This is a genomic window from Xanthomonas sp. LMG 12462, assembly GCF_009192885.1.
Lineage (GTDB): Bacteria > Pseudomonadota > Gammaproteobacteria > Xanthomonadales > Xanthomonadaceae > Xanthomonas_A > Xanthomonas_A sontii.
The window spans coordinates 1-86,284 of the sequence record NZ_NMPP01000017.1 but is presented as its reverse complement, the minus strand read 5'-3'; the positions used below and the strand labels follow the sequence as shown (position 1 = coordinate 86,284).

65 protein-coding genes and 1 tRNA gene are annotated in these 86,284 nt (G+C 70.4%); 33 read left to right on the top strand and 33 right to left on the bottom strand.

The features are described 5' to 3' along the window. Window positions 1-140: 140 nt before the first annotated feature. The 7 genes from CEK69_RS06200 to CEK69_RS06170 form a co-directional block, all read right to left on the bottom strand. Window positions 141-1,133 (bottom strand): MoxR family ATPase, encoded by a 993-nt coding sequence (locus tag CEK69_RS06200; protein WP_152244463.1) that lies wholly within the window; start codon window positions 1,131-1,133, stop codon window positions 141-143. Beyond that, entirely contained in the window at window positions 1,130-2,317 is a 1,188-nt protein-coding gene (locus CEK69_RS06195) for a DUF4350 domain-containing protein (protein WP_148827485.1), read from the bottom strand. The genes CEK69_RS06200 and CEK69_RS06195 overlap by 4 nt, the downstream gene beginning before the upstream one ends. Beyond that, complete coding sequence (locus tag CEK69_RS06190; protein WP_152244461.1) at window positions 2,314-4,011, bottom strand: DUF4129 domain-containing protein; 1,698 nt, start codon at window positions 4,009-4,011, stop codon at window positions 2,314-2,316. The genes CEK69_RS06195 and CEK69_RS06190 overlap by 4 nt, the downstream gene beginning before the upstream one ends. Further along, window positions 4,001-5,035, bottom strand: coding sequence for a stage II sporulation protein M (locus CEK69_RS06185; protein ID WP_152244459.1), 1,035 nt, complete (start codon window positions 5,033-5,035; stop codon window positions 4,001-4,003). The genes CEK69_RS06190 and CEK69_RS06185 overlap by 11 nt, the downstream gene beginning before the upstream one ends. Beyond that, window positions 5,032-5,709 (bottom strand): RDD family protein, encoded by a 678-nt coding sequence (locus CEK69_RS06180; RefSeq protein ID WP_150410941.1) that lies wholly within the window; start codon window positions 5,707-5,709, stop codon window positions 5,032-5,034. Before CEK69_RS06180 ends, CEK69_RS06185 begins: the two co-directional genes overlap by 4 nt. A 172-nt stretch (window positions 5,710-5,881) precedes the next feature. Beyond that, the gene (locus CEK69_RS06175; protein ID WP_152244457.1) at window positions 5,882-6,805 is read right to left on the bottom strand and encodes a DUF2167 domain-containing protein; all 924 of its coding nucleotides are present in this window, start codon (window positions 6,803-6,805) and stop codon (window positions 5,882-5,884) included. Between the two features lie 97 nt (window positions 6,806-6,902). After that, window positions 6,903-7,442 (bottom strand): gamma carbonic anhydrase family protein, encoded by a 540-nt coding sequence (locus CEK69_RS06170; RefSeq protein WP_152244455.1) that lies wholly within the window; start codon window positions 7,440-7,442, stop codon window positions 6,903-6,905. A 276-nt stretch (window positions 7,443-7,718) separates the two neighbouring features. Between CEK69_RS06170 and CEK69_RS06165 the strand changes: the two genes are divergently transcribed. From CEK69_RS06165 to CEK69_RS06150, 4 genes are read left to right on the top strand one after another with little or no spacing between them, the layout of a single operon-like run. Then, a complete protein-coding gene (locus CEK69_RS06165) occupies window positions 7,719-9,239 on the top strand; it encodes a right-handed parallel beta-helix repeat-containing protein (RefSeq protein ID WP_152244453.1) in 1,521 nt (506 codons plus the stop codon). Next, the gene (locus CEK69_RS06160) at window positions 9,236-10,531 is read left to right on the top strand and encodes a carbohydrate porin (RefSeq protein ID WP_152244451.1); all 1,296 of its coding nucleotides are present in this window, start codon (window positions 9,236-9,238) and stop codon (window positions 10,529-10,531) included. The genes CEK69_RS06165 and CEK69_RS06160 overlap by 4 nt, the downstream gene beginning before the upstream one ends. Window positions 10,532-10,573: 42 nt before the next feature. Next, window positions 10,574-11,473 (top strand): type I 3-dehydroquinate dehydratase, encoded by a 900-nt coding sequence (aroD, locus tag CEK69_RS06155; RefSeq protein WP_226975060.1) that lies wholly within the window; start codon window positions 10,574-10,576, stop codon window positions 11,471-11,473. A 48-nt stretch (window positions 11,474-11,521) separates the two neighbouring features. Then, on the top strand, window positions 11,522-12,829 hold the full coding sequence (locus CEK69_RS06150) for an MFS transporter (protein ID WP_152244449.1): 1,308 nt from the start codon (window positions 11,522-11,524) through the stop codon (window positions 12,827-12,829). 213 nt (window positions 12,830-13,042) lie between these two features. Here the strand turns inward: CEK69_RS06150 and CEK69_RS06145 are convergent, their stop codons facing one another. After that, entirely contained in the window at window positions 13,043-15,469 is a 2,427-nt protein-coding gene (locus tag CEK69_RS06145; protein WP_152244447.1) for a glucose/quinate/shikimate family membrane-bound PQQ-dependent dehydrogenase, read from the bottom strand. A gap of 345 nt (window positions 15,470-15,814) precedes the next feature. Between CEK69_RS06145 and CEK69_RS06140 the strand changes: the two genes are divergently transcribed. From CEK69_RS06140 to CEK69_RS06120, 5 genes are all read left to right on the top strand, one after another. Beyond that, window positions 15,815-16,957: an efflux RND transporter periplasmic adaptor subunit gene (locus CEK69_RS06140; RefSeq protein WP_017916319.1), complete on the top strand. Its 1,143-nt coding sequence runs from the start codon at window positions 15,815-15,817 to the stop codon at window positions 16,955-16,957. 10 nt (window positions 16,958-16,967) lie between these two features. Next, complete coding sequence (locus CEK69_RS06135) at window positions 16,968-20,096, top strand: efflux RND transporter permease subunit (protein WP_017912444.1); 3,129 nt, start codon at window positions 16,968-16,970, stop codon at window positions 20,094-20,096. Further along, entirely contained in the window at window positions 20,093-21,541 is a 1,449-nt protein-coding gene (locus tag CEK69_RS06130; RefSeq protein ID WP_152244445.1) for an efflux transporter outer membrane subunit, read from the top strand. Before CEK69_RS06135 ends, CEK69_RS06130 begins: the two co-directional genes overlap by 4 nt. A gap of 408 nt (window positions 21,542-21,949) precedes the next feature. Beyond that, entirely contained in the window at window positions 21,950-22,807 is an 858-nt protein-coding gene (locus CEK69_RS06125) for a PA4780 family RIO1-like protein kinase (protein WP_017909291.1), read from the top strand. Between the two features lie 270 nt (window positions 22,808-23,077). Continuing rightward, window positions 23,078-24,037 (top strand): alpha/beta hydrolase, encoded by a 960-nt coding sequence (locus CEK69_RS06120; protein ID WP_152244443.1) that lies wholly within the window; start codon window positions 23,078-23,080, stop codon window positions 24,035-24,037. 347 nt (window positions 24,038-24,384) lie between these two features. On the opposite strand, the gene mnmG is transcribed toward CEK69_RS06120, so the two are convergent. Next, window positions 24,385-26,274: a tRNA uridine-5-carboxymethylaminomethyl(34) synthesis enzyme MnmG gene (gene mnmG, locus CEK69_RS06115; protein ID WP_152244441.1), complete on the bottom strand. Its 1,890-nt coding sequence runs from the start codon at window positions 26,272-26,274 to the stop codon at window positions 24,385-24,387. Between the two features lie 509 nt (window positions 26,275-26,783). After that, window positions 26,784-27,305, bottom strand: coding sequence for a hypothetical protein (locus tag CEK69_RS06110; RefSeq protein WP_043094298.1), 522 nt, complete (start codon window positions 27,303-27,305; stop codon window positions 26,784-26,786). A 164-nt stretch (window positions 27,306-27,469) separates the two neighbouring features. Here CEK69_RS06110 and CEK69_RS06105 point away from each other — a divergent pair, with 164 nt between their 5' ends. From CEK69_RS06105 to CEK69_RS06090, 4 genes are all read left to right on the top strand, one after another. After that, window positions 27,470-28,429, top strand: coding sequence for a pyridoxal-phosphate dependent enzyme (locus CEK69_RS06105; RefSeq protein WP_152244439.1), 960 nt, complete (start codon window positions 27,470-27,472; stop codon window positions 28,427-28,429). Further along, window positions 28,426-29,049: a YdcF family protein gene (locus CEK69_RS06100; protein ID WP_017914486.1), complete on the top strand. Its 624-nt coding sequence runs from the start codon at window positions 28,426-28,428 to the stop codon at window positions 29,047-29,049. Before CEK69_RS06105 ends, CEK69_RS06100 begins: the two co-directional genes overlap by 4 nt. A gap of 31 nt (window positions 29,050-29,080) precedes the next feature. After that, window positions 29,081-29,509 carry a ketosteroid isomerase-related protein gene (locus tag CEK69_RS06095; protein ID WP_017908628.1) on the top strand — a complete coding sequence of 143 codons (429 nt, stop codon included), beginning with the start codon at window positions 29,081-29,083 and terminating at the stop codon, window positions 29,507-29,509. Window positions 29,510-29,625: 116 nt separating this feature from the next. Beyond that, window positions 29,626-31,140, top strand: a complete 1,515-nt coding sequence (locus CEK69_RS06090; protein WP_152244437.1) for a glycosyltransferase family 39 protein — start codon at window positions 29,626-29,628, stop codon at window positions 31,138-31,140. Here CEK69_RS06090 and bioC read toward each other — a convergent pair. From bioC to bioB, 6 genes are all read right to left on the bottom strand, one after another. After that, window positions 31,108-31,998, bottom strand: coding sequence for a malonyl-ACP O-methyltransferase BioC (bioC, locus tag CEK69_RS06085; RefSeq protein ID WP_152244435.1), 891 nt, complete (start codon window positions 31,996-31,998; stop codon window positions 31,108-31,110). The two genes, CEK69_RS06090 and bioC, sit on opposite strands and share 33 nt — an antisense overlap. Window positions 31,999-32,243: 245 nt before the next feature. Next, window positions 32,244-33,026 carry an SDR family oxidoreductase gene (locus tag CEK69_RS06080; protein ID WP_152244433.1) on the bottom strand — a complete coding sequence of 261 codons (783 nt, stop codon included), beginning with the start codon at window positions 33,024-33,026 and terminating at the stop codon, window positions 32,244-32,246. A gap of 712 nt (window positions 33,027-33,738) precedes the next feature. Next, the gene (gene bioH, locus CEK69_RS06075; protein WP_017916789.1) at window positions 33,739-34,500 is read right to left on the bottom strand and encodes a pimeloyl-ACP methyl ester esterase BioH; all 762 of its coding nucleotides are present in this window, start codon (window positions 34,498-34,500) and stop codon (window positions 33,739-33,741) included. Between the two features lie 48 nt (window positions 34,501-34,548). Continuing rightward, window positions 34,549-34,902 (bottom strand): hypothetical protein, encoded by a 354-nt coding sequence (locus CEK69_RS06070; RefSeq protein ID WP_152181201.1) that lies wholly within the window; start codon window positions 34,900-34,902, stop codon window positions 34,549-34,551. Then, complete coding sequence (bioF, locus tag CEK69_RS06065; RefSeq protein ID WP_152244431.1) at window positions 34,899-36,104, bottom strand: 8-amino-7-oxononanoate synthase; 1,206 nt, start codon at window positions 36,102-36,104, stop codon at window positions 34,899-34,901. Before bioF ends, CEK69_RS06070 begins: the two co-directional genes overlap by 4 nt. A 101-nt stretch (window positions 36,105-36,205) precedes the next feature. Beyond that, complete coding sequence (gene bioB / locus CEK69_RS06060; protein ID WP_017917023.1) at window positions 36,206-37,249, bottom strand: biotin synthase BioB; 1,044 nt, start codon at window positions 37,247-37,249, stop codon at window positions 36,206-36,208. A 73-nt stretch (window positions 37,250-37,322) separates the two neighbouring features. On the opposite strand from bioB, the gene CEK69_RS06055 reads away from it, so the two are divergent. Then, entirely contained in the window at window positions 37,323-38,030 is a 708-nt protein-coding gene (locus CEK69_RS06055; protein WP_087963688.1) for a ComF family protein, read from the top strand. Between the two features lie 108 nt (window positions 38,031-38,138). Here the strand turns inward: CEK69_RS06055 and ubiA are convergent, their stop codons facing one another. Beyond that, on the bottom strand, window positions 38,139-39,041 hold the full coding sequence (ubiA, locus tag CEK69_RS06050) for a 4-hydroxybenzoate octaprenyltransferase (protein WP_017909533.1): 903 nt from the start codon (window positions 39,039-39,041) through the stop codon (window positions 38,139-38,141). A gap of 273 nt (window positions 39,042-39,314) precedes the next feature. Between ubiA and CEK69_RS06045 the strand changes: the two genes are divergently transcribed. The 6 genes from CEK69_RS06045 (at window position 39,315) to CEK69_RS06020 (ending at window position 52,437) form a co-directional block, all read left to right on the top strand. Then, window positions 39,315-39,391, top strand: a tRNA-Arg gene (locus CEK69_RS06045). A gap of 553 nt (window positions 39,392-39,944) precedes the next feature. After that, complete coding sequence (locus CEK69_RS06040) at window positions 39,945-41,963, top strand: sensor histidine kinase (protein ID WP_226975059.1); 2,019 nt, start codon at window positions 39,945-39,947, stop codon at window positions 41,961-41,963. 75 nt (window positions 41,964-42,038) lie between these two features. Beyond that, window positions 42,039-42,704 carry a response regulator transcription factor gene (locus tag CEK69_RS06035; RefSeq protein ID WP_226975058.1) on the top strand — a complete coding sequence of 222 codons (666 nt, stop codon included), beginning with the start codon at window positions 42,039-42,041 and terminating at the stop codon, window positions 42,702-42,704. A gap of 305 nt (window positions 42,705-43,009) precedes the next feature. Continuing rightward, window positions 43,010-44,737, top strand: a complete 1,728-nt coding sequence (locus CEK69_RS06030) for a ShlB/FhaC/HecB family hemolysin secretion/activation protein (protein WP_226975057.1) — start codon at window positions 43,010-43,012, stop codon at window positions 44,735-44,737. 34 nt (window positions 44,738-44,771) lie between these two features. Next, complete coding sequence (locus CEK69_RS06025; protein ID WP_152244427.1) at window positions 44,772-51,044, top strand: YDG domain-containing protein; 6,273 nt, start codon at window positions 44,772-44,774, stop codon at window positions 51,042-51,044. A gap of 553 nt (window positions 51,045-51,597) precedes the next feature. Next, window positions 51,598-52,437 (top strand): alpha/beta fold hydrolase, encoded by an 840-nt coding sequence (locus CEK69_RS06020; protein ID WP_152244425.1) that lies wholly within the window; start codon window positions 51,598-51,600, stop codon window positions 52,435-52,437. Between the two features lie 80 nt (window positions 52,438-52,517). On the opposite strand, the gene CEK69_RS06015 is transcribed toward CEK69_RS06020, so the two are convergent. Further along, complete coding sequence (locus CEK69_RS06015) at window positions 52,518-54,071, bottom strand: YifB family Mg chelatase-like AAA ATPase (protein WP_152244423.1); 1,554 nt, start codon at window positions 54,069-54,071, stop codon at window positions 52,518-52,520. A 13-nt stretch (window positions 54,072-54,084) separates the two neighbouring features. Then, window positions 54,085-54,354: an accessory factor UbiK family protein gene (locus CEK69_RS06010; protein ID WP_010341857.1), complete on the bottom strand. Its 270-nt coding sequence runs from the start codon at window positions 54,352-54,354 to the stop codon at window positions 54,085-54,087. Between the two features lie 176 nt (window positions 54,355-54,530). On the opposite strand from CEK69_RS06010, the gene CEK69_RS06005 reads away from it, so the two are divergent. Continuing rightward, window positions 54,531-54,869 (top strand): P-II family nitrogen regulator, encoded by a 339-nt coding sequence (locus CEK69_RS06005; RefSeq protein WP_010341856.1) that lies wholly within the window; start codon window positions 54,531-54,533, stop codon window positions 54,867-54,869. Window positions 54,870-55,028: 159 nt separating this feature from the next. On the opposite strand, the gene CEK69_RS06000 is transcribed toward CEK69_RS06005, so the two are convergent. Both CEK69_RS06000 and speE read right to left on the bottom strand, forming a co-directional pair. After that, complete coding sequence (locus tag CEK69_RS06000) at window positions 55,029-55,760, bottom strand: hypothetical protein (protein ID WP_152244421.1); 732 nt, start codon at window positions 55,758-55,760, stop codon at window positions 55,029-55,031. 248 nt (window positions 55,761-56,008) lie between these two features. Next, window positions 56,009-56,860, bottom strand: a complete 852-nt coding sequence (gene speE, locus CEK69_RS05995) for a polyamine aminopropyltransferase (RefSeq protein ID WP_152244419.1) — start codon at window positions 56,858-56,860, stop codon at window positions 56,009-56,011. A gap of 364 nt (window positions 56,861-57,224) precedes the next feature. Between speE and speA the strand changes: the two genes are divergently transcribed. Both speA and CEK69_RS05985 read left to right on the top strand, forming a co-directional pair. After that, a complete protein-coding gene (speA, locus tag CEK69_RS05990) occupies window positions 57,225-59,114 on the top strand; it encodes an arginine decarboxylase (RefSeq protein ID WP_152244417.1) in 1,890 nt (629 codons plus the stop codon). A 199-nt stretch (window positions 59,115-59,313) separates the two neighbouring features. Continuing rightward, the gene (locus tag CEK69_RS05985; RefSeq protein WP_152244415.1) at window positions 59,314-60,429 is read left to right on the top strand and encodes an acyltransferase; all 1,116 of its coding nucleotides are present in this window, start codon (window positions 59,314-59,316) and stop codon (window positions 60,427-60,429) included. A 150-nt stretch (window positions 60,430-60,579) separates the two neighbouring features. Here CEK69_RS05985 and CEK69_RS05980 read toward each other — a convergent pair whose 3' ends face one another. Next, complete coding sequence (locus CEK69_RS05980) at window positions 60,580-61,488, bottom strand: LysR substrate-binding domain-containing protein (RefSeq protein ID WP_152244413.1); 909 nt, start codon at window positions 61,486-61,488, stop codon at window positions 60,580-60,582. 101 nt (window positions 61,489-61,589) lie between these two features. Between CEK69_RS05980 and CEK69_RS05975 the strand changes: the two genes are divergently transcribed. From CEK69_RS05975 to CEK69_RS05965, 3 genes are read left to right on the top strand one after another with little or no spacing between them, the layout of a single operon-like run. After that, window positions 61,590-61,940 (top strand): carboxymuconolactone decarboxylase family protein, encoded by a 351-nt coding sequence (locus CEK69_RS05975; RefSeq protein WP_152244411.1) that lies wholly within the window; start codon window positions 61,590-61,592, stop codon window positions 61,938-61,940. Beyond that, entirely contained in the window at window positions 61,940-62,338 is a 399-nt protein-coding gene (locus CEK69_RS05970; RefSeq protein ID WP_152237297.1) for a tautomerase family protein, read from the top strand. Before CEK69_RS05975 ends, CEK69_RS05970 begins: the two co-directional genes overlap by 1 nt. Then, window positions 62,335-62,889 (top strand): DUF4865 family protein, encoded by a 555-nt coding sequence (locus CEK69_RS05965; RefSeq protein WP_152244409.1) that lies wholly within the window; start codon window positions 62,335-62,337, stop codon window positions 62,887-62,889. Before CEK69_RS05970 ends, CEK69_RS05965 begins: the two co-directional genes overlap by 4 nt. A gap of 18 nt (window positions 62,890-62,907) precedes the next feature. On the opposite strand, the gene CEK69_RS05960 is transcribed toward CEK69_RS05965, so the two are convergent. The 7 genes from CEK69_RS05960 to radC all read right to left on the bottom strand — a co-directional run bounded on the left by CEK69_RS05960 (window position 62,908) and on the right by radC (window position 73,401). Next, entirely contained in the window at window positions 62,908-63,915 is a 1,008-nt protein-coding gene (locus CEK69_RS05960; RefSeq protein ID WP_152244407.1) for a pyridoxamine 5'-phosphate oxidase family protein, read from the bottom strand. A 326-nt stretch (window positions 63,916-64,241) separates the two neighbouring features. Continuing rightward, window positions 64,242-66,296: a TonB-dependent receptor gene (locus CEK69_RS05955; protein ID WP_152244405.1), complete on the bottom strand. Its 2,055-nt coding sequence runs from the start codon at window positions 66,294-66,296 to the stop codon at window positions 64,242-64,244. Window positions 66,297-66,536: 240 nt separating this feature from the next. Continuing rightward, complete coding sequence (locus CEK69_RS05950) at window positions 66,537-68,588, bottom strand: TonB-dependent receptor (RefSeq protein ID WP_152244403.1); 2,052 nt, start codon at window positions 68,586-68,588, stop codon at window positions 66,537-66,539. Between the two features lie 251 nt (window positions 68,589-68,839). Then, window positions 68,840-69,595: an SDR family NAD(P)-dependent oxidoreductase gene (locus CEK69_RS05945; protein WP_017917008.1), complete on the bottom strand. Its 756-nt coding sequence runs from the start codon at window positions 69,593-69,595 to the stop codon at window positions 68,840-68,842. A 379-nt stretch (window positions 69,596-69,974) separates the two neighbouring features. Beyond that, window positions 69,975-70,808 (bottom strand): SPOR domain-containing protein, encoded by an 834-nt coding sequence (locus tag CEK69_RS05940; protein ID WP_152181185.1) that lies wholly within the window; start codon window positions 70,806-70,808, stop codon window positions 69,975-69,977. Window positions 70,809-70,823: 15 nt separating this feature from the next. Continuing rightward, on the bottom strand, window positions 70,824-72,512 hold the full coding sequence (gene argS / locus CEK69_RS05935; RefSeq protein WP_017907880.1) for an arginine--tRNA ligase: 1,689 nt from the start codon (window positions 72,510-72,512) through the stop codon (window positions 70,824-70,826). Between the two features lie 214 nt (window positions 72,513-72,726). After that, entirely contained in the window at window positions 72,727-73,401 is a 675-nt protein-coding gene (gene radC / locus CEK69_RS05930; RefSeq protein WP_017907879.1) for a DNA repair protein RadC, read from the bottom strand. A gap of 96 nt (window positions 73,402-73,497) precedes the next feature. On the opposite strand from radC, the gene coaBC reads away from it, so the two are divergent. The 3 genes from coaBC to CEK69_RS05915 are packed head-to-tail and all read left to right on the top strand — an operon-like array spanning window position 73,498 to window position 77,594. Then, a complete protein-coding gene (coaBC, locus tag CEK69_RS05925) occupies window positions 73,498-74,775 on the top strand; it encodes a bifunctional phosphopantothenoylcysteine decarboxylase/phosphopantothenate--cysteine ligase CoaBC (RefSeq protein WP_193313915.1) in 1,278 nt (425 codons plus the stop codon). Next, window positions 74,772-75,242, top strand: a complete 471-nt coding sequence (dut, locus tag CEK69_RS05920; protein WP_017907877.1) for a dUTP diphosphatase — start codon at window positions 74,772-74,774, stop codon at window positions 75,240-75,242. Before coaBC ends, dut begins: the two co-directional genes overlap by 4 nt. 15 nt (window positions 75,243-75,257) lie before the next feature. Further along, the gene (locus CEK69_RS05915; RefSeq protein ID WP_152244401.1) at window positions 75,258-77,594 is read left to right on the top strand and encodes a phosphomannomutase/phosphoglucomutase; all 2,337 of its coding nucleotides are present in this window, start codon (window positions 75,258-75,260) and stop codon (window positions 77,592-77,594) included. A 49-nt stretch (window positions 77,595-77,643) separates the two neighbouring features. Here the strand turns inward: CEK69_RS05915 and CEK69_RS05910 are convergent, their stop codons facing one another. Together CEK69_RS05910 and pyrE are read right to left on the bottom strand one after the other, a co-directional pair. Next, window positions 77,644-78,315 (bottom strand): hypothetical protein, encoded by a 672-nt coding sequence (locus tag CEK69_RS05910; RefSeq protein ID WP_193313914.1) that lies wholly within the window; start codon window positions 78,313-78,315, stop codon window positions 77,644-77,646. A gap of 18 nt (window positions 78,316-78,333) precedes the next feature. After that, window positions 78,334-78,993 carry an orotate phosphoribosyltransferase gene (gene pyrE / locus CEK69_RS05905; RefSeq protein ID WP_017907592.1) on the bottom strand — a complete coding sequence of 220 codons (660 nt, stop codon included), beginning with the start codon at window positions 78,991-78,993 and terminating at the stop codon, window positions 78,334-78,336. A 129-nt stretch (window positions 78,994-79,122) separates the two neighbouring features. Here pyrE and CEK69_RS05900 point away from each other — a divergent pair, with 129 nt between their 5' ends. The 3 genes from CEK69_RS05900 (at window position 79,123) to CEK69_RS05890 (ending at window position 81,665) form a co-directional block, all read left to right on the top strand. Beyond that, the gene (locus CEK69_RS05900; protein WP_017912369.1) at window positions 79,123-79,923 is read left to right on the top strand and encodes an exodeoxyribonuclease III; all 801 of its coding nucleotides are present in this window, start codon (window positions 79,123-79,125) and stop codon (window positions 79,921-79,923) included. Further along, window positions 79,920-81,287, top strand: a complete 1,368-nt coding sequence (locus CEK69_RS05895) for an MFS transporter (protein ID WP_152244399.1) — start codon at window positions 79,920-79,922, stop codon at window positions 81,285-81,287. Before CEK69_RS05900 ends, CEK69_RS05895 begins: the two co-directional genes overlap by 4 nt. Before the next feature lie 150 nt (window positions 81,288-81,437). Continuing rightward, window positions 81,438-81,665 (top strand): hypothetical protein, encoded by a 228-nt coding sequence (locus CEK69_RS05890; RefSeq protein WP_026143529.1) that lies wholly within the window; start codon window positions 81,438-81,440, stop codon window positions 81,663-81,665. Window positions 81,666-81,686: 21 nt separating this feature from the next. Here CEK69_RS05890 and CEK69_RS05885 read toward each other — a convergent pair whose 3' ends face one another. Next, window positions 81,687-82,817, bottom strand: coding sequence for an anhydro-N-acetylmuramic acid kinase (locus CEK69_RS05885; RefSeq protein WP_152244397.1), 1,131 nt, complete (start codon window positions 82,815-82,817; stop codon window positions 81,687-81,689). 89 nt (window positions 82,818-82,906) lie between these two features. Continuing rightward, a complete protein-coding gene (locus tag CEK69_RS05880) occupies window positions 82,907-84,361 on the bottom strand; it encodes a peptidoglycan DD-metalloendopeptidase family protein (RefSeq protein WP_152244395.1) in 1,455 nt (484 codons plus the stop codon). A 168-nt stretch (window positions 84,362-84,529) separates the two neighbouring features. Here CEK69_RS05880 and tyrS point away from each other — a divergent pair, with 168 nt between their 5' ends. After that, entirely contained in the window at window positions 84,530-85,741 is a 1,212-nt protein-coding gene (tyrS, locus tag CEK69_RS05875) for a tyrosine--tRNA ligase (protein WP_152244393.1), read from the top strand. Window positions 85,742-86,284 lie beyond the last annotated feature (543 nt).

Here is an 86,284-nt window from a genome sequence, read left to right as displayed (position 1 = left end):
GGGAATGGGGAATGGGAAAAGCGGCAGGGCTGCAGCGCGACGGGTCGCTGCGTTCGTCAGATCACTGCAATCGGGAATTACGGGCAACGCCGGGAACCCCGGCTTTTCCCATTCCCCATTCCCCATTCCCGACTCCCCGCTCATTTCCGCGGCGCCTCCACCTTGGCCAGCAACCCACCGAGGGCGTCGTCGGCGCTCTGGCCTTCGATCTGCAGTTCCGGGGCCAGGGCGATGCGGTGGCGCAGGGCCGGCTTGGCCACGTCGCGGATGTCGTCGGGGATGACGAAGTCGCGGCCGGACAGCACGGCTTGCGCGCGCGCCGCGCGGACCAGGGCGATGCTGCCGCGCGGGCCGGCGCCGAGCGCAATGCCGGGCCAGCGGCGGGTGGCGGCGACGATGCGCACGGCGTAGTCGATGACTTGCGGGTCGACGGCGATGGCCGCGGTGCCGGCCTGCATCGCCACCACGTCCTCGGCGCCGAGCACGCGCGGCACCTGCGACAGGTCGAAGTCGCCAGCGCTGCGGCCGCTGGTGACCGCGGCGACCATGCGCGCCTCGTCTTCCAGTTGCGGGTAGTCGATCAGGATCTTCAGCAGGAAGCGGTCCAGCTGCGCTTCCGGCAACGGGTAGGTGCCTTCCTGCTCGACCGGGTTCTGCGTGGCCAGGGCCAGGAACGGCGGCGCCAGCGGGAAGGCCGTGCCTTCGATGGTGACCTGGCCTTCCTGCATCACTTCCAGCAGCGCCGACTGGGTCTTGGCCGGGGCGCGGTTGATCTCGTCGGCCAGCAGCAGGTGGGTGAACACCGGGCCGCGGCGGATCTTGAAGCTCTCGGTCTTGGGGTCGTACACGGCGTGGCCGCTGACGTCGCTGGGCATCAGGTCCGGGGTGAACTGCACGCGTGCGTAGTTCAGTTCCAGGGCCTGCGCCAGCGCGCGCACCAGCAGGGTCTTGCCGAGGCCGGGCACGCCCTCGATCAGCACATGCCCGCCGGCTAGCAGCGCGATCAGGATCTGGTCCAGCACCTCCGGCTGGCCGATGAAGGCGTGGCCGACCGCGGCGCGGATCGCCTCGGCGCGTTCGATCAGGGCAGGGCCGGCGAGCGGCGCGACGGCGTCGGAGGAGGCGGTGGTCATAGCTGGTTTCTCATCTGGACGAGGAGGCGGATGCGCTCGCGCAAGGCGGCGGGTTGGTTGGGCGGCGGTGGTTGCAGCGCCTGTTCGACCTGCGCCACCGGCAGCTGCAGGCGTTCGGCGATGGCGGCGGCCTGGGCCGGGCCCTCCAGCGCGGCGGCGATCGGCGCGCGCCGGCGCAGCCGCGCCAGGAACGCCTCGCGTACCGCCGCGTGCAGCAGGTCGGCGCGGCCGTAGCGCAGCAGGTGTTCGCCGCTGGCGCGCACGTGTTCCAGCAGCGAACGGCGATCCTCGGCCGGCGCCGCGAGCAGCGGCCCGAAACGCTGCATGCGCGACCACAGCCAGGCCAGCAGGACCAGCAACGCGGGCAGCCAGGCCGGCCAGCCGCGGGTGAACAGGGTGCGCCACAGCGACGGCAGTTCGGCCGAATAGATCAGGTGGATGGTGCCCTGGCCGTAGTTCGGCCCCAGCACCTGGCGTGCCAGCAGGCGGTTGCCGGCCTCGCGCAGCCCGCCGCTGCGCAGCACCGGATCGTCTTCCATCGGCGAGCCCTCGAACATCCTGCCGAGCCGGTCGTCCTGGTTCTCGAGGAAATCCAGTTCCGACAGCACGTCCACGCTGCCGTCGCCGTAGGGCACGCGCGCGAACACGAAGTCGTCGTCCTCGCCGCTCCACCAGTTGCTGGGCGTATCCGGGTCGATGTTGAAGCGGCGGCCGCCGCAGAACACCTTGTGTGGCGCCGCGCCCGGCACCGCCATGACCAGGCAGTCGTCCGGGCTGCGCGCCTCGACGGTGATGTCCAGCGCTTCCAGGATCGGCACGTCGCCGCGCTTGACCTCCGCGGTGGGCGTGCGCAGCACCAGATGTCCGCCATGCTCCACCCAGTCCAGCAAGGCGTCGCCGTCGGCCTTGCCGAGCATGCGTGGGTCGCCATACAGCACCACGCTGTCGTGCGGGCGCAGGCGCATCGCCTCCAGGTCCAGGCGTTGCCGCGACTCGGCACGCACGCCGTCGGCGCGCAGGGTCTGGCGCAGCGCGTACAGCGGGTTGTAGGCGGCCTCGCCGCGCGGCGGCAGCACGATCTCCCGCTCGGCGCGTTCGTAGCGGCCGAAGAACCAGGCCGCGCCGACGCTGACCAGCAGCAGGCCGACCAGGAAGATCAGCGCATTGCGCGTGCCGCTGTTCATGCCTGCCACCGGAACTGGCGCTGCAGGTCGTCGACCAGCGCGTCGAAGGCGCCGTCCTCGGGCAGCCGGCCTGCATAGGCGGCGTGCTGCCAGACCCGCACCATGCGTGCGAACAGGCTGCGGTCGGCGTCATCGGGCAGGCGTTGCGCGGCGCGCAGGCACTGCGCCTCGGTGGCGCTGGGCGGCAGCACCAGATCGGCGCGCTCGCACAGCGTCGCCACGCTCGCCCGGTACAGCAGCGCGAGCGCGTCGCGGTGGCGGCCTTCGCGCCAGGCGCGTCGTGCCACCGTCGCCACGTCGTCCGGCAGCGGTTGCGGCGCCAGCACCGGCGTGTGCTCCGGTGCCGTCGCCACCGTTGCACGCCGGCGCCCGGTGCCGCGCATCCACGGCAGCCAGTGCCTGGCGGTCAGCAGCAGCATCAGCAGCAGGATGCCGGCCAGCACCCACATGCCCCACTTGCCGACGAACGCGATGGCCTGGGCGGTGGCCTTCATCCATTTGCCGAACGCGGTGAGGTCTTGCTGCTTGTCGTCCGGCTTGGGCGGTTCGTCGGGATTGCGCTTCTTCCAGTAGCCGATGGTGCGCTTGGCGGTCAGCAGCGGGTCGGCGTAGGCGCGGTCGGCGGCGCGGGCGAAGCGCGCATCGGCGGCGGGCTCGGTGTCGAACACCTCGTCCAGCGGGACCGGATGCGCGGCGTTGTGGTGGTGGGTATCGGCGGCGGACTTGCTGTCGGTGTCGGCATCCGCATCCGCATCACTGTCCGTGTCCGTGTGGGCATCGGTATCGGCATCGGTCCCGTCATCGCGCCCGGCGTCGGCGGGAGCATCCTGCTCCGCCGCCGTCTGCACCGCCGTGTCGTCGGCCGCCGGCTGCGCACGCAGCGCCGCGGCCGGCGCGGCGAGCAGGGCCACGCACAGCACCGCCAGCGGCGCGGCGCCGCGCAGGCGCGCGGCCATGCGACGCAGCGCCATTTCCACGTCCCAGGCTTCGAGCTGGGTACGCCGGTTGAGGTACAGGCCGAAGCCGGCGCCGACGAAGAACGGTTCGATCAGGGTGATCGCCAGCCAGGCGATGGCATTGAAGCCGATGTCCGCCCACACCGGGGTCTGCTGGCCGATCAGCGACCAGGCCGCGCGCGCGGTTTCCGGCAGCAGGTCGATGGGCACGAACAGGAAGATCGTGGCGATGCAGGCCAGGCTGAGCATGCCTTCGAACGTGGCGAAGACGCTGGCCATCAGCAGCGCATGGCCGTAGATCGCCCCGCCCAGGGTGCGGCGGCGCTCGCGCTGCTGGCTGGCGCTCGCGCCTTCCAGCAATTCCAGCGGCATGAACACGCTGCGCGCCGGACTCAACCGGCGCCAGGTCAGGTAGCCGATCAGGGTGCGCCAGCCCCAGGCGCCCTGCGCGCGCACGGTGTCGCGCACACGCGGCACGTCGCCGAACACCGCACGCGAGATCACGAACAGCGGGATCCGGTCCAGCACCGGCTTCAGCCACCACAGCAGCAGCGGTGCCAGCCACAGCGCATCGATCGCCCAGGCGCCGAGGTTGAGCACGGCGAACAGCGGCAGGGTGACCAGCAGCCAGGGCTTCCAGATCGCCCCGGCGTGGCGGCGGACCAGGGCGCTGCCCAGTTCCATCGCTTCCCAGGCCGAGCGTGCGCGCAGCACCACGTCCAGGCGCTCAATCCGCATCGATCGCCTCCGCGCGGCCGCGCCCGCCGCGCCACAGCCACGCCAGCACCAGCGTCCAGAGCGCCGCCGACACGCTGTACTTGATCCACGCAGGCACGGTCGCGATGGACGACCAGAACGCCTCGATGAAGGCGGCCACCAGCAGCATCGCAGCCACGCCCAGGCACAGCCGCGCGCCGATCTTGCCGCCTTCGACCAGCGCATCGATGCGCTGCCGCCGTCCCGGCGCCAGCACCTTCAGGCCGAGCTGCAGGCCGGCGCCGCCGGCGATCACGATCGCGGTCAGCTCGAACGGCGCATGCCCGGCAACGAAGCGCCAGAAGGTGACGCCGTAGCCGATCTGGTGCAGGTGCCCGGCCACCGCGCCGATGGTGATGCCGTTGAACAGCAGCACCAGCACCGTGCCCAGTCCAGCCAGCAGGCCACTGGCGAACGTGCGCAGGCCGATGCTGATGTTGTTCATGATGTAGTGGCCGAACATCTGCCAATCGGTGCCGCTGTCGCGGCCGAGCTTCTGTGCGCTGGCGGCCGGGTCGTACATGCGTTCGACCTGGGTGACCTGCATCGGGTCCATCAACCCGTGGATCAGTTCCGGACGGAACTGCAGCAGCACGAAGATGGTCACCAGCGGCACCACGAACAGCGCGGTGGCCGCCGCCATGTAGCCGGCCTGGCTGCGCACCAGCTGCGGGAACTCGGCGAACAGGAATTCCGCCGCGCGCCGCCAGCGCGGACGCGGCGCCCGGTACAGGACGGTGTGGCCCTGCTGCATCAGGTGCTGCAGGCGCGCGGTGACCTGCGGGCTGTAGCCGCGCCTGCGTGCCAGTGCCAGCTGGTGGCACACGCGCCGGTAGCGCGCCGGCATGTCCTCGTCGGCGAGCGGCGTCGGCTGCGCGGCGGTCTTGCTGGCGTCGTCGGCGGCGCCGGCCTTGTTCGGCGCCGACGTGCGCGCGCTGCGCTGCAGCCAGGCCTCGAACACCTGCCATTCCTGCTGATGACGGAGGACGAACTGTTCCTGTTTCATCGGCGGCCCAGCAGCCAGTTGGCCATCGCGTACAGGCGCAGCACCCCGGCCTGGCCCGGCGTGTCGGTCAGCGGCTGCGCCAGCGCGGCCAGTTCCAGTTGCCGCTCCGGGGTGAGCCGCGGCGCGCGCTCGGCGAAGGCGATCAGCGCCGCCTGTTCGGCCGGCAGCAGCGGTCGCGGCGGCGCGAGCGCGCTGGCGATCGGCGGCAGCGCCTCGTCCTCGCGCGGCGGCTGGTGCACCACCAGCGTGCCCGCGACCAGGTCGCCCAGGCGCCGCGAATGGGTGTCGAACAGGCAGGCGATCAGGCCGACGGCGTAGCCGAACGGCAGCATGTCCACGGTGCGCAGCAGGTTGCGGGTGATCGCGGCCATCCAGCCCACCGGCGCGCCGTTGCGCGCCACCACGCGCAGGCCCAGCGCCTGCTTGCCCAGGGTCTGGCCGCGCCAGCCCTCCAGCACGATCGGGTACGCCCAGAACACCAGGAACATCGCCACCAGGTACAGGCCCTGGCCGAGGCCGCCGAGCAGGCCGAGGAACATGCCCATGGCGGTGAGCAGGGCGAAGCGCAGCGCCAGGTCGATCAGCCAGGCCAGCGCGCGCGGCACCGCACCGGCGGCCGGCAGATGCAGCGGCACGCCCTCGGGGGTGATGACTTCGCGGTAGGTATCGAGCATGCCGCTTACCGCCGCCAGGTGGTGCGGCGGACACGGGCACCTGCGATGTGGGGAGGCCGTCCTTCCGTTCGGCCGGCTGCCTGTGGCGGCATGCTGCTCTCGACTGCGTCCTGCTCCGAAGCGGCACTTTAGCCGGCGTGGCGTGAATTGCCCAGCACGCCGGCGGCGCCGATCAGCGTACCGTGCCGCCGTCGCGCTGGCGCCCGGAGAACAGCTTGCGCACGCCGGCGACCAGCGCCATCAGGCCGACCAGCAGCAGCTTCCAGGCCTTGGCCAACAACAGGCCCAGCTTGGCGAACAGGCCGGCCTTGGCCGCCAGGCCGCCGCCGATCAGGGTAGCCAGGCCGTAGCTGGCGATCTTGTCGGTGGACGGGTTGTGGTCGGCATAGCGGGCGCCGCTGTCGAACTCGGCCATCGGCAGCAACTGCTGCATGCCCTCGCGCACCTGCGCCAGTTCGCCCATGCCGGAGACCGCATTGAGGCTCAGATAGCCATGCCGGCCGAGCACGCGGATGTCGTAGTTGAGGGTGTGCTCGTGCTCGCCGGCGAACGCCAGTTCGCGCGCCCAGTACAGCTTCTTGCTGCCGGTGTCGTAGCGCGGCGGCACCGCCCAGCCGATCAGGTCGACCTGCTCGTAGCCGGCCTTCTTGCGCTGCGCGTTGGAGTCGCGCGTCTCCTCCTGCATGTCCTTGAGCATGGCCTGGTAGTCGATCTTGCTGGCGTCCTCGTCGGACACGTAACCGTCGTCGGAATAGGTGACGACCACCGCCCAGCTGCCCTTCTCGTCGAGCGCGGGCTGGCGCGGCACGATCAGGCCCAGCACGTCGTCGTCGGGCGGGTTGCCCCAGTAGCTTTCCAGCACCCTGCGCGCGTCGGCCTTGTCCAGAAAGCGGAACGCCGGGCCGAGGTCGAAATGCACCTTGGCCTGCGGCAGTTCGATATGCCCGTCGCGGAAATGCAGCGAGCCGACGAACTGCTCGGCGGTCATGTCCGGGCCGTTGTCCTGGGCCAGGGCCGGGCCGGCGGTGGCGCACAGCGCGCAGAAAAAAACGGCCAGCAGGCCGCGCAGCGAGATCTTGATCATCGGCGATTCCATTCGTTCGGTGGCGTCCCCACGCCAGAGGCGCCTAGTGTCGCGCAAGCGCGCGGCGCACGCCAGCCGCGGCGCAGGTGCCGCAACCACCGCAGTGGCCTCAGCCGTTGCCGGTGAGGTAACGGTCCTTCAGCCGCACGTAGTGCTGCGCCGAGTAGTGCAGGCTCTCGATCTCCTTGTCGCTGAGCATGCGCGCCTTGCGCGCGGGATTGCCCAGCCACAGCTCTCCCTCGCCGACGGTCTTGCCCGGGCCGACCACCGCACCGGCACCGACGAAGCCGTATTTCTTCACCGTGGCGCCGTCGAGGATGCAGGCGCCCATGCCGATCAGGCACAGGTCCTCGATGGTGCAGGCATGGATGATGGTGCCGTGGCCCACGGTCACGTCCGCGCCGATCAGGGTCGGGTAGCCGGCCGCGTTGAACGGGCTGTGGTGGCTGACGTGGATGATGCTGCCGTCCTGGATGTTGCTGCGCGCGCCGATGCGCACGTAGTTGACGTCGCCGCGGATCACCGTGCCCGGCCATACCGACACGTCGTCCTCCAGCACCACGTCGCCGATCACGGTGCAGGCCGGGTCGACATAGACGCGCGCGCCCAGCTGCGGAGTCGTGTCGAGGTAGGGGCGGATCGGGGACATGCTGCTCTCCGGCGGTGGGCGGCCGGCGGCCACGCGGGCGCCGATGATAGCGCGGCGCCTGGCGCCGGCTGCCGCCCGTGGAGCGCCCGAGCGGCTGGGCGAAGCACGCGGTTGTGCGATAAACGCACCGCTAATCGATATTCGCACTTGAATGGTGCAGTGCGATAAAACTAGCGTTGCCGCTGTCCCGGCGTCTGGCAGCGCGCGACGCGTGCCCGCTGGCGGCCGCGGCGCCGCCCGCCGCCGGTGCGGTCCCGATTCTGTTGGAGATGGTGCATGTCCTGTGCGTTTTCCCGCGGCCTGGCCCTGCTCGCGGCCCTGCTTCCCGGTGCCGTGTGCGCCTACCAGGCCGAGCCGCCGCCGCCGGAGCGCAGCGTGCTCACCGTGGACCGCTACGCCGACGACGATGCCCCGGGCTCCCTGCGCTGGGCGATCGCCACCGCCAACCAGGCCCCCGGCCGTTACCGCATCGAGATCGCCGCGGTGGGCGCGCCGCCGTACGTGATCCGCCCGCGCGCGCCGCTGCCGGCGCTGCAGGGGCCGCTGCAGGTGGCGGGCCTGGCGCGGGCGCACGACGGCCAGTACATCGCCATCGACGGTGCCGGCTACATCCACGGCAAGGGCACCGCCGCCTGCCCGGGCGCGGAGAAGGGCCAGTTCGGCACCAACGTGCGCAGCACCACGCTGCCGGGCCTGGTGCTGCGCGACACCCAGGGCGTGGAACTGAGCGGCCTGGAGATCCGCAACTTCTGCATCGGCGTGCTGCTCAACCGCGCCAGCGACAATGTGCTGCGCGACAACCGCATCGTCGCCAACCACGGCGGCGCCGGGGTGATGCTGACCGGCGACGACGGCAACGGCCAGTCCACCGCCACCACCACGGTGCGCAACCGCATCGAGCGCAACACCTTCCTCGACAACGGCGACGGCCTGGAACTGACCCGCGGCGCGGCCTGGAACCTGGTGGCCGACAACGTGTTCCGCTCCACCGACGCCAACCCCGAGCCCTCGCAGGGCATCGAGATCCTGTGGGGCAACGACAACACCGTGCTGCGCAACCGCTTCGAGCGCTATTCCGACGGGCTGCAGATCAACTGGGGCAACCGCAACACCATCGCCGACAACGACTTCGCCGGCAATTCGATCGGGGTCAGCGTCACTGGCCGCGACAATCTGATCGAGGGCAACCGCCTGACCGGCAACGGCATCGGCATCGCGGTACGCCCGCAGCCGCGTAGCGAGCCCAACCGGTTCAGCGCCAACCTGCTGTCCGGCAATGGCCTGAAGATCGAACGCTGCTTCGCCGGCGGTGCCTGCGCCCCGGGCCAGCCGCGCGGCGCCATCGTGTTCGGCGTGCCGGGCCTGGAGCATGCGCCCTTCGTCGGCTCGCGCGGCATCGGCGTCGATCCGGACCCGCGCAAGCGCGCGGCGATCTGCGGCGCTGCTGCGCCCGACGGTTGCCAACCGCCGCCGAACTTCGGCCAGGCCGCTCCGCAGTTGCGCGCGATCGAGCGTGGCGCCGGCGTGCCGCAGGTGCAGGGCAGCTTCGTCGGCCGGCCCGGCCATCTCTACACGGTGGAGCTGTTCGGCAATCGCCGGCCCGGCGACGACGAGGCCGAACGCTATCTGGGCCGCGTCGAGGCGCAAGTGGATGCACAGGGACAGGGCCGCTTTGCGCTGCCGCTGGACGGCGACGGCGACGGCGACGGCGCGGCGTTGGCCACGCTCACCGCCACCGTCACCAGCGACGATGGCGCGACCTCGCCGCTGAGCGCGCCACTGGCGGTGGCGCCGTGAGCCGCCTACCGTCGCTGCCGGCCTGGTCGCTGCTGGCCGGGGCCATCGCCTTCGCCCCGGCGGTCGCCGCCGCGCAGGACGCCGCCGACCTGGCGCACAGCACCTTGACCGGCGACTGGGACGGCACGCGCAGCGACTGGCTGCAGCGCGGCGTCAACGTGCGCGGCGACTACGTCGGCGAAGCCATGGGCCTGGTCGACGGCGGCCGCGGCGAGCGCGGTGCGCGCTATGCGCAGCAGGTGCGGCTGGGCGTGGACCTGGACCTGGCGAAACTGGCCGGCTGGGGCGGCGGCACGCTGCACGTGACCGTCAACGACCGCCGCGGCCGCAGCACCTCGGCCGACCTGCTCGGCAACCGCTTCCCGATCCAGGAAGCCTACGGCGGCCAGTTCACCCGGCTCACCGAACTGAGCTACGACCGCCGTTTCAACGACGGGCGCAGCTACATCAAGGCCGGCTTCTACGCGATGGGCAACCAGTTCGGCGCGCACACGCTGCTGACCAACTTCGTCAACGCCGCGTTCTGCGCGCATCCGCTGGCGATGTCCGGCAACAGCGGCTGGTACAACTATCCGAACGCACGCTGGGGCGCGGAAGTGGCGCAGCAACTGACGCCGGCGGCGAACCTGCGGGTCGGCTGGTTCCAGGTCAACCCCAGCACCAACAACAACGTGCACACCGCCTTCGACCTGGACGCGCGCGGCACCACCGGCTCGCTGTTCCCCGTCGAACTCACCTGGACGCCGGGCGCCGGCGGCAACTACCCGGGCACCTACAAGTTCGGCGGCTACTACGACTCCTCGCGCGTGCCGCGCAAGGGCCTGGACCCGCGCGCCACCACCGGCCGCGACGGCGCCTACCTGCTGGTGGAACAGAAGCTGTATTCGCCCGGCGGCGAGCGCGGCCGCGGCCTCACCGGCTTCGCCCAGTACATGGTGTCCGACCATGCCACCGCGCAGATCACCCGTTGGTACGCGCTGGGCGGCGTCTACCAGGGCATCGGCCGGCGCAGCCAGGACCGCATCGCGCTGGGCTACGTCGGCGCCGACATCAACCATCGCCTGCTCGACGCGCGCCGCGCGGCGCTGCGCGATGCCGGCGTGCCGCCGGAGGCGCCGGTGTTCGCGCTCGATACCGCCGAGGAACTCTACGAACTGTCCTACAGCGCGCAGCTGACCCCTTGGCTGATGCTGCGGCCGGACGTGCAGTACATCGTCAACCCCGGCACCTTCGCCTATGCGCGCACCGACAACGCGCTGGCGGTGGGGCTGCAGGTCAAGCTCACCTTCTGAGCGCGCGCTGCGCGCCTCCTGCCCAGGCCGATCCCGATGCCCTTGTTCTCACGACGACTGACCTTCCTGTGCTGCGCCGGCCTGCTGCTGGCATCGCCGCTGCAGGCCGCACCCGCGGCGCCTCCGGCAGCGGCGCCCGCCGCGCCGTCCGCGGGCGCGCCGCTGCCGCCGCCGCGCGTGCTGCAGATCCGCGGGCTCGCCATCGGCACCGGCCTGCCCAAGATCATCGTGCCGATCACCGCGCACGATGCCGGGGAGGCGCTGGCGCAGGCGCAGCGCATCGCCGCCTCGCCCGATGCGGACCTGGCCGAGTGGCGCATCGACCTGATGGACGGGGCCACCGACGCGGCGGCGCTGGCGGCCCTGGGGCCGCGCCTGGCGCAGGCACTGCACGGCAAGCCGCTGCTGCTGACCTTCCGTACCAAGGCCGAGGGCGGTGCGGTGGCGATCGACGATGCCGCCTACGGCGCGCTGTACGCGCGCCTGCTGGACGCGCGCTTCGCCGACCTGCTCGACGTGGAGATGTTCCGCGACCCGGCGGTGCTGCGGCAGGTGGTCGAGCGCGCACACCGGCAGGGCGTGTACGTGGTGATGTCCAGCCACGACTTCCACGCCACCCCGCCGGTGGCGGAGATCGTGGCGCGGCTGCAGCGGCAACAGGCGCTGGGCGCCGACGTGCTGAAGATCGCGGTGATGCCGCGAGATCCGGGCGACGTGCTGCACCTGCTCGACGCCACCTGGCAGATGCGCCAGCGCAGTGGCCAGCCGCTGCTGACCATGGCGATGGGGCCGCTGGGTGCGGTGTCGCGGCTGTCCGGCGAGACCTTCGGGCAGAGCCTGACCTTCGGCATGCTCGGCAGCGCCTCGGCGCCCGGGCAGATCGACGCGGCGCGGTTGCGGCAGACGCTCGATGCGCTGCATGCCGCCGCGCCGCCCAAGTAATCCCGCGACGCTGCCGTCCTCGTTCGCCGTTCCTGCAGGAGTGTTGCCATGAGCCATGCCGCCGCCCCGCCCACCGCCCTCGTCCTGAATCGCATGAGCGGGTTCCAGTGGACGGCGATCGCGGTCTGCGTGCTGTTGAACATGCTCGACGGGTTCGACGTGATGGTGATGGCCTTCATCGCCCCGCACGTGTCGGAGGCCTGGCGTTTGTCCGGCAAGCTGCTGGGGATCGCGCTCAGCGCCGGGCTGGTGGGCATGGCGCTGGGCTCGCTGCTGCTGGCGCCGCTGGCCGACCGCTGGGGCCGGCGCAACATGATCCTGTGCTGCCTGGCGATCCTGACCGTCGGCATGGCCGCCTCGGCACTGGCGCAGGACATCTGGCAACTTGCGGCGCTGCGCGTGTTCACCGGCATCGGCATCGGCGGCATGCTCGCCGGCGTCGGCGTGATCACCGCCGAATACGCCAGCCCGAAGTGGCGCAGCACCGCAGTGGCCCTGCAGGCCACCGGCTATCCCATCGGCGCCACGCTGGGCGGGTTGATCGCCGCGATGCTGCTGGAACGCTGGGGCTGGCATGCGGCCTTCCTGTTCGGCGCACTCGCCTCGCTGCTGTGCATCCCGGTGGTGCTGGCGCTGCTGCCCGAATCGCTGGACTTCCTGCTCAGCCGGCGCCCGCCGGATGCGCTGGCGCGGCTCAACGTGCTGCTGGCGCGCATGCGTGCACCGACCCTTGACGCGCTGCCGCCGCGCCCGCCGGTGCAGGAGAAGGCGGGCTACGCTGCGTTGTTCACCCCGCAACTGCGCCGCAACAGCGTGCTGATCGCGCTGGGCTTCTTCATGCACATGTTCGCCTTCTATTTCGTGCTGAGCTGGACGCCGAAACTGCTGGTGCAGGCCGGGCTGTCGGCCGAGCAGGGCGTCACCGGCGGGGTGCTGTTGAACCTGGGCGGCATCGTCGGCGGCGCCTTGTTCGGCGGCCTGGCCGCACGTTTCGCGCTGCCGCGGTTGACCGCCGTCAGCTTCCTGATCGCCGCACTGGGAATGGCGGCGTTCGCCACGCTCGGCACGCAGTTGCAGCTGGCCTTCCCCGTGGCCTTCGTGATCGGTGCGGCGCTGTTCGGCTCGATGGCCGGCCTGTATGCGGTGGCGCCGATCGTGTTCGCGCCCACCGTGCGCACCACCGGCCTGGGCTGGGCGATCGGCATCGGCCGCGTCGGCGCGATCCTTTCGCCGATGACCGTCGGCGTGCTGGTCGACGCCGGCTGGCAGCCGGCCAATCTGTACTACGTGCTGGCGTTGCCGCTGCTGGTGGCCATTGCCGCGGTGCTGACGATGCGGCTGCAGCCGGCACGGTGAGGGCGGGGCGGCGCGGGCGCGAGTCTGTCTAGTCTTCGAGGACAATGCGCTTTGCGGCGCGGCCTGGCCTGCGTCACCCGATCGGCGCCGGGTCCGGCGCCGTACCCCATGTGTCGGCCAACCTGCCGCGCCTCGGTCGAGGCGCTGTGAGGTCTCACGAACGCGGGTCCATCCATTGCCACCGCACGCAGGTGGCAATGGCGTGCCGTTTTCCTACTTGGCGTTCGGCAAGGCGTAGGCGATCACGTAGTCGCCGCGGTCCGGCGATTGCCGCGCGCCGCCGGCGGTGATCACGATGTACTGCTTGCCGGTCTTGGTCGACACGTAGGTCATCGGCCCGCCCTGGCTGCCCACCGGCAGCCGTGCCTTCCACAGTTCCTTGCCGGTGCCGCTGTCGAACGCCCGCAGGTAATAGTCCTGGGTGCCGGCGATGAACACCAGGCCGCTCTGCGTGGCCAGGGTGCCGCCCAGGGTCGGCATGCCGACCGGGATCGGCAGGTGCATCTTGAAGCCGAGCGGGCCGGTGTCCTGCACGGTGCCCACCGGCACCTGCCAGGCGATGCTGCGGGTCTTCAGGTCGATCGCGCTGAGCGTGCCGAACGGCGGCGCCTGGCAGGGGATGCCCAGCGCCGACAGGAAGCGGTTCTTGTTGACCGCGTATGGCGTGCCCTTCAGCGGCACCGCGCCCATGCCGGTGTTGACCGCCTCGCCGCCGCTGGAGGCGGCGGCCTTGTCGGCCTTCTGCGGAATCATCTGCACCCACAGCCCCAGGCGCATGTCGTTGGCGAACACCACGTCGTGCACCGGGTCGACCGACAGCCCGCCCCAGTTCATGCCGCCCAGCGAGCCGGGGAAGCTCAGCGACACATCGGTACCGGGCGCGGTGTACAGGCCCTCGTAGCGCATCTTCTTGAAGGCGATGCGGCACAGCATCTGGTCCAGCAGGGTGGCGCCCCACATGTCCGCTTCGCTCAGGTGCTTGGTGCCGATCTGCGGCATGCCCACCGACAGCGGCTGGGTCAGCGCATACGGTTCGTGCGGGATGTCGGCGGCCTTCACCGGCACCTCGCGGACCTCGGTCAGCGGTTTGCCGGTGGCGCGGTCGAGCACGTACAGCTGGCCGGCCTTGGTGCCGACGATCAGCGCCGGCACCTTGCGGCCGTCGGCCATCGGGAACTCGATCAGGCTCGGCTGCATCGGCAGGTCGAAGTCCCACAGATCGTTGTGCACGGTCTGGTAGACCCATTTGACCTGGCCGGTGCTGGCGTCCAGCGCGGTGATCGAGGCGCCGAAGCGGTGGTCCAGCGCGCTGCGCTCGGCACCGTACAGGTCGGTGGACGGGCTGCCCATCGGCAGGAACACCGTGTTGGAGGCGGCGTCGTAGGACATCGGCGCCCACACGTTCGGCGTGCTGCGCACATAGGTCTTGCCCGCGGCCGGCGGCTGCGTGTCCTGCGGGTTGCCCGGGTCGAAGGCCCAGCGCTGTGCGCCGGTGATCACGTCGAAGCCGCGGATCACGCCGCCGGGCATGTCGGCCTGCACGTTGTCGGCGACGCGGCCGCCCACCACCACCGTGGTCCCGGCCACGGTCGGCGCCGAGGTCAACTGGTAGAACGGATCGGGTGCGGCGCCGAGGCCGGCCTTCAGGTCGACCTGGCCGTTCTGGCCGAAGCCGCTGCAGAACGCGCCGGTGTCCGCGTCCAGCGCGATCAGCCGCGCATCGATGGTGTTGGTCAGCACGCGGCGCCTGCAGTTGGCGCCGGCCGGCAGCGCCGCCGCCACCGGCGAGGCGTTGGCGGCGCTGGGCTGGACCAGCGGCGCATCGGCATCGAAGTAGGCCAGGCCGCGGCAGCGCTGCCAGACCGAGGACTGCGCGTTGATCTCGTGCTTCCACAGCTGCCGGCCGCTGCTGGCGTCCAGCGCGATGACGTTGTTGTGCGGGGTGCACACGTACAGCGTCTCGCCGATCTGCAGCGGGGTGGTCTGGTCCTCGGCGCCGTTGCCGTCGCTGAGGGCGATGTCGCCGGTGCGGTAGGTCCAGGCCACCTGCAACTGGCCGACGTTGCCGCGGCCGATCTGGTCCAGCGCGGCGAAGCGGCTGCCGCCGGCGGTGTTGCCGTAGTGGCTCCAGTCGCGCTGCGCCTGCGCCGGGGTCACCGGCACCGGTGCCGGGCCGGGGCCGCTGGCGGCCACCGGCGGATGCGGCACGAACATCCCGGCAAGGCCGCCGGCGCAGGCCAGCGCCAGCACCGCCGCCAGTGCATAGGCGCCGCGTCCGCCGGGCAGGCCGCGGGCGCGGCGCAGGGTCGGGTAGACCAGGGCGACCAGCAGCGCCAGCACCGCCGGCATCATCAGCCGCGACACCAGCGGCCAGAACGCCAGGCCGGCATCCCAGTACGCCCAGGCCACGCTCAGCACGAACGCCAGTGCGTACAGCCAGGCACCGGCCGGACGCCGCCGCAGCAGCAGCACGGCCGAGACCACGCAGGCCGCGCCCATCGCCAGGAAGTAGAGGCTGCCGCCGAGGGTGGCCAGGCGGATGCCGCCGACCAGCAGCGCCAGCCCGATCAGCGCCAGCAGCAGGCCGACGCTCCACAGCAAGATCCGGCCGCCGGCCGACACATCCGATTGGGTTTGCACGTTTTCGATCCTCTGCAGGGGAGACGCACGGCGTCCGCGGCCGGCCACGAGGGCGGCGAAGGCGGGCGTGCGCACGATGACATGCCGCGTCTGGAAAGGACGTCGCCACGTTGGGCGATTATCGCATTTGTGTTCGGTAATAGAACGAATGGCGCCGTCCGCCGGTGCGACGCTGTGTGCCGGTTTCCGACGTTTCTCCGACCTTGGTGAAGCCCGTACAACGCACTGTTACAGACATGGTGCGATGCGACACATCCGTGGAGTAGCGTTGCGCGTTTCTTCCCAGCCGCACTCCCCATGTCCGACCGTTTCCAGGCGCCTCGTCGTCCCGTTCGCTGTGCCGTATTGCTGGCCGTTGCCGTGGCCGGAGGCTGCTCCGGCGACAAGCCGGCGGCCGCGCCGCCGCCGCGGGTGGGGGTGCTGACCCTGGGCGCGCGCACGCTGCCGGTGGAGCGCACCCTGGCCGGTCGCACCGTGGCCTACGAGACCGCCGACGTGCGCCCGCAGGTCGGCGGGCTGCTGCGCCAGCGCCTGTTCCAGGAGGGCCAGGAGGTCAAGGCCGGGCAGGCGCTGTACGTGATCGATCCGGCGCCGTACCAGGCCGCCTACGACATCGCCCGCGGCAACCTGGTGCAGGCCGAGGCGGCGCTGGCCAGCGCGCGGCCCAAGGCCGAGCGCACCCGCAGCCTCACCGACATGGACGCGGCCAGCAAGCAGGATGCCGACGATGCGGTGTCCGCGCTGCGCCAGGACGAGGCGGCGGTGGTCGCGGCCAAGGCGGCGTTGCAGGCGGCGCGCATCAACCTCGACTACACCCGCATCACCGCGCCGATCTCCGGCACCATCGGCACCTCCGCCTACACCGTCGGCGCGCTGCTCACCGCCGCGCAGGACGCGGCGCTGACCACCATCCAGCGCCTGGATCCGATCTACCTGGACGTCACCCAGTCCAGCACGCAGATGCTGGCGCTGCGCCGCCAGCTCGACGCCGGGCAGATCCACGCCATCGACGGCAAGGCGCAGGTGCAGGTGCGGCTGGAGGACGGCAGCACCTATCCGCACGCCGGCACGCTGGAGTTCGTCGGCACCCAGGTCAACGCCGGTACCGGCAACGTCACCCTGCGCGCGGTGGTGCCCAATCCCGAACACCTGCTGCTGCCGGGCATGTACCTGCGCGCGGTGCTACCGATGGCCACCGACCAGGGCGCGGTGCTGGTGCCGCAGCAGGCGGTGACCCGCGACAGCAAGGGCGAGCCGGTGGTGAAGCTGCTGGATGCGCACGACAAGGTGGTGGAGCGGCACATCCGCACCGGCGAGGCCATCGGCCACGACTGGCTGGTGGAGTCCGGGCTCAAGCCGGGCGAGCGCCTGATCGTGGTCAACGGCAGCCGCGCCGAACTCGGCAAGCCGGCGCAGCCGTATCCGGTCACCGCCGCCCAGCTCGATGCCGCGCCGGCGCTGCCGGGCGACGACGCCCAGGCCGACTGAGGACTCCCGCATGTCGCGCTTCTTCGTCAACCACCCGGTGGTGGCCTGGGTCATGGCCATCGTCATCGTCCTGATCGGCATGCTGGCCATCCATGGGCTGCCGGTCGAACGCTATCCGCACATGGCGCCGCCCACCATCACCGTGCGCGCCACCTACACCGGCGCCTCGGCGCAGACGGTGGAAAACACCGTCACCCAGCTGATCGAGCAGTCGCAGCAGAGCCTGGACCACCTGCTGTACATGACCTCCACCAGCGCCTCCGACGGCACCGCGCAGGTCAACCTGGTGTTCGAGACCGGCACCAACGCCGACACCGCGCAGGTGCAGGTGCAGAACCAGTTGCAGTCGGTGATGTCGGTGTTGCCGCAGGCGGTGCAGCAGAACGGCCTGGTCATCACCAAGTCCAGCGGCTCGCTGTTCGAGGTGGTGGCGTTCACCTCCGACGACGGCAGCATGGACAACTTCGATGTCGCCAACTACATGGAATCGAACATCGACGACCAGATCAGCCGCGTCAGCGGCGTCGGCAACATCCAGCCGATGGGCTCGGAATACGCCATGCGCATCTGGCTGGACCCGGAGAAGCTGCGCAAGTACGCGCTGATGCCCTCGGATGTGGAGAACGCGCTGCAGTCGCAGAACACCGACGTGTCCGCCGGCGAGATCGGCGGCCAGCCGGCGCTGCGCGGGCAGCGCCTGGACGCCACCGTGACCACCCGCAGCCGCCTGCAGACCCCGGCGCAGTTCGGCGCGATCGTGCTCAAGAGCGATGCCAGCGGCGCCGCCGTGCATCTGTCGGACGTGGCCAGGATCGGCCTGGGCCCGGAGACCTACGACAGCATCACCCGCTTCAACGGCAAGCCCTCGGCCTCGCTGGGCATCGAGCTCAACTCCGACGCCAACGCGGTGGAGACCTCCAAGGCCATCGACCAGCGCCTGCAGGAACTCAAGCAGTACTGGCCGCACGGCTTCAACTATCACATCGCCTTCAGCACCACGCCGTTCGTCACCACCTCGATCAAGGAAGTGGTCATCACCCTGATCGAGGCGGTGCTACTGGTCGTGGCGGTGATGTACCTGTTCCTGCAGAACTGGCGCGCCACGCTGATCCCGACCATCGCCGTGCCGGTGGTGCTGATGGGCACCTTCGGCGTGCTCGCCGCGTTCGGCTACTCGATCAACACCCTGACCATGTTCGCGATGGTGCTGGCGATCGGCCTGCTGGTCGACGACGCCATCGTGGTGGTGGAGAACGTGGAGCGGGTGATGGGCCAGGAAGGCCTGCCGCCGAAGGAAGCCACGCTGCGCTCGATGCAGCAGATCGGCGGCGCCCTGGTCGGCATCGTGCTGGTGCTGACCGCGGTGTTCGTGCCGATGGCGTTCTTCAACGGCGTCACCGGCGTGATCTATCGGCAGTTCTCGATCACCATCGCCGCCTCGATGATCCTGTCGGTGCTGGTGGCGATGACCCTGACCCCGGCGCTGTGCGTGACCATCCTCAAGCCGCTGCACCAGGGCGAGGCGCCGATCGGCTCGCACGGGCGCCTGGGCTGGTTCTTCATCTGGTTCAACACCCGCTTCCGGCACCTGTCCGAGCGCTACCGCACGCTGGTCGAACGGGTGCTGGGCAAGCGCGCGCTGGGCCTGCTCGCCTATGCGCTGCTGATCGCGGTCACCGGCCTGCTGCTGTGGCGCCTGCCCGGTGCGTTCCTGCCCGACGAGGACGAGGGCATGCTCAACGTGCTGGTCAAGCTGCCGGCCGGCTCCACCCTGGAGCAGACCCTGGCGGTGACCGACCGGCTGACCAAGGCCGCGCTGAAGGATCCGGGCGTGCGCTCGGTGCTGTCCTCGGCCGGCTTCAGCGTCACCGGTGCCGGCCAGAACGTCGGCATGGCCTTCGTGCGGCTGAAGGACTGGGACGACCGCGACGACGATGCCGCGACCATCGCCGACCATCTGAACAAGGCGCTGGCCGACGTGCCCGACGCGGAACTGTTCGTAACCTCGCCGCCGGCGATCACCGGCCTGGGCGACGCCTCCGGCTTCACCTTCGAACTGATGGACTACGAAGGCGCCGGCCATGCCGCCCTGGTCGCCGCGCGCGACAAGCTGCTGCGGCTGGCCCAGCACGATCCCAAGCTGATGAACGTGCGCTACGCCAGCCTGGAAGACGCGCCGGTGTACGCGGTCAAGATCGACGACGCCAAGGCGCAGGCGCTGGGCGTGGACCCGGGCGACATCAACGCCACGCTCAACAGCGCGCTCGGCGGCGATTTCGTCAACAACTTCATCTACAAGGGCCGCATCAAGAAGGTCTACGTGCAGGGCGACGCCGACGCACGCATGGCGCCGCAGGACCTGGACCGCTGGACGGTGCGCAACGGCGGCGGCGATATGGTGCCGATGTCGGCGTTCACCCGCTCGCACTGGACCAGCGCACCGGCCGCGCTGGAGCGCTACAACGGCGTGTCGGCGATGGAACTGACCGGCCAGGCGGTGCCCGGGGTCAGCTCCGGCGCGGCGATGGACGCGATGGCCGAACTCAGCAAGCAGTTGCCGCACGGCTTCGGCTACGCGTGGTCGGACATGGCCTACCAGGAAAAGCTGTCGGCCAACCAGGCGCCGGCGCTGTATGCGATCTCGCTGCTGTTCGTGTTCCTGTGCCTGGTGGCGCTGTACGAGAGCTGGTCGATCCCGTTCGCGGTGATGCTGGCGGTGCCGGTGGGCGTGTTCGGCGCGGTGCTGCTGATGACCCTGCGCGGCCTGGAGAACGATGTGTACTTCCAGGTCGGCCTGCTGACCACGGTGGGCCTGGCGGCGAAGAACGGCATCCTCATCGTCGAGTTCGCGCGCGACCTCGAGCACCGCGGCGAAAGTCTGCTCGCCGCCACCCTGCATGCGGTGCAGATGCGTCTGCGGCCGATCCTGATGACCTCGCTGGCGTTCCTGCTCGGCGTGCTGCCGCTGGTGTTCAGCAAGGGCGCCGGCTCGGCCGCGCGCCACTCGCTGGGCACCGGCGTCACCGGCGGCACCCTGGCCTCGATCACCCTGGGCCTGTTCTTCGTGCCGCTGTTCTACGTGATCGTGCGCCGGATGTTCCCGGGACCGGCGGTCGCCCACCCGGAGACGCAGGCATGAGCGCGTTGACCCGCATGAGCGTGGCGGTGGCCACGCTGTTGGCCCTGTCCGGCTGCACCCTGGCGCCCACCTACGTACGCCCGGCGGCACCCGTGCCGGCCGACCTGGCCGCGGTCGACGTGGCGCCCGCCGCCGGCGCCGCCACCGACACGCTGGCGATGCCGGACTGGCAGCAGGTGTTCCTGGATCCGCGGCTGCGCCAGACCATCGCGCTGGCCTTGCAGAACAACCGCGACCTGCGCGTGGCGGTGCTGTCCATCGACAAGGCACGCGCGCAGTACCGCCTCCAGCGCGCCGCGCAACTGCCGTCGTTCGACGCCAACGCCAGCATGAGCCGCAGCCGCAGCAGCGCCGCCAGCAACGACGACGGCGTCTCCCAGGTCAGCACCAGCGACACCCTGCAGGTCGGGCTCAGCAGCTGGCAGCTGGATCTGTTCGGGCAACTGCGCAGTCTCAAGCAGGAAGCCCTGCAGAACTGGCTGTCCAGTACGGAAAACCAGCGCAACGTGCGCCTGACCCTGGTTGCCCAGGTCGCCGCGGCGTGGCTGACCGTGGGCGCGGACCAGGCGCAACTGGAGCTGGCGCAGCAGACCCTGGACAGCCAGGCGCAGACCCTGCAACTGACCGAGCGCCGCCACAGCATCGGCAGCGCGTCCGGGCTGGACCTGGCGCAGCAGCAGACCAGCGTGGAGTCGGCGCGCGTGGCCGTCGCCAGCGCCGCCACCCAGCTGGCGCAGGCGCGCGATGCGCTGCAGCTGCTGGTCGGCGCGCCGGTGGACGCAGCGCTGCTGCCGACCGCGCAGGCCATGCAGGACAGCGTGGCGCTGGCGCCGCTGCCGGCGCACCTGTCCTCGGCGGTGCTGCTGCAGCGCCCGGACGTGCTCGCCGCCGAGCACAGCCTGCAGGCGGCCAACGCCGACATCGGCGCCGCACGCGCGGCGTTCTTCCCGTCGCTGAGCCTGACCGCCTCGACCGGGCGCAGCAGCGATGCGCTGTCCACGCTGTTCTCCGCCGGCAGCCGCACCTGGTCGTTCGTGCCCAGCATCACCGCGCCGATCTTCCACGCCGGCGCGCTGAAGGCCTCGCTGGACGCCTCCAAGCTCGGCAAGGACATCGCCGTGGCTCAGTACGAGAAGGCGATCCAGTCGGCCTTCGCCGAAGTGGCCGACGCCCTGGCCACGCGCGACCATCTGCAGGCGCAGCTGACCGCGCAGCAGGCCCTGGTCGACGCCAGCCAGCGCAGCTACACCCTGGCCGACGCGCGCTACCGCGCCGGCCTGGACGGCCACTTGCCGGTGCTGGATGCGCAGCGTTCGCTGTTCGCCGCGCAGCAGGCGCTGATCGCACTGCGCCTGCAGGACGCCAGCAACCGCGTCACCCTGTACCAGGTGCTCGGCGGCGGCGCCGACGCCCAGGCCCCGGCTCAGGCCGCTACCGCGCCCTGAACCGCGATCGAGGCCTGCCTGAGGCGAGCCCAGGCAGGCCCGAGCGGCCAGAAGCCCCGCCACGTGCGACGCGCTCCTGTGGGAGGGACTTCAGTCCCGACGCGATGGCAGTCGAACGCCTATCCAACCATCCACCCAGGCAACGCCTCGCGCGCGTCCTCGCCGCAAACAACACGACAGCCCTGTGCCACCGGCTCGATAGCTGAACGCGGCGGTACACCTCGGCGGCCGTCGTAGACAAATGTCGGGCGCCGCCGCGCCGCCCAATCGTTCGTCGCACAGGCCGCAAGCCGCTCCGTACGTATCTTCGGCGCGTTGGCGACACGGTCGGCGCCGTACCGGCACGCCGGGCACCACGCCAGCCTTGGGCCATAATCGCGGCGACTCACTATAGGTACGCCGCACCCGATGAAGATCCCCCCGAGCCTGCAGCCGCTGATCGACGATGGTGTCATCGACGGCGTGCTGCGCCCGCTCAAGAGCGGCAAGGAGGCCGCGGTCTACGTGGTCCAGGCCGGCGACGACGTGCTCTGCGCCAAGGTCTACAAGGACATGGCGCAGCGCAGCTTCCAGGCGCGCGTGCAGTACCAGGAAGGGCGCAAGGTGCGCGGCAGCCGCCAGGCGCGGGCGATCGGCAAGGCCAGCAAGTTCGGCCGCCGCGAGCAGGAAGCCGCGTGGAAGGACACCGAGGCCAACACCCTGTACCAGCTGGTGGACGCTGGCGTGCACGTGCCGCAGCCGCGCGGCTACTTCCACGGCGTGCTGCTGATGGACCTGGTCACCGACGCCGACGGGCAGAGCGCGCCACGCCTGGGCGAGGTGGAACTGGAACCGGAGCAGGCGCGCGCCTTCCACACGCAGCTGGTCGGCGACGTGGTGAAGATGCTGTGCCTGGGCCTGGTGCACGGCGACCTGTCCGAATACAACGTGCTGGTCGCCGCCGATGGTCCGGTGGTGATCGACTTCCCGCAGGTGGTCAGCGCCGCCGGCAACAACGCCGCCCGCAGCATGCTGCTGCGCGACGTGCACAACCTGCGCGACTGCCTGGGCCGCTTCGCGCCCGAGCTCAACGCCACCCACTACGGCGAGGAGATGTGGGCGCTGTACGAGAAGGGCACGCTGCGCCCGGACAGCGCGCTCACCGGCCGCTTCACCTTCGACACCCGTCGCGCCGACGTGCGCGCGGTGCGCGCCTCGATCGAGGACGCGCGCCAGGAAGCCATCATCCGCCAGCAGGGCCGCGAAGCCGCCGCGCAGGACGACTGAGCCGCGTTCCGCCACGCAGCGCGCAAGTCCATGCTGCGCCGCAATGTGGCGGCACCGCGTGCGCGCCCGGTCGCCAGCGCGTGCTCCAAGCTGCGCAATGCCTCGCCGCGCCTGCATTGCACGCGCATCCGCGCCGTGACGATCGGCCGCCTGCCGCTGACCCGTCGGCTACCGCGCATCGGCGTTCCGGTTCGCTTATTTGCGGAAATGGTTATGGAGCATAACAATTGGCTCGACGCCGCTTGCGCAGCCGCCCCGGGAGGGCCACCCATGTATTTCGATCCAGACGTCGTCCGTTTCTTCGCCCAGGCCCAGCAGTCCGGGCAGCCGCCGATGGAGGAACTGCCCTTGCCCGAGGCGCGGGCGATGATGCGCGGCGTCGCCGCGCAATTCGGTTTCCCGCGCGTGGAGATGGCCGAGGTCCGCGACCTGCAGGCGCCGGGTCCGGCCGCGCCGATTCCGCTGCGCCTGTACCGCCCGCATGGCCTCGACACGGGGCCGGCGCCGACCTGCCTCTACGCGCACGGCGGCGGTGGCGTGGTCGGCGACCTCGATTCGCACGACGACGTGTGCCGGCAACTGGCCGCGCGCGCCGGCTGCCAGGTGCTGGCGGTGGACTACCGGCTGGCGCCAGAGCATCCGGCGCCGGCCGGCATCGAGGACGTGATCGCGGTGGTGCACTGGGTGGCCGCGCACCCGAGCGAAGTCGGCGCCGATCCGCAGCGCCTGGCCATCGCCGGCGACAGCATGGGCGGCGCGCTGGCGGCGAGCGCCGCGCTGGCCGCGCGCGATGCCGGCATCGCCCTGCGCTGTCAGATCCTGATCTATCCGCTGACCGACGTGCGCCCGGACAATCCCTTCCCCTCGCGCGTGCACAACGCCGGCATTCCGCCGCTGACCGAAGCGGCGATGCGCTACTTCGACCGCCAGCTGCTGCCGGACCCGTCGCTGGCATCGGACTGGCGCATCTCCCCGGTGGTGGCGCCGGACGTGGCCGGCGTCGCCCCGGCGCTGGTGGTGCTGGCCGAGCGCGACGCGCTGCACGACGAAGGCCTGCACTATGCGCAGCGCCTGCGCGAGGCGGGTGTGGAAACCCTGGTGCGCGTCCACCCCGGCATGATCCACGGCTTCATCAACATGGGCAGGGTGATGCGCGTGGCCGGCGAAACCCTGGACCTGGCCGCGCTGCTGCTGCGCCAGCGGCTGCTGCCGGTGGCCGCGCAGGAGTGAGCCCAACCGCAGTGCGTACCCCCTCCCGGCAATCGCCACCGGCGCTGGCACGCGCTGCTTCGTCTGGAACCATGTGCCAGTCGCGCGGATGCGTCGGCTTCCGTAGTCAAAGCCCCTCTCCCCCCGGGAGAGGGGTTGGGGTGAGGGTCCGGGAGCGCAGCGCCGCCTCCGGACCTTAGTGCACCATCCGTACCCTCATCCGCCCCTTCGGGGCACCTTCTCCCGAGGGGAGAAGGGAAAAACAAAGGAGCGGCTTCAGCCGCGACGGGGCATTGCCGACACGCCCAGGTCGCGGCTGAAGCCGCTCCTGCGTGGGGGTGCTGCGCGCGATGCGCGTTCGCGATCGATCACGCCACCCGGCTGCGGCGCGCGCGTTCCAGGTGCACCAGCAGCAGCGAGATCGCCGCCGGGGTCATGCCGGGGATGCGCTGCGCCTGGCCCACGGTCTGCGGGCGCACGCGCTCGAGCTTCTGCTGTACTTCGGCCGACAGCCCGCGCACCTGCGCGTAGTCGAACGCGGCCGGGATCGGGGTGTCCTCGTGGCGCTGCTGGCGCGCGATCTCGTCGCGCTGGCGGTCCAGGTAGCCGGCGTACTTGATGCCGATCTCCACCTGTTCGGCCACCTGCGCGTCGGCCACGCCGGGACCCAGCGACGGCACCCGCATCAGCGCGGCGTAGTCCAGCTCCGGGCGCTTGATCAGGTCCAGCACGGTGGTCTCGCGGCTCACCGCCACGCCCAGCGTCGCCGCGACCTCGCGGCCCAGCGCGTTGCCCGGCGTGGCCCACAGCGCACGCAGGCGCTCGTTTTCGCGCGCCACCGCCTCCTGCTTGGCCTGGAACCGCGCCCAGCGCGTTTCGTCGACGATGCCCAGGTCGTGGCCGATGCCGGTCAGGCGCGCGTCGGCGTTGTCCTCGCGCAGCTGCAGCCGGTACTCGGCGCGGCTGGTGAACATGCGGTACGGCTCGCTGGTGCCGTGGGTGATCAGGTCGTCGATCAGCACGCCGATGTAGGCCTGGTCGCGGCGCGGCGACCATGGTTCCAGCCCGCGCACCTGGCGCGCGGCGTTGAGGCCGGCGATCAGGCCCTGCGCGGCGGCTTCCTCGTAGCCGGTGGTGCCGTTGATCTGGCCGGCGAAGAACAGCCCGGGCATGGCCTTGGTCTCCAGCGAGGCCTTGAGCCCGCGCGGGTCGAAGAAGTCGTACTCGATGGCGTAGCCGGGGCGGGTGATGTGGGCGCGCTCGAAGCCGCGGATCGAGCGCACCAGCTCCAGCTGCACGTCGAACGGCAGCGAGGTGGAGATGCCGTTGGGGTAGATCTCGACCACGTCCAGGCCCTCCGGCTCGACGAAGATCTGGTGGCTGACCTTCTCGGCGAAGCGCACCACCTTGTCCTCGATCGAGGGGCAGTAGCGCGGGCCGATGCCCTCGATCTGGCCGGTGTACAGCGGCGAGCGGTCCAGCGCGCCGCGGATGATGGCGTGGGTGCGCTCGGTGGTGTGGGTGATCCAGCACGAGACCTGGCGCGGATGCTGCGCCACCTCGCCCAGGAACGACATCACCGGCAGCGGATCGTCGCCGGGCTGTTCCTCCATCGCCGCATAGTCCAGGCTGCGCCCGTCGATGCGCGGCGGGGTGCCGGTCTTGAGCCGGTCCACGCCGAAGCGGCCGTCGCGCAGCGCCTGCGCCAGCGCGGTGGCCGGCGGATCGCCGGCGCGGCCGCCGGCGTACTGGGTCTGGCCGATGTGGATCTTGCCGGCCAGGAAGGTGCCGGCGGTCAGCACCACCGCCGCGGCCTCGAAGCGCAGCCCGGTCTGGGTCAGCACGCCGCGCACGCGCTCGCCGTCCATGACCAGGTCGTCCACCGCGGCCTGGAACACGGTCAGGTTCGGCTGCGCCTCGACCAGGCGCCGGATCGCGCTGCGGTACAGGCTGCGGTCGGCCTGGCAGCGGGTCGCACGCACCGCCGGGCCCTTGGAGGCATTGAGGGTCCGCCACTGGATGCCGGCCAGATCCGCGGCGTGGGCCATCGCCCCGCCCAGCGCGTCGATCTCCTTGACCAGGTGGCCCTTGCCGATGCCACCGATCGCCGGGTTGCAGCTCATCGCCCCCACCGTCTCCACGTTGTGGGTCAGCAGCAGGGTGCGCGCGCCGGCACGCGCGGACGCCAGCGCCGCCTCGGTGCCGGCATGGCCGCCGCCGATCACGATCACGTCATGGCGGTAGAAGGAATCGCTCATCGGGGTCTCGTCGGCCGGCGCGGGGCCGGCGGCAGGGGGCGACACGGGACGTCGCCCAGGGTGTGAACAGGAATTTTAGCGGTTGCATCACAAATTGCGGATCCGGGCCTCAAGTTGGCACGCAATCTGCAGATATTCCCACTGCACCCAACGTGGCAATGCGTCAGGGGCGTATGACTGGAATTGGAACAGGGGCCAGTCACGCGCACGTTGGGGGAGCTGGGGGCCGGTAGTCGGGGGACTACCGGCCCTTTTTTATGCCCGTTTTTCGCCGGTCGCCGGCGCCACCCCAGCAATGGCAAGGCCCCAACGCGAAAAGCCCCGGCGGACCGGGGCTTTTCGTTGTGAGGCGCCGACGCCCGACAGGGCCGGAACAGGGGGGATCCAGATTTCCCTGTCGGACATCGACATAGACGGTGGGGTCGACCCCTTCGGGTCATAAAGCGACGCAGGCGGTCACCCCGTAGGACGTAGAGTGCGTGCTGGGAGAGGCGAACGCAAGCCCTTTCTTAGGGTTCGAGTGTGCGACGTGTCCCATTGCTGCGACCCATATTGCCGGGGCGCGGCGCCGGCGGGCGCTGCATGCCCTCGGGACGCTGCATCGCCGGCCGGGCCGGCTGCATCGACTGCGGCCGCGGCGCCGAATTGAGCGCGTCCGGACGGCGCAGGCGGTCCATGTCGCGCCACGGCGTCGGTACCCGACCACCCACGCTGGGCGGCGGTGACGGCGGCCGCGAGCCGCCGTCGTCCGGCCGCGGACGCGGTGGCGGGCGGTGGCGCGGGCCATCGTAGCCACGGTAGTAGTAATACGGCACGCCGTACCCGTAGTAGCCGTAATAGGACGGGCCGTAGCCGTAGTAGGGCACCGCGCCGTAGGGCGAGTAGTACTCGGAGTAGCCGGCCGGGTAGCGGTATTCGACCGACGGGGCGCCACGGTAGTAGCCACCCTCGCCGCCTCCGGCGTAGTCGTAGGTGGCGCAGCCGCCCAGTGCGGCCAGCAGTCCAGCGGCGCAGATCAGGCGCAGTTTCATGGCGTTTGCCCTCCAGCAGACTGGCTGACAGGTTCGGTCCGTGGCATTGAATCCCCCCTTAACTTCATCGGCTGCACTTGAACGCTTAAGTTGCGCGCAACGACGGCGAACCGGCGCGGGTCGCGGGCGCTGCACGTTGGCGACGATACGCTACCCTTTCGCGCATGGTCTCACGTTTTCTGCCCGAGTTCGGCGACGTCCTGGCGGCCGCCGCACGCATTGCCGCGCACGCGCGGCCGACCCCGGTGCTGCGTTCGCGGGCGCTGGATGCCGCCACCGGCGCGCAGCTGTACTTCAAGGCCGAACACCTGCAGCGCGGCGGCGCGTTCAAGTTCCGCGGTGCCTGCAACGCGGTGTGGGCGCTGGACCCGGCGCAGGCGGCCTGCGGGGTGGTCACCCATTCCTCCGGCAACCATGGCGCGGCGCTGGCCCTGGCCGCGCGCACCCGCGGCATCGGCTGCCATGTGGTGGTGCCGGAAGGCGCGGTCGCCGCCAAGCTCGCCAACATCGCCCGCCACGGCGCCACGCTGTGGCGTTGCGCGCCGAGCATCGCCGCGCGCGAGGCGCTGTGCGCGCAGGTGCAGCGCGATACCGGTGCGACTCTGGTGCATCCCTATGCCGATCCTGCGGTGATCGCCGGGCAGGGCACCGCGGCGCTGGAACTGTTGGACGCCAGCGGCGGGCTGGACCTGCTGGTGGTGCCGGTCGGTGGCGGCGGCCTGGCCGCGGGCAGCCGCCTGGCGCTGTCGGCGCGGGCGCCGCAGGCGCAGTTGCTGCTGGCCGAGCCGGCCGGCGCCGCCGACACCGCGCGCTCGCTGGCCGCCGGCGAGCGCCGGGTGGATATGGTCCCGGACACGCTCTGCGACGGCCTGCGCGGCACCCTCGGCGAACCCAACTTCGCCCTGCTGCACGGCCAGGCCGAGGTGCTGGTGGTGGAGGACGCGGCGACCGAGGCGGCGATGCGGCTGCTGTGGCAGGTGCTCAAGCAGGTGGTGGAGCCGTCCTCGGCGATCGCCCTGGCGGCGGTGCTGGCGCAGCCGGCGCGTTTCGCCGGGCGCCGGGTGGGGGTGATCCTGTCCGGCGGCAACGTCGACCTGGACGCCTTGCCGTGGGGCGCGGCATGAGCGCGCGGGGCGGCTTCCGCTGGCTGCGCTGGCTGCTGCGCCTGGCGGCGCTGCTGGGGCTGTGGCTGCTGGGCGTGGCGATCTACATCGTCTGGGTCGGCGACCGCGACCAGGCGGCGCCGGCCGACGCGATCATCGTGCTCGGCGCCGCGGCCTACGACGCCAAGCCGTCGCCGGTGTTCGAAGAGCGCATCCGTCATGGCCTGGACCTGTACCAGCGCGGCTACGCGCCGACCCTGATCTTCACCGGCGGCTTCGGCAACGGCGCGCGCTTCGCCGAGTCGCAGGTGGCCCGGCGCTACGCGCTGCGCCACGACGTGCCGGCCGACGCGATCCTGATCGAGACGGTGTCGCGCACCACCCGGCAGAACCTGATCGAGGCGCGGCGGCTGATGCGCGAACACGGCCTGCACCGGGTGATCGTGGTCAGCGATCCGCTGCACATGGCACGGGCGCTGCGGCTGTGCCAGGAACTGCAGATCGACGCGCTGGCGTCGTCGACCCCGAGCAGCCGTTTCCGCAGCTTCCAGACCCGCTGGCGCTTCCTGCTGCAGGAGCTGTACTTCTTCCATCGCGACCTGCTGGAGCGGGGCGTTGAGCACGGCGGCGAGACCGTATGATGGGCCTTTCCACGGCCCGAGGGAGGCAGCCATGAGCAACCACGGAGTTCCTGCGCAGGACCAGACCATCGCCCTGGTGCAGGCCTATTACGCGGCGTTCAACCGCGGCGACTGGGACGGCATGCTGGGCATGCTCACCGACGATGTCGCCCACGATCTCAACCAGGGCGCGCGCGAGACCGGCAAGGAGGTCTTCGCCGCCTTCCTGCAGCGCATGAATGCCAGCTACCGCGAGCAGTTGCACGACATCGTGGTGCTGGCCGCGCAGGACGGCGGCCGTGCCGCCGCCGAGTACGTGGTGCATGGCGAATACCACCACACCGACACCGGCCTGCCGGAGGCGCGCGGCCAGCGCTACGTGCTGCCGGGCGGGGCGTTCTTCGACATCCGCGACGGCAGGATCGCCCGGGTGAGCAACTACTACAACCTGGAAGACTGGATCGCGCAGGTCTCCGCCTGAGCCACGCGCCGGCCTGAGGCCGGCGCGTTCGCGCTGTCGCAAAACTGTCCGCCGGCCGTCATCTGCGGCCGCAGGCGCGGTGACTAAGGTCGCCGCGTCGAACGAGAGGATTGCCGATGCGCGCGCTGCTTCGTTCCCCGGCCGTCGCGGTGGCGCTGCTGGCCTGCACGCTCGCGCTGGCCCTGCTGGGCGCCCGCGGCATCTGGGATGCCGACGAGGGCCGCTACTCCAATGTCGCGCTGAACATGCTGCACAGCGGCGACTGGCTCACGCCCCGCCGCAGCGAGGACGTGGCGCACTGGACCAAGCCGCCGTTGACTTACTGGGCGATCGCCGCGAGCGTCGCCGTGTTCGGGCCGTCGCCCTGGGCGGCGCGGTTGCCATCGGCGCTGTCCTACCTGCTGTGCGTGCTGCTGGTGTGGCGCCTGGCCGCGCGGCTGTTTCCCGAACGCCCTGAGCTGCCGGCGCAGGCGGCGCTGCTGTACGCGACCATGCTGGCACCGTTCGGCGCGGCGCAATGGATTTCCACCGACTTCCTGCTCGCCGCCTGCGAGACCCTGGCGGTGTGGGCCTTCGTCGAAGCGCGGGCGCATCCGCCCGGACAGGGCAAGCGCTGGATCGCGGCGATGTGGGCCGGCTTCGCCCTGGCGTTCATGACCAAGGGCCCGCCTGGCCTGCTGCCGCTGCCGGCGCTGCTGCTGTTCAACGCGGTGACGCCCGGGCCGCCGCGGCGCGCGCTGCAGCTCTCCGGCATCGCCCTGTTCGTGGTGCTGGCGCTGCCCTGGTACCTGGCGGTGATCCACGGCCATCCGGGATTGCTGCAGTACTTCGTCGGCGACGAGGTGGTCAAGCGCGTGGCCAGCGATGCGTTCGGGCGCAACGCGCAGTGGTACGGCTGGGCGGTGGCGTATGCGCCGATCCTGGTCCTGGGCACGCTGCCGTGGACGCCGGCGCTGGCGCGCTGGGCCTGGCAATTGCCGCGGCAGCTGCGGCAGTGGTGGCGCGATCCGGCGTTGCGCCTGCAGCAGGCCGCGCCGCTGCTGCTGACCCTGTGGCTGCTGCTGCCGCTGCTGGTGCTGTGCCTGTCGCGCTCACGGCTGCCGCTGTACGTGCTGCCGCTGTTCGTGCCGCTGGCGTTGCTGGCGGCGTGGCAGCGCGCGCAGGAGGGCCGGGCGCCGTGGCGCTGGCCGTGGCTGCTGGGCTGGTGCGGATTGCTGCTGGCGCTCGAACTGGCCGTGGCGCTGCTGCCCACGCACAAGGATGCCGGCGCCTGGGCGCAGGCGATCGCGCAGCGTGCCGATGCGCCGGTGCGCGAGGTGGTGTTCGTCGAGGACATGGCGCGCTACGGCCTGCGCCTGGAGCTGGGCGCGCAGGTACGCAAGATCCGCCTGGACCCAGTGCGCGATGCGCCGCGCTTCGGTCCCGAATACGACGCCGATCTGCTCACGGTGTTGCGGCAACCGCGCGCCGGGCGGGTGTGGGTGTGCAAGCAGGAGGCCTGGCCGCAGGTCGCCGCGCGCATCGCCGCGCAGGGCGCACAGGCGCAAGCGTTGGGGATGCCCTACCAGGGTCGGGTGCTGTTCCGGGTGCTGCCTGGCTCAGTCGCCGCGGCGGCGGATCGGGATCGCTGACAGCGGCACCGCGGCGATCTCGCTGCCGCCTTCGCGGATCGGCGCGCCCGGCGGCGGCGCCCAGGCGTGCGCGTAGATCACTTCCCAGGTGCTGGGCAGGGTGCCGTCGGCGCCGCGCAGCGGCTCGTAGGCGGCGCTGGCGGCGGCGAAGCGGCCGCGGCCGGTGAGGGTGTGGCGGCGCGCCTGCAGTGCGTTGGTGGCGCCGATCGCGCGCAGTTCGCGCATCAGCGCGGGCAGGTCCGGATAGGTCAGGTTGAACACGTCGCGGTCCAGCACCGGATCGCGGAAGCCCGACAGCATCAGCGCATCGCCGAACTGCGCGATCGGCGCGAAGCGGCTCACGTGCGGCGTCGTCCGGTCGGCCTGGGCGAAGGCCTCGCGCAGTTCGATCAGGGTGTCCGGGCCGAAGCTGGAACACAGCAGCAGGCCGCCGGGGCGCAGCACGCGGCGGAATCCGGCGAACACCGCGGGCAGGTCCTCGACCCACTGCAGGCACAGATTGCTGAAGATCACATCGACGCTGTGCTCGGCCAGCGGCAGCGCGCGCGCATCGGCGCAGACGCGGCCGAACGGCTTCCACCAGCCGGTCTGGCGCTTGGCCTGCTGCAGCATCGGCAGCGCCTGGTCGAGCGCGATCACCTGCGCCCGCGGCCAGCGCTTCTTCATCGCCGCGGCGGCATGCGCCGGGCCGCTGCCCACGTCCAGCACCACCTGCGGCACGCGGTCGCCGAGGTAGTCCAGCGATTCCAGCAAGCGCCCCTGCACCTCGCGCTGCAGCGCCGCGGCGGCATCGTAACTGGCGGCGGCACGCGCGAAGGCGCGGCGGATGTGCTGGGAGTCGAACGCGGAAGGATCCATCCGCGCATTATCGCCGCCCGGGTCGTGCTGCGGCCAGCAGCGGCGCGGATCACCGCGTTCCGTACTGCGCGCCGACCGGACGCCGGGTGCGGCGGCTGTGCGTCTCAATCCTGCATCGCGTTTCCGGCGCCTTGTCGTCGCGCACATCCAGCGATGACAAGCGGATCAGCGCGATCCGCATTCGTCGCGACCAGGTATGCGAACCGGCTGTGCATCCCCACTCCCGAATCCCCACTCCCGGCTCTTCAGAACGCCCCCGGATAGCTGCCGCCATCCAGCAGCAGGTTCTGCCCGCTCAGGTAGCCGGCCTGCGCGCTGCACAGGAAGGCGCAGGCCGCGCCGAACTCTTCCGCGGTGCCAAAGCGCCCGGCCGGAATCTGCCGGCGCTTGCGTTCGGCCAGGTCGGCGGGATCGACGCCCTCGCGCTGCGCGGCGTGGGCGATGTTGCCGCGCAGGCGGTCGGTGTCGAATTGCCCCGGCAGCAGGTTGTTGATGGTGACGTTGTGCGCCACCGTGCGCCGCGCCAGCCCAGCGACGAAGCCGGTGAGGCCGGCGCGCGCGCCGTTGGACAGCCCCAGGCTGTCGATCGGCGCCTTCACCGCGGCCGAGGTGATGTTGACGATGCGGCCGAAGCCGCGCGCCTGCATCGCATCGACGGTGGCGCGGATCAACGCGATCGGCGCCAGCATGTTGGCGTCGAGCGCGCGCAGCCAGTCCTCGCGTTCCCAGTCGCGGAAATCGCCCGGCGGCGGCCCGCCGGCGTTGTTGATCAGGATGTCGACCTGCGGGCAGGCGGCCAGCGCGGCGGCGCGTCCGGCCTCGGTGGCGATGTCCGCCGCCACCGCGACCACCTCGCCACCGCCGTCGAGCGCGCGCAGTTGCGCCACGGCCGCCTCCAGCCCGGCCTGGCCGCGCGCCACGATCGTCACATGCACGCCTTCGCGGGCCAGCGCCTGCGCGCAGCCCAGTCCCAGCCCCTTGCTCGCGGCGCAGACCAGTGCCCACTTGCCGGCGATTCCCAGGTCCATGCTTGCACTCCGGTTCGAAGGAGTCGCGATGATCGGACATCGGCGCTGTGGCGGCCAGCGTCACACCGCGACTGCAGGACAGTTGAGCGCCCAGGACATGTGCTGGAGCGACTTCGTTGCGCTGCGTTCGGCTGCCATGCGTGGCGACCGGAGTGGCTCCCACGGGGATGGGCCGGGCATCCTCGTGGGAGGGACTTCAGTCCCGACGACGGAGGGTGTCGGCCATCTTTGGGCTTCGTCACATCGCGACTGCAAGACAGTCGAGCACGCAAGACACGTGTTGGTGCGACGTCGCTGCGCTGCGTTCGATTGCCATGCGTCGCGACTGAAGTAGCTCCCACAGGATGAGCCGGGCATCCTTGTGGGAGGGACTTCAGTCCCGACGACGGAGGGTGTCGGTCGGCTTTCGTCTTCGCTTGTCGTGGCGGCACGACAGTTGAGTCCCACGGCGGAGCCGCTTGCGTCTTTCTGACGTCGGTGCGGGTCGCCTGATGCAGTGTGGGAGTCAACTGTCATGCAGCGCGCGACGCGCGAGACGGTGTGCGCTTTCCGATGGCGCAATGCGTCGGGACTGAAGTCCCTCCCACAGTGCACCCGGCGGGCTCGTCGCAAACGCCTGTAGGAGCGGCTTTAGCCGCGACCTGATGCAGCAGGCGTGTCGCGGCTGAAGCCGCTCCTACGACAGCACCGTGGAACGCGCTTCGCGACGCCGCTAGTCCAGCGTCGCCATAAATCCACGCAGCGCCTCGGCGACCGTATCGGCATGGCCGAGAAACGGGGCGTGGCCGCCGCCGGCGACGATCAGTGCGCGCGCGTTCGGCGCCAGCGCCGCGGCGGCCTCCATGCCTGCGGGTGGGACCAGGCGGTCGCGCTGGCCGCCGATCCACAGGCTGGGCACGCGCAGGCCGGGCAGGGCGCGGCGCAGGTCGGTGCGTTCCAGCAGGGTCAGGCCGTCCTGCAGCACGTGCGGGTCGGGCGCGCCGCGGGCGTCGAGCGCTTCGCGCAGGGTGCGCAGTTCGGCGCGCGCGTGCGCCGAGCCGAGCGTATCCAGCGCCAGGAAGCGCTCGAGGGTGCCGCGATAGTCCTCGGCCAGATCGCGGCCGAACTGTTCGAACACCTGCGGCTCCACCGCGTGCGGCCAGTCGCTGCCGCGTACGAAGCGCGGCGTCGCCGCGAGCATCGCCAGCCCGCGCACCTGCGGTTGCGTGGCGGCGGCGTGCAACGCGAACAGTCCGCCCAGCGACCAGCCCAGCCACACGGCCGGCGGCGTGGCCGCGGCGATTGCGCTGACCACGTGCGGCAATGCCAGCGGCGTGTCGTCGCCCCGGCTGTGGCCGTGCCCGGGCAGGTCCACCAGATGCAGGCGGTACTGCGCCGACAGGCGCTCGACCAAGGGCGCGAAGATGCCGCCGTTCAACGCCCAGCCGTGCAGCAGGACCAGATCGGGGCCCTGCCCCAGGGTGTCGATATGCATCGTTGTCGTCGTTGCGAAAGAACAGGAAAGGCAGCGTCGGCTGCCGCGTCAGTGCGCCGCGCGCTGCGCCAGCACCTGCGGCAGCAGCAGGCGCCACTGTTGGCGCGGATAGTCGCGGGTGCGCCAGGCGGACACGCGATGCGCACCACGGCGCTGCTGGATCGCCGCGCTCAGCCAGTCGCCGTCGATGACCTGCCAGGCGCCGGCCGTGGTCAGCAGGTTCGGCGCCAGCCGCGGATGCACGTCCTCGCGCAGCATCTGCCACAGCGTATCGGTGGCGAACGGCGAGGCGGCGAGTACCGCGGCGATCTGCGCATGCCGCGCGTCGACCGCATCGTCCAGGTACAGCTCGGCCAGCGCGTCCCACACCGCGCGTCGCGCGGCGAGGTCGGTCGCGCTCACGCCGGCACGCCGGGCGGATGCGCGGCCACGCGATCGCGTGCCAGCGCCAGCGCGTCCAGCAGCGCCTGCACCTGCGCCGGGGTGTGCAGCGCCGACAGGGTCACGCGCAGCCGCGACTTGCCTTCCGGCACGGTCGGCGGACGGATCGCCGAGACCAGGTAGCCTGCCTGTTCCAGCGCTGCCGACCACGCCAGCGCGGTGCGCTCCTCGCCGCACAGCAGCGGCTGGATCGGCGTGTCCGAGGCCATCAGTTCCAGGCCGTGACGGCGCGCGCCGCCGCGGAACAGGGCGATCAGTTCGACCAGCCGCTCGCGCCGCCACTGGTCGCGCCGCGCCAGCTTGACCGCCGCCAGCGAGGCCGCGGCCTGCGCCGGCGGTAGCGCGGTGGTGTACAGATACGGCCGCGCGGTTTCGGCCAGATGCCGGATCAGCGGGGTATCGCCGACCACTGCGGCGCCGTAGCCGCCCAGTGCCTTGCCCAGGGTCACCAGTTGCAGCGGAACGTCGTCGACACCCAGCCCGGCCTCGGCGACGCTGCCGCGCCCCTGCGGGCCGACCACGCCGACGCCGTGCGCGTCGTCCACGTACAGCAGCGCCTGTTGCGTGCGCGCCACCAGCGCCAGCGAGCGCAGCGGGGCGACGTCGCCGTCCATGCTGAACACGCCATCGGTGGCCAGCATCGCCGCACCGTCGGCGGCGTGCTTGAGCTGGCGCATCGCGCCTTCGGCATCCAGGTGCGGGTAGCGACGCAGGCGGCAGCCGGCCAGGCGGCTGGCGTCGAGCAGGCTGGCGTGGTTGAGCCGGTCCTGCACGCACACGTCCTCTTCCTCGCTCAGCAGCGCCTGCTGCACCGCCAGGTTGGCGATGAAGCCGCTGCCGAACAGCAGCGCCTGCGGATAGCCGAGCCAGTCGGCGATCTCGCGTTCCAGCGCCTCGTGCAGCGCGTGGTGGCCGCACACCAGGTGCGAGGCGGTGGCGCCGGCGCCCTCGCGCGCGGCGGCGTCCTGCAGGGCGGCGACCACTTCGAACTGCTGCGCCAGGCCCAGATAGTCGTTGCTGCAGAAGCCGGTCAGCCAGCGGCCGTCCACTTCCAGGCGCACGCCGTCGCGGCGGCCGACGCTGCGGCGCACGCGCAGGCGCCCCTGCGCTTCGCGCAAGGCGCGCGCGGACTGGATGCGGTCGTGCAGGTCGGGACGGGCCATGGGCGCGGGACGGGCATCTGGCGGGCTAGCGTAGCGCGTCCCCGGCCGGGCCGGGCGCCGCCGGCGATGGACGGCCGGATCGGCGGACGGACGCCCCAGGCTCAGACCAGCGCGGCGGCGATCGCCGGTGTGGGCTGGGCGGTGATGTCCGCGTGCACGGTGCCGGGATGGTCGTGCGCGTCGGCATCCACCATCACCTGCATCGGCCGCAGCCCCAGCCGCGCGAACAGCGCCTGGTCGCGCTCGGTGTCCGGGTTGCCGGTGGTCAGCAGCTTCTCGCCATAGAAGATCGAGTTGGCGCCGGCGCAGAAGCACAGCGCCTGCAGTTCGTCGCTCATGCTCTCGCGCCCGGCCGACAGCCGCACCATCGCCCGCGGCATCGCGATGCGGGCGACGGCGATCGTGCGCACGAACTCGAACGGATCCAGCTCGACCGTGCCGTGCAGCGGGGTGCCGGCCACCTGCACCAGGCGGTTGATCGGCACCGAGTCCGGATGCACCGGCAGGTTGGCCAGCGCCTGCAGCAGGCCGGCGCGCTGGTCGCGCGACTCGCCCATGCCGACGATGCCGCCGCAGCAGGTCTTCAGGCCGGCGTCGCGCACGTGGGTCAGCGTGTCCAGGCGGTCCTGGTACTGGCGGGTGTGGATGATCGAGTCGTAGAAATCCGGCGCGGTGTCCAGATTGTGGTTGTAGTAGTCCAGCCCGGCCGCCTTCAGCGCCTGCGCCTGGGTGCCGTCGAGCATGCCCAGGGTGGCGCAGGTCTCCAGGCCCAGCGCCTTCACCTCGCGAATCATCTCCGCCACCTTCGGGATGTCGCGGTCCTTGGGCGAGCGCCAGGCCGCGCCCATGCAGAACCGCGAGGCGCCGGCGGCCTTGGCCTGGCGCGCCTTGTCCAGCACCGCCTCGGTGCTCATCAGCTTCTGCACCTCCACGCCGGTGGCGTAGCGCTGCGCCTGCGGGCAGTACGCGCAGTCTTCCGGGCAACCGCCGGTCTTCACCGACAGCAGCGTGGACACCTGCACCTGCGCCGGATCGAAGTGTTCGCGGTGCACGGCGCCGGCGCGGTGCAGCAGTTCCGGGAACGGCAGGTCGAACAGGGCGAGCAATTCCTGGCGTTGCCAGTCGTGTCGGACGACAGCGGACATGGGGGTTTCCTGACGGTCAGCGGCTGGGAAAGCGGGCAGTCTGGTAAGCATGCAACGTCCTGTCAACTTCACGATGGCTGGTTTGGTTGACGGCGGTTGGCGCTGGTTGCAGCGCCGCCTGCTGCCGGAACGCTGCCTGGTGTGCGGGGAGCCAGGCGCGCCGGGCCTGGACCTGTGTGCCGCCTGTCGCGACGATGTGCCCTGGAATGCGGCGGCCTGCTGCCGCTGTGCGCTGCCGTTGCCGGCGCTGGATGCCGAGCAGGTCTGCGGCGCGTGCCAACGCCGGCCGCCGCCGCTGGAGCGGGTGGCCAGCGCCTGCGTGTACGCCGCGCCGGTCGATGGCCTGTTGCGCCGCTTCAAGTTCCATCAGGACCTGGCCGCCGGGCGCCTACTCGCCGCGCTGCTGCAGGCACGCTGCGCGGCCTTGCCGCAGCCGCAGGCGCTGCTGCCGGTGCCGCTGCATCCGGCGCGGCTGCGCCAGCGCGGTTACGACCAGGCGCTGGAACTGGCGCGGCCACTGGCGCGCGCGCTGGCACTGCCGCTGTGCCTGGAATTGCAGCGGGTGCGGGCGACCGCGGCGCAATCCGAACTGGATGCGCGCGCACGCCGGCGCAACCTGCGTGGTGCGTTCGCGGTGCCGGATTCGGCGGCATTACCTGCACATGTGGCGCTGATCGACGACGTGATGACCACCGGCGCGACCCTCCACGCCGCGGCAAAGGCACTGCGCCGTGCCGGCGTCGAACGGGTCGATGCCTGGGTGGTGGCGCGGGTGCCGTGAGCGCTGCACCGGCTGCGCCTGCACCGCGTGCGGACCCGTGGCTATCGCGTGGCTGTGGCCAGGGTGTTGTTGCGCGCCGCCGAAGCGGGCTGCCGAACCGCGTCGGTGTCAGCCGGCGCGCAGTGCCAGCGCCGCGGCAATGCCGGCGAAGATGGCCAGGCCGACCCAGTTGTTGTGCAGGAAGGCGCGGAAGCACGCCGCGCGTTCGCGGTGCCGGGCCATGCGGAATTCGACGACGACCAGCAACGCCGCCACGCCCAGCCCGGCCCAGTACCACACGCCCAGGTCCGCGCGATGCCCGACGAAGGCGAGAGCGACGAACATCAGCGCGTACAGCACGCCCTGGATGACCAGGTCGAGTTCGCCGAACAGGATGGCGGTGGACTTGGAGCCGGCGCGCAGGTCGTCCTCGCGATCGACCATCGCATACCAGGTGTCGTAGGCGGTGGCCCACAGGATATTGACCGCGTACAGCAGCCAGCCCAGCGCCGGCACCTCGCCGCGCACCGCGGCGAAGGCCATCGGAATGCCCCAGCCGAAGGCCATGCCCAGGTAGACCTGCGGCAGGTAGGTGTAGCGCTTCAGGTAGGGATAGCTGGCGGCCAGGAACAGCCCGACCACGCTCAGGCCGATGGTCAGCGCGTTCATGGTCAGCACCAGCGCGAACGCGACCAGCATCAGTACCGCGAACACCGCCAGCGCTTCGCGGCCGCTGACCGCGCCGGTGGCCAGCGGCCGGCTGCGGGTGCGCTCGACCTGCGGGTCCAGCCAGCGGTCGGCGTAGTCGTTGATCACGCAGCCGGCCGAGCGGGTCAGCCACACCCCGGCGGTGAACACGAACAAGGTCCACAGCGGCGGTATCCCATCGGCGGCCAGCCATAGCGCCCACCAGGTCGGCCACAGCAGCAGCAGCACGCCGATCGGCCGGTCGCCGCGCAGCAGTTTCCAATACTGGCCCAGGCGCGCGCGCGGCGGCAGCGCGGCAGGCGTTTCGTAGCGTTCGTAACCCATCGCGCAAGGGTAGCAGCCGCGTGGTGCCGGCGGCGCGTCGCGGAGGTGGATGCGCCGTGTCCTGCGTTGGTTGGCCGAGCGCCGCAGGACGCGGACGGGCGCCAGGCGTCCACGGCGAGGTGGCCGCCGTGCCGGCCGCGCCGCGCCGCATGTCGACGCACGGTGCCGGTGAGCGGACGGCGGCGGCCGCATGCCCATGACACGCGCGCCGTCGCCGGGCCGTGCGAATGGGGGAGACGCGGACCACGAATGCCGTTAGAATGCGCGTCCGTTGCGCCCGTAGCTCAGCCGGATAGAGTAGTGGCTTCCGAAGCCATTGGTCGGGGGTTCGAATCCCTCCGGGCGCGCCATCCCCCGCCGTGCATGCCGATCCTGTCTGGCATCGCCCGCGTCCTGTCCGCCATCTGCGCAGGCTCCTCTCTCCTCTTTCGCTTCCGCCGCCCTGCGGCCGTGCGAACGCACGCGTTGCTCGCTGTCGGGCGCTGTGGCGCCGATGCGTCATGCCCGCGCGACCCCGGCCTTGTCCCAGCGCTTGGTCAGCGTCCCGTCCGCTCCCAGAAGCATGGTACGCGGCGTGCTCTGCTGGAGCCGTCTGCGCGGTGTCCGAGCAGGGCGCCAGGCGTGGTACTGGCTGCGGTACTGGCATGGGTGCGTGCGTGTTCGGAGACGGGACGTGCGCCGGAACGCACGGAACGAGGTGTTGCGCAACGTCATAGGTTGATGAATTTCACATTACATGTCTCCCTGTGTAGAATTTCGAAGCGGCCAGGGTAGTGTCCGCCACAGGGCCGGCATGGGGATGCCGCTCGCAGTGCTTTCAGTGACGCCCGCCACCTGCATACGCACACGTTCGGATACAACGCCGGGTTCTTCATGCGCCGCCGCTCGACGCTCACGCCCCTGTTGCTCCTGATCGTCCTGTTGCTTGGCGGGTGCGGCGGGATCCAGTCGGTCTCCGAGCAGGGCCGCCGCTCCATTGCCCTGGACGGGCACGTACAGATGCTGCGCGACCGTGCCGGCACGCTCGACGTGCACGCGGTGGCGGCGCGCGGCGACCTGCAGCCTGCGTCGCCGGAGTTCAGTCTCGGCTACATCCCTGATGCGGTCTGGCTGCGCTTGCGCCTGGATCGCATGGCCGGCCTGCCTCGGGTGCTGATGTTGCAGGTGGACGCGCCGCTGGCCGATACCGTGCGTCTATACGTGCCGCAGCCGGGCGGTGGCTTCCGCGAACTGCGCCGCGGCGAGGACGTGTCGCGGCGCGAGTACCCCTACCTGCTGCGGACGCCGGTGTTCCAGTTGGAAGCGCCGGATGGACGCTATCCGGAGGTCTACCTGCGCCTGACCGAGCGCAACGCGATGACGGTGGCGCTGAAGCTGTGGGAGCCGCAGGCGCTGCTCGCCCACGAGGCCTTGTCCGCCAGCCAGGACAGCATCTTCCTGGGCTTCATCCTCGCGTTGTGCATGGCCGGCGCCTTCATCTGGCGACGCAGCGGCGTGGGGCCGGTGCGCTGGTATGTCGCCTACATCGCCACCAGCGGCTACAGCGTGTACAAGACCCGGGGCCTGGTCGGCCCGTTCTTTCGTCTGGACACGCACGATGGCGGCGACACCGTACTCGGCGTGGTGCTGGCGCTCAGCGTGGCCATCGCCGTGTCCTTCAGCGTGCGGTTGATGGCTTTGCACACGCATTTCCCGCGGCTGTCGCGCGCCTACGAAACCTTCGTGTGGCTGGCGATCGGCGTCGCCTGCAGCGGATTCCTGCTTGGCAGGTTCGGCACGGTGATGCCGTTCGTGCAGGGGCTGAGCCTGGTCAGCGTACCGTTGCTGCTGCTGGTGGCGGCTTACCTGAGCTGGCGCGGCCAGGCCATGGCCAAGCTGTACCTGGTGGCGTTCCTGGTGCTGTACATCGCATTCTTCCGCGGCTTCCTGATCAACCTTGGCCTGCTGCCGAACACGCCGTGGCTGCGCAATGGCGCGCCGCTGGCGGTGGGCCTGACCCTGCACCTGCTGTTGCTGACCTTCAGTTTCGCGCAACGCTTCTACGCGCTGGAGAAGCAGCGCCAAGATGCATTGGCCCTGGCGCTGGAACTCTCGCAGCAGTCCGAGGCATCGCTGGAGCACAAGGTGCGCGAACGCACCCGCGAACTGGCCGAGGAAATCGTGCAGCGCCAGGCCACCGAGCAGCGCCTGCGCGAGAGCAAGACGCAATTGCGGCAGGCACTGGTCGCCGAGCAGCGGCTGCGCGAGGAGCAGCGCGAATTCGTGACGTTGCTGTCGCACGAGTTCCGCACGCCCTTGTCGATCATCCATGCCAGTGGCCAGATGCTGCAGGACACGGAGACCGCGCTGCAGCCGGCAGGACGCCGCCGCATCGAGAAGATCCAGCGATCGGTGGAGCGCATGTCCGAGTTGATCGAACGTTTCCTCGACGATGAACAGGTGCTCTCGGACGAAGGCGCGCTCAAGCGCGAGGTGTTTGCGTTGCCCGCGCTCATCGACGAGGTGCTGGACGCGCTCGATCCGTCACGCGAGCGCGTGCGGGTCGAACTGGCGCAGGCGCCGCTGCGGGTGGATTGCGACCGCGGCCTGCTGCGGATCGCCCTGGACAATCTGTTGGGCAACGCCCTGAAGTACTCCGGGCCGGGACAACCGGTACGGCTGACGGCCACGGCGCAGGCGCAGACCCTGATCCTCGGCGTCGCCGATCAGGGTCCCGGCATTCCGCAGCACGAGCACACCGGGATCTTCCGCAAGTTCGCGCGCGGCAGCGGCAGCGGCGGCACTGCCGGCGCGGGGCTGGGGCTGTACCTGGTCAAGCGCATCGCCCTGCGATTGGGCGGCGAATTGACCCTGGACAGCGACGGCCGCGGCGCGACCTTCAGCCTGCGCCTGCCCCAGGCCGTCGCCGCGGAGGGGCGGTGAGCATGCGCACGCACCGCACATGCGGCGCACGGCATGGCGTCGCGCGCCGCCGCCGCGCCGGGGAGGCACGCTGACATGGCATTGATCGGTCTGCTCGAAGACGAAGTGGATCTGTGCGAGGAACTGCAGAGTTATCTGGTCGGCGCCGGACACCGCGTGGTATCCGCTGGCTCGGCCGCGGCCTTCTTCGCCGCAAGTGCCGGGCTGCGCTTCGACGTGGTGATCCTCGATCGCGGGCTCCCCGATGCCGATGGCCTGGAGATCGTGGAGCGCCTGCGCAGCGCCTCCCCGGGCGTCGGCATCATCATGTTGACCGCACGCGGTGCTAGCGAGGACCGCATCCACGGCCTGGAGAACGGGGCCGACCACTATCTGGTCAAGCCGGTGCGCCTGGCGGAACTGGCGGCGCACGTGCGTGCGCTGTTGCGGCGGCTGCCGCGCGGCTGGCGTCTGGTCGCCAGCGAATGCTGCCTGTACACGCCGGAGGATGCGCGTCTGGAACTGAGCGCGCGCGAGTTCGCGCTGTTGCGGGTGCTGGCCGTGCGCGCCGGCGAGATGACCGGGCGCCGTGAGGTGGCCGAGGCGCTGGGCTGGGACTGGATGTCCTTCGACCAGCGTCGCCTCGACACCTTGATCAGCCGGCTGCGTCGGCGCTGCCGCGACGCCTGCCGCCAAGAACTGCCGATCCGCACCGAGCACGCGCGCGGCTACCTGACGACCGAGCCCGTGCGCGTGGAGTGACTGCGCCACACCGTAAGGCGAGCGTGCGATGGCGATCTTGCGCAATCGAGTGCGCGCACGCTGTGGCGCCGGCGATGCGCGTCAGAATTCCGCCGCCGATGACGGTGACGTGCCGGCCGCTGACCGTTTGAGTGCGCCAAAAAACCGCCGAAAAGGCCTGCAATTCTGCGGCGCGAGCGGGATGCGTATGCGGTCTTCTGACGTTACGCGGGCGTGTCAGAACTCGTAAGTTTTCACACCCTCGTGATCTCCAGAATGGCGCCGATCAACAAGGGCGCGTTCTGCGCACCACACGGGGACATTGCATGAATACCACGCGGCTGGCCAAGCTTCTTGGCCTCGGCTCGTTGCCACTCGCTGTCAATTTGGCTCTTGCGCAGACAGCGCCGCCGGACGCGGGTTCGCTGCTCAACCAGCAGCAGCGCCAGGAACGGCTGCAGCCGCCGGCCGACGATGCGGCCGCGTTGCTGCAGGCGCCGTTGCCCGATGCGCCGGATGGCGGCTTCAGCGCACGCATCGACCGCGTCCGCTTCAGCGGAGCCGAGGGCGCGATCGACACGCAGGCGTTGCAGGCGGTGGTTGCCGATGCGCTGGGCAAGTCGCTGACCCACGCGCAGTTGCAGGCGCTGGCGCAGCGGGTCAGTGCCGCGCTGCAGGCGCAGGGCTATCTGCTGGCGCGCGCCTATCTGCCGCGGCAGGACCTGAGCAACGGCGAGCTGGAGATCGCGATCATGATCGGGCGTCTGCAGAACGCGCCCGGCCGCGTGCAGGTGCTGTCCGACGATGCCGCGCTGCGCGCCCGCGCGACAGGCATCGCCGATGCGGCCTTGCCCGAAGGGCCTGTGCGCAACGACCAGTTGGAGCGCGCGCTGCTGTTGATCAACGACGTGCCAGGCGTGAGCGCGCGTGCGACGCTGGAAAAGGGCGCCGAGCCCGGCAGCAGCCGCCTGCTGATCCGTGCCGATAGTGCGCCGGCGTGGATCGGCGGCGCGAGCGTGGACAACTTCGCCAACCGCTACACCGGCGCGTGGCGCAGCAGCGCCTGGGGCGCGGTGAATCGGCCGTTCGAGCACGAGGACCTGCTCGGCGTGAACCTCAGCCACAGCAGCGGCAGTGATCTGCTGGGTCTGAACTACGCCATCGGCCTGACCCCGTCGGGTCTGCGCGCCAACGTCGCCGCCTCGTCGATGCACTACGCGGTTGGCGCCGAGTTCAAGCCGCTGGACCTGCGCGGCAGCGCGCGTACCGTCAGCGCCGGCCTCAGCTATCCGCTGTTGCGCACGCGCAAGCGCAGCCTGTGGATCAGCATGGACGCGGAGCGTCGCGAGCTGGTCGACAAGGCGCTGGGCCAGGTCCTGCGCGAGCGCAATCTGGACCGGCTCACCACCATGCTCAGCGGCAACGCCTGGGACGGTTGGTGGGGCGGCGGTTACTTCGGCGCCAGCCTGGGCTGGGTCGCCGGCCGTGTGGAGCTGGACAACGCGGCCGACCGCATCGCCGACGGGCTGAGCGCGCGCACCCGCGGCAGCTACAACAAGCTGGTCTGGCGCGTGGAGCGCAATCAGAGCCTGGGCGGCTTGAGCAACTGGGGTCTGTACGTGGGTGCCAATGGCCAGTTCGCCAGCAAGAACCTGGATTCATCGGAGAAGTTCCTGCTCGGCGGCCCGTCCGGGGTGCGCGGGCATGCGGTCGGCGAAGGCAGCGGCGACAACGGCTGGCTGGTCAATGCCGAGCTGCGCCGCGATTTCCTCGTCGCCAGGCACGTGCGTGCGCAGGCGCTGTTGTTCGCCGATCACGGCCACGTGCGCCAGCACATCGATCCGTGGGCAGGGTCGGTGATGCCGTGGTCGGGCAATGCGTACGACCTGTCAAGCGCTGGTATCGGCCTGAACCTGCAAGGCGAGCGCTGGTCGCTGCGCGGTGCCTGGGCGCACCGGCTGGGCGACAACCCCGGCCGCAGCGCCGCCGGCCTGAACGCCGACGGCCTGCGCGACGACCACTACCTGTGGCTGCAGGCCAGCCTGCGCTTCTGACGCCGCCACTCCACGCCTTCTGAGGACGATTCGCATGAATCACATCTACCGTTTGATCTGGGACGAATTGCGTGGCGCCTACGTGGTCGCCGCCGAGATTTCCCGCCGCCGCGGCAAGCGCAGCGGCACCGTGGTGCGCGCTGCCGCCGCCGCGATCGCCATCGGCAGCGTGCCGCTGTCGGCCTATGCCGTGGATCCTGGCGCATTGCCCGACGGCGCGCAGATCGCCGCCGGCAATGCGCACCTGGACCAGCACGGCGCCAACCTGACCGTGCATCAGGACAGCCAGCGGCTGATCCTGAACTGGAACAGCTTCGACATCGGCAACCAGGCCAGCGTGCGCTTCGAGCAGCCCGACAGCACCGCCATCGCGCTGAACCGCGTGCTCGGTGGCACGCCCAGCCAGGTGCTGGGCGAACTGAGCGGCAACGGCCAGGTCTGGCTGGTCAATCCCAACGGCGTGTACTTCGGCAAGGGCGCGCAGGTGGACGTGGGCGGGCTGCTGGTCAGCTCGCTTGGCATCAGCGACAGCGACTTCCTGGGCGGACACGCGCGCTTCGTCGCCAGCGGTGCGGCCGGCGCGGTGCGCAACGACGGCGCGATCCGCGCCAACGGCGGCGTGGTGGCATTGCTGGCGCCGGCGGTGAGCAACACCGGCAGCATCGCGGCGGGCCAGGTCGGCCTGGCCGCAGGCGATCGCGTTGCGGTGGACTTCGGCAGCGACGGCCTGCTGTCGCTGGCGGTCGCCCAGGACGCGCTGAAGGCGGAACTGGCGCAGAGCGGCACCATCCGCGGCAACAACGTGGTGCTCAGCGCCGCCGGCGCCAGCGCGCTGCGCTCCAGCGTCATCAACATGGATGGCGTGGTCGAAGCGACCTCGCTGGGCGCGCATGGCGGTCGCATCCTGCTCGACGGCGGCGACGCCGGCCAGGTCCACGTCAGCGGCCGCCTCGACGCCAGTTCGGCGACCGGCCAGGGCGGCCGCATCGACGTGCTCGGCCAACAGCTACGCCTGGACGGCGGCGCGCGCCTGGATGCCAGCGGCGCGACCGGCGGTGGCGCCATCCACGTCGGCGGCGGTTGGCAGGGGCACGATCCGGCGTTGCGTAACGCCACCCACGTGGAGACCGATGCCAGCGTCGCGCTCGACGCCAGCGCCGGCAGCAGCGGCAACGGCGGCGAAGCGGTGGTCTGGTCCGACGGCGACACCCGGTTCGCCGGCAGCATCGCCGTGCGCGGTGGCGCGCAAGGCGGCAACGGCGGCCGCGCCGAAGTCTCCGGCAAGCAGCAACTCGCCTACAGCGGCCGCACCGATGCCAGCGCGGCCAACGGCGCGATGGGCGACCTGCTGCTGGATCCGGACACCATCAGCATCCAAGGCGGCGGCACCGGCATCGGTTCCCTGGGCGGAAGCACGGTATACGTGCGGGACCTGCAGGCGCAGAACGCCAACGTGATGCTGGTGGCCGACAATGGCATCACCTTCGGCGACCTGTCGCTGAACGGCGGCAACGGCCGCCTGAGCATGGCCAACAATGTCAGCCTGCGTCTGGAGAACACCAACGGCACCATCAGCTTCGCCAATCCGACCAATACGGTGGAAGTGTTCGGGACCGGCAGCATCTACATGCAGAGCGGACGCACCAACACCGGCTTCCTGAGCAGCATCGGCAACCTGATCGCACATGGCCCCGGCACCAATCCCGGCACGCTGCCGACCCACGACGTCACCCAGAACGGCAACGGTACCCCGGGCGCCGGCTCGATCACCCTGTACGGCGCCGACGGCATCTCGGTCAGCGGCGCGCTGACCACCAATGGCGGCTACGTGCGCATCTGGGGCGACTCCGACAACATGGGCGGCGGCGACCTGACCCTGAACTCGCCGATCTTCAGCAATGGCGGCAACGTGTACCTGTCCACCGGGCAGGGCGCGGTGACGCTGAACTCCAACATGACCCTCGGCGCCGGGCGCGTGCTGTTCAAGGCCGATGGCAGCTACACCAGCGGCGAGAAGATCCTCAACGGCCTGATCGACGCCAGTGGCGACTTCAACATCGATACCGCGTTCACCATGAAGGGCAACGCGAGCATCTACACCAACGGCAACATCGTGTTCGGCAACGTACCGGTCAATCTCGATACCGGCAGCGGCGTGCTGGTGCTGCGCGCCAACAAGATCGACTGGGGCTCGTCGACCCTCAACAACCTCAGCACGGCGTCGATGCGCCTGGAGCCGTACGATCCTTCGGTCAACATGGTGCTGGGCGACGCCAACGGCTTCGCCTCGGCGGCGACGCTGAACAAGTTGCCGGGCATCCGCAACCTGACCATCGGCCGCGCCGATGGCACGGGCACCATCAGCGTCTCCGGCAACTACAACTTCAACGCCAGCGGCAGCTTCGAGTTGCTCGACAAGACCCTGGACATCACCGCCGGCAGCCTCAGCAACAGCACCGGCGACGTGATCCTGACCGGCGACACCATCAACCTCAGCCAGCATGTCACCGCCAACGGCGGCAACGGCAAGGTCACGATCCGGCAGATGACCGCGGCCAACGCCCTGCATCTGGGCACCGGGCTCAGCAACGCGACGATCGGCCAGGTCAACGCGGCCACGCTGGAAGTGGGCCGCAGCGACGGCGGCGACCTGGTGTTCGACAGCGACATCGTCACTGGCGCCAGCACCGTGAGCCTGAAGAGCGGCCAACGCGTCTTGGGAGTCAACGGCGGCGTATCTGCGGCCAAACTGGCGGTCACCGCCGGCGCTGGCGCCACCCTCAGCGACAGTACCTTCAACTTCACCACGCTGGGGCTGGACGTGGGCGGCGCCACCCAGATCGCCAGTTCCAGCGCCACTTGGGGCCTGGGTCTCGCCGACACACTGACCGGCTTGAATGTGCGCGCCGGCACCACCGGGACGGTGGGGTTGAACGCGACAGGAACCTTGGGCCTGAACAGCGCGATCAACTTCAACAACAGCGCCGCCACCCTCGCCGCCACTGCCGGCACCGGTTTCGATGCGGCCAGCACCACGCTGAGCAATCAGACGGCAGCCACCGTGGCCTTCGCCCTGTCCGGCGGCAACCCGTTCGCGTTCGGCGGCAGCAGCACTGTCTTGAGCGGCAGCATGCTGTCGCGCTTCAACGGCGTGAGCACGTTGCGTGTGGATGCGTCGGGCAATGACGTGACGATGGGGGCGTTCAACGTCGCCGTTGGCAACCGCATGCAGGTGCAGGCGCGTCGTTTGCAGCAGACCGGCGATGTCGGCGTGAGCGGCGGCAGCCTCTATCTCAGCGCCGCGCAGGGCGGCCTGAGCCTGAACCACGGGATCAGCGCCGCGCAGACGCTGTCGCTCAACGACGTGGCCGGTACCGGCATCCAGGGCAGCGGCGCGTTGACCGCCGCGGCACTGGCGCTGCGCTCCAGCGGCGCGGTGTCGCTGACCTCCGCCAGTACCCTGGTGAACGCGATCGCGGCGCAGAGCGGCGACCTGACTTTCCGCAACAACGGCAACCTGCTGGTCGGCAGTGTCGATGGCCTCGCCGGCATCGCCTCCACCGGCGCGGTGGACGTGCGCCTGACCGGCGCCAGCGCGGACCTGACGCTGCAACAGGCGGTGAGCGCGGGCAATGCCGCGCAGCGACAGACCGGCGTGCTGCTGGCGGCCGGCCGCAACTTCATCAATCAGGCAGGCAGCAGCGCGGTGAGCACCGGCAACGGCCGCTGGCTGGTGTATTCCACCTCGCCGCTCAATGACACCCGCGGCGGTCTGGCGCCGCAGTTCAAGCAGTACAACGCCGGCACCGGCAGCACCGTGCTGGATGCGGGCAGCGGTTTCCTTTACCGCGTCGCCCCGACCGTTGCCGTCGCCCTCACCGGCGCAGCCAGCAAGACCTATGACGGCAATGCCGCTGCCGCACTGGGCGGGATCGGCTACACGGCCAGCAGCGGTGCGATCGACGGCGATACGGTCGTCGTCACCGGCACCGCCGCGCACTACGACAGCAAGAACGTCGGCCACGGCAAGGCGGTCACCGTCGACGGCCTGAGCGTGGACCACGCCGGCAACGGCGCGGTGCGCGTGTACGGCTACGGTCTGGCCAGCACCAGCGCCAGTGCCAACATCGGTACGATCAGCCAGAAGACGCTGCAGCTGGGGGCCGGCTCGATCCAGGGCAAGGTCTACGACGGCACCACCACCGCCAGCCTGGGGTCGGCGGCCCTGAGCGGCGTGGTGAGCGGCGACGACGTGCGCTTCGCCGGTGCATCCGGCGCGGTGTTCGCCGACAAGCGCGCCGGCGTCAACAAGCAGGTCACCGTGTCCGGCATCGCGCTCGGCGGCAGCGATGCAGGCAACTACCTGGTCGACAGCACGGCCTATGCCGACATCGCCAAGCGCACGCTGACGGTGGCGGTCGACATCGCCGGCAAGGTGTACGACGGCGGGATCGGCGCGCAGGTGCGCAACGCCACGCTCGGCAATGCCGTCGTCGGCGACGATGTGTCCGTCGCCACCCAGGCTGCGTTCGTCGACAAGAACGTCGGCGACAACAAGAGCGTCGTGGTCGCCGCACAACTCGGCGGCACCGATGCCGACAACTACGTCATGGACGTGGCCACCTCGACGCCGCGCGGCAGTACCGCCTCGATCACGCCCAAGACGATCGACGCCGGCACGCTGAGCGTGACGGCCAAGGTGTACGACGGCAACCGCACCGCCAGCGTCGGCAGCAACGGCCCGGTCGGCACGCTGAGCGGGGACGACGTGGCGCTGGTCCTGCAAGGCCAGTACGACGACAAGAACGCCGGCATCGGCAAGCGGGTGGACGTGACCGCGGGCTTGCGCGGTGGCGACGCCGGCAACTACCAGTTGCTCGCGACGCGCCTGCAGTCCAGTGGCGACATCACGCCCAAGACGATCGACGCCGGCACGCTGAGCGTGACCGCCAAGGTGTACGACGGCAACCGGACCGCCACCGTCGGTAGCAGCGGCCTGGTCGGCACGGTCGGTGGGGACGACGTGGCGTTGATCTTGCAGGGCCTTTACGACACCAAGAACGCCGGCACCGGCAAGCGCGTGGACGTGACCGCGGGCCTGCGCGGTGGCGATGCCGGCAACTATCGCCTGGTCAACACCAGCCTGCAGTCGCGCGGCGACGTGGCGGCGAAGGAATTGACCGTCGGCAATGTGGCCGTGCTGGACAAGCGCTTCGACGGCGGCAGCGACGCGGTGCTGGTAATGCCGCCGCTGCGTGGCGTGGTCGCTGGCGACGAGGTCGCGCTGCAGGGTCGGGGTCAGTACGACAATGCCTCGGCCGCGGCGGGCAAGACGGTGCAGATCGCACTGGCCCTGAGCGGTGCCGACGCGGGCAACTACCGCCTGACCGACGCGCGTCAGCAGACCGTCGCCGGCATCGAGGACCTGCCGGGCCGCAACGCGGTGGACGCGGTCTCGCAGCCGAGCATGGGGGGCAACGGCACGCAGCCGGGCGGCACCGCCGACGGCAATTCGTTGACGGCGGCGGGTGCGATTTCGGCAGCGGCCGGCGCGATGGGGGAACTGGGCGCATCGGCGCAACCGCGGCTGGGTGGAACCTCGCTCGATCCGACCGGCGCCGGCAGCACGGCATCGGGTGGCGGCGCCGGTGGCAGCGGTAGCGGCCTTGGCGGTAGCGTCGGTGGTTCGGGCGGTGCCGGCGGCACTACCGGCGCTGCGATCGGCACGGGCACCGGGACCACCGCGGCCGACGGTGCCACCGGCTCGGCGGGCGCCAATGCCGGTGGCAACGGCGCAGGCAACGTCGCCGATGCCCAGGGCGGTGCTGGCGCCGCAAGCCAGGGTGCCGGCCAGCGCGGCGGTGCCCCGGGCGATGTGGCGATGGAGCAGGTGCTGCGCAACGGTGCCGGCGTGAGCCTCGCTACCGGTGGCGAGACCCTGGCGCAGCCTGAAGTGGCGGTGCTGACGGTGTTCGACGGCGAAGGCCGTGCGCTTGGCCGCCTGCGGGTGGAAGACCTGGGCAGCAGCCTGGCGCTGCACCCGCTGGACGGCAGCGCGCCGACCGCGCCGAACCTGCAGCAGAACGTTCGCGCCAGCGCCCAGACCAGTGTGGCCGTCGATGCGGACGAGAACGCTACGCTGCGCCTGTCCCTGCTGGAAGACGGCACGCTCCACGTGGTGGCGCCGCGTTCGGCCGCACGCATGGACCGCGAAACGCTCAGCGCCTACGCGCTCGGCGCGCTGAAACAGCAGGCGGGCGTGTCGGTGCAGCAGGTGCGCGCGCTGGTGCTGAGCTTCGTCGACTGACGGAGTGGCGAGGGACGCAGGGGCGGCTGCCGCCTCTGCGTCCCTGCGGCCTGGCTGATCGGGGGAAAGGCCAGGCCGGGTTCGACCGTCTCGGCGCGGGTGATGCGCCTGAGGCGGAGGCAGCGGCGTCCGCGGTGCGATGGTGGCAAGCGCGGAGCACCCTTGCGGTGAGATCAAGGTCATCGCCTCGCCACCGTCGCGCCGCGGACGCGCCACATTCTGGAGGTGTGATTGCCTGATGCATGCAGGGTGCGACACAGCGCGACCCTGCGTCGCACAGGCCCTCATGCGGGAGTGTGCTCTGGCAACCTTGTGGGTGGGAGGCTGCCGCCGCCGTTCCGGCGCGTGTGCCGCGCGGCCAGCGCGATGCTGTGCCGCCGATCGCCACCGCATCGCTGCAGTGTCGCCGCGCCGGGGCGATACGGCTATCGTATCGGGATGCCGAGCGCTTCCCCACTTCCCTTTCGACGCAAACGGCGTGTTGCTTGCGCGGCGATGGCGTTGTTGGCCGCTGGCTGTCGGCGTCGCTGGCGGTAGTCGCGGTGTCGCACGCATGATCGCGACGAGCAGTTCGCGCACGCCCCTGCCCAAGCCGGCCGTCCGCCGGCTCGGCGCGGACGACGCGCTGGCCTATCTGCGGGTGGGCGAGGGCGCGCCGGTGCTGCTGGTGCATGGGGCCCTGTGCGACTACCGCTACTGGGCGCCGCAACTGCGCGGCCTGGCCGACCGCTTCCAGCTCAGCGCGCTGAGCCTGGGCCAGTACTACCCGCGGCTGCCGTCGGCGTCGCAGCATGCGTTCGGCTGGCGCTGGCATGCGCAGCAGCTCGCCGCCTTCATCGCCGAGGAAGCGCGGCCGGTGCACCTGGTCGGCCATTCCCGCGGCGCCGCCGTCGCCTGGCAGGCGGCGCTGTTGCGGCCGGACGCCATCGCCAGCCTGACCCTGTTCGATCCGGGTGGCCCGCAGCGGCAGGGCCTGCCGGCCGACGTTCAGGCGGTCCGCGCGCAAGCGATCGCGTTGCTGCAAGGTGGCCAGGTGGAGGCCGGCCTGGAATGCTTCGTCGATTCGGTCAGCCAGCCCGGCGCCTGGGCGCGCAGCAGCGCGAGCTTCCGGCAGATGGTGCGCGACAACGCGCAGACCCTGGTGCCGCAGATTGCCGACGTGCTGCCGGCGTACCGGCCCGAGCAGGCCGCTGCCCTGGCGATGCCGGTGTTGCTGGTCGCCGGCGAACGCAGCTCGGCCCAGTACCGCGACAACGCCGCCGCGTTGGCGGCCTGGCTGCCGCAGGCGCGCCACGAGGTGCTGGCCGGGGCGTCGCACGGCATGACCTTTACCCATGCGAGGCGATGCAATGCCTTGATCGCCGAGTGGGTGGACGCTGCGGCGAGGAGCTGAGCGCGTACGGCAGAGTGCTGCGCTCAGCGGGCACGACTGGGTGCAGACTGGATGCGGCGCACGCCGGCTGCGGCTCGGCGTCACCCTGCCAGGCGGCGTGCCCCGGGTGGCGTCGGACCCACGGCGTTCGCCGTCGCCTCCCCGCGATCCAGTTGCCGGTACGCGATGGCCTCGGTCAGGTGCGCGGTGGCGATGCGCTCGCTGGCGTCCAGGTCGGCGATGGTGCGGGCCACGCGCAGGATTCGATGCAGCGAGCGCGCCGATAGCCGCAGGCGCTCGATGGCCTGTTCCAGCAGCGCCTCGTCGCGCGGTTGCAGGCGGCAGTCGCGCAGGGTTTCGCTGTGGCCGAGTTGGCCGTTGGGCCGGCCGGCGCGGGCCTGCTGGCGTTGCCGCGCCTGCTCCACGCGCTCGCGCACGACGGCGCTGGCTTCGCCGGGCGGCGCATCGGCGCGCAGCGCCTGTGGCGGCAGCCGCGGCACTTCCACGTGCAGGTCGATGCGGTCCAGCAGTGGGCCGGAGATGCGCGCGCGGTAGCGCCGTACCGCGTCCTCGCTGCAGCGGCAGCGGCCGCTGGGGTCGCCGGCCCAGCCGCACGGACAGGGGTTCATCGCCGCCACCAGTTGGAAGCGCGCGGGAAACTCGGCGCTGCGCGCCGCGCGCGACACGGTCACCTGGCCCGATTCCAGCGGCTCGCGCAGCACTTCCAGCGCATGCCGGTTCCACTCCGGAAGTTCGTCCAGGAACAGCACGCCGTGGTGCGCGAGCGAGATCTCGCCCGGGCGCGGATGAGTGCCGCCGCCGACCAGCGACACCGCGCTGGCGGTGTGGTGCGGTGCGCGGTAGGGGCGTTGCCGCCAGCGCGCCGGATCCACGCCGCGGCCGCTGACCGAAGCGATGGCCGCGCTCTCCAGGGCCTCGGCTTCGCTGGCCTCGGGCAGGATCCCGGGCAGGCGCGAGGCCAGCAGGGTCTTGCCGCAGCCGGGGCTGCCGATCAGCAGCAGGTGGTGATGCCCGGCCGCGGCGATCTCCAGGGCGCGCCGCGCCTGCGCCTGGCCGCGCACGTCGCTCAGGTCGGGAAAGGGCGCGGCAACCGTGGGCGGCGCGGTGGCCGCGGGCAGGGTCTTGCTGCCGTTGAGCAGGCCGCAGACTTCCAGCAGGGTGCGTGCGGTGTAGGCCTGCACGTGTTGCGCCAGTGCGGCCTCAGCGCCGTTGTCGGCCGGGACGATCAGGGTGCGCCCAGCCTGGGCGGCGGCCAGTGCAGCCGGCAGGACGCCGTCGACCGGACGCAGTTCGCCGGTCAAGGCCAGTTCGCCGAGGAATTCGTACTGGCCGAGTACCTGCGGGTCGAGCTGGCCGGCCGCGGCGAGGATGCCCAGCGCGATCGGCAGGTCGAAGCGGCCGCCCTCCTTGGGCAGGTCGGCCGGGGCCAGGTTGACCGTGATCCGCCGTGCCGGGAACTCGTACTGCGCGCAGAGCAGGGCGGCGCGGACGCGGTCGCGCGACTCGCGTACCGCCGCCTCGGGCAGGCCGACGATCTGCGTGGTCGGCAGGCCGCCGGACAGATGGACTTCGACCCGAACCGGAGGCGCAAGCACCCCCGCGCGGGCACGGCTGTGCACCAGCGCCAGGCTCATGGTGGCGGGTGGATCAGGCGGTGGGGCTGGGCGAGGGCCCGCTGCGTGCCGCTTCCAGCGCGGCGACGCTGCGCTCCAGCGCTTCGAGCTTCTCGCGCGTGCGCAGCAGCACCGCGCGCTGCACTTCGAATTCCTCGCGGGTGACCAGGTCGAGCTTGCCCAGCCCGGCCTGCAGCGCGCTCTTGAAGGTGCTCTGCAGTTCGTCGCGGGATTGGCGCAGGCCCGGCGGCACCAGATCGCTGAGGCGGCGGGCGAGGTCGTCGAGATGGTTGAGGTCGATCATGGCTGTGCTCCGGCAGGTGGCGTCAGATTGCGGCACCGGAAAGGTCGGGACCATCGGGATCGGACGCGGCGCGCTGTCGGAAAATTCCGGCGTTGGGGGCGCGCGGTCATTGAACCCGACGGCCGTCGATCGCGCAACCGCGCTATCCTGAGGCCATTGTGATTGGAGAACGCCGCATGAAGATGATCATGGCCGTGATCAAGCCGTTCAAGCTCGACGACGTGCGCGAGGCGCTCGCCGCGCAGGGCGTGGCCGGCATCACCGTCACCGAGGTCAAGGGCTTCGGCCGGCAGAAGGGCCACACCGAGCTGTATCGCGGCGCCGAGTACGTGGTCGATTTCCTGCCCAAGGTGAAACTGGAAGTGGCGGTCAGCGAGGACCAGGTCGAGCGCGTGGTCGAGGCCATCGTCAAGGCCGCCGCCACCGGCAAGATCGGCGACGGCAAGGTGTTCGTCTACGACCTGGGCACGGTGGTGCGGATCCGCACCGGCGAACTGGACGCGGACGCGCTGTAACGCAGTCACCGCGCCTGCATCGCCGTGGCGTGGATGGTGTCGTGCAGGAGCGGCTTCAGCCGCAATGGGCGCTTCCGATAGAACCTGTCGCGGCTGAAGCCGCTCCTACAGGCATGGCGGGCCAGCCGGATGGGCCGACACGCTGCGCCGGGTGCCGACTCAGACGCCCCCGTAGCCGCGGCCGAGGGTGAGCCAGAACGTCGCCACCACCAGCACCGCCACGACGACCGTGGCGCGGCTGGACGGTAGCGGGAGTGGCGCGCGCGACCGGCGCGACAACGCAATGACCACCAGGCCGATCGGTGCCAACAGGCCTTCCTGCGCCGCCTCGCGCAGTGCCGGCAGCACCGGCCCGGCATGGAACAGCACGCTCACGCAGGCCACCGTGCCGGCAGTGGCGTAGGCCGCCAGCATTGGCCTGCCTTTCGGCAGCCACGGGGCGATGGCGCGCAGCGCCTGCAGATACAGCCAGGCACTGGCCAGTCCCATCCCCAGCCGCCACGCCCAGGCCGGCTGCAGGGCGAGATCGCGCAGGACGAAGGCGAGGTCGCCGTCATTGGTCACCGCGGAGAACAGCAGATAGCCGGCGCCCCACAGTCCATTGAAGGCGGCGATCAGCGCGAGCGCCAGGCGCGGCGTGTCCGCGCGACGGCGGCGTGCCGCCAGGATGCACACTGCGGCCACGCATAGATTCGCCAGCGGGCCGGCGGCATCGACGATCGGTTGGCCGGGCTGGCAGCGGAAGTACACCGACGTGAGCCAGCGGACGGTGCCGCCGCTGCCCAGGCAGGCCAGGCCATGGCCCACCGCTTCGTGGGCGACGCAGGCGACGACGAAGCCGATCGCGGCCAGCGCGCACAGGGTCCACGGCGACGTCGTCTGGGAGCGCATGGAAGGCTCGCGGTGTGTGCGATGGAGGCCGGCGCATCGTCGCACGCGCCGGCCATGGCGTGCGGCATCGTTTGGCGCCTACAGCGCGCGATCGCGGCAACCGGCGAGGCGATGCCATGCGCGATGCAGCGCGCCTGTCGATTCGGATGCGCACGCGTTGGGGGCCGGCCTTACCGAGGGCCCCGACAGCGCCGGCGCTCCGCGGCATCGGCGCACGTCAGGCGCCGATGCCGATGGAGGACGGCGCCTTAGCCGCCCAGCGCCTCTGCCACGAACGGCGGCAGCACCTGGGTGCCGGTGTGCAGGTGCGCGCTGTAGTAGCGGGTGGCGAACGGCTTGGCCGCGGCGTCGTCCTGGCGGAAGTCGAAGCCGCCCTGCTTGCGCGCCATGGTCACGCTCCACCAGCCGGTCGGGTAGCACGGCTGCGGGAACGGCACGGTGTGGAAGCTGGCGAAGCCGGCCTTGCCCATTTCCGTGCGCATTTCCTTGATCAGGTCCAGCAGCGCCAGCGGCGACTCGGATTGCTGCACCAGGATGCCGTCGTCCTTCAGCGCCTTGAAGCAGCTCTCGTAGAAGGCCTTGTTGAACAGGCCTTCGGCCGGGCCGACCGGGTCGGTGGAGTCGACGATGACGATGTCCACGCTGCCGGCCGGGCAGTTGGCCATGTAGGCCACGCCGTCGTCGAACAGCAGCTCGGCACGCGGGTCGCCGTTGGAGTCGCACAGCTCCGGGAAGTACTTCTCGGCCATGCGCGTGACCTGCTCGTCGATGTCGCACTGGGTGGCGCTCTCCACGCCCGGGTGCTTGAGCACTTCGCGCAGGGTGCCGCAGTCGCCGCCGCCGATGATCACCACGCGCTTGGGCGCGGCGTGGGTGAACAGCGCCGGGTGGCTGATCATCTCGTGGTAGAAGAAGTTGTCGCGCGTGGTCAGCATCACCGCGCCGTCGATCACCATCAACTTGCCCCAGTCGGTGGTGTCGTAGATCTCGATCTTCTGGAACGGCGACTGCACCTCGTCCAGCTTGCCGGTGATGCGGTAGCCGATGGCCGAGCCGGTGGGCTGGAAGTGTTCGATGTACCAGTTGTCGTTGGCGCTCATGGAATGTCCTAGGAAAGCAAAAAGAATGCAGCGTTTCCTTCTCCCCCCGGGAGAAGGTGGCGCGAAGCGCCGGATGAGGGTCGGGCGCAGCCTCGTGTAGCCAAGCCACGCGACGCTGTTACCGTACCTCGCCGGATGAGGGTCGGGCGCAGCCTCGCGCAGCCGAACCACACGATTCTGTTACCGCATCCTCTCCGGATGAGGGGCGGACACAGCCTCGCGCATCCAGCCCGCACCACGCGCCCGCGAACCCGGCCCGGCTCCACCAGGAGCCGAGGGCGTTGGAACGGCGCGGATTGTAACGGACCCCACGCGTAGCAGGGGTTACAATCCACGCCCTTTTTCCCTCAGCCGAGCCGCCACGATGAGCGATTGGTCCCTCGACCAAGCCCGCAAGACCTACTCGATCCCGCACTGGGCCGACGGGTACTTCGACGTGGACGCGGCCGGCCGGGTGGTGGTGCGGCCGCAGGGCGCCGACGGCGTGGCGATCGCGCTGCCGGAGGTGGTGGACGCCGCGCGCGCGGCTGGGGCCAAGCTGCCGATGCTGGTGCGCTTCCCGGACATCCTCGGCGAGCGCCTGGGCAAGCTGCAGGCCGCCTTCGCCCAGGCCCAGGCCGACTGGGACTACAGCGGCGGCTACACCGCCGTGTACCCGATCAAGGTCAACCAGCACCGCGGCGTGGCCGGCACCCTGGCCAGCCACCAGGGCGAGGGCTTCGGCCTGGAGGCGGGCAGCAAGCCGGAACTGATGGCGGTGCTGGCGCTGTCGCGTCCGGGCGGGCTGATCGTGTGCAACGGCTACAAGGACCGCGAGTACATCCGTCTGGCGCTGATCGGGCGCAAGCTCGGGCTGCAGACCTTCATCGTCATCGAGAAGCCGTCGGAGCTGAAGCTGGTGCTGGAGGAGGCGCGCGCGCTGGACGTGAAGCCGGGCCTGGGCGTGCGCATGCGCCTGGCCTCGCTGGGCGCGGGCAAGTGGCAGAACAGCGGCGGCGACAAGGCCAAGTTCGGGCTGTCGCCGCGGCAGGTGCTGGACCTGTGGAAGACCCTGCGCGACACCGAATACGCCGACGCGCTGAACCTGCTGCACTTCCACATGGGGTCGCAGATCTCCAACGTGCGCGACATCGCCAACGGCATGCGCGAGGCCACCCGCTACTTCGTCGAGCTGTCCAAGCTGGGCGCGAAGATCAGCCACGTCGACGTCGGCGGCGGCCTGGGCATCGACTACGAAGGCACCCGCTCGCGCAGCTATTGCTCGATCAACTACGGCCTGCACTCCTACGCCAGCAACATCGTGCAGCCGCTGGCCAGCGCCTGCGAAGAGCACGGCCTGGCGCCGCCGCGCATCGTCACCGAGTGCGGGCGCGCGATGACCGCGCACCACGCCGTGCTGATCGCCAACGTGTCCGAGGTGGAACAGGCGCCGGAAGGCCGCGTGCCCGACGCGCACGACGACGAACCGGCGGCGATCCGCCACCTGCGCGAGATCCATGCCGAACTGGACCAGCGCCCGGCGGTGGAACTGTTCCAGGAGGCGCAGCATTTCCATGCCGAAGGCCTCAGCGGCTACGCCTTGGGCCAGATCGACCTGACCCATCGCGCGCGCATCGACGACCTGTTCTACGCCATCGCCCACGGCGTGCGGGCGCGGCTGAGCCATGAGGAAAAGAGCCATCGTCCGGTGCTGGACGAGCTCAACGAGCGCCTGGTCGACAAGTATTTCGTCAACTTCAGCGTGTTCGAATCGATTCCCGACGTGTGGGCGATCGACCAGGTGTTCCCGATCGTGCCGATCGAGCGCCTGAACGAGGCGCCGGCGCGGCGCGGCGTGGTCTGCGACATGACCTGCGATTCCGACGGCATGGTCAAGACCTACGTCGAGAACGAAAGCCTGGACAGCTCGCTGCCGTTGCACGCGCTGCGCCAGGGCGAGAGCTACCGCATCGGCTTCTTCCTGGTCGGCGCCTACCAGGAGATCCTCGGCGACATCCACAACCTGTTCGGCGACACCGACGCGGTGGAAGTGGCGGTGGACGGCGACGGCTACCGCATCGCCCAGCAGCGCCGCGGCGATACCACCGACGTGATGCTGGATTACGTCGGCTACCGCCTGGACGACCTGCGCGCCGCCTACGCCGAACGCGTCGCCGCCGCGCAGTTGCCGGCCGCGCAGGCCACGGAACTGGCCGACGCGCTCGAGGCCGGCCTGACCGGCTACACCTACCTGTCGGACGAACCGCTGGGCTGACAGTGGCGACCCACGCAAGCCCCTCTCCCCCCGGGAAAGGGGTTGGGGTGAGGGTACGCCGCTGCAAGTAAGCATGGGGGACGCCTAGCGCCGCCGCCGCGCTTTCCAGGCGCGATCGCGCCGGTGCCGGTGCACGCCCGCTGCCGCAACCGGCGATGCAACCAGTAAGCTGCGCGCTCCCCACCGCCACCGTCCCACGATGCGCTATCCCGGCCTCGACCTGCTGCGCGCCATCGCCATCGTCTGGGTGATGTTGTTCCACTCCTTCGTGGTCGGTGGGCTGGGCCCGGATTGGGAGTGGCTGTCGCGCTATGGCTGGATGGGCGTGGATCTGTTCTTCGTGCTCAGCGGCTTTTTGATCGGGGGCCAGGTGCTGGCGCCGCTGGCCCGCGGCGAGCGGCTGCGCTACGGCGAGTTCTACCGGCGCCGCGCCTACCGCATCCTGCCTGCGTACGCAGTGGTGCTGGCGTTGTACCTGACATGGCCCGGCTTCCGCGAAGCGCCCGGGATCGCGCCGTGGTGGCTGTTCGCCAGTTTCACCCTCAACCTGGGCATCGACTACGCCAACCAGCAGGCGTTCTCGCATGCGTGGTCGCTGTGCGTGGAAGAGCACTTCTACCTGGTGTTTCCGCTGCTGGCGGCGTGGCTGCTGCGGCGGCCATCGGCGCCGCGTTTCGTGGCGCTGTGCGTGGCCGTGGTGCTGGCCGGCATCGCCCTGCGCAGTGCGATCTGGATGCACGACAGCGCGCTGGATCGCATCGGTGCCGGGCTGCAGCGCAACTGGTTCATCGAGGATCTCTACTACCCGACCTGGAACCGCCTGGACGGCCTGCTGGCGGGGGTGGCGCTGGCGGTGCTGAAGACCTTCCGGCCGCAGCACTGGCAGCGGCTGCAGCGTCACGCCAGCGTCGTGGCGCTTGCCGGCATCGTGGTCTGTGCGCTGGCGATGTGGCTGTTCCGCGACCGCACCGGCCTGCTCGGCAATGCGATCGGCTGGCCGGTGCTGTCGTTGGGGCTGGCGCTGCTGGTCGGCGCCGGCGCCTCCACCCAGGGATGGCTGGGGCGCTGCCGGGTGCCGGGCGCGGCCTGGCTGGCCGCGGTGTCCTACAGCCTGTACCTGAGCCACAAGGCGGCGTTCCATCTGACCCAGGCGTGGTTCGGTGCGCTGCTGGACGGGCGTGGCCCGCTCGCCTTCGCCGCCTATGCCGGCATGGCGCTGCTGTTCGCGGCCGTCCTGCACTACGCGGTGGAGCGGCCGTTCCTGCGCCTGCGCGAGCGGCGCAGCGCAGCGGCTGTCGCGACCGCGCATGGTTGAACGCACGGTTTCCGATCCGCGCGGCACGTCCCGGTGAAGAGCGATGGCAATCCCTCAAGACCGTGGTCAGCGGCGGCGCCACATGCTCGCCGGCGTCCTGATCGCCAGGAGGATGCCCTGCAAGGGCGGCAAGTAAGCGCGTGGGACGTCTCAGCCATCCCCGACCAGCGCTGCATGCGCCGCCTGCAGGCGCTGTTGCAGGATCTCCGCCAGCCGCGCCACCGCCGGCGGCGGCACGGCGACCGCGCGATGCAGGCTCAGCGCTAACGCCGGCAACGCGGGCAGGCCGCCGGCGCCGGGCGGGAGCAGGGCCAGTCCGGCCGGCACCCCGGCCGGGGTGCGCAGGGTGATGCCCAATCCGGCGCGGACCGCCGCCCATACGCCGCCGAGGCTGGCGCTGGTGAAGGCGATGCGCCATGGGATGCCGGCGCGGTCCAGTGCGGTGGTCGCGGCCGTGCGCAGCAGGCAGGGGGCTTCCAGCATCACCAATGGCAATGGCGCCGCGCCGCTCCAGTCGGCCACGTCCGGCGCGCTGCGGCCGCCTGCGGCGATCCAGCGCAGCGGCCACGCCGCTTGCGCCTGCCGATGCGCCGAGGCCGCGCCGGAGTCCCAGGCCAGGGCCAGATCCAGTTGCCCGGCCTCCACCCGCGCCAGCAGCTCCTGGTGGCGAGCGATGCGCGCTTCGATCCGCACCTGCGGGTGGGCGCGGGCGAAACGCCCGAGCACGTCCGGCAGCATGTGCTCGCCGAAGTCCTCCTGTAGCCCTAGCCGCACCCAGCCCTGCAGCGCCGTGTCCTGCAGGGCCACGACCGCCTCGTCGTTGAGCTCGAGCAGCCGCCGCGCGTAGCCCAGCAAGGCTTCGCCGGCCTCGGTCAGGGCCAGGCCGCGGCCCTGGCGGCGCAGCACCGGCTGCCCGGCCTGCTCCTCCAGCTTCTTCAGCTGTGCGCTGATCGCCGAGGTGGAGCGCCCGCGGCGCTCGGCCGCCTTGGCGAAGCTGCCCAACTCCACGCCGGCGACGAAGCTGCGCAGCGCGTCGAGGTCGAAGGTGGTGGGGCGCATCGGTCGATCCTGATTTTCCGGACGGTCGTTTCGATATTTTCCGATTTTTCGAAAGGTTGTGCGCGACTAGGCTGTGCCCGTTCCCCCTGCGAGACGTTCCGATGTCCGACCCATCCAAGCCGTTTCCTTCCCCGCAGGCCGCGTTCGGCGACATCGCGCCGGCCTTCGCCCGCCTCACCGACGAGGTGCCGTTCGCCGAGGTGTGGCAGCGCCCTGTGCTGTCGCCGCGCGAGCGCAGCCTGGTCACGGTGGCGGCACTGGTGGCCCTGTCGCGACTGGAGCAGTTGCCGCTGCACCTGGCGCGCGCACTGGACAACGGTCTGGACCGCGACACCCTGGCCGAGGCCATCACCCACCTGGCGTTCTACGCCGGCTGGCCGTGTGCGGCGTCCGCGCTGCCGTTGCTGCGCACCGCTGCCGCGGCGCGGCCGTCCATGACGGAGCCGCGCTGATGCCGTACGCCCGTATCTCGCTGCTGCGCGGTCATCCGCCTGCCTACCTGCGCGCGCTGTCGGCCAGCCTTTACCAGGCCATGCACGACGCCTTCGAGGTGCCGGCCGGCGACTGCTTCCAGGTCATCCATCAGCACGACCCGGACGAACTGGTGTTCGACCGCCATTACCTGGGCGGGCCGCGCTCGGATCGTTTCGTGCTGATCGCCATCACCGCCGGCCGCGAACGCAGCGCTGCCTGCAAGCAGGCGTTCTATCGGCGCCTGGTCGCGCTGTTGGCGATCGCGCCTGGAATTCCGCCGGAGGACGTGATGGTCACCATCGTCACCACCGCGGCGCAGGACTGGTCGTTCGGCGGCGGCCGCGCCGGCATCACGGCTCGCGGAGTGCCGGCATGATCGCCATGCAATACAGCATCGCGTTGCCGGCGGACTACGACATGGCCGTCATCCGCCGCCGCATCGCCGACAAAGGCCCGTTGCTCGACACGCTGCCGGGGCTGCAGTTCAAGGCCTACCTGGTCGCCGATCGCAGCGATCCGCTGCTGCCCGGCCGGCAGAACCTGTATGCGCCGTTCTATCTGTGGCGCGATGCGGCGGCGATGCACGCGTTCCTCGCCGGCCCCGCGTTCGCCGCGCTGTGCGAGGCCTTCGGACGCCCGACCGTGCAGGCGTGGATGGTCGGTACGGCGTGGACGTCCGCGGCGCTGCGCTCGGCGCGCTACGCCACCCGCGCGCTTCCGGCGCCATCGCCTGCCTGGGGAAACGACACCGCCGACATGGACGTGCCTGACGAACGCGTGCTGGCCACGGTGTGCGGCTACGAACCGCAGGGATGGACGCGGCTGCGTTTTCATCTGTGGCGCGATCTGCCGCCGCAAGACGCCGCCGCACACCGCTATGCCGTGCATCACCTCAGCGCGCCCGGCGTGACCGACGCCGCCGGGTGAGCCGGTGGCGTTGGATGCTCAGTACATGTTCTTCTTGTAGTCGGCCTGCAGTCCTTTGCGCACCACGCCGGGCACCGAGACCGCCGCGCGCATCAGCGTGGCCTGGGCGCCGCGCGCGCCGCTGAGCCGGACGTGGTCGCGGAAGATCGCCGGCGGGTCCAGGTCGTGTGCGATGGCGGCGGGCGGCCAACGGTCGAAGCGACCGAGCGCGCGGCTGTGCGTCTCTTCGAGGAGCGCCGGCAGCACCCGCACCGCCAGATGCGGAACGCGTCCATCGACGGCGAGCGCGTTGCGGATCGCCTCGTCGGTGCTGGGGCGGGCGAGCCCTTCGATGCACACGCAGCGTGCGCTGCCGGGGCGCAGTGCCAGCAGCGCGAGTTGCGGCCGCGCCAGCAGATTGCCCAGGCTGTCGACGCGACGATTGCCCGGCCGGTCGGCGAACCACCACGCATCGCGGTGGGCTTGCAGCAAGGCCCCGGCGCGATCGCCGCGCGGACTGACATCGACGTGGCCCTCGGCATCGGCGGTGGCGAGGATCAGCAGTCGGCAACTGGCGAGCAATTCTTCCGGCGTCTCCGGCGGCGTGGCGCCGGCCCGTGCCTCCGCGTGCCACCAGTCGGCGCGCAGCAGGGCCTTGGCGCAGTGCAGATAGCATTCCTCGACGGCAACGAACACGCGCGTGCCGTCGTCGCCGGCGATGCGGCCATTGACCCGCAGGGTTTCGCCTAATCCGGGCACCAGGAACAGCGAACCGAATCCGGCGCCGACGTGCGCGTGGGCGGTGTCCAGTGCCTGCAGCGGGATCGACAGCAAATGCGGCGTATCGCCGCGCGCGAAGCCGGGTGCACCGCTGCCCGCACTCAATGCCAGGCGCTGGCCGGCGACGCCGGCGAACAGCAAGGGGCTGGCGGCCAGCCAGCGCAGCGCATGCGCGTCCAGGTGGTCGATCACCTTTAGGTCGCGCGGACCGGGTAGGCGGCCCACGCAATCCTGCAGCTGCGCCGCATCGGTGACGAAGTCGGTCATGGCGATGTCTCCCGGAAGCGGAAGACGCCGTGGTCGAGCGAAGCGGGAGAGGTCATCGCAAAGCACTCCTGTGAACGAGCGGGAGGCTTGCGCGAAGGCTGGCGACGCCTGGAACCGTACCACAGCGCGGCGGACGCCGCGTCCGGCCACTTACGGTCGTCCTTGGCCAGGCAACACCGTGACAGGGCACCTCTCATCTCCCCGGGGGCATGTCCAGATCCAAGGAGCGGCTTCAGCCGCGACAGGGGCGTTCCCTGTGAAGCCCGTCGCGGCTGAAGCCGCTCCTGCGCAGCACGCTGTGGCGGATGCGGGTGATGCGAGGTGCCCTACAGCCGCAGTTCGAACCCGAGATAGGCCGAACGCCCGGGCGCTGGCGAGAACATCGCCTGATTGTTGCCACCCCAGAAGAAGCTGTCGTACCAGACGTAGGCGTAGCGAGCGTCGGTGAGGTTCTTGACCTGCAGGTCGAGGCTGGTGCGCGGACCGAGCTGATAGCGCACGCTGGCATCGACCACGCGGAAGCCGCCGTACTTGCCCTGCGCATTGCGCTCGTCGATGTAGTAGTCGCCTTGCGCGCGCGCCTGCACGCCCAAGGTCCAGCGCGCATCGGGCCGGTAGTCGACGCCGGCGTTGCTGATGTAGCGCGGCACCGAGAACACCTCGCGACCGCGCAGCGATTCGCCCGAGGCGTTGTAGGCGCTGACCACCTTGGCCTCCTGCAGCGCCTGCGACAGCCACAGCGTCCAGTGCTCGCCCAGTTGCGTGCTCAGTTGCAGGTCCACGCCCTGGCGCCGGGTCTGGCCCAGGCCCACGGTGGTGCCGGAGCTGACGTTGTTGGCCACCTCGTCGGTGGCGTCCTGGCGCCAGACCGCCACCCGCGCCTCGATACCGGCGGCCGGCTGCAGTTTCAGGCCCAGTTCCTTGCCGGTGTTGATCGACGGCCGCACGCCCGGCTGGCCCGGCGTCAGGTAGGCCGGGGCGGTGGAACCGGTGAGGATCTGGAAGGTGCGGCCCCAGTTGGCATAGACGCTCAGCTGCGGGCTCAGCGCGTAGATCACGCTGAGCTTGGGCTGGTCGATCCAGCCGTAGCGCTGCAGCGGCGCGTGCACGCCGCCGGGCAGCGTGGTGTCGCCGGAGAAACGGTCGACGCGGAATGCCGGCACGATCTTCAACGCGTCGGTCGGCTGCAATACCGCCTGCAGGTACAGGCCGAGGTTGTCGAGCGTGTAGCGGTCGTCGTTCTGCACGCGCGCCGGCGCGCTCCAGAAATCGGTCGGCACCGCGTAGGCATAGCGGTAGCGGCGATAGCGGTTGTCCTGGTGCTCGGCGTTGAAGCCACCTTCCACGCTCAGCAGGTCGCTGGCCTGCCAGGTGACGGTGCTGAGCAGGCCGGTCTGGGTTTCGTCCCATTGCCGGCGCTGCCGCGGTGCGTTGCCGATCGGGTAGGGGGTGAAGGTGACGCGGCGTTCCTCGTCGTAGCGGTTGACGTACAGCGTGTTGCGCAGCTGCACACCGTCGCCGAGCTTGAAGTCGGCATGCACGCTGGCCTGACGCAGGGTGCGCTCGCCGCCGTCGTTGGTATTCTGTGGCGGCGACTGGTCGCGGTCTTCGTCCCATTGCGCGGCGGTGAGGAAGCCGGGCGCATCGGCCTTCAGATGGTAGGCGCGGGCGATCAGGCCGATGCGCGCGGTTTCGTCGTCTTCGCCGTAGAACCACTTGCCGCCGAGCGTGTACTTGCGCGCGCTGTCGTGCGCGCGCTCGCCTTGTGTGGCCTGGGCGCCGACGAAATAGTTCTGCGCCAGGCCGCCGGCTTCATGGCCGACGGCGTACTGCAGTGCGCGCGTGGCGAAGCTGCCGTAGCTCAGCCGCAGGTCCTGGTAGTCGCCGCCCTGGCGAGTGGCGATGTTGAGGTTGCCGCCGATGTTGTGCAGGCCGTAGCGCGGGTCGTTGGTGCCGCGCACGACTTCGATGTAGGCGATCTCCAGCGGGAAGATCATGTCGGTGAAGCGCTGGTTGCCGCTGTTGGCGTCGCTGGGGACGCCATCGATCAGGATCTTGATGCCGTTGAGGTAGCCCTCGCCATTGAAGGCGCGGAAGGTGGCCTTGCCGGATTCGGCGCCCTGGCGGATCTCGGTGAGCTGCACGCCGGGCATCATGCCCAACAGCTCCCAGCCGTTCATGACCTGCTTGTCGCCGATCTGCTCGCTGCCGAGCACGTCGACCGAACTGAGGATGTTGCGGGTGGACAGCGAGGCGGCGGTCTCGCGCCGCGCCTCCACGGTGCCGAGGGTGGTGGTGGTCTCGGAGGTGAGGGTCTGCGCGGCGGCATGGCCGGCGGCAAGCCCGGCCAGCACGGCCAGGGCAAGGGAGTCGATCTTCATGGGGTCTGCAAGCAAGTGGGGACAGCGGAGGGCTGGCGGCAACGGCGAGGTTGCGGGGCTTGCTTGTTCGGTACGCTGGGCGTACCTCGCTCCGTGAAGGCGATGTTATGCGATTTCGCGGGGAAAATCGCGCGGTTGTCTGCGCCACGCAGGCAACCGCGCCGTGGCACCTGCGTGCCCCGGACGGCGCCGGGGAGGCAGAGGCGCGGCCGCAGCGGACCGCGCCGACGTCGGCGATGGCTACAGGCGCAGTTCGAAGCCGAGATAGGCCGCGCGTCCGGGCGCCGGCGAGAACATCGGCTGGTCGTTGCCGCCCCAGAAGAAGTTGTCGTACCAGACGTAGGCGTAGCGGGCGTCGGTGAGATTCTTGACCTGCAGGTCGAGGCTGGTGCGCGGGCTGAGCTGGTAGCGCACGCTGGCATCGACCACGCGGAAGCCGCCGTACTTGCCCTGGGTATTGCGTTCGTCGATGTAGTAGTCGCCTTGCGCGCGCGCCTGCAGCCCCAGCTTCCAGCGTGCATCGGGCCGGTAGTCGACGCCGGCGTTGCTGATGTAGCGCGGGGTGGAGAACACCTCGCGCCCGCGCAGCGACTCGCCGCTCGCGGTAAAGGCGCTGACCACCTTGGCTTCCTGGATCGCGTGCGACAGCCACAGCGTCCAGCGCTCGCCCAGTTGCGTGCTCAGTTGCAGGTCCACGCCCTGCCGGCGGGTCTGGCCGAGCCCGACCGTGGTGCCGGTGCTGGGCATGTTGGCCACTTCGTCGGTGGCATCCTGGCGCCAGACCGCCACGCGCGCCTCGGTGCCGGCGACTGGCTGCAGTTTCAGGCCCAGCTCCTTGCCGGTATTGATCGAGGGCCGGAACGTGCTCTGCCCGGGCGTCAGGTAGGCCGGGGCGGTCGAGCCGGTGAGGATCTGGAAGGTGCGGCCCCAGTTGGCGTACACGCTCAGCTGCGGGCTCAGCGCGTAGATCACGCTGAGCTTGGGCTGGTCGATCCAGCCGTAGCGCTGCAGCGGCGCATGCACGCCGCTGGGCAGCGCGGTCTCGCCGGAGAAGCGGTCCACGCGGAATGCCGGGACGATCTTCAGCGCATCGCTCGGTTGGATCACCGCCTGCAGGTACAGGCCGAGGTTATCCAGGCTGTAGCGGTCGTCGTTCTGCACGCGTGCCGGCGCACGGTCGAAATCGGTCGGCACGCTGTAGGCGTAGCGCGAGCGCCGGTAACGGTTGTCCTGGTGCTCGGCGTTGAAGCCGCCTTCCACGCTCAGCAGATCGCTGGCCTGCCAGGTGGCGGTGCTGAGCAATCCGGTCTGGGTTTCGTCCCATTGCCGACGCTGCCGTGGCGCGTTGCCCAGCGGATAGCGGGTGAAGGTGATCCGCCGGTCGTCCTGGTAACGGTTGAGGTACAGCGTGTTGCGCAATTGCAAGCCGTAGCCGAGCTTGAAGTCGGCGTGCACGCTGGCCTGGCGCATGTCGCGGTCGTCGCCGTCGTTGGCGTTCTTCGGCGGCGACTGGTCACGGTCCTCGGCCAACTCGGTGGCGGTGAGGAAGCCCGATTCGTCGGCCTCATGGTGGTAGGCGCGTGCGATCAGGCCGATGCGTGCGGCATCGTCGTCTTCGCCGTAGAACCATTTGCCGCCGAGGGTGTACTTGCGCGAGCTGTCGTGCTGGCGATAGCCATGCGCGGCCTGCGCGCCGACGAAATAGTTCTGCGCCAGGCCATCGGCCTCATGGCCGACGGCGTACTGCAGTTCGCGGGTGGCGAAACTGCCGTAGCTCAGCCGCAGGTCTTGGTAGTCGCCGCCCTGGCGGGTGGCGATGTTGAAGTTGCCGCCGATGTTGTGCAGGCCGTAGCGCGGATCGTTGGTGCCGCGCACCACCTCGATGTAGGCGATCTCCAGCGGGAAGATCATGTCGATGAAGCGTTGGTTGCCGCTGTTGACGTTGCTCGGCACGCCGTCGATCAGCACCTTGATGCCGTTGATGTAGCCCTCGCCGTTGAAAGCGCGGAAGGTGACCTTGCCGGACTCGGCACCCTGCCGGGTTTCGGTGAGCTGCATGCCGGGCATCTGTCCCAGCAACTCCCAGCTGTTCATGACCTGCTTGTCGGCGATCTGCTCGCTGCCAAGCACGTCGACCGAGCTGAGGATGTTGCGCGTGGACAGCGAGGCGGCGCTGTGGCGCCGCGCTTCCACGGTGCCGAGCGTGGTGGTGGTGTCGGGTGTCGTCTGCGCGGCGCCGTCGCCGGCCGCGAGCCCGGCCAGCACGGCGAGGGCATGGGTGTAGGTCTTCATGGTGGCTGCGGACAAGGGGAGTGGAGACTGGCAGCAGCGGCTGGGCTGCGGGCGAGCGGGTGGTGCGCGGTCCGACGTACGAACGCGGCCCCGATAAGGTGATGTTATATCATTTCGTTAAGGAGTTGTCGGAATCGCCAGCAGGCCGGCGCGACAAGCGTCCGTCCCGACCGTGCGGCAGAGGGCCTTCGCCGCATGGGCGCGAGAGAGACGGGACGTGGCGGGGCCGCGCGGAGCGGCCCCGCGGCCGTTCAGGCCGGTTGCCGCGCGACCTGGAAGCCGGCGAAGGACTGCGTCACCGGCATGATTTCCAATCGATTGATGTTCAGATGCGGCGGCAGCGTCGCCACCCAGAAGATCTGTTCGGCGATGTCCTCGGCGGTCATCGGCTGCGCACCCTGGTAGAGCGTGTCCGAGGCCTTCTGGTCGCCATGGGTGCGGACCAGGGTGAACTCGGTCTCGGCCATGCCGGGTTCGATCGCGGTGACGCGCACGCCGGTGCCATGCAGATCCGAGCGCAGGCCCAGCGAGAACTGGCTGACGAAGGCCTTGGTGCCGCCGTAGGTGTTGCCGCCGGGGTAGGGATACAGCGCGGCGACCGAGCTGATGTTGATGATCGCGCCGCGGCGCTGGATCAGCGTCGGCAGCAGGCGATGGGTCAGCGTCACCAGCGCGGTGATGTTGGTGTCGATCATCGTGCGCCAGTCGTCCAGTTGCGCGGCCTGCGCCGGCGCGGTGCCCTGGGCCAGGCCAGCGTTGTTGACCAGCAGGTCGATGCCGCGGAACGCCTCGGGCAGCGCCGCCAGCATCGCGTCCAGCGCGTCGGTGTCGCGGATGTCGAAGGCGGCGATGTGCACGCGCTCGGCGCCGAAGGCGTCCAGCAGCGGCTGCAGGCGCTCGGCGCGGCGGCCGGTGGCGATCACGCGCCAGCCGGCATCGACGAAGCGGCGCACGGCGGCAGCGCCGAAACCGGAGGTGGCGCCGGTGATCAGGGCGGTCTGAGTCATTTGAGGGCCGGGAATGGGGAGTGGGGAATCGGGAATGGTAAAAGCAAAACCCGGTCGCGCGCGTCGACGGCGCGTGTGCCCGCGGGGGAAGTCGGCTTCGATGATTGAGACGCGCCAGCGCGGCGCGACAGCGCGCGGATCCGAAGCGTCTTCAGGCCTCGTCGCGCGGAACGGGACGTGCTCGCGTCCCCATTCCAGATTCCCTGGCGACTAAGTCTTTTACTTAGTCGCCGGCAGCACGCCGTCGTGGAACTGCAACGTCATATCGGGGCCAGCGCGGCCCAATGTCAGCAGCGACAACGTTTCCACGCACGTACAGGTGAAAACGGCAAGAAAGCCGCTTCACCCATTCCCCAATCCCGATTCCCCAATCCCGGCTCTACTGCGCCTTGATCGCGATCGCCGACAACCCGCTGCCGTTCAACTTCTGCTTGGCCTCGGCCAGTTCGCTGGCGGTGCCGTACGGCCCCATGCGCACGCGGTAGACGGTCTTGCCGCTGATCTGCGCCGATTCCACGCGCGCCGACAGGCCCAGCATCGCCAGCTTGGCCTTGGTCGACTCGGCGTCGCCGGAGGCGCCGAACGAGCCGGCCTGCAGGATGTAGCGGGCGTTGTCGGGCGCGGCCGCCGCCGCGGCAGTCGCCGGTGCGGTGGTCGCGGCCGGCGTTGCCGTGGTGGCCGCCGGTTTGGCGGCGGCGGGGGCGCTGGCGGCCGCGCTCGGCGTCTCCGGCAGCGGGGTCGGGTTGGCCGCCGTCGCGGTCGGCGCGGTGGCGACCGCGGCCGGAGTGGTGCCGGTGGCGGCCGTGCCTGCAGCGGCCTGCGCCTTGGCCTGGCGAATGGCCTCGGCGCGCGCGCTGGCGGCCAGTTCGGCGTCGGACATCTGCACTTCCTTGCCGGGCAGCAGGGTGTAGAAGTCGTACTGGGTCTGCGCGTCCTTCTTCGCTTCCGGCTTGGTGCTGCCGGCCGCGTTGGCGGCGGGCTTGGGCAGGTCCGGGGCCGCATCGACGTCGGCATCGGCCACCGGCGCCGGTTGCGCATCCGGATTGGCGCGCGGACCGCCCACGCGCAGGAAGTCGCCGTCCTTCTTGAACAGCCCTGGCGCGCCGAGGAACACCACCGCGGCGATCGCCGCGCCGGCGATCAGCCACACCCACCCGGGCGTGCCGTTGCCGCTGTTGCGCCGGGCCTGGGTCTTACCGCGTCGTGCTGCCATTTACCGCTTCTCCACTCACATTTTTTCCGGGGCCGAGACGCCCAGGAGATTCAGACCGTTCGCCAGCACCTGCTGCGCCGCCACCGCCAGGGTCAGCTTGGCGTTGCGTTCGCCGGCGTCGTCCACCAGCACCGGGGTGCCGTGGTACCAGGTGTGGAAGGCCGTCGCCAGTTCGCGCAGGTATTGCGCGATCAGATGCGGCTCCAGCGCATGCCCCGCATTCTCCACCACTTCCGGGTAGCGCGAGAGTTCCTGCATCAGTTCCAGCGAGGTCGCGTCGCTGAGCCGGTTCAGTTGCGCCTGGCCATCGGCCTGGTCGTAGTCCAGCTTCTTCTCCTGCGCCTGGCGCAGCAGGCTGCATACCCGGGCATGCGCGTACTGCACGTAGAACACCGGGTTGTCGTTGCTCTGCTGGCGCGCCAGGTCGATGTCGAAGGTGAGCTGGGAATCGGGCTTGCGCGCGATCAGGAACCAGCGCGTGGCATCGCGGCCGGCTTCCTCGATCAGGTCGCGCAGGGTCAGGTAGCTGCCGGCGCGCTTGGACAGCTTCACTTCCTCGCCGCCGCGCATCACCGTGACCATCTGGTGCAGCACATACTCCGGCCAACCCTTGGGGATGCCCAGGTCCATCGCCTGCAGGCCGGCACGCACGCGCGCCAGCGAGCCGTGGTGGTCGGCGCCCAGTTCGGTGATGGCGCGCACGTAGCCGCGCTGCCACTTGCTCAGGTGGTAGGCCACGTCCGGCACGAAGTAGGTGTAGCTGCCGTCGGACTTGCGCATCACGCGGTCCTTGTCGTCGCCGAAATCGGTGGATTTCAGCCACAGCGCGCCGCCCTCTTCGTAGGTATGGCCGGAGGTGATCAGCTTCTGCACCGCCTCCTCGACCTTGCCGTCGCGGTACAGCGAGCTTTCCAGGAAGTAGATGTCGAAATCCACGCCGAACGCGGCCAGGTCGTGGTTCTGCTCGTTGCGCAGATAGGCCACGGCGAAGCGGCGGATCGCATCGAGGTCCTGCGGATCCTTGGCGCCGGTGACCACATGGCCTTCCAGGTCGACCGCAGCGCCGGCCATGTAGGCGTCGGCCACGTCCTGGATGTAGTCGCCGCGGTAGCCTTCTTCCGGCCAGTCGGGGCTGTCGGGCGTCTTGCCCAAAGCGCGCGCCTGCACCGAGCGCGCCAGGTTCTCGATCTGGTTGCCGCCGTCGTTGTAGTAGAACTCGCGCTTGGCATTCCAGCCGTTGGCCTCGAGCAGGCGCGCCAGGCAGTCGCCGATGGCCGCCGCGCGGCCGTGGCCGACGTGCAGCGGCCCGGTCGGGTTGGCCGAGACGTACTCCACGCCCACGGTGCGGCCGTTGCCGACCAGGCTGCGGCCGTAGTCCTCGCCCTGCTTGAGCACCGCCAGCACCTCGCGCTGGTAGGCGCCGGGACCGAGATGGAAATTGATGAAGCCGGGGCCGGCGATCTCGACCTTGCTGACGTCGTCGTTGGCCGGCAGCGCGTCCACCAGTTGCTGGGCGAGGGCGCGCGGATTGGTGCGCGCGGCCTTGGCCAGCAGCATCGCCGCGTTGGTGGCGAAGTCGCCGTGCTCGCGGGTCTTGGGCCGCTCGACCACGAAGTCCGGCGGCAGGGTGTCGGCCGGCAGGGTGCCATTGGCGCGCAAGGCTTCGATGCCTTGACCGATCAGGGCGCGGAGTTGGGATTTCACGAGATCTCTGCTTGAAGCGCGGAACCGGCGATTTTACCCGACCCGCCGCCTCCCGGCCCGTCCCGGGTTCAGCCCGACCTCAGCCGCGACGCCGCGACCAGCACGCGCCCGCGCCTGCGCCCTGGCCTGGGCCGGCTGACCGCCCGCATGGCCAGGAGCCGGCCTCGCCGGGATCGGCGTCCCGCGACATGGCACGCCCGGCCGCCGCCTCGGTTCAGGCCCAGCCGCGCGAGGCCATCGAGACAGGTACGCCGTCGCCGACGATGAAGTGGTCGAGCAGGCGCACGTCGATCAGGTCCAGCGCCTGTTTCAGCCGCTCGGTGACGGCGCGGTCGGCGGGCGAGGGTTCCGGGTTTCCGGACGGGTGGTTGTGGCCGATGATCACCGCGGCGGCGTTGAGCGTGAGCGCACGCCGCACCACCTCGCGCGGATGCACCTCGGCGCCGTCCAGCGTGCCCTGGAACAGCTCCTCGAACGCCAGCCAGCGGTGCCGGGTGTCCAGGAACAGCGCGGCGAACACCTCGTACGGCCGCGCCCGCAAGCGTTGCGCGAAGTAGCGGCCGGCGGTGATGGGATTGCTGAGGGTGTCGCCGCGCTGCAGTTCCGCGGCCAGGTGGCGCTGGCCCAGCTCCAGCGCCGCCGACAGCTGGCAGGCGCGCGCCGGGCCCAGCCCGGGCAGGCGTACCAGGTCGCCGGGCGACCGGTCCAGCAGCGTGCGCAACGGCCCGTGCCGCTGCAGCAGGTCGCGCGAAGTGCGCACCGCGTCGCTGCCGGGCAGGCCGGAGCCGAGAAAGATCGCCAGCAGTTCGGCGTCGGAAAGGGCCCGGGGACCGCGTGCCAGCAGTTTTTCCCGGGGACGTTCTTCGCAGGGCCAGTCGGAGATGTGCATATCGCCAGGGTGCCGGCCGACATGGCGCAACGGTATCAGGCCGCCAAAAACCATCGGGTAAGCTAATCGTCCTTGTATGGGTAGGACATTCCCGACGTGACCGCGATTTTCGAGAGGCCCCTGCCGGGGCGACGTGTGCTGTTGTGCGTCGGCGGGGGAATCGCCGCCTACAAGGCGCTGGAACTGGTGCGGCGCCTGCGCGACGCCGGCGCCGAGGTGCAGGTGGCGATGACCGCCGGCGCGCAGCAGTTCGTCACCCCGCTGAGCTTCCAGGCGCTGTCCGGCCATCTCACCCGCACCACGCTGTGGGACAGTGGCGCCGAGCAGGCGATGGGTCACCTGGAACTGGCCCGCTGGGCCGAGCAGGTGGTGGTGGCCCCGGCCACTGCCGACCTGCTGGCGCGCCTGGCGCACGGGCTGGCCGACGATCTGGTGGGCACGCTGTGCCTGGCCAGCACCGCACCGCTCACCGTGTGCCCGGCGATGAACCACCGCATGTGGCTGCACCCGGCCACCCAGGCCAACATCGCCACCCTGCGCGCGCGCGGCGCACAGGTGGTCGGCCCGAACGATGGCCCGCTGGCCGAAGGCGAGTCCGGCCCCGGTCGCCTGGCCGAACCGGAGCAGATCGTCGCCGCGCTCGTTGGGCGCACCGACCAGAGCGCCGCATCGGCCAAGCCGGCCGCGGCTGCCGTCCCGGCGCGTTCCGGCGCTGGCACCGGCACTGCCGCCCTGCGCGGCCTGCGCGTGGTGATCAGTGCCGGCCCCACCTACGAAGACCTGGATCCGGTGCGCTACCTGGGCAACCGCAGCAGCGGCAAGATGGGCTATGCGCTGGCTGCGGCCGCGGTCCGGCAAGGCGCCGAGGTGGTGCTGGTCAGCGGCCCGGTGCATTTGTCTACGCCCGACGGCGTGCAGCGCATCGATGTGCGCTCGGCCGCGCAGATGCGCGAGGCGGTGCTCGGCGCGCTGCCGGCGGACATCTACATCGGCACCGCCGCGGTCGCCGATTACACGCCAAAACAGGTGGCGGCGCAGAAGATCAAGAAGAGCGGCGAGACGCTCACCCTCGAACTGACCCGCACTCCGGACATCCTGGCCGAGGTCGCCGCGCAGACCCAGGCGCTGAAACTGGTGGTCGGCTTCGCCGCCGAGACCCACGACATCGAGCGCTACGCCCGTGGCAAACTCGCCGACAAGCACCTGGACCTGATCGTGGCCAACCGGGTGGGGGTGGCCGGCAACGGCTTCGAGAGCGACCAGAACGCGGCCACCGCCTATTGGCAGGATGGCGAACGCGACTTCCCGGCGGTCTCCAAGACGCAGCTGGCCGAACAACTGCTGGACCTGATCGCGCAGAGGCTGCACGCATGAGCACTCCCACGCCCTATCCGCTGCAGGTGAAGCTGCTGGATCCGCGCTTCGGCGACAGCTGGCCGCTGCCCGACTACGCCACCGAAGCCAGCGCCGGGCTCGACCTGCGCGCGGCCACCGAGGCGCCGCTGACCCTGGCGCCGGGCGACACCGCGCTGATCCCCAGCGGCCTGTCCATCTACATCGCCGATCCGCAGCTGTGCGCGGTGGTGCTGCCGCGCTCGGGCCTGGGCCACCGCCACGGCATCGTGCTCGGCAACGGCACCGGCCTGATCGACGCCGATTACCAGGGGCCGCTGCTGATCAGCGTCTGGAACCGCGGCCGCGAGGACTTCACCATCGCCCCCGGCGACCGCATTGCGCAGCTGGTGGTGATGCCGGTCGTGCGTGTCGCCCTGCAGGTGGTGGATACTTTCGCCGACAGCGCCAGGGGAACGGGTGGATTCGGCCATACCGGAGTGCGCTGACAGGGGATCGTCTGCATGAGCGAGGCAACACAAGCGCGGCCGGTGCCGCAGGGTTTGCGCAAGGTGGCGCCTCTGCTGACGGTGCTGCTGGTGCTGTTGGTGGTCTGGTTCGGCTGGAGTGGGGTCGAGCAATGGCGCGCCGAGCAGGCCGCCACCACCCTGGAGCAGGCGCGCGATGCCGCGGTGGCGCAGACCCAGCAGGCGCTGGCGGGCGTGGGCAAACGCCTGTCCGAACGCCTGCAGCAGCCAGCCGTGCAGGCGGCCCTGCGCCGCGGCGACGCCTCGGCCGCCGCCCAGGCGCTGCGTGCGGACTGGGCGCAGGCCGAGGACGCGCAGGTGCTGCCGGCCGACCTGGAGCCGGGCTACACCGATGTGGCGCACTTCGGCTACGGCCGCCTGGCGCTGCTGGAGAAGGCCCTGATGACCGGCAAGCTCGCCAGCGCGGTGATCCGCGACGGCGGCGGCCCGCGGCTTGGCCTGGCCGCGCCGGTCTCGCTGGGCGGCAACGCCGGGGTGGTGTATCTGCGCCTGCCACTGGCGCAGCTGACCGACCCGGTCGCGCAGGCATCGGTGCCGGGCACCGGCTATCTGGCCCTGCGCCAGGGCGGCTACGACGTGATCGCCGCCGGCGACAATGCGCTGCACGATCGCGCCGACGCGATGTCGCGCCCGGTCGGCGACAGCGGCCTGCGCATGGTCGCCTCGCTGCCGGATACCGAAGCCGGTCCGCTGGGGCTGGGCGCACTGCCCTGCCTGCTGGTCGCCGGCCTGTGCCTGGTGCTGGGCGCGCTGTTGTTGCTGGCCGCGCGCGGGCGCCTGCCGCAGCCGCGGGTGCGCCGCGCCGGCCCGGCGGTGGCCGAAGAACACACCCTGCAGCAGAGCCTGCAACGCCAGGAGCCGCCCCCGCCGCCTTCGTCCACCGCCGAGGAGACCGCGCCGGCCAAGCCGGTGCCGGCGTTCGCGGTGGCGCCGGAGATCTTCCGCGCCTACGACATCCGCGGCGTGGTCGGCCGCGACCTCAGCCCGCAGGTCGCGGCGCTGATCGGCCAGGCGATCGGCGCGGTGATGCAGGAGCAGGGGCTCAACGAGGTGGTGGTCGGCCGCGATGGCCGCCTGTCCGGGCCGGAGCTGTCGGCCGCACTGATCGAGGGCCTGCGCCGCGCCGGCTGCCATGTCACCGACATCGGCCTGGCGCCGACCCCGGTGGTCTACTTCGCCGCCTACCACCTGCGCGCCGGCAGCTGCGTGGCGGTGACCGGCAGCCACAACCCCGCCGACTACAACGGCTTCAAGATCGTGGTCGGCGGCGAGACCCTGTCCGGCGCCGCCATCGCCGACCTGTACGCGCGGATCAGCGCCGGCCGCCTGCCCACGGCCGAAGAGCCGGGCCGGCTGCAACAGCGCGATGTCGGCGACGACTACATCCAGCGCATCGCCGACGACGTGCAACTGGACCGCCCGCTCAAGGTGGTGGCCGATGCCGGCAACGGCGTCGGTGGCGAACTGGCGCCGCGCCTGCTGGAAGCGATCGGTGCCGAGGTCGTGCCGCTGTACTGCGACGTCGACGGCACCTTCCCCAACCACCATCCCGATCCCAGCGAGCCGCACAACCTCGAGGATCTGGTGCAGACGGTGCGGCGCTTCGACGCCGACCTCGGCGTGGCCTTCGACGGCGACGCCGACCGCCTCGGCGTGGTCACCAAGGAAGGCACGGTGATCTACCCGGACCGTCTGCTGATGCTGTTCGCCGCCGACGTGCTGCAACGCAATCCCGGCGCGCTGGTGATCTACGACGTCAAGTGCACCGGCAAGTTGTCCGACTACGTGCTGCGCAACGGCGGCAGCCCGCTGGTCTGGAAGACCGGGCATTCGCTGATAAAGGCGAAGATGCGCGAGACCGACGCCGAACTGGCCGGCGAGATGAGCGGCCACTTCTTCTTCAAGGAGCGCTGGTACGGCTTCGACGACGGCCTGTACGCGGCGGCGCGGTTGCTGGAGATCCTGGCCCAGCGCGAGGAATCGCCGTCGGAGGTGCTGGCCGAACTGCCCGACAGCGTGGCCACGCCGGAGATCAAGCTGCCGGTGGACGGGCAGGACGCGCATGCGCTGGTCGCCGAGCTGGTCGCCCAGGCGCAGCAGGAGGGCTCGCCGTTCGCCGGCGCGCGGCTGCTGACCATCGACGGGCTGCGCGCCGACTTCCCGGATGGCTGGGGCCTGGTGCGCGCCTCCAACACCACGCCGGTGCTGGTGCTGCGCTTCGAAGCCGACAACGCGGCGGCGCTGGAGCGGATCAAGGCGCTGTTCCGCGCCCAGCTGCAGGCCGTGCTGCCGGGCCTGGCGCCGACCTTCTGAGGCGGCGTCGCGCGCCCGGCCTGGTCCGGGCGCCGGGGGGTGCGACGGCTCAGCCGCCGGCGGTGGTCGCGGACTGTGCCGAGCCGTTGCCCCGGGCCGCGCGATAGCGCTGCAGCACGTCCTCGATTTCCTGATCCAGGCCGAGCCGCTGCTGTTCGAAGTTCTTCTGCATGCGCAGTTGCCACAGCAGGGCGCGGTGCCGCTGCTGCACGTCGTCGGCGGTCTTGGCCGGCACGCTCTGCCCGGCCAGTTCGCGCGCGCCGGCGCCGGACAGCAGGCCGATCAGGCCCTGGCGCAGGCTCTCCACGTTGTAGCGCGCGGTCTGGATGTTGTTGTCGACGATGCCGATGCGCTCGGCGAACACCCGGCGCAGTTCGTCCTCGGTCTGGTACGACAGCAGCATCGCCTGGTCGGTGCGCTTGCGCGTCTCCAGCGCGGCCTGGTCGGCGCGCTGCTGCGCGGCGTCGGCGGCGGCCGCGGCGCGTTCCTCGGCGTTCAGCGCACGCCCGACCTCGGCGCTGCGCATGCCGCTGGTGGCGTTGAACTCGTCGCGTGCCTGGTTCACCGCTTCCGGCGGCAACGCATCGCTGCAGGTACGTTGGCCGCCCTGGTTCCAGCAGTACAGCTTCTTGGACGGCGCCGACGCCTGTTGCGCGGCGGCCGGCAAGGCGAGCAGCGCCAACAGCGCCGGCAGGACGCGAGTGCGTGGTCGGATCGGCATCGTGGCAGCCCCCTGCTGTCAGCCAGACGAAGCGCAGCCGTAGCGGGCCCGGTAGGCCAGCAGCGGTTCGCGGAAGCCGACAAGGTCTGCGTTTCCGTCGATGAATGCAAGCAGGTCGCCCAGATGCGCGACCGAGACCACAGGAACGCCGGCCTCGGCGGCCACCGCCTGCGCCGCCGAGCGGCGGTCGTCCTCGGCGGCGATCTCCTGGCGGTCCAGCGCGACCAGGATCGCGGCCGGTTCGCCGCCGGCGGCGCGGATGATGCCCAGCGCCTCGCGGATCGCGGTGCCGGCGGTGATCACGTCGTCCACGATCAGCACCCGGCGGCCGGCCAGCGGCGCGCCGATCAGGCTGCCGCCTTCGCCGTGCGCCTTGGCTTCCTTGCGGTTGAACGCCAGCGGCAGGTCGCGCCCGCGCCGCGCGTACTCGCAGGCCACCGCCGTCGCCAGCGGAATGCCCTTGTAGGCAGGGCCGAACAGCAGGTCGAAGTCGAGCCCGGCGGCGTCGGCCGCATCGGCGTAGCACGCCGCCAGCCGCGCCATGCTGGCGCCGGAGTCGAAGCGCCCGGCGTTGAAGAAATACGGACTGAGGCGCCCGGACTTCAGCGTGAACTCGCCGAAGCGCAGCGCCTCCACGTCCAGGGCCAGTTGCAGGAAACGGTGCCGGTAGTCGGTCATTGGGGGGCCGGGAATGGGGAAACGGGAATAGGGAATCGATAAAGCGTACCCCAGCAGGACCGCGAAGACGGAACAACCGCTATGCTTTTCACCATTCCCTATTCCCCTTTCCCCATTCCCGGCTCCTCAATGCGCATCATCAGCTTCAACGCCAACGGCCTGCGGTCGGCCGCCACCAAGGGCTTTTTCGAGTGGTTCGCCACCCAGCAGGCGGATGTGCTGTGCGTGCAGGAGACCAAGGCGCAGGAGCATCAGCTGGCCGGGCCGGCGTTTCTGCCGGACGGCTACCGGGTCTGGTTCCGCGACGCCAGCACCAAGAAGGGCTACAGCGGCGTGGCCATCTACAGCAAGCGCGAGCCGGACGAGGTGCGGACCGCGCTGGGCTGGCCCGAGTTCGACGAGGAGGGCCGCTACATCGAGGCGCGCTTCGGCAACCTGAGCGTGGTGTCCTTCTACATTCCTTCCGGGTCCTCAGGCGAACTGCGCCAGGGCTACAAGTTCCAGGTCATGGACTGGCTGCGGCCGATCCTGGTGGAGTGGCTGCACAGCGGCCGCGACTACGTGCTGTGCGGCGACTGGAACATCGTGCGCTCGGCGCTGGACATCAAGAACTGGAAGTCGAACCAGAAGAACTCCGGCTGCCTGCCGGCCGAGCGCGACTGGCTCAACGGCCTGTGCGCCGACCGCGCCGAGGAGGCCGATGCGGCCAGCGGCCGCGGCTGGGTCGACGCCTACCGCGCGCTGCATCCGGACGGCCAGGACTACACCTGGTGGAGCAACCGCGGCGCGGCGCGCGCCAACGACGTCGGTTGGCGCATCGACTACCAGTTCGTCACCCCGACCCTGCGTGAGCGCCTGCAGGGCTGTTCGATCTATACCGCGCAGCGCTTCTCCGACCACGCGCCGTTCACGGTGGACTACCGCACGTGATCGGCGCACTGGGCGCTTGGTGGCGGTCGCTGGACGTATACGCCAACCCGCGGGTGCGGGCGATGCTGTTTCTGGGATTTTCCTCGGGGCTGCCGTTCGCATTGGTGCTGACCACGCTGTCGGCGCGTCTGCGCCAGGCCGGCATCGACCGGACCACCATCGGCTACTTCAGTCTGGTCGGGCTGGCGTACTCGTTGAAGTACTTCTGGTCGCCGATCGTGGACCGTCTGCCGATCCCGGTTCTCTCGCGACTTGGTCGGCGGCGTAGCTGGATGCTGGTTGCACAGATCGGCGTCGTTGCCGGCCTGGTCGCACTCGCGTTGGCCAATCCCGCGCTGGACGCGCGCGCGGTGGCATTGCTTGCCGTCTGCACTGCTTTCGCCGCGGCAACCCAGGACATTGTCGTGGACGCCTATCGAATCGAGGCGGCTCAGGCCGATACGCAAGGCGCGATGGTCGCCGCCTATCAGGCTGGCTACCAGTTGGCGCTGATCTGTACCGGCGCCGGTGCACTGACCTTGGCGGCAGAACTGGGCTGGAAGGCGTCCTACCTGATCATGGCGGTCTGCGGATTGGTCGGTCTTGTCACGACGCTCTGCATTGCCGAACCCATGACGGGCACCAGCGGTCCAATACGTCCGATCGAACCCATGGTGGAGGCGTTCCGCACGCGCGCGCAGCGTTGGCCGGCGTGGATCAGAGCGACGGTTGCTTGGTGCATCGGTGCCGTGATCTGCCCGTTCGTCGATTTCTTTGCGCGGATGGGCTGGAAGGTGGGCATCTTGTCCCTTTCCCTGGTGATCACCTACCGACTCAACTACACCACGATGGGCGTTGCGGCCAATACGTTCTATCTGGACATGGGGTTTACGCTGGAACAGATCGCATTGGTCTCCAAAGTCTATGGGATCCTCATGACGATCGTCGGCGCTTTTCTGGCAGGCGTCCTGGTCCGTCGTTACGGCATAGCGCGGACGTTGCTGATCGGATTGGTCCTGCTTAGTGGCGCCAACCTGATCTACGCGCATATCGCCAGCATCCACCCCGGGATCGCCTGGCTGGCGACTGCGATCAGCGCCGACAACGTGGCCAACGGTATCGCCGGGACCGCCTTCATCGCTTACATGTCATCGCTGACCAGTCCGAACTACACGGCGACGCAATACGCTCTGTTCGGAACCCTGTGGAGCCTTCCCGCCAAGTCGATCGCCAGTCAATGGGGCAAGATCGTGGACGCCTGGGGCTATCCTCCGTTCTTTGTCTATACCGCTGCGATTGGCATCCTTGCGTTACCGATGATCATCTGGCTCATCTGGCGTGAGCCACGAATGAGGGAAGAGGAGGGCGTGCAGAAAACACCCTGATCGCTGGGTTTCTCGGCCATAGCAGCTCGTGTATACGAGGCACGTATCCGCAATTGCCTCACAGCCATTGCCGTCCAGCGATTGAAAGGCCGTCCCCGGACGGGGATGATGGGCAACGGCGCACGCGTGCGCCGCCGCCCGGGAGTCCGCATGAGCGACCTTGTGTTGCGCGATATCGACCCGTTCCTGCTCGAACGCATCCGCCGCATCGCCGTCGCGCGCGGCTGGACCCAGCGCCAGGCGGTGCTGGCGCTGATCGAGCAGGGCCTGTTCTCCAGCGAGCACGACGTGCGCAGCGGGTTCGAGCACCGCGAGGTGGATGCGCTGTCGGAGGCGATCGCGGCGTTGCGCGCGCTGCCGGCCGGCAGCGGCTTTTGACCTTCTAGTTAGCGTCGTCGCTCAGGCGGGGTGGATCGCGCCGAGGATGCGTGGCCCACGCGCGCCGCTGACCGACGGCAGGTTGCCTGGCAGTCCGGCCAGGGTCTGCCGCGCCAGCCAGGCGAAGCCCATCGCTTCGATGTAGTCCGGGTCCAGGCCCTGTGCCTGGGTCGACTGCACCTGCACCCCCGGCAGCCGCGCCTGCAGCCGCGCCAGCAGCAGCGGGTTGTGCACGCCGCCGCCGCACACCAGCAACTGTCGGGTCGCCGGTTGCTGTGCCAGCAGCGCATCGGCGACGGTGGCCGCGGTCAGTTCCAGAAGCGTCGCCTGCACCGCGGCCGGCGCAGGCGCCGGGGTGTCCAGGCAGGCCTCCAGCCAGCGCAGGTGGAACTGCTCGCGCCCGGTGCTCTTGGGCGGCGGCAGTGCGAACCAGGGATCGGCCAGCAGGCGCTGCAGCAGGTCGGCGTCGACCGCGCCGCTGGCGGCGAACGCGCCGCCGGCATCGTAGGGCTGGCCGCGATGGCGCTGGCACCAGGCATCGAGCAGTGCGTTGGCCGGGCCGGTGTCGAACCCGCGCACCGCGCCGTGCGCCGGCAGCAAGGTCAGGTTGCCGATGCCGCCGAGGTTGAGCACGGCCCGGTCTTCGTGCGCGGCCCCCAGCATCGCCGCGTGGAAGGCCGGCATCAGCGGCGCGCCATGGCCGCCAGCGGCGACGTCGCGGCGGCGGAAGTCGCAGACCGTGGCGATGCCGGTCAGTTCGGCGATGCGGTTGCCGTCGCCGAGCTGCCAGGTGAAAGCGGGGTCGGCCAGCGGGCGATGGCGCACGGTCTGCCCGTGCGACCCGATCGCGCGGACCGCGGCCGGCGTCACCCCGGCGTCGTCGAGCAGGCGCAACGCCGCCTCGGCGAAGGCGATCGCGACCTCGGCATCGAGCTGGCCCAGCGCGTCCAGCGAGGCGATGTCGCCGCCTTCGCCTAGCGCGATCAGCGCCGCGCGCTGCTGCGGTGCCCAGGCATAGGTGCGGCCCAACTGCAGATGCGGGTTGCCGTCGTGACCGAAGCGCACCAGCGCGGCATCGATGCCGTCGGCGCTGGTGCCGGACATCAGGCCCAGGAACAGGGCGTCGTCGGGAACGGCGGAAGGCGAGGGCATGCAAGACACCAGGCGGCGGTCGGCGCCGCAGCGTGGGCCAGGCGCCGCCGCCCGTCAATGCGCGGCGCGGCGGAACCGGCTGCCGGCGCTCAGCCGGCGTCGTGCGACGTGGCGGCCTTGGACGAGGCGACGACCTTCTTCTTCTTCGCGTCCGGCTCGCCGGCATCGGCGTAAATCAGCTTCTCCACGCGCTGGATGCGCGCCAGCGCCGGCGAGGTCTGCGCGCGGAACGCGGCCAGTTCGGCGCCGGCCAGCGGGGTCGGCGGCGGCATCGTCACCGAGGCCGGATTGCGCTGCACGCCGTCCACGCGGAATTCGTAGTGCAGGTGCGGACCGGTGGCCATGCCGGTCATGCCGACGTAGCCGATCACCGTGCCCTGGTTGATGCGCTGGCCGGCCTTGATCCCGCCGAAGCGCGACATGTGCCCGTACAGCGTGCTGTAGCCCTTGCCGTGATCCAGGATCACCACGTTGCCGTAGCCGCGCTGGGTGCCGACGAACTGTACCCGCGCATCGCCGGCGGCCATGATCGGGGTGCCGGTCGGCGCCGCGTAGTCGATGCCCTTGTGCATGCGCATGGTGCCCAGCACCGGGTGCTTGCGCGCGCCGAAGGTGGAGCTGATGCGGCTGTAGGACACCGGCATGCGGATGAAGCTCTTCTTCAGCGGCCGCCCGGTCACGTCGAAATACTCGGCCGGCTTGCCGCCGCGCTCGAAGCGGAAGCCGCTGTAGGTCTTGCCGCGGGTGGTGAAGGTCGCCGCCAGGATCTTGCTGGTGTCGATGCGCTCGCCTTCGCGCCAGGTCTCGTCCATGACCACGCTGAAGCGGTCGCCCGGCTGCAGGTCCTTGTCGAAGTCGATGTCGTACTTGAAGATCTCGTCGGTCATCGTCGCGATCGCCGACGGCGACAGCCCGGCCTTGCGTGCGGCCACGTACAGCGAGCTGGTGATCTCGCCGCTGGTGACCACGGTGCGCGTGCTGGTCTCGCGCTCGATCACCTTTTCCTTGATGTCGTCGTCCAGCAGCGACAGTTCCACCCGGTGGGTGGCATCGCGGTCGAAGCGCAGGGCGCGCAGGTCGCCCGTCGTCGCCAGGTCGAAGCCGATCTCGGCGCCCGGGCGCAGCTTGGTCAGCGCGTCGTGGGTGCCCGGATGGTCCAGCACCCGCTGCATCACCGTGGCGGGGAGGCCGAGCTTTTCGAACACCGAGCCCAGGGTCTGCCCGGACTCGATCCGCACCACCTGCCAGTTGTCGGTGATCGCGGCCTGCTGTTGCTGGGCAAGCGAGATCGGCGGCAACGGCAGCGCCAGCGTCGCCTGCGTGGTCTGCAGCGGCACGTCGATGGCGTTGGAAAAGCCCGGGACGATCGTGGCGACCATCGCACCGATGGTGGCGAACAGGCTGGCGTGGATCCAGTGGCGGCGCGTCCAGCGGCCGGCGGGAAGATGTTCCTTCAACTTGCGATGCAGCGCAGTGTCGTGGAGAACGTGAAGGCGTTGCTGGAACCGCTGCCGGCGCGCGCGTTCCTGATCACTGTTGGGCATCAAGGCTTCCTCACGAGCCCGAAGCGCGAGCTCAAAACTCGGCTACCATAAACATCGTTCCACAGCGCGTCAAACCATTGAGCCGGCTCGAATTTTCACCTGGCTGCACGGTTAACTCGCTCTTAACGCCATTCACGTTTGTTGAAGCCACTCGCCGGAGTTCCTGTTTTGTCCACGATCGAAGAGTCCCTTGTCCTGATCGGCCGCGGTGCCGACGAAATCCTCAAGCGTGAAGAACTGGAGGCCCGCCTGCGCAGCGGCCGCCCGCTGCGGATCAAGGCCGGCTTCGATCCCACCGCGCCGGACCTGCACATCGGTCACACCGTGCTGTTGAACAAGATGCGCCAGTTCCAGGACCTGGGACACCAGGTGATCTTCCTGATCGGCGACTTCACCGGGATGATCGGCGACCCCACCGGCAAGAACGTCACCCGCAAGCCGCTGACCCGCGAGGACGTCCTGGCCAACGCCCGCACCTACGAGGAGCAGGTGTTCAAGGTGCTGGACCGGGAGCGCACCGAGGTCCGCTTCAACTCCGAATGGTTCGGGCAGATGAGCGCGGCCGACATGATCCGCCTGGCCGGCCAGCACACCGTGGCGCGCATGCTCGAGCGCGACGACTTCGCCAAGCGCTACGCGGCGCAGCAGTCCATCGCCATCCACGAGTTCCTGTACCCGCTGGTGCAGGGCTACGACTCGGTGGCGCTGAAGTCCGACGTCGAACTGGGCGGCACCGACCAGAAGTTCAACCTGCTGATGGGCCGCGGCCTGCAGGAGCACTACGGGCAGCCGGCGCAGATCGTGCTGACGATGCCGTTGCTGGAGGGCCTGGACGGGGTCAACAAGATGTCCAAGTCGCTGGGCAACTACATCGGCATCAGCGAACCGGCGATCGACATCGTCACCAAGACCATGAAGATCGGCGACGAGCTGATGTGGCGCTGGATCGAGCTGCTGTCCTTCGAGATCGGCGTGAACGAAGCGCAGGCGCTGCGCCAGCAGGTGCAGGCCGGCAGCCTGCATCCGCGCGAGGTGAAGCTGCGCCTGGCGCGCGAATTGACCACCCGCTTCCACGATGCCGCCGCCGCCGAGCAGGCCGTCGTCGGCTGGCACGCCGTGGTGACCGGGCAGGGCGACACCAGCGCCTTGCCGCTGCAGCAGGTCGCCGTGCCGGCGGAAGGCCTGCGCATCGCCGCGCTGCTGACCGCTGCGGGGCTGACCGCCAGCAACTCCGAGGCAAGCCGCAAGCTCAAGGAGCGGGCGGTGCGCGTGGCTGGCGAGGTGGTCGAGGATCCGCAGCAGAGCTTCGCGCCGGGCTTCGAAGGCGTGTTGCAGGTCGGCAAGCGGACCTTTGCCCGGGTGCAACTGATCGTCGGGTGAGGCCGCACCCGGCCACTGCGGCTGATCCGCAGCGGCGGGAGGGCCGAGGAGATGCTGCGGCGTATGCTCTATATAGATAGAGAGCAGTCGATCTAAGGTCGGTCCGTCTATCCACAGAGCAATCGCTACTTCCCGGCAGGGGATGCTCCGGCGGGGCCGGACGACCGCCATCAGGCTCGCCGCGACGGGAGAGTGAAAAAAGTTTTCACGCCCTCTTCCCAAGCGCCCGATTTGGGGCCATACTTTCCCTCCCCTGACGCAACGCCTTCACGGCAACGCGGCAAGGTCGTCAAAAACCTCTTCAAAAAGGTGTTGACGAAGTGAAAAAGTCGGCTAATATGGCCGGCTCGCTTCGAGGAAAAGCCTACGGGTCTGGACGAAGAAGCGGCGTCAACCACCTGATCAAAAAGGTGTTGACGGCAAGAAAAAAGCCGCTATGATGGGCGGCTCGGTTCGACGAAAAGCCCTCGGGTTTGAAGACGAACCAGCGTCAACCGCCTCGAAATGAGGTGTTGACGGAAGCAAAAAGCCCGCTATAATGGG

What these genes read in the sequence shown, in the direction of transcription:
- CEK69_RS06035 (WP_226975058.1), top strand. Translation starts at nt 42,039, where the DNA reads ATGGCATTGATCGGTCTGCTCGAAGACGAAGTGGATCTGTGCGAGGAA.
- CEK69_RS05910 (WP_193313914.1), bottom strand. Translation starts at nt 78,315, where the DNA reads ATGCCGATCCGACCACGCACTCGCGTCCTGCCGGCGCTGTTGGCGCTG.
- CEK69_RS06190 (WP_152244461.1), bottom strand. Translation starts at nt 4,011, where the DNA reads ATGCGGATTGAGCGCCTGGACGTGGTGCTGCGCGCACGCTCGGCCTGG.
- CEK69_RS06000 (WP_152244421.1), bottom strand. Translation starts at nt 55,760, where the DNA reads ATGCGCTCCCAGACGACGTCGCCGTGGACCCTGTGCGCGCTGGCCGCG.
- CEK69_RS06015 (WP_152244423.1), bottom strand. Translation starts at nt 54,071, where the DNA reads ATGAGCCTGGCGCTGGTGCACAGCCGTGCCCGCGCGGGGGTGCTTGCG.
- CEK69_RS05950 (WP_152244403.1), bottom strand. Translation starts at nt 68,588, where the DNA reads ATGAAGACCTACACCCATGCCCTCGCCGTGCTGGCCGGGCTCGCGGCC.
- CEK69_RS06080 (WP_152244433.1), bottom strand. Translation starts at nt 33,026, where the DNA reads ATGGACCTGGGAATCGCCGGCAAGTGGGCACTGGTCTGCGCCGCGAGC.
- CEK69_RS05975 (WP_152244411.1), top strand. Translation starts at nt 61,590, where the DNA reads ATGTCCGACCCATCCAAGCCGTTTCCTTCCCCGCAGGCCGCGTTCGGC.
- bioF (WP_152244431.1), bottom strand. Translation starts at nt 36,104, where the DNA reads ATGGCCCGTCCCGACCTGCACGACCGCATCCAGTCCGCGCGCGCCTTG.
- radC (WP_017907879.1), bottom strand. Translation starts at nt 73,401, where the DNA reads ATGCACATCTCCGACTGGCCCTGCGAAGAACGTCCCCGGGAAAAACTG.
- ubiA (WP_017909533.1), bottom strand. Translation starts at nt 39,041, where the DNA reads ATGGGTTACGAACGCTACGAAACGCCTGCCGCGCTGCCGCCGCGCGCG.
- CEK69_RS06010 (WP_010341857.1), bottom strand. Translation starts at nt 54,354, where the DNA reads ATGATCGACCTCAACCATCTCGACGACCTCGCCCGCCGCCTCAGCGAT.
- CEK69_RS06100 (WP_017914486.1), top strand. Translation starts at nt 28,426, where the DNA reads ATGAGCGCGCGGGGCGGCTTCCGCTGGCTGCGCTGGCTGCTGCGCCTG.
- CEK69_RS06135 (WP_017912444.1), top strand. Translation starts at nt 16,968, where the DNA reads ATGTCGCGCTTCTTCGTCAACCACCCGGTGGTGGCCTGGGTCATGGCC.
- speA (WP_152244417.1), top strand. Translation starts at nt 57,225, where the DNA reads ATGAGCGATTGGTCCCTCGACCAAGCCCGCAAGACCTACTCGATCCCG.
- CEK69_RS05955 (WP_152244405.1), bottom strand. Translation starts at nt 66,296, where the DNA reads ATGAAGATCGACTCCCTTGCCCTGGCCGTGCTGGCCGGGCTTGCCGCC.
- CEK69_RS06130 (WP_152244445.1), top strand. Translation starts at nt 20,093, where the DNA reads ATGAGCGCGTTGACCCGCATGAGCGTGGCGGTGGCCACGCTGTTGGCC.
- CEK69_RS06150 (WP_152244449.1), top strand. Translation starts at nt 11,522, where the DNA reads ATGAGCCATGCCGCCGCCCCGCCCACCGCCCTCGTCCTGAATCGCATG.
- CEK69_RS06055 (WP_087963688.1), top strand. Translation starts at nt 37,323, where the DNA reads ATGGCTGGTTTGGTTGACGGCGGTTGGCGCTGGTTGCAGCGCCGCCTG.
- CEK69_RS05880 (WP_152244395.1), bottom strand. Translation starts at nt 84,361, where the DNA reads ATGCCCAACAGTGATCAGGAACGCGCGCGCCGGCAGCGGTTCCAGCAA.
- CEK69_RS06105 (WP_152244439.1), top strand. Translation starts at nt 27,470, where the DNA reads ATGGTCTCACGTTTTCTGCCCGAGTTCGGCGACGTCCTGGCGGCCGCC.
- pyrE (WP_017907592.1), bottom strand. Translation starts at nt 78,993, where the DNA reads ATGACCGACTACCGGCACCGTTTCCTGCAACTGGCCCTGGACGTGGAG.
- CEK69_RS06175 (WP_152244457.1), bottom strand. Translation starts at nt 6,805, where the DNA reads ATGGAATCGCCGATGATCAAGATCTCGCTGCGCGGCCTGCTGGCCGTT.
- CEK69_RS05980 (WP_152244413.1), bottom strand. Translation starts at nt 61,488, where the DNA reads ATGCGCCCCACCACCTTCGACCTCGACGCGCTGCGCAGCTTCGTCGCC.
- speE (WP_152244419.1), bottom strand. Translation starts at nt 56,860, where the DNA reads ATGAGCGCCAACGACAACTGGTACATCGAACACTTCCAGCCCACCGGC.
- CEK69_RS06095 (WP_017908628.1), top strand. Translation starts at nt 29,081, where the DNA reads ATGAGCAACCACGGAGTTCCTGCGCAGGACCAGACCATCGCCCTGGTG.
- CEK69_RS06125 (WP_017909291.1), top strand. Translation starts at nt 21,950, where the DNA reads ATGAAGATCCCCCCGAGCCTGCAGCCGCTGATCGACGATGGTGTCATC.
- CEK69_RS06185 (WP_152244459.1), bottom strand. Translation starts at nt 5,035, where the DNA reads ATGAAACAGGAACAGTTCGTCCTCCGTCATCAGCAGGAATGGCAGGTG.
- CEK69_RS05945 (WP_017917008.1), bottom strand. Translation starts at nt 69,595, where the DNA reads ATGACTCAGACCGCCCTGATCACCGGCGCCACCTCCGGTTTCGGCGCT.
- CEK69_RS05940 (WP_152181185.1), bottom strand. Translation starts at nt 70,808, where the DNA reads ATGGCAGCACGACGCGGTAAGACCCAGGCCCGGCGCAACAGCGGCAAC.
- CEK69_RS06090 (WP_152244437.1), top strand. Translation starts at nt 29,626, where the DNA reads ATGCGCGCGCTGCTTCGTTCCCCGGCCGTCGCGGTGGCGCTGCTGGCC.
- CEK69_RS05885 (WP_152244397.1), bottom strand. Translation starts at nt 82,817, where the DNA reads ATGCCCTCGCCTTCCGCCGTTCCCGACGACGCCCTGTTCCTGGGCCTG.
- CEK69_RS06195 (WP_148827485.1), bottom strand. Translation starts at nt 2,317, where the DNA reads ATGAACAGCGGCACGCGCAATGCGCTGATCTTCCTGGTCGGCCTGCTG.
- CEK69_RS06165 (WP_152244453.1), top strand. Translation starts at nt 7,719, where the DNA reads ATGTCCTGTGCGTTTTCCCGCGGCCTGGCCCTGCTCGCGGCCCTGCTT.
- CEK69_RS06005 (WP_010341856.1), top strand. Translation starts at nt 54,531, where the DNA reads ATGAAGATGATCATGGCCGTGATCAAGCCGTTCAAGCTCGACGACGTG.
- CEK69_RS06170 (WP_152244455.1), bottom strand. Translation starts at nt 7,442, where the DNA reads ATGTCCCCGATCCGCCCCTACCTCGACACGACTCCGCAGCTGGGCGCG.
- CEK69_RS06200 (WP_152244463.1), bottom strand. Translation starts at nt 1,133, where the DNA reads ATGACCACCGCCTCCTCCGACGCCGTCGCGCCGCTCGCCGGCCCTGCC.
- CEK69_RS06025 (WP_152244427.1), top strand. Translation starts at nt 44,772, where the DNA reads ATGAATCACATCTACCGTTTGATCTGGGACGAATTGCGTGGCGCCTAC.
- CEK69_RS05900 (WP_017912369.1), top strand. Translation starts at nt 79,123, where the DNA reads ATGCGCATCATCAGCTTCAACGCCAACGGCCTGCGGTCGGCCGCCACC.
- mnmG (WP_152244441.1), bottom strand. Translation starts at nt 26,274, where the DNA reads ATGAGCGATTCCTTCTACCGCCATGACGTGATCGTGATCGGCGGCGGC.
- CEK69_RS05890 (WP_026143529.1), top strand. Translation starts at nt 81,438, where the DNA reads ATGAGCGACCTTGTGTTGCGCGATATCGACCCGTTCCTGCTCGAACGC.
- CEK69_RS05985 (WP_152244415.1), top strand. Translation starts at nt 59,314, where the DNA reads ATGCGCTATCCCGGCCTCGACCTGCTGCGCGCCATCGCCATCGTCTGG.
- dut (WP_017907877.1), top strand. Translation starts at nt 74,772, where the DNA reads ATGAGCACTCCCACGCCCTATCCGCTGCAGGTGAAGCTGCTGGATCCG.
- CEK69_RS05960 (WP_152244407.1), bottom strand. Translation starts at nt 63,915, where the DNA reads ATGACCGACTTCGTCACCGATGCGGCGCAGCTGCAGGATTGCGTGGGC.
- CEK69_RS06120 (WP_152244443.1), top strand. Translation starts at nt 23,078, where the DNA reads ATGTATTTCGATCCAGACGTCGTCCGTTTCTTCGCCCAGGCCCAGCAG.
- CEK69_RS06180 (WP_150410941.1), bottom strand. Translation starts at nt 5,709, where the DNA reads ATGCTCGATACCTACCGCGAAGTCATCACCCCCGAGGGCGTGCCGCTG.
- bioH (WP_017916789.1), bottom strand. Translation starts at nt 34,500, where the DNA reads ATGCATATCGACACCCTGGGGCAGGGCCCCGATCTGGTCCTGCTGCAC.
- bioB (WP_017917023.1), bottom strand. Translation starts at nt 37,249, where the DNA reads ATGTCCGCTGTCGTCCGACACGACTGGCAACGCCAGGAATTGCTCGCC.
- CEK69_RS05970 (WP_152237297.1), top strand. Translation starts at nt 61,940, where the DNA reads ATGCCGTACGCCCGTATCTCGCTGCTGCGCGGTCATCCGCCTGCCTAC.
- CEK69_RS06110 (WP_043094298.1), bottom strand. Translation starts at nt 27,305, where the DNA reads ATGAAACTGCGCCTGATCTGCGCCGCTGGACTGCTGGCCGCACTGGGC.
- bioC (WP_152244435.1), bottom strand. Translation starts at nt 31,998, where the DNA reads ATGGATCCTTCCGCGTTCGACTCCCAGCACATCCGCCGCGCCTTCGCG.
- CEK69_RS05965 (WP_152244409.1), top strand. Translation starts at nt 62,335, where the DNA reads ATGATCGCCATGCAATACAGCATCGCGTTGCCGGCGGACTACGACATG.
- CEK69_RS06030 (WP_226975057.1), top strand. Translation starts at nt 43,010, where the DNA reads ATGAATACCACGCGGCTGGCCAAGCTTCTTGGCCTCGGCTCGTTGCCA.
- CEK69_RS05915 (WP_152244401.1), top strand. Translation starts at nt 75,258, where the DNA reads ATGAGCGAGGCAACACAAGCGCGGCCGGTGCCGCAGGGTTTGCGCAAG.
- CEK69_RS06020 (WP_152244425.1), top strand. Translation starts at nt 51,598, where the DNA reads ATGATCGCGACGAGCAGTTCGCGCACGCCCCTGCCCAAGCCGGCCGTC.